102 protein-coding genes and 6 pseudogenes (1 of these 108 running past the window's edge) are annotated in these 114,535 nt (G+C 61.3%); 76 read left to right on the top strand and 32 right to left on the bottom strand.

Features of this window, described 5'->3' with window-relative positions; translation table 11 throughout:
- Positions 1–185: the 3' end of an alpha/beta fold hydrolase gene (locus CI41S_RS18760; protein WP_139861003.1), read on the top strand. The gene continues 688 nt to the left of window position 1, outside the view; the window shows 185 of its 873 coding nt (coding positions 689–873); its start codon lies off the left edge, out of view; it ends in the stop codon at positions 183–185.
- Between the two features lie 124 nt (positions 186–309).
- Positions 310–486: a hypothetical protein gene (locus CI41S_RS43550; RefSeq protein WP_172628096.1), complete on the top strand. Its 177-nt coding sequence runs from the start codon at positions 310–312 to the stop codon at positions 484–486.
- A gap of 252 nt (positions 487–738) precedes the next feature.
- On the opposite strand, the gene CI41S_RS18755 is transcribed toward CI41S_RS43550, so the two are convergent.
- Entirely contained in the window at positions 739–966 is a 228-nt protein-coding gene (locus tag CI41S_RS18755; RefSeq protein WP_139861002.1) for a hypothetical protein, read from the bottom strand.
- A gap of 489 nt (positions 967–1,455) precedes the next feature.
- Here CI41S_RS18755 and CI41S_RS18750 point away from each other — a divergent pair, with 489 nt between their 5' ends.
- Positions 1,456–2,163 carry a L,D-transpeptidase gene (locus CI41S_RS18750; RefSeq protein WP_139861001.1) on the top strand — a complete coding sequence of 236 codons (708 nt, stop codon included), beginning with the start codon at positions 1,456–1,458 and terminating at the stop codon, positions 2,161–2,163.
- Between the two features lie 303 nt (positions 2,164–2,466).
- On the opposite strand, the gene CI41S_RS18745 is transcribed toward CI41S_RS18750, so the two are convergent.
- Positions 2,467–3,090, bottom strand: coding sequence for an Lrp/AsnC family transcriptional regulator (locus CI41S_RS18745; RefSeq protein WP_139861000.1), 624 nt, complete (start codon positions 3,088–3,090; stop codon positions 2,467–2,469).
- A gap of 433 nt (positions 3,091–3,523) precedes the next feature.
- Here CI41S_RS18745 and CI41S_RS18740 point away from each other — a divergent pair, with 433 nt between their 5' ends.
- The 12 genes from CI41S_RS18740 (at position 3,524) to CI41S_RS18685 (ending at position 14,677) form a co-directional block, all read left to right on the top strand.
- A complete protein-coding gene (locus tag CI41S_RS18740; RefSeq protein ID WP_139860999.1) occupies positions 3,524–3,874 on the top strand; it encodes a VOC family protein in 351 nt (116 codons plus the stop codon).
- Between the two features lie 71 nt (positions 3,875–3,945).
- Positions 3,946–4,452, top strand: a complete 507-nt coding sequence (locus CI41S_RS18735) for a flavin reductase family protein (protein ID WP_244626591.1) — start codon at positions 3,946–3,948, stop codon at positions 4,450–4,452.
- Positions 4,453–4,482: 30 nt separating this feature from the next.
- A complete protein-coding gene (locus tag CI41S_RS18730) occupies positions 4,483–5,352 on the top strand; it encodes a branched-chain amino acid ABC transporter permease (protein ID WP_139860998.1) in 870 nt (289 codons plus the stop codon).
- 40 nt (positions 5,353–5,392) lie between these two features.
- Positions 5,393–6,367, top strand: a complete 975-nt coding sequence (locus CI41S_RS18725; protein WP_244626590.1) for a branched-chain amino acid ABC transporter permease — start codon at positions 5,393–5,395, stop codon at positions 6,365–6,367.
- Positions 6,364–7,089, top strand: coding sequence for an ABC transporter ATP-binding protein (locus tag CI41S_RS18720; RefSeq protein ID WP_139860997.1), 726 nt, complete (start codon positions 6,364–6,366; stop codon positions 7,087–7,089). The genes CI41S_RS18725 and CI41S_RS18720 overlap by 4 nt, the downstream gene beginning before the upstream one ends.
- Positions 7,082–7,801: an ABC transporter ATP-binding protein gene (locus tag CI41S_RS18715; RefSeq protein WP_139860996.1), complete on the top strand. Its 720-nt coding sequence runs from the start codon at positions 7,082–7,084 to the stop codon at positions 7,799–7,801. The genes CI41S_RS18720 and CI41S_RS18715 overlap by 8 nt, the downstream gene beginning before the upstream one ends.
- Before the next feature lie 9 nt (positions 7,802–7,810).
- Positions 7,811–8,578, top strand: a complete 768-nt coding sequence (locus tag CI41S_RS18710) for an enoyl-CoA hydratase/isomerase family protein (RefSeq protein WP_139860995.1) — start codon at positions 7,811–7,813, stop codon at positions 8,576–8,578.
- Positions 8,579–9,346, top strand: a complete 768-nt coding sequence (locus CI41S_RS18705) for a creatininase family protein (protein WP_139860994.1) — start codon at positions 8,579–8,581, stop codon at positions 9,344–9,346.
- 202 nt (positions 9,347–9,548) lie between these two features.
- On the top strand, positions 9,549–10,679 hold the full coding sequence (locus CI41S_RS18700; protein WP_139860993.1) for an LLM class flavin-dependent oxidoreductase: 1,131 nt from the start codon (positions 9,549–9,551) through the stop codon (positions 10,677–10,679).
- Positions 10,680–10,709: 30 nt separating this feature from the next.
- A complete protein-coding gene (locus CI41S_RS18695) occupies positions 10,710–11,489 on the top strand; it encodes an enoyl-CoA hydratase/isomerase family protein (protein WP_139860992.1) in 780 nt (259 codons plus the stop codon).
- Between the two features lies 1 nt (position 11,490).
- Entirely contained in the window at positions 11,491–13,362 is a 1,872-nt protein-coding gene (locus tag CI41S_RS18690; RefSeq protein WP_139860991.1) for an AMP-dependent synthetase/ligase, read from the top strand.
- A gap of 82 nt (positions 13,363–13,444) precedes the next feature.
- Positions 13,445–14,677, top strand: a complete 1,233-nt coding sequence (locus tag CI41S_RS18685; protein ID WP_139860990.1) for an ABC transporter substrate-binding protein — start codon at positions 13,445–13,447, stop codon at positions 14,675–14,677.
- Positions 14,678–14,739: 62 nt separating this feature from the next.
- Here the strand turns inward: CI41S_RS18685 and CI41S_RS18680 are convergent, their stop codons facing one another.
- The 7 genes from CI41S_RS18680 to CI41S_RS18650 form a co-directional block, all read right to left on the bottom strand.
- On the bottom strand, positions 14,740–15,603 hold the full coding sequence (locus tag CI41S_RS18680; protein ID WP_244626589.1) for an AraC family transcriptional regulator: 864 nt from the start codon (positions 15,601–15,603) through the stop codon (positions 14,740–14,742).
- A 971-nt stretch (positions 15,604–16,574) separates the two neighbouring features.
- The gene (locus CI41S_RS18675) at positions 16,575–16,826 is read right to left on the bottom strand and encodes a hypothetical protein (RefSeq protein ID WP_139860989.1); all 252 of its coding nucleotides are present in this window, start codon (positions 16,824–16,826) and stop codon (positions 16,575–16,577) included.
- An 810-nt stretch (positions 16,827–17,636) separates the two neighbouring features.
- Positions 17,637–18,041: a baeRF12 domain-containing protein gene (locus CI41S_RS18670; protein WP_139860988.1), complete on the bottom strand. Its 405-nt coding sequence runs from the start codon at positions 18,039–18,041 to the stop codon at positions 17,637–17,639.
- A gap of 591 nt (positions 18,042–18,632) precedes the next feature.
- Positions 18,633–18,800, bottom strand: coding sequence for a RidA family protein (locus CI41S_RS45170; protein ID WP_347339256.1), 168 nt, complete (start codon positions 18,798–18,800; stop codon positions 18,633–18,635).
- Between the two features lie 204 nt (positions 18,801–19,004).
- Entirely contained in the window at positions 19,005–19,520 is a 516-nt protein-coding gene (gene msrA, locus CI41S_RS18660; protein WP_139860987.1) for a peptide-methionine (S)-S-oxide reductase MsrA, read from the bottom strand.
- Between the two features lie 2 nt (positions 19,521–19,522).
- Positions 19,523–19,975, bottom strand: a complete 453-nt coding sequence (gene msrB, locus CI41S_RS18655) for a peptide-methionine (R)-S-oxide reductase MsrB (RefSeq protein ID WP_139860986.1) — start codon at positions 19,973–19,975, stop codon at positions 19,523–19,525.
- A 99-nt stretch (positions 19,976–20,074) separates the two neighbouring features.
- Entirely contained in the window at positions 20,075–20,488 is a 414-nt protein-coding gene (locus CI41S_RS18650) for a cupin domain-containing protein (RefSeq protein ID WP_139860985.1), read from the bottom strand.
- Between the two features lie 473 nt (positions 20,489–20,961).
- Between CI41S_RS18650 and CI41S_RS18645 the strand changes: the two genes are divergently transcribed.
- From CI41S_RS18645 to CI41S_RS18615, 8 genes are all read left to right on the top strand, one after another.
- Complete coding sequence (locus CI41S_RS18645; protein ID WP_244626588.1) at positions 20,962–21,996, top strand: ATP-binding protein; 1,035 nt, start codon at positions 20,962–20,964, stop codon at positions 21,994–21,996.
- Positions 21,997–22,161: 165 nt separating this feature from the next.
- Complete coding sequence (locus CI41S_RS18640) at positions 22,162–22,848, top strand: antibiotic biosynthesis monooxygenase family protein (protein ID WP_139860984.1); 687 nt, start codon at positions 22,162–22,164, stop codon at positions 22,846–22,848.
- A 303-nt stretch (positions 22,849–23,151) separates the two neighbouring features.
- On the top strand, positions 23,152–23,355 hold the full coding sequence (locus tag CI41S_RS18635) for a hypothetical protein (protein WP_244626587.1): 204 nt from the start codon (positions 23,152–23,154) through the stop codon (positions 23,353–23,355).
- 300 nt (positions 23,356–23,655) lie between these two features.
- Positions 23,656–24,207 (top strand): cytochrome P460 family protein, encoded by a 552-nt coding sequence (locus CI41S_RS18630; protein ID WP_244626586.1) that lies wholly within the window; start codon positions 23,656–23,658, stop codon positions 24,205–24,207.
- 161 nt (positions 24,208–24,368) lie between these two features.
- Complete coding sequence (locus tag CI41S_RS18625) at positions 24,369–24,914, top strand: DUF1993 domain-containing protein (protein WP_139860982.1); 546 nt, start codon at positions 24,369–24,371, stop codon at positions 24,912–24,914.
- Positions 24,915–24,988: 74 nt separating this feature from the next.
- Positions 24,989–25,507 (top strand): MFS transporter, encoded by a 519-nt coding sequence (locus CI41S_RS45010; protein ID WP_210242670.1) that lies wholly within the window; start codon positions 24,989–24,991, stop codon positions 25,505–25,507.
- Entirely contained in the window at positions 25,444–26,334 is an 891-nt protein-coding gene (locus tag CI41S_RS18620) for an MFS transporter (RefSeq protein ID WP_210242668.1), read from the top strand. The genes CI41S_RS45010 and CI41S_RS18620 overlap by 64 nt, the downstream gene beginning before the upstream one ends.
- Before the next feature lie 363 nt (positions 26,335–26,697).
- Complete coding sequence (locus CI41S_RS18615) at positions 26,698–27,510, top strand: class I SAM-dependent methyltransferase (protein WP_139860981.1); 813 nt, start codon at positions 26,698–26,700, stop codon at positions 27,508–27,510.
- A 235-nt stretch (positions 27,511–27,745) separates the two neighbouring features.
- On the opposite strand, the gene CI41S_RS18610 is transcribed toward CI41S_RS18615, so the two are convergent.
- Entirely contained in the window at positions 27,746–29,242 is a 1,497-nt protein-coding gene (locus CI41S_RS18610; protein ID WP_244626585.1) for an MFS transporter, read from the bottom strand.
- A 411-nt stretch (positions 29,243–29,653) separates the two neighbouring features.
- On the opposite strand from CI41S_RS18610, the gene CI41S_RS18605 reads away from it, so the two are divergent.
- Both CI41S_RS18605 and CI41S_RS18600 read left to right on the top strand, forming a co-directional pair.
- Complete coding sequence (locus tag CI41S_RS18605) at positions 29,654–30,571, top strand: NADP-dependent oxidoreductase (RefSeq protein ID WP_139860980.1); 918 nt, start codon at positions 29,654–29,656, stop codon at positions 30,569–30,571.
- Positions 30,572–30,647: 76 nt separating this feature from the next.
- Complete coding sequence (locus CI41S_RS18600) at positions 30,648–31,055, top strand: cupin domain-containing protein (RefSeq protein ID WP_139861093.1); 408 nt, start codon at positions 30,648–30,650, stop codon at positions 31,053–31,055.
- Positions 31,056–31,205: 150 nt separating this feature from the next.
- Here CI41S_RS18600 and CI41S_RS18595 read toward each other — a convergent pair whose 3' ends face one another.
- The 4 genes and pseudogenes from CI41S_RS18595 to CI41S_RS18580 all read right to left on the bottom strand — a co-directional run bounded on the left by CI41S_RS18595 (position 31,206) and on the right by CI41S_RS18580 (position 33,198).
- On the bottom strand, positions 31,206–31,487 hold the full coding sequence (locus tag CI41S_RS18595) for a DUF427 domain-containing protein (RefSeq protein ID WP_139860979.1): 282 nt from the start codon (positions 31,485–31,487) through the stop codon (positions 31,206–31,208).
- A gap of 212 nt (positions 31,488–31,699) precedes the next feature.
- Positions 31,700–32,245, bottom strand: a complete 546-nt coding sequence (locus tag CI41S_RS18590; RefSeq protein WP_139860978.1) for a carboxymuconolactone decarboxylase family protein — start codon at positions 32,243–32,245, stop codon at positions 31,700–31,702.
- 107 nt (positions 32,246–32,352) lie between these two features.
- Positions 32,353–32,457, bottom strand: a pseudogene (locus CI41S_RS44480) (NADP-dependent oxidoreductase); the annotation flags it as partial.
- A gap of 249 nt (positions 32,458–32,706) precedes the next feature.
- Positions 32,707–33,198 (bottom strand): OsmC family protein, encoded by a 492-nt coding sequence (locus CI41S_RS18580; RefSeq protein WP_139860977.1) that lies wholly within the window; start codon positions 33,196–33,198, stop codon positions 32,707–32,709.
- A gap of 540 nt (positions 33,199–33,738) precedes the next feature.
- Here CI41S_RS18580 and CI41S_RS18575 point away from each other — a divergent pair.
- The 3 genes and pseudogenes from CI41S_RS18575 (at position 33,739) to CI41S_RS18565 (ending at position 44,363) form a co-directional block, all read left to right on the top strand.
- Positions 33,739–34,992 carry an efflux RND transporter periplasmic adaptor subunit gene (locus CI41S_RS18575; RefSeq protein WP_139860976.1) on the top strand — a complete coding sequence of 418 codons (1,254 nt, stop codon included), beginning with the start codon at positions 33,739–33,741 and terminating at the stop codon, positions 34,990–34,992.
- Positions 34,989–38,161 (top strand): annotated as a pseudogene (locus tag CI41S_RS18570) (efflux RND transporter permease subunit). Before CI41S_RS18575 ends, CI41S_RS18570 begins: the two are co-directional and overlap by 4 nt.
- A gap of 316 nt (positions 38,162–38,477) precedes the next feature.
- Positions 38,478–44,363 (top strand): ATP-binding sensor histidine kinase, encoded by a 5,886-nt coding sequence (locus CI41S_RS18565; RefSeq protein WP_139860975.1) that lies wholly within the window; start codon positions 38,478–38,480, stop codon positions 44,361–44,363.
- Here the strand turns inward: CI41S_RS18565 and CI41S_RS18560 are convergent.
- The gene (locus CI41S_RS18560; protein ID WP_139860974.1) at positions 44,358–44,750 is read right to left on the bottom strand and encodes a response regulator transcription factor; all 393 of its coding nucleotides are present in this window, start codon (positions 44,748–44,750) and stop codon (positions 44,358–44,360) included. The two genes, CI41S_RS18565 and CI41S_RS18560, sit on opposite strands and share 6 nt — an antisense overlap.
- 231 nt (positions 44,751–44,981) lie before the next feature.
- Between CI41S_RS18560 and CI41S_RS18555 the strand changes: the two genes are divergently transcribed.
- The 3 genes from CI41S_RS18555 (at position 44,982) to CI41S_RS18545 (ending at position 47,553) form a co-directional block, all read left to right on the top strand.
- A complete protein-coding gene (locus tag CI41S_RS18555; protein WP_139860973.1) occupies positions 44,982–45,617 on the top strand; it encodes a response regulator transcription factor in 636 nt (211 codons plus the stop codon).
- 360 nt (positions 45,618–45,977) lie between these two features.
- Positions 45,978–46,868, top strand: coding sequence for a LysR family transcriptional regulator (locus CI41S_RS18550; protein ID WP_139860972.1), 891 nt, complete (start codon positions 45,978–45,980; stop codon positions 46,866–46,868).
- Positions 46,869–47,265: 397 nt separating this feature from the next.
- Positions 47,266–47,553 (top strand): hypothetical protein, encoded by a 288-nt coding sequence (locus CI41S_RS18545; RefSeq protein ID WP_244626584.1) that lies wholly within the window; start codon positions 47,266–47,268, stop codon positions 47,551–47,553.
- Positions 47,554–47,949: 396 nt separating this feature from the next.
- Here the strand turns inward: CI41S_RS18545 and CI41S_RS43545 are convergent, their stop codons facing one another.
- Complete coding sequence (locus CI41S_RS43545; RefSeq protein WP_172628095.1) at positions 47,950–48,123, bottom strand: hypothetical protein; 174 nt, start codon at positions 48,121–48,123, stop codon at positions 47,950–47,952.
- 204 nt (positions 48,124–48,327) lie between these two features.
- Here CI41S_RS43545 and CI41S_RS18540 point away from each other — a divergent pair, with 204 nt between their 5' ends.
- The 7 genes from CI41S_RS18540 (at position 48,328) to CI41S_RS18510 (ending at position 57,619) form a co-directional block, all read left to right on the top strand.
- Positions 48,328–51,432, top strand: coding sequence for a DEAD/DEAH box helicase (locus CI41S_RS18540; RefSeq protein WP_139861092.1), 3,105 nt, complete (start codon positions 48,328–48,330; stop codon positions 51,430–51,432).
- Between the two features lie 702 nt (positions 51,433–52,134).
- On the top strand, positions 52,135–52,989 hold the full coding sequence (locus tag CI41S_RS18535) for an N-acyl homoserine lactonase family protein (protein WP_139860971.1): 855 nt from the start codon (positions 52,135–52,137) through the stop codon (positions 52,987–52,989).
- Between the two features lie 119 nt (positions 52,990–53,108).
- Positions 53,109–53,861 (top strand): ABC transporter ATP-binding protein, encoded by a 753-nt coding sequence (locus CI41S_RS18530; protein WP_139860970.1) that lies wholly within the window; start codon positions 53,109–53,111, stop codon positions 53,859–53,861.
- On the top strand, positions 53,858–54,559 hold the full coding sequence (locus tag CI41S_RS18525; RefSeq protein ID WP_139860969.1) for an ABC transporter permease: 702 nt from the start codon (positions 53,858–53,860) through the stop codon (positions 54,557–54,559). Before CI41S_RS18530 ends, CI41S_RS18525 begins: the two co-directional genes overlap by 4 nt.
- Positions 54,556–56,049 (top strand): Gldg family protein, encoded by a 1,494-nt coding sequence (locus tag CI41S_RS18520; RefSeq protein ID WP_139860968.1) that lies wholly within the window; start codon positions 54,556–54,558, stop codon positions 56,047–56,049. The genes CI41S_RS18525 and CI41S_RS18520 overlap by 4 nt, the downstream gene beginning before the upstream one ends.
- Positions 56,046–56,567 (top strand): hypothetical protein, encoded by a 522-nt coding sequence (locus tag CI41S_RS18515; protein WP_139860967.1) that lies wholly within the window; start codon positions 56,046–56,048, stop codon positions 56,565–56,567. Before CI41S_RS18520 ends, CI41S_RS18515 begins: the two co-directional genes overlap by 4 nt.
- On the top strand, positions 56,564–57,619 hold the full coding sequence (locus tag CI41S_RS18510; RefSeq protein ID WP_139860966.1) for a HupE/UreJ family protein: 1,056 nt from the start codon (positions 56,564–56,566) through the stop codon (positions 57,617–57,619). The genes CI41S_RS18515 and CI41S_RS18510 overlap by 4 nt, the downstream gene beginning before the upstream one ends.
- Before the next feature lie 136 nt (positions 57,620–57,755).
- Here CI41S_RS18510 and CI41S_RS18505 read toward each other — a convergent pair whose 3' ends face one another.
- Positions 57,756–58,727 (bottom strand): LysR substrate-binding domain-containing protein, encoded by a 972-nt coding sequence (locus CI41S_RS18505; RefSeq protein ID WP_139860965.1) that lies wholly within the window; start codon positions 58,725–58,727, stop codon positions 57,756–57,758.
- Positions 58,728–58,837: 110 nt separating this feature from the next.
- Between CI41S_RS18505 and phnA the strand changes: the two genes are divergently transcribed.
- Together phnA and CI41S_RS18495 are read left to right on the top strand one after the other, a co-directional pair.
- Positions 58,838–60,070 carry a phosphonoacetate hydrolase gene (phnA, locus tag CI41S_RS18500; protein ID WP_139860964.1) on the top strand — a complete coding sequence of 411 codons (1,233 nt, stop codon included), beginning with the start codon at positions 58,838–58,840 and terminating at the stop codon, positions 60,068–60,070.
- 31 nt (positions 60,071–60,101) lie between these two features.
- Positions 60,102–61,403, top strand: coding sequence for an MFS transporter (locus CI41S_RS18495; protein WP_139860963.1), 1,302 nt, complete (start codon positions 60,102–60,104; stop codon positions 61,401–61,403).
- 188 nt (positions 61,404–61,591) lie between these two features.
- Here the strand turns inward: CI41S_RS18495 and CI41S_RS18490 are convergent, their stop codons facing one another.
- Positions 61,592–62,389: a DeoR/GlpR family DNA-binding transcription regulator gene (locus tag CI41S_RS18490; RefSeq protein ID WP_139860962.1), complete on the bottom strand. Its 798-nt coding sequence runs from the start codon at positions 62,387–62,389 to the stop codon at positions 61,592–61,594.
- A 255-nt stretch (positions 62,390–62,644) separates the two neighbouring features.
- Between CI41S_RS18490 and CI41S_RS18485 the strand changes: the two genes are divergently transcribed.
- The 6 genes from CI41S_RS18485 to CI41S_RS18460 all read left to right on the top strand — a co-directional run bounded on the left by CI41S_RS18485 (position 62,645) and on the right by CI41S_RS18460 (position 67,981).
- Positions 62,645–63,670 (top strand): ABC transporter ATP-binding protein, encoded by a 1,026-nt coding sequence (locus CI41S_RS18485; protein ID WP_139860961.1) that lies wholly within the window; start codon positions 62,645–62,647, stop codon positions 63,668–63,670.
- 66 nt (positions 63,671–63,736) lie between these two features.
- Positions 63,737–64,990, top strand: coding sequence for an ABC transporter substrate-binding protein (locus CI41S_RS18480; RefSeq protein ID WP_244626583.1), 1,254 nt, complete (start codon positions 63,737–63,739; stop codon positions 64,988–64,990).
- 46 nt (positions 64,991–65,036) lie between these two features.
- Complete coding sequence (locus tag CI41S_RS18475) at positions 65,037–65,957, top strand: carbohydrate ABC transporter permease (protein WP_139861091.1); 921 nt, start codon at positions 65,037–65,039, stop codon at positions 65,955–65,957.
- Positions 65,954–66,763 carry a carbohydrate ABC transporter permease gene (locus CI41S_RS18470; RefSeq protein WP_139860959.1) on the top strand — a complete coding sequence of 270 codons (810 nt, stop codon included), beginning with the start codon at positions 65,954–65,956 and terminating at the stop codon, positions 66,761–66,763. Before CI41S_RS18475 ends, CI41S_RS18470 begins: the two co-directional genes overlap by 4 nt.
- Complete coding sequence (locus CI41S_RS18465; RefSeq protein ID WP_244626582.1) at positions 66,760–67,602, top strand: endonuclease/exonuclease/phosphatase family protein; 843 nt, start codon at positions 66,760–66,762, stop codon at positions 67,600–67,602. The genes CI41S_RS18470 and CI41S_RS18465 overlap by 4 nt, the downstream gene beginning before the upstream one ends.
- A 1-nt stretch (position 67,603) precedes the next feature.
- Positions 67,604–67,981, top strand: a complete 378-nt coding sequence (locus tag CI41S_RS18460) for an NUDIX hydrolase (RefSeq protein WP_139861089.1) — start codon at positions 67,604–67,606, stop codon at positions 67,979–67,981.
- 295 nt (positions 67,982–68,276) lie between these two features.
- Here CI41S_RS18460 and CI41S_RS18450 read toward each other — a convergent pair whose 3' ends face one another.
- From CI41S_RS18450 to CI41S_RS18435, 3 genes are all read right to left on the bottom strand, one after another.
- The gene (locus CI41S_RS18450; protein WP_139860957.1) at positions 68,277–68,627 is read right to left on the bottom strand and encodes a hypothetical protein; all 351 of its coding nucleotides are present in this window, start codon (positions 68,625–68,627) and stop codon (positions 68,277–68,279) included.
- A gap of 984 nt (positions 68,628–69,611) precedes the next feature.
- Positions 69,612–69,875, bottom strand: a complete 264-nt coding sequence (locus CI41S_RS18440) for a hypothetical protein (protein ID WP_139860956.1) — start codon at positions 69,873–69,875, stop codon at positions 69,612–69,614.
- Between the two features lie 471 nt (positions 69,876–70,346).
- On the bottom strand, positions 70,347–71,351 hold the full coding sequence (locus CI41S_RS18435; RefSeq protein ID WP_244626581.1) for a Bug family tripartite tricarboxylate transporter substrate binding protein: 1,005 nt from the start codon (positions 71,349–71,351) through the stop codon (positions 70,347–70,349).
- A gap of 248 nt (positions 71,352–71,599) precedes the next feature.
- Here CI41S_RS18435 and CI41S_RS18430 point away from each other — a divergent pair.
- From CI41S_RS18430 to CI41S_RS18415, 4 genes and pseudogenes are all read left to right on the top strand, one after another.
- Positions 71,600–71,962: pseudogene (locus tag CI41S_RS18430) on the top strand (transposase); the annotation flags it as partial.
- A 279-nt stretch (positions 71,963–72,241) separates the two neighbouring features.
- On the top strand, positions 72,242–72,514 hold the full coding sequence (locus CI41S_RS43540; protein WP_172628094.1) for a hypothetical protein: 273 nt from the start codon (positions 72,242–72,244) through the stop codon (positions 72,512–72,514).
- 458 nt (positions 72,515–72,972) lie between these two features.
- The gene (locus CI41S_RS18420) at positions 72,973–73,803 is read left to right on the top strand and encodes a helix-turn-helix transcriptional regulator (protein WP_139860955.1); all 831 of its coding nucleotides are present in this window, start codon (positions 72,973–72,975) and stop codon (positions 73,801–73,803) included.
- 103 nt (positions 73,804–73,906) lie between these two features.
- A complete protein-coding gene (locus CI41S_RS18415) occupies positions 73,907–74,824 on the top strand; it encodes a glutathione S-transferase family protein (protein WP_139860954.1) in 918 nt (305 codons plus the stop codon).
- A gap of 170 nt (positions 74,825–74,994) precedes the next feature.
- Here CI41S_RS18415 and CI41S_RS18410 read toward each other — a convergent pair whose 3' ends face one another.
- On the bottom strand, positions 74,995–76,344 hold the full coding sequence (locus CI41S_RS18410; RefSeq protein ID WP_139860953.1) for an NAD(P)/FAD-dependent oxidoreductase: 1,350 nt from the start codon (positions 76,342–76,344) through the stop codon (positions 74,995–74,997).
- A gap of 255 nt (positions 76,345–76,599) precedes the next feature.
- Complete coding sequence (locus tag CI41S_RS18405) at positions 76,600–76,848, bottom strand: DUF1127 domain-containing protein (RefSeq protein ID WP_139860952.1); 249 nt, start codon at positions 76,846–76,848, stop codon at positions 76,600–76,602.
- 165 nt (positions 76,849–77,013) lie between these two features.
- Between CI41S_RS18405 and CI41S_RS18400 the strand changes: the two genes are divergently transcribed.
- The gene (locus CI41S_RS18400) at positions 77,014–78,573 is read left to right on the top strand and encodes a winged helix-turn-helix domain-containing tetratricopeptide repeat protein (protein ID WP_139860951.1); all 1,560 of its coding nucleotides are present in this window, start codon (positions 77,014–77,016) and stop codon (positions 78,571–78,573) included.
- A 185-nt stretch (positions 78,574–78,758) separates the two neighbouring features.
- On the opposite strand, the pseudogene CI41S_RS18395 reads toward CI41S_RS18400, so the two are convergent.
- Together CI41S_RS18395 and CI41S_RS18390 are read right to left on the bottom strand one after the other, a co-directional pair.
- Positions 78,759–80,196: pseudogene (locus CI41S_RS18395) on the bottom strand (IS1182 family transposase).
- A 200-nt stretch (positions 80,197–80,396) separates the two neighbouring features.
- On the bottom strand, positions 80,397–81,377 hold the full coding sequence (locus tag CI41S_RS18390) for an AraC family transcriptional regulator (protein ID WP_139860950.1): 981 nt from the start codon (positions 81,375–81,377) through the stop codon (positions 80,397–80,399).
- A 131-nt stretch (positions 81,378–81,508) separates the two neighbouring features.
- Here CI41S_RS18390 and CI41S_RS18385 point away from each other — a divergent pair, with 131 nt between their 5' ends.
- The 5 genes from CI41S_RS18385 to CI41S_RS18360 all read left to right on the top strand — a co-directional run bounded on the left by CI41S_RS18385 (position 81,509) and on the right by CI41S_RS18360 (position 83,709).
- Positions 81,509–82,081 (top strand): VOC family protein, encoded by a 573-nt coding sequence (locus tag CI41S_RS18385; RefSeq protein WP_139860949.1) that lies wholly within the window; start codon positions 81,509–81,511, stop codon positions 82,079–82,081.
- Between the two features lie 138 nt (positions 82,082–82,219).
- Entirely contained in the window at positions 82,220–82,555 is a 336-nt protein-coding gene (locus tag CI41S_RS18380) for a DUF1330 domain-containing protein (RefSeq protein ID WP_210242667.1), read from the top strand.
- A 479-nt stretch (positions 82,556–83,034) separates the two neighbouring features.
- On the top strand, positions 83,035–83,238 hold the full coding sequence (locus CI41S_RS18370; protein WP_139860948.1) for a hypothetical protein: 204 nt from the start codon (positions 83,035–83,037) through the stop codon (positions 83,236–83,238).
- 100 nt (positions 83,239–83,338) lie between these two features.
- The gene (locus tag CI41S_RS18365; protein ID WP_139860947.1) at positions 83,339–83,551 is read left to right on the top strand and encodes a hypothetical protein; all 213 of its coding nucleotides are present in this window, start codon (positions 83,339–83,341) and stop codon (positions 83,549–83,551) included.
- Positions 83,548–83,709: a DUF2934 domain-containing protein gene (locus tag CI41S_RS18360; protein WP_139860946.1), complete on the top strand. Its 162-nt coding sequence runs from the start codon at positions 83,548–83,550 to the stop codon at positions 83,707–83,709. The genes CI41S_RS18365 and CI41S_RS18360 overlap by 4 nt, the downstream gene beginning before the upstream one ends.
- A 586-nt stretch (positions 83,710–84,295) precedes the next feature.
- On the opposite strand, the pseudogene CI41S_RS44470 reads toward CI41S_RS18360, so the two are convergent.
- Positions 84,296–84,638 (bottom strand): annotated as a pseudogene (locus CI41S_RS44470) (AhpC/TSA family protein); the annotation flags it as partial.
- Between the two features lie 88 nt (positions 84,639–84,726).
- A complete protein-coding gene (locus CI41S_RS18350; RefSeq protein WP_244626580.1) occupies positions 84,727–85,182 on the bottom strand; it encodes a TetR family transcriptional regulator C-terminal domain-containing protein in 456 nt (151 codons plus the stop codon).
- A 125-nt stretch (positions 85,183–85,307) separates the two neighbouring features.
- Here CI41S_RS18350 and CI41S_RS18345 point away from each other — a divergent pair, with 125 nt between their 5' ends.
- The 4 genes from CI41S_RS18345 to CI41S_RS18330 all read left to right on the top strand — a co-directional run bounded on the left by CI41S_RS18345 (position 85,308) and on the right by CI41S_RS18330 (position 88,360).
- Positions 85,308–86,099, top strand: coding sequence for a nucleotidyltransferase family protein (locus tag CI41S_RS18345; protein WP_139860945.1), 792 nt, complete (start codon positions 85,308–85,310; stop codon positions 86,097–86,099).
- A complete protein-coding gene (locus tag CI41S_RS18340; protein WP_430650031.1) occupies positions 86,092–86,826 on the top strand; it encodes a metallophosphoesterase family protein in 735 nt (244 codons plus the stop codon). The genes CI41S_RS18345 and CI41S_RS18340 overlap by 8 nt, the downstream gene beginning before the upstream one ends.
- A gap of 478 nt (positions 86,827–87,304) precedes the next feature.
- Positions 87,305–87,493, top strand: a complete 189-nt coding sequence (locus tag CI41S_RS18335) for a hypothetical protein (RefSeq protein WP_139860943.1) — start codon at positions 87,305–87,307, stop codon at positions 87,491–87,493.
- 663 nt (positions 87,494–88,156) lie between these two features.
- Complete coding sequence (locus CI41S_RS18330) at positions 88,157–88,360, top strand: hypothetical protein (RefSeq protein ID WP_139860942.1); 204 nt, start codon at positions 88,157–88,159, stop codon at positions 88,358–88,360.
- A gap of 795 nt (positions 88,361–89,155) precedes the next feature.
- On the opposite strand, the gene CI41S_RS18320 is transcribed toward CI41S_RS18330, so the two are convergent.
- Complete coding sequence (locus CI41S_RS18320; RefSeq protein WP_139860940.1) at positions 89,156–89,806, bottom strand: GntR family transcriptional regulator; 651 nt, start codon at positions 89,804–89,806, stop codon at positions 89,156–89,158.
- A 100-nt stretch (positions 89,807–89,906) separates the two neighbouring features.
- Between CI41S_RS18320 and CI41S_RS18315 the strand changes: the two genes are divergently transcribed.
- From CI41S_RS18315 to CI41S_RS18280, 8 genes and pseudogenes are all read left to right on the top strand, one after another.
- A complete protein-coding gene (locus CI41S_RS18315) occupies positions 89,907–90,704 on the top strand; it encodes an enoyl-CoA hydratase/isomerase family protein (RefSeq protein ID WP_139860939.1) in 798 nt (265 codons plus the stop codon).
- The gene (locus tag CI41S_RS18310) at positions 90,701–91,906 is read left to right on the top strand and encodes a CaiB/BaiF CoA transferase family protein (protein WP_172628093.1); all 1,206 of its coding nucleotides are present in this window, start codon (positions 90,701–90,703) and stop codon (positions 91,904–91,906) included. The genes CI41S_RS18315 and CI41S_RS18310 overlap by 4 nt, the downstream gene beginning before the upstream one ends.
- Positions 91,907–91,931: 25 nt before the next feature.
- Positions 91,932–93,135, top strand: a pseudogene (locus tag CI41S_RS18305) (ABC transporter substrate-binding protein).
- 647 nt (positions 93,136–93,782) lie between these two features.
- Positions 93,783–96,860 carry an alpha-mannosidase gene (locus CI41S_RS18300; protein WP_139860938.1) on the top strand — a complete coding sequence of 1,026 codons (3,078 nt, stop codon included), beginning with the start codon at positions 93,783–93,785 and terminating at the stop codon, positions 96,858–96,860.
- Positions 96,861–96,865: 5 nt separating this feature from the next.
- Positions 96,866–97,375 carry a GNAT family N-acetyltransferase gene (locus CI41S_RS18295; RefSeq protein ID WP_139860937.1) on the top strand — a complete coding sequence of 170 codons (510 nt, stop codon included), beginning with the start codon at positions 96,866–96,868 and terminating at the stop codon, positions 97,373–97,375.
- Between the two features lie 70 nt (positions 97,376–97,445).
- Complete coding sequence (locus tag CI41S_RS18290; RefSeq protein ID WP_139860936.1) at positions 97,446–97,898, top strand: cupin domain-containing protein; 453 nt, start codon at positions 97,446–97,448, stop codon at positions 97,896–97,898.
- 24 nt (positions 97,899–97,922) lie between these two features.
- The gene (plsY, locus tag CI41S_RS18285) at positions 97,923–98,606 is read left to right on the top strand and encodes a glycerol-3-phosphate 1-O-acyltransferase PlsY (RefSeq protein ID WP_139861085.1); all 684 of its coding nucleotides are present in this window, start codon (positions 97,923–97,925) and stop codon (positions 98,604–98,606) included.
- 71 nt (positions 98,607–98,677) lie between these two features.
- Positions 98,678–98,860 (top strand): hypothetical protein, encoded by a 183-nt coding sequence (locus CI41S_RS18280; RefSeq protein ID WP_139860935.1) that lies wholly within the window; start codon positions 98,678–98,680, stop codon positions 98,858–98,860.
- A gap of 6 nt (positions 98,861–98,866) precedes the next feature.
- Here CI41S_RS18280 and CI41S_RS18275 read toward each other — a convergent pair whose 3' ends face one another.
- Both CI41S_RS18275 and CI41S_RS18270 read right to left on the bottom strand, forming a co-directional pair.
- Positions 98,867–99,802: a diacylglycerol kinase catalytic domain-containing protein gene (locus CI41S_RS18275; RefSeq protein WP_139860934.1), complete on the bottom strand. Its 936-nt coding sequence runs from the start codon at positions 99,800–99,802 to the stop codon at positions 98,867–98,869.
- Positions 99,786–100,832, bottom strand: coding sequence for an SPFH domain-containing protein (locus tag CI41S_RS18270; protein ID WP_139860933.1), 1,047 nt, complete (start codon positions 100,830–100,832; stop codon positions 99,786–99,788). Before CI41S_RS18270 ends, CI41S_RS18275 begins: the two co-directional genes overlap by 17 nt.
- Positions 100,833–100,953: 121 nt before the next feature.
- Here CI41S_RS18270 and CI41S_RS18265 point away from each other — a divergent pair, with 121 nt between their 5' ends.
- The 3 genes from CI41S_RS18265 to CI41S_RS18255 all read left to right on the top strand — a co-directional run bounded on the left by CI41S_RS18265 (position 100,954) and on the right by CI41S_RS18255 (position 103,062).
- Entirely contained in the window at positions 100,954–101,661 is a 708-nt protein-coding gene (locus CI41S_RS18265) for an NUDIX hydrolase (RefSeq protein WP_139860932.1), read from the top strand.
- Positions 101,662–101,870: 209 nt separating this feature from the next.
- On the top strand, positions 101,871–102,119 hold the full coding sequence (locus CI41S_RS18260; protein ID WP_139484309.1) for a hypothetical protein: 249 nt from the start codon (positions 101,871–101,873) through the stop codon (positions 102,117–102,119).
- 163 nt (positions 102,120–102,282) lie between these two features.
- Complete coding sequence (locus CI41S_RS18255; RefSeq protein ID WP_139860931.1) at positions 102,283–103,062, top strand: hypothetical protein; 780 nt, start codon at positions 102,283–102,285, stop codon at positions 103,060–103,062.
- A gap of 220 nt (positions 103,063–103,282) precedes the next feature.
- Here the strand turns inward: CI41S_RS18255 and CI41S_RS18250 are convergent, their stop codons facing one another.
- Positions 103,283–104,986 carry a bifunctional protein-serine/threonine kinase/phosphatase gene (locus CI41S_RS18250; protein WP_139860930.1) on the bottom strand — a complete coding sequence of 568 codons (1,704 nt, stop codon included), beginning with the start codon at positions 104,984–104,986 and terminating at the stop codon, positions 103,283–103,285.
- 56 nt (positions 104,987–105,042) lie between these two features.
- Complete coding sequence (locus CI41S_RS18245; RefSeq protein ID WP_139860929.1) at positions 105,043–106,302, bottom strand: MFS transporter; 1,260 nt, start codon at positions 106,300–106,302, stop codon at positions 105,043–105,045.
- Positions 106,303–106,947: 645 nt separating this feature from the next.
- On the opposite strand from CI41S_RS18245, the gene nirB reads away from it, so the two are divergent.
- The 5 genes from nirB to CI41S_RS18220 all read left to right on the top strand — a co-directional run bounded on the left by nirB (position 106,948) and on the right by CI41S_RS18220 (position 114,514).
- Positions 106,948–109,392, top strand: coding sequence for a nitrite reductase large subunit NirB (gene nirB, locus CI41S_RS18240; RefSeq protein ID WP_210242674.1), 2,445 nt, complete (start codon positions 106,948–106,950; stop codon positions 109,390–109,392).
- Positions 109,389–109,718: a nitrite reductase small subunit NirD gene (gene nirD / locus CI41S_RS18235; protein ID WP_139860927.1), complete on the top strand. Its 330-nt coding sequence runs from the start codon at positions 109,389–109,391 to the stop codon at positions 109,716–109,718. Before nirB ends, nirD begins: the two co-directional genes overlap by 4 nt.
- A 10-nt stretch (positions 109,719–109,728) precedes the next feature.
- A complete protein-coding gene (locus CI41S_RS18230; protein ID WP_139860926.1) occupies positions 109,729–112,392 on the top strand; it encodes a nitrate reductase in 2,664 nt (887 codons plus the stop codon).
- A gap of 239 nt (positions 112,393–112,631) precedes the next feature.
- A complete protein-coding gene (locus CI41S_RS18225; protein ID WP_139860925.1) occupies positions 112,632–113,858 on the top strand; it encodes a CaiB/BaiF CoA transferase family protein in 1,227 nt (408 codons plus the stop codon).
- A 260-nt stretch (positions 113,859–114,118) separates the two neighbouring features.
- Entirely contained in the window at positions 114,119–114,514 is a 396-nt protein-coding gene (locus CI41S_RS18220; RefSeq protein WP_139860924.1) for a Rid family hydrolase, read from the top strand.
- The last annotated feature ends 21 nt before the right edge of the window (positions 114,515–114,535 follow it).

Here is a 114,535-nt window from a genome sequence, read left to right as displayed (position 1 = left end):
TCGTCTGGGGCGAAGGCGACGGCTGGATCGCGCCCGCTGACCTAGAGGCCATGGCGGCGGCGATGCCGAACTGCCGGTTGGTCGTCGTACCGGGCGTCGGCCACTCGATGAACCTGGAAATGCCGCCCCTCTATGCCGGCTATTTTGGCGCCTGGTTTGGTGGCTTGAACGACCGGCAACGGTGAAACGCGTGAAGATGATCCAAAATCCCGGGTTCGGTCGATGGCCGATTTTCAGCGATAGGGCGCAGGAAAACGGCTTCTCGTTCCGAACCTCAACTGACGGCTAGCTATCGCTTCGGAGGAGCAAATGGCTGACACCCCAAAACTCTCGGTCGAAAAGGCGCTAAAGAAGTTGCAAAAGAGCGATGAGCCAAAGTCGAAGACCGAACGCTACGACGAGAAGATGAGTGCGCTCGACGAAGAAATAGCGCGCATGAGAGCGCAGAGGCTGCGATTGGATCGGCCCAAACGCAATCGCGATTAGAGGCGGCCGCTGTTGATTAAACCGGAACCTAGGGGCTGAAGGACGATTACCACATCGCTATGCATCTAGCGCTGGTCAATTGCTTACGCGTACCGTAGAATCCAACCGTAGCTTTTTGAATGATTGCCACCGAGCGCAACAAAATCAGCGTCGTGCGGAGGATGGACGTTCCGACGCGCTTTGGCGAGCACCGGCAGACTGGCCTGGAAGCGTGCGAACAAGAAACACAGTAGATCGACGAAGGCGCCGATCTTACCGGGGACTCCTAACGTGCAGTCGAGGGGCGCTGAGTTCGAACGTCAATCGTTCCGGCGGTACCAATATGCACATATCCCGGGCTTTGCGCATGCTGTCGATAATGGCTTTGTCTTCTTTGGACCGTTTGTCGTATTCCAGCTCTTCTTCCAGCTCTTCGTCGATCTGGTTGACCATGGCGATGTACTGAATGAAGTTAATGACAACCGACGAGTTGGTGGCCAAGCACTCACGAATCTCTGGTTAGCAACTGCGGTGAGGCTGACGCTTCTTGCTTCGTCGTCATATCGTCGACGGTCTAGATGGTTGCCTTTGCAGCGCGATCGAACTGCCCCAATGGCTTTAGGCGCTCCTGCTCATCAAGCGTCTGGCAAAAGCCAGTTGCCGTCACCAGGGCAATGGAGCTGGAAAGGCCCTTTTGACGCTGAAAGGACCCTTTCGATCCTCCTCATCGGCACAAGCCGTTGAAACTGCAGGAAATGCGAACGCCCTCCGAGCGCACCATAAACCCACGTTTGGCTTTGAAGCTCGCCCGGCCGCCACCTGCGTAGAAATGGCCGCGAGCTGCTTCCTCCCAGCGACAGCCAAAAGGCCATCTATTGGTCAAGGAGATTCAACCTCGAATGACGAAGAACTTTTTCTCCTCCCTTCCTACCCAGTATGCCAAAGTCTGGTCCGGCCCTACACCGGGACAAGGGAAAAAAATCCGAAATTATGATCATGGACCGTAGAATTGCGGACGCAGGTGCGATGGGCGAGGGGACTCTGCCTGAGCTTCGGTCGCAGCTCCTCAGCCGCCGAACGCTTCTGTTCGGCTCCGCTGCGGGTCTCGCCGCACTGGGCCTGGCCGGTTGCGCATCCGACTACATGAGCCTCGCCGAGGCGGAGAAAGTCTACGGGCCCGTGCCCAACGAGAAATTCCCGATCCCTGCGGTCGATGTTAGTAAGGTCGATCCGAAATATTTTCGCAAGACCGTGCGCTATGACAGCAATGAGGCGCCCGGTACGATTATCGTCGATCCCAGCAAATACTATGTTTACCGCATCGAAGGCGAAGGAAGCGCGACCCGCTATGGCGCTAATGTCGGCCGCGATGGATTTCGGTGGAGTGGGGAGGCTTATGTCGGGCGCAAAGCCGAATGGCCTACCTGGACGCCACCTAAGGAGATGATCGCGCGCCAGCCGGAGGCAGGCAAATATGCTCGCGGCATGCCGGGAGGTCTCGATAATCCGCTTGGTGCCCGCGTGCTCTACCTCTATCAAAATGGGGTGTACACGCTCTACACGATCTATAGCACCAGCGCCCCCGAAACGATTGGGAACGGCATTACGAGCGGCTGTACCGGTCTTCTCAGCCAAGACATGATCGACCTCTATGCGCGAACGCCCGTCAATACGAAGGTGATCGTGCTGCCGGCATAGGCAACCGCGTCGGCCGCCGGTCCAGGCGCCGCCAGTATGGGGAGCCCAACGGTCGGGGCCCGTTCTATCAGAGGCAACCGTGGGCGTGCCAGCGTATCCGCTCATCGTCGTTCAGGCTTGCCTGACTTCTTCGCGAGTTCGCCCGCAATGAAAATTGCGCGTATCTGGTGCGGCGGTCGTCGCGCTATTGGTAGTGAGAACTCAGTATGACATTGATCTCATTGGTGGGCCCGGCAGGACTCGAACCTGCCAACAGACCGTTATGATTGGCCGGCGGGCCTGACATATAGGGCGGTTCGCTCGTTAGAAGCTGGCCGCGTTGTGATCAAGCGTGCGCGAAGCATCAATGCCGATACCGCCGTCAAATCTCGCCTGGTGCGCGTCGTAGTGCGACTTGGTAGGGCGGTCGGCCCGCCCGGAACCTGAGCTGCAGGTCTTGATCTGAACCGGCTGGTTCGAGTCGATTGGAAGCACCGTCTTGTGCGAAATTCGCTTCAAGGCCAGGTTCGAACGAATGCTCACAACGCCCGGTATGCGCGAAATCTTGTTGACGATGAGGTCTTCAAGGGCGTCGATGTCGGGCACCATGACGCGGAGAAGGTAGTCGCTGTCTCCCGTCATCAGGTAACATTCCATCACCTGGCTCAAGCGATCGATCGAGCGCGTAAAATTCTCGAGCGACAATTGAACCTGCTTTTCAAGCTTGACCTGGATGAAGGCGGTCACGCCGATCCCGAGCACCGCAGGATCCAGCACGGCGATACGCCGATCGATGACGCCGAGTTTTTCCAGCGTACGAACGCGAGCAAGACAAGGCGACGGTGAGAGGTTGACGCGCGAGGCAAGTTCGACGTTGGTCAAACCGGCGTTCTGCTGCAGTTCGTTCAAGATTTTGATGTCGATCCTGTCGAGAGCCGTCGTCGTCATATCGTTGTCTCCCATGGGCAAGCGTAGCCGTCTCGAGGCCCAGTCCCGCGCGTTGTGCCGCGTAATGACATCCCGATGACACCAATGCTAACCGCACGCGCAGCTGTAGAATTTCGACAAAATGACGACTTATATCGAAAAACGGTCAATCTGCTCAGCGACCCATCGGCGCGGCGCGAGGCGGGACGCGCGGGGGCGGTGTGCTCCGTTGACGATCGGAGAACGTGAAAGCGGTCGGGGATGGACCGTCTCCAGCCTCAGCCTGGGCCGGTGAGTCCCGATGCCGAAAGGCTGCAAGCGCCAGCACAAAATGCCGATCGATCGTGCCGGCGACGAGATCTTTGAGCATTAATGCCGAGTCTCCAGTGCAATTATCCGAGGGCGACAGAAGTTCGCGGAGTTCGAACGGCTCGTCGGGGATCGGAGTGACAAATTGAAGCTCAAGCAGGCCTATCTCACCGCCGCTGAACCTGAGGGGCTCGCTGGCTTCTACGAAGCTCTCGGCTTGGCGGTTCGCTTCGCTGATCGAGGCAAGTGGATTCAATTCGTCGGTGAAAAGGTCGCCCTTTGCATCGCAAGTCCGGTCGAATCCGTATCCGCGCCGTCTCTGAACGCCGTCCTGGTATTCGAGGTGGACAATCTGGAAAGCGCTCTGCAGCGCGCGCGGGCGCATGGCGCCGAGGTGCTCGGTGAAATCAGGGATATGGGGACGCACGGTCGCGTGGCCCACTTCAAGGACCCGCAACACAATACGATCCAGCTGTTTCAGGCCGCGGCCGGGTAGGCGAACGAACGATCTCGATCATTTCGGTTCTATGTGTCAGGGGCATCCCCATGAACTTTCGAGTGCAGCCCATGTCCATCCAGGAAATCCCGGTGTTCAGCAGCACCGAATTTCGCACCGCAATGCGCAACGTACCGGGCGCCGTGTCGATCGTCACGACGGGCACGCGACCGGGCCGGCACGGTTTGACGTTGACCGCCGGTTGTTCATTGTCGACCGAACCGTCGAGCGTGCTCGTCTGCGTCAACAAGTCGGCCGGTGCCCACGATACGATAAAGCGGAGCGGATCGTTCTGCTGGAACATCCTGGCGGCGCATCACGCTGCGCTGGCGCAGAAATTCGCGGGGCAGGACGGGAGCAAGGGCGACATACGTTTCAGCGAAGGCCTGTGGCGCGAACTCGCGACGGGAGCGCCGAGCCTCGTCGAGGCTGTCTGCAGCTTCGATTGCCGCCTATCCGATTCATACGACGCCGGCAGCCATACGATCTTCGTCGGCGCGGTGGTCGCTCAGGCGACGAACGTTGATCGCGAACCCCTCGTCTATGTGAAGGGCGAGTTCATGGTTCCCCGGCGGTAGCGCTTCACTCCCATCATTCAGTGTCCACCAATGCTGTCACTTTGGCTCAATGTTCTCGCAAGCGGCGTTCTGCTCGGCCTCGTCTACGGGCTTGTGGCGCTCGGTCTGACGATCATTTTTGGCGTCATGCGCGTCGTCAACTTTGCGCATGGCGAGATGGTCGTCTTTGGCGTCTACATCGGCTATTGGGCCGTCCGCCTTTGGGACGTTCCGATCATTGCCGCAGCAGCGATCGCGGCGGTCGCGATGTTCATCTTCGGGTATCTCCTGGAAACCCTGATCGTAAAACGGTTCGTTGGACGGCCCCATCACTATCAATTCATCGTTTTCATCGGCCTGTCGCTGCTTTTCAGCGGCGCGCTATTGGTGGCGTTCGGACCGGATCCGCGCCCCACTGCGTCCCAGCTGGCGTTTCACACAGTATCGCTCGGTCCCGTGACGCTGGATCTAGCGAGACTTCAGGCAGCGGCAACCGCGGGCTTGCTGATCACCCTGCTCGGAGCGTATCTGAAATTCTCGTCGTTCGGCCGGTCGCTGAGAGCGGCCGCAGACAACCGGCTGGGCGGCCTGATCATCGGATTGAACATTCCGCGGATCTACGCGGTGGCCTTCGGCATCGGCGCGGCCTGCGCGGGCGTCGCCGGCGCATTGATCTCGCCTTTGTTCGATGCCCAACCATATCTGGCCGTCGATTTTACCCTGCTGGCTTTCGTGACGGTAATCGTCGGCGGTCTCGGCAGCTTCAGCGGAGCGCTCCTGGGTGGCCTGGTGATTGGCGTCGCCGAAGCAATTGCAGCCTTGATGTTCTCTCCGTCGATGAAGACGGCGCTTCCCTATGCGCTCCTGATCATCATCCTGATTTTCCGTCCGAGGGGTTTCTTTGGTGCAAAAGAGATTTGAGGGTGCAACTGAGTCGAACCGCTGGCTTGCCGGAGCACTGGTGTTCGTGATTCTTGCTCTGGCCGGTGCTCTCGCAAATCCGTACCTCATCTCGTTGATGACGATCGTATTGCTGTTCACGTTCCTTGGCCAATCCTGGAGTTTGATGCTCGGTATCGGTGGCCAATTGTCGATCGGTCATGCGCTTTTTGTCGGCCTCGGGGCTTATTCAGTCGCCGTCCTCGACGTCAAGTTCGGCATTTCGCCGTGGATAGGCCTCCTGCTCGGAATGTTCATCGCCGGATCCGTTGGCGCGGTGCTGGCTTGGCTGAGCTTCCGGTTCGAGGTGCGTGGAATCTATTTCGCGCTGCTGACGATCGCCGCCGCGGAGTTCGCGAGGATCATGTTTAGCGGCTGGGAGTTCGTCGGCGCAATGCAGGGGCTGTTCTTTCCCGCACCGACCAACGCGATCGATATTGCAATGCTCCGCGGAGACGCGCGCTTCTACTATTTTGTCGCGCTTGCCCTGGCGGCGCTGGGGATCGCGGGAACTGAACTTATCTTGCGATCGTACCTCGGATATGTCTGGCGAGCGATGCGGGACGACGAGCAGGCGGCACGCGCGCTCGGCGTCCGCACATTCCGGCACAAGATCCTCGTGATCGCGATATCGGCGGCTGCTGCGGCCGCGGGTGGTGGAATTCTGGCGCTCGTGCAGGGATCGATCTTTCCGGATTCGATCATGGGTATGGGCCTCTCGGTTGATGTGCTGATCGGACCCGTGGTTGGCGGTCTGGGCACGACATTCGGTCCGCTGGTCGGGTCGCTCACGGCTATTCCCCTGAACCATATGATGAGTGCACTCGGCGATAGTGTTCGGGTCCCGGGGCTGAACAACATCGCATACGGCGTCGTGTTGATCCTGGTCGTCTGGTGCTTGCCCGACGGCATCTGGCCGGCGATCGTGCGGCTGTGCAAGGCAATCCAGCTGCCGTCGCGGGTGTGGCTTCCGCAACCGAGGAAGGCCGAAGAATGACGAGCCTGCTCGAAGTCAGGAGTCTCTCCCGTTCGTTCGGCGGCCTGGTCGCGGTGAACAATGTCAGTTTCGCACTGGGAGCCGGCCGGATCACCGCGCTGATCGGGCCGAACGGGGCAGGGAAGACAACGTGCTTCAATCTCGTGGCGGGCGCGATGCGGCCGACCAGCGGGCAAGTGTTCTTCGAAGGACGCCCGATCGAGAACATGCCGCCTGAAGCCGTCTGCAGGATGGGCATCGCGCGGACATTCCAGATTGTGCGGCCGATGCGCGATATGTCCGTGCTTGAGAACGCAATGGTCGGCGCTTTCAGCTGGACCAGCAGCGTGGGAGAAGCCAGATCGAAGGCGTATGAGTCGCTTGAAAACGTCGGGCTTGCCGGCAAGGCCGATGCGAGGACCGACCAGCTGACGTTGCCCGATCGGAAGATGCTTGAGACCGCCAAGGCGCTCTCCACGCGGCCCAAGCTGCTGCTGCTGGACGAGGTGATGGCGGGGCTGCGGCCCACCGAGGCCGCGAGCGTGGTTCGGGTGCTGCAGCGGCTTGCGGAAACCGGCCTGACGATCCTTCTGGTCGAGCACGTCATGCGGATCGTGATGGAGATCGCCTCGCGCGTCGTGGTACTTCACCATGGCACCAAAATTGCCGAAGGGAGCCCGGCCGAGGTGGTCGCTGACCCCAAGGTGCTCGAAAGCTATCTGGGGACGGGCTTCCATGCTTGATGCGGCGTTGTTGTCGATCGACGGGCTTTGTGTTGCGTATGACGGGTCAAATGCCCTGAACGGCGTCTCGCTGCAGATCCGCAGGGGCGAGCTGATCTGTGTCGTAGGTGCCAATGGCGCTGGAAAGACCTCGCTGATCCGGTCGATCTCGGGCATCGTTCCGTCTTCGGGTGGTGTCGTGAAGATGAACGGCGTCGATATTGCGGGGATGCCGCCGTGGGAGATCTGCGAGCGCGGTATTGCGCAGGTCGCCGAAGGCCGGCAGATTTTTGGCGGCCTTTCCGTCGAGCACAATCTGCTCCTCGGCGGATCGCTCAAGCGCGCGAAGGCCACCCGGCTCGAAACCCTCGAGTTCGTCTATCGGTTGTTCGAGAGGCTTCGAGAGCGCCGGCGGCAGCTTGCCGGCACCTTGTCCGGCGGCGAGCAGCAGATGTTGGCGATCGGACGCGCTATTATGGCGAACCCTGACATCGTGATGTTCGACGAGCCGTCAATTGGGCTGTCGCCCGCCCTGACCGATGTAATGTTCGGCGTGGTGAAGCGTTTGCACGAGGAGGGGATCACGGTGCTGCTGGTCGAGCAGAATGTCGCGAAATCCCTCGCGTTGAGCAGTCGTGGCTATGTCCTGGAGAACGGCTCGATCGTTCTCCAGGGATCAAGCAGCGAATTGTTGAGCAACACCGAGATTCAACGCGCATATCTCGGAATGTAGTCTCTCGTTATGGACAACGACGATACCCTTCTGGTCGAGCGCGATCTCGATATAGTCACGATGACAATGAACAGGCCGCCGGCAAATGCTCTGAACAACGGTCTGGTCAGGCGTTTGCTGGATGCCATTCGTGCACTGTCTGCGCAAGCATCGCCACCAGGCATCGTCTTGACTGGCGCAGGCGAGCGCTTCTTCAGCGCGGGTGGCGATATCAAGGAAGTGGCCGGCCTCGAGATATCGAGGCCCCGGATGAGAGACTTCCATGCGCTGTTGTGCGAGATGGACCGATATCCGGGCCCGCTCGTGTGTGCGGTCCGCGGCTACGCGGTCGGAGGCGCGCTGGAGTTTCTCCTTCACGCCGATTACGTCGTCGCGGATCCCGCGTGCATGGTTGGGTTTCCGGAAATAAACCACGGCCTCTTGCCTGCGGCCAAGGGTATGCGGCGGGCGGTCGGGAAGCTCGGCCTTCGGGCGGCGCAGGCCCTGCTCTATTGGGGAGAGTTGTGCGACGCCCGGAAAGCGCTCGAAATCGGCGCGATCAACGAGATCGCGGCTGGCACGGACGTGATGTCCCGCGGCGTGGAGGTATGCAGGCATCTTCGCGGCAAGGACCAAAAGCTGTTCGCTGCGATCAAGCGCTCGTTGAACTTGACGGGACAGATGGATGACGCTTCCCTCGAGGCGGTGACGATCGAGGATCTCAGCGCCTATTTGACCGAGGGGAGTTCGGCGGACGCGCGTGCCCGCTTTCTCTCGAAGAGTTCAAGGAAGACATGAATGGCCGAGCTGGCATCCCCAGAAGAAGCGCGCCAGGAGCTCATGACCTTCGAGGAAGTGTCGGCAGCTCTGGCGCAGGGATATTTGACGGTTCTGATTCCGTGCGGCGCAATCGAGCAGCATGGGCCGCATCTTCCGCTTTGCATGGATGCCGATCACGCGGATGCTCTCGCGGTAAAAGTGGCGCAACATCTCGGCAGGACCCTGATCGCTCCGACGATCAGGGTCGGCTGTTCCGCCCACCATCTCGCCCTATCAGGCACCATCTCCCTTCGAGCGGAGACTTTTGAAGCAATCTGTCTGGACTATTGCACAAGTCTCGCAAGGCATGGTTTCAGGCGGATTCTGCTGTTCTCCGGTCATATCGGAAACTTCCCCGTCTTGCGCGACATGCTTCCTCGGCTAAGGCAGCGCGTTCCGCCGGACGTTGAGATCGACGCGTTCTGCGATGCAACTGCCTGGATCGACGGGTGGCGACGTGCCGTCAGGGATGCCGGGGGTGACCCGAATGCGGTCGGCGGCCATGCCGACATTGCCGAGACATCCCTGATGATGCGACTCCGCCCCGAAAGCGTGCGGCTGGATCGCTTTGAGGTCGGGCACCTGGGCGCTCTATCCGAAGAGCAACTTCAGTTGATGTGGAAGAACGGGATCCAGTCCGTCACGCGCAACGGCATCATCGGTGATCCGCATGGATCGACTGTAGAGATCGGCGAGCGGTGCCTCGCGGCGATAGCGGAGCTTCTGGCCGCCTCGTTCGGCAAATAAGGCGCCCCTCCCTTGTTTCACCTCCTCCGTGCCGTCAGGCGCGGGAAGCCGCGTGCGCGCGCTAGCCAGGGAGTGGATGCGATCCGCCTGCGGACAGCACAATATTTGGAAAGTCATACGCGCGCGCCCAGCATTCGGACGAAAATGTTGCTGCGCTTGTGAGACGATTTGCCATCGAGAAATTCCCAGAGGATTTTAGAAGATGGCACTTTCGTTCGGCTTCTGGTCGGAGCAGGAAACCCAGGTCGGGCAGAGCTACGCGCGCCGGCTTCATGAACTGGTCGACGAGGTGCGCCTCGCAGAGAAGATGGGCTTCGACTGCGTCGCGCTGTCCGAGCAACACGTGGCGCTCGGCGGCATCTCGAGCTCCGCTCCCGAAGTGGTGTACGGCTATCTTGCCGCGGTGACCTCGCGCGTGAAGCTGCGATCGGCGGTCACCCTGATGCCGCAGAAAATCAACCACGCGCTGCGATCCGCGGAGCGGCTGGCCGTTACCGATATCCTCTCGCATGGCCGCATGGAGTTTTATGCTGGCCGCGCCAACACGACCATCGCGATGCGTGCCTTCAACGTCGATCCCAATGAGACGCTTGCCCAGATGGAAGAGGGCATTGCGCTTCTGAAGAAATCGATGCGCGAGGACATCTTCACGTTCGAAGGCAAGTACTACCAGATCCCGCCGCGGATGCTCGTGCCGAAGCCCATGCAGAAGCCGCATCCGGTCATCGGCATCGCCGCGACCAGCGAGCGCAGTCATGGCTGGGCCGGCTCCGAAGGCCTCGCCGTGATGAGCAACTCGATCTACCAGGGCTGGGAAGTCCAGGACAAGCTTCTCAACACGTATCGTCGCGCCTGGAAGCGTGACGAGCAGGGGCCGCTCCCGCGGCCCCGCGTTGGCCTTCCGCTGTTCTTCGGCATCGGCTCGTCGGATCAGAAGGCGAAGGAAGACTACGCCGAAGCGCTGATGCACTACGCGAGGATCTCCACCGATGCCTATCCCCGCCTGGCGAAGCTTGCCGATGACTACGCATACATGAACGAGAGCGTGCCAGCCATGGAGCGCGCCGGACGGGACTGGGATTACCTGCTGAACCATTCGGCGACCACCGTATGCGGGAGTCCCGACACCGTCATTCGCCAGATCGAGAAGTTCCAGGCGCTCGGAATCGACGAGGTGCTGCTCCATCTCGACTCGGTGAACCACGAGAAGATCATGGAAGCGATCGAGATGTGCGGCCGCTACATCATTCCGCACTTCAACGACAGGAACAACGTCGTGCGGCCGACGGACGACATTCTGGCGCAAATCCGCGCCATGCGACCGCAGAAGTGAGCACCAAGGAAACACAGGACGGAGAATCCAATGCCACAGCATAGCTACAAATATCTGCTCGTCGAGAAGCGCGCCAGCGGCGTCGCCGTCGTAACGATGAACCGGCCGGAAATCCTCAATGCGATCAATTGGGACATGCACGAGGAGCTGGAGCGGGCTTTCGTCGAGCTGGATCACGACAAGGACGTCCGCGCGATCGTGCTGACCGGCGCTGGGCGTGGCTTCTGCTCGGGCGGCGACCAGAAGTCGCTCGACAAGGGCCCGCTGCCGTCGGCGACGCGGAGCGGGCGTCACTTGATTCGCAACATGCTCGAGGTCGAGGTACCGGTCGTTGCTGCCGTCAACGGCGTCGCCGTCGGGCTCGGAGCGACGCTTGCCCTGTTTTGCGATGTCATCTTCGCAAGTCCCACCGCGCGATTCGCCGATACGCATGTGACGGCGGGCGTGGTCGCCGGTGACGGCGGCGCCGTGATCTGGCCGCTACTGATGGGGCCGGTCCGTGCCAAGCACTACCTCATGACGGGAGAGTTCATTTCCGCCGAGAAGGCGGCCGCCATGGGCATGATCAACGAGGTCGTATTGAGCAGGGACGTCAAGGACGCCGCGATCGAGTACGCCGAGTTGCTGGCAGGCGGTCCCCGGGAATCGATCATCTGGACGAAGTACAGCGTCAACAAGATCATCAAGCAGTACGCGCATCTGGTGCTCGATACCTCGGCCGCGCTGGAGATGCTGACCTTCGCGTTGCCCGAGCGCCGCGAGGCCGTCGCCGCCTTCGCTGAGAAGCGGAAGCGCTTCGCGGAGCGGTGATATGGACGTCGAATCCTTCACGTCGGGAGCCCAACTCGTCGACGTGACCATTCCGCAGCTCCTGAGCGCGCGAAGAGCCGAGCGGCCCGAGATGGTCGCATACAAGCAAAAGCGTCGTGGTGAATGGATCGCCACGACCTGGCGGCAGTACTCGGATCAAGTGGCCGATCTGGCGGCCGCCCTGCGGAACGCGGGGTTCAAGCGCGGCGATCGTGCGGCCATCATGGGGGATGTGTCCCAGGAATGGCTTCTCGCCGACATGGCGACGATCTGCGCAGGCGGGGTCACGGTCGGCGTGTACTTTACGTCCTCGCCCGAAGAAGTCGGCTATTACCTCAGCGATTCCGGCGCGTCTTTCATCTTCGTCGGCAGTGAGCTTCAGCTCGATATCGTCCTGGCGTCCGGCCAGGCCGAAGGGTTGCGCAAGATCATCGTGCTCGATCCGGAGTGGAGCGCCGCCGCTGCGGCCGCCAACGTCGTCTCTCTCAGATCCTTTTGCGAGAAGAACTCGGTCGACACCGACGAATTTCTTCGAACCCAGGTTGCGAAGGCAAAGGCGAGCGATCTGGTCAGCATCGGATACACATCCGGCACCACGGGCTTTCCGAAGGGCGCGATGCTGACCCATCTGTCGTTGCTCGCCGGCGCGCACAGCATCACGACGTTCACCCCGCGGATGCGTTCCGACACGCATCGGCTGGTCGTGCACCTGCCGATGTCGCATACGGTCGCCCGCGCGCAAGCAACCACGTTGCCCCTGCTGGCCCGGATGGTGCCGCATTTTGGCGAGACCAGCGCGGAGTTCGCCCAAACGATCAAGGAGGTGAGGCCGACCTACTTCACGGCGCCGCCCCGCTTCTATCAGCGATTTGCCACGCAAATCCTCAGCAAGGTCCATGCCGGATCGGCGAAGCAGAAGCAAGACTACCAGTTTGCGATGACGATCGCCCGCAAGGCGCTTGACGATCGACAGGCCGGCGCCGCGCCGGATCCCCTGATATCGGCGCTCTTCGCCGTTTGCCAGGATCAGATCTTCCGCCCTCTACTTGCCGAGGTCGGCTTCGAGGATCTCACGGTCTGCTACACGTCGTCAGCGGCGATGCCGTCTGAACTGATGTCGCTGTGGCAGCTATGGGGACTGCAGTTGAAGGAATGTTACGGCCAAACGGAACTGGTCGGAGCCAACCTGGTTCAGATGGCGGAATGGCCGGAGGCCGGCACGGTCGGCGTGCCCCTGCATGATGCCGCCTGGGAGACGGCGATTCTCGAAGACAGGGAAATGATCGTTCGCGGGCCGGGGCTCTTTGTCGGGTATTGGAACAAGCCGGAGGAAACCAGGTCTGCGCTGCGCGACGGGTGGCTCTACACCGGAGATATCGTGGACATCGGGCCGACAGGCCTCTTCAAGCTGGTCGACCGGAAAAAGGAGATCATCAACACCTCCAACGGGAAGTCCATCAGCCCGACGCAGATCGAAAACGAGATCCGGCACAGTCCGTTCATCTCCGAGGCCGCGGTGATCGGCGAAGGCAAGAAGTACCTCACTGCATTGATCGAAGTCAATGCGATCGCGACGATGGAATGGGCGAGGTCGCGCGACCTTCGGATCGCGCAGTACTCCGATCTGGCGAACTCCGAAATCGTCGTTCGGATGATTGAGGGGGAGATCGGCAAGGCGAACAGCAAGCTGGCCAGGGCCGAGCAGATCAAGGCGTTCCGGATCCTGCCGGAAGAACTCTCTCCCGAGAACGGCGTGATGACGCCGACGCGGAAGAAGCGCCGGAAGCAGATCATGGAGAGGTACCGCTCGCTGATCGATACGCTTTATGACGAGAGTGAAGACAACCTCGTCAAGGCTGAGATGAAGACGTGATTTGAAGGGCCAGGCGCACGCGTGACGACCGCGTCGCGGCTTGCCGGCAATTTGTTTAGAACCAACCAAGGGGGAAGGTCAGATGAGGAATCGCAGCGGAACTGGTCTAACGCGCCGCGCGCTGCTCGGCAGTGGCATTGGCGCCGCCGTCGGACTGGTATCGCGGCCGGCAACGGCAGCGTTTCCCGGTAAGGTGCGGGTCGGTGCGATCAATCCGAGTAGCGGCGTTCTGGCGTTTCCGGGCCAGGCGTGCGTCCGGGGCATCGACCTCGGCGCCAAGTTCGCCAAGGGGAAGTTCGGAATAGACATGGACATTGTCCATGCGGACACGCAAAGCAGACCGGAGAACGGCCGAATTGCCGCCGAGAACCTGATCCGGCAGGGCTGCACGATCCTGATCGGGGCCTGGGACTCCGGCGCGACCATATCGGCGCTGCAGGCAGCTGAGGTCGCGAAGGTTCCGATGGTGGTGCATATCGCGAGCGCGACCCAAGTCACGTCTCAGGGCTTCACCCAGGTGTTTCGCTATTATCCCACGTCGCTGACGGTCGTCAGGAAGTCCCTGCTTGAGTTGAAGGCGCTGTTGTCGTCGCTCAAGGATGCGCCGACCAGTGCGGCCGTCATGCATCTCAACAACACGATGGGGCAATCAACCGCGGCAAGCATCGATCAGGCCTGGAAGGAGGTCGATGTTCCCTTGAAGATCAGCCAATACATTCCCTACGATGAGAAAGCCAAGGATCTGTCGGTCGAGCTCGCCAAGGCGAAAGCCTCGGGAGCCGACGCGTTGGTCTCGGTGACGCGTGTCAACGACGCCATCATGATCGTCCGGGAATGCGTCAAGCAGGGCTGGAATCCGAAGATGATCTTCTCCCCCAACTCAAATGGCGTGCAGGACAAGGCGTATTACGACGCGCTGGGCAAATACGGTGACGGCGCGATCCTTTCGACGTTCTGGTACAATCCCAAGGCTCCGGACGCTGCAGCGATCCTCAGGCAGTTTGCATCCGACTATCCAAACGACTGGCTCGATGCAAATTCCGGATGCGCGTTTGAGGCGGTCCAAATCGTTGCGGATGCCGTCAGCCGCGCGGGGTCTGCCGAATCCGCCGCCGTTCATGCCGCGCTCAAGGCGACCGATATGACGCCGATCCTGATGTCCAGCGGCAGGATCAAGTTCGATGCCAATGGTCAGAACATGGGAGGTGACGTCACCATCCTGCAAGGGCAGAACGGCAGGCCTCGGGTCATCGCGCCGCAAGCAGTCGCGGAAGCCGGGTTCCAATACCCGCTGGCTCCGTTCAATTCGAGGTAGGGCAGCGCGATCCTATGGCCTCGGCAGGCGGAGCCGAGGCCGCAATCTTCCAGGCAGGGCCTCTATGCGGACGGCTCGCGACCGACAAAGCCGGACCGCTCGGCGAGGAAACGGCGAGGGCTCTTGCCCATCGTCTTCTTGAACATCGTGATGAAGGCGCTCGGCGTTTCATAGCCGAGATCGAGCGAGACGGCCTGCACCGAAGATCCGGCCGATAGTCGCTGGAGCGCAACCAGGATGTGAAGGCGCTGTCGCCAGCGTCCGAACGTCATCCCGGTTTCCTTGAGCACGAGGCGGGCGAAGGTACGCACGCTCATCGCATATCGGGCGGCTAATTCCTCGATCGTGCTGCGGTCACCGGGATCGCTAAGCAGTGCCGTGGCGAGATGCTGCAGCCGGCTGTCGGTGGAGATCGGCAGGAACATCTGTTCGGTGGACATCTGCACCAACTCGTCGAGAAGCACGCGCCCGAGCCGGCTGGTCGGGCCGTCAGCCGGGTAGAGCGGTGGAAAAACGGCGAGCCGATGGATCAATTCGCGGACCAGCGACGAAATCGTGAAGGTGCAGCAGGTGTTGGGAAGCGTGATCGCCTGCGGGTCGATAAAGACAACGTAGATCTTTCCATTGTCCGACACGCAGTTGCTGTGCATGACGCCCGCGGGAATCCACACTGCCCCTTGGGGCGGCACGATCCACAATCCGTTCGGCGATCGACACATAACCGATCCATGAGAGGCGACCACCAACTGCCCCTTGTTGTGTGAGTGCAGCGGTAGCTCGTCATTGTTCTCGCCCGTCTCGATGCAAAAGGAGACGATTGGCCGGTCGAATTGGTCCGGATCGATCGGAATGTAGTTGATCCGAAGATCCGGCAGCACCATTCTGGCCAGGCCGTGATCCGTGTCGGAAATGGAGAACGCGTTCATCGAACTCGCTCGTGAATGGCTGCAGTTCCAATTCTGCCAGGCGAGCGATAGGCCTCGTGCCGCCTCCAATCGCGGAGGATAGTTCGCGGAGCGATGTTCGTCACGCAAAAGTAGGGGACGGAAACGAGAATCTTTGGCGAACTTGAAAGCGGTCTGAGCTCGATATCGCGGGCAATGACGTTCCGGCGCAACAAGGTGTCGGCAAAGCCGTGCAGATCGCATGATCTTCGGCATAATATGTCGTAGCGAATGTGCGATGGTCCTATCGCTGAGGGTGTTCGTGAGCATCCTCGATCGAAGCCGCATTCAGTGTGGCGAAATATCGCTACCGCTCGTCTCCTCCCTTGACTTGGCCCGGTCTTATCGCCGGGCCATTTTCGTGACCATCGTCGCTATGTCGCGACAGATCCACCCCCCTGTCGGTTGGCCCGGAGATCAATTCGCAAGAGCCGCGATTAGCAACCGCTCCACGCGGGAGGTCCGAACAACAGATGCAGCAGGTATCTGATGCGGTCGTCCTTCTGTGGGCAACGAGGGCCAAGTAAGACATTGATCTCGCATGATCGCCGCACCGTCGGCATTGGGGAGTAGCGCTCTCGAGGACGGCCTCTTCATTTGGAAACGGTTGCCAAGCTATTGAATGTACTGGAGGGCGTTCGTGACGCGTTTCCAAATGCGCCATGATACTACTCAATAATCAGGCTGATTTTGATTCCGCCATTCCGATTTCTTGTCTATGCCGCTTCAGTCGAGACTGAAGAGCTGAGTTTGCTACGCAAACGCCAACACTGGTAGCCGAGGTCTTGGGCGCGTTTGGAAAGAGCGCAGTACCACCTCTCTTCCGAGTGGGTCTAACCGCCCAGCTTGCCTTGGAAACTGCCGAGGAGATTCGAGCGCTTAGTCGTGCGTGCGCCCGTGCCTAGTACCACCCAAAACGAGGAGGTCGTGGCGTAGTTCGCGGGTTGCCTGGATTATTCGGGCCGCGCGCGCTTGAGTAATCCCGGCCTCTCTTTGTGCATCCGGACGAGTTCGATCAGGTTTTCGATGCCAAAGTCGGTGAACGCTTGAACGCCGTCTTCTCCGACGCCATGGACCCAGATGACTCCGTCCTCGGTCTCCATTTCGTTGGCGACGTCACGTAGCCAATCCTCGTCTTCGCCGAGGTCTTTCGCGACCTGGGTGATCGTGACGACGTGATGGATCTTGTTGACGTGAGTGGTCATGCGGCTCGAGCGGAGGACGCGGATGCCGGAATCTAATTCCGGGACAGAAGCTCGTCTAGACGACGAGCCGGGTGGGCGACCGTACCTATTAGTGATCAAAGAGATGGTTATAGCCTTGCACAACGTCGTGAGAGCTTGCGAGCTCGAAAAGCAAGAACCGTCCAACTAGGCTCGTCCGGACATGGCACCGGAACGGACCCAGCACGTATCTGTGGCGGTAACTGTGGCGGTGCTTTTTTTACTTGTGCCGTATTCGCTCTAAGCCTTTGATCTCATTGGTGGGCCCGGCAGGACTCGAACCTGCAACCAGACCGTTATGAGCGACAGGATATCGATCGGGTTCGTTGATTTTGCTGCGTTTTCGTTTGCTTTTGATCGCGTTCGTAGCGTTTCGATCGGGTTGTTTCTGGTGCGAAACTGGTGCGGTAGCAACGAGACCCTAAAACGCCTTGCATGTTTGCTACTATAGACGGAACCCTATTGGTAGCGATTCCTCCATTTGAACAGGGACTTCTTGCCAAAATCCGCACTTAAATCTGCCGCCATCACGCGTGAGGCTTTTTGACTATTAAGACCCTGTTGGCATCGAGGTGTTGATCGATTTTTATCATGGTCCGAACCGTTACGAATGGGTCGAACTAGAAACGGAGGATCGGTCGGCTGGCTCCCTGGACGATGTGATTGCGCTGCGAGCGGACGGATAGTTCGAATACACGCGCAATCCTGATGCGACCGCTCTTGATGTTGCAGCTTGCACGACTGCGTCGATGTAACAATCGATACTGATATTCAGCCATTTCCAGAGCCGCGTCAGGCGTCGGCAATCAATGAGGCGATGTCCTCGAGCGGACGACGGCTGAAGTCCTTTGCGAGTTCGCCCAAGATCTTGCCTCTCAGGTCGCGGTTGAAGTGCTTGCGCATCTCTCCCAACGTCCTGGGGTCGGAGACAACGACGAGGTGCTCTATGGTCCCATCCAGGCTGAGCTTGTTCAGGAACGCGGCCGTCGCCGCCGCGAAGTCGTCCTCGACGAGCCGCCTCCCATCGGGGTTGGCAGAGCCGGTGCGATGTCGCGCACCCGAGCCTGAGTGGGCGGACGCAGGCGGCGCCGCCGTGATCTCGACCAAGTGCACCCCAGGTTTCACGCCTGTATTGTGGAACAGGCGGATCGTCTTGCCGTCAGCGACGGCTACTGTCGTACCGGCAGGTAGAATCATCGAAAGACCTCCCGTTCACAATCCCGCATTACCCCCGGCGGGCTATGATGCTCCTGCTCTGCGGCGCCTTTTTAAGCTGCGGGCGCGAAGCCCCCCGAGCAGGGCAGTCCCATTGACCACCGGAAGGGATCAACGGCGAACACGGCGATCTTGGCGGCCGAGAAGTCGGCGCGCCTGGAAACGCCTGCCCGGCCGGGTGACGATAGGTCGAAGATTGAGTCCATGGTGGCCGAAAGGAAAATCACCTCTCGCTATGGAGTCGATAGCCGACCGTTATCGGAATGACTCAAAGCCGCTTGGCATGCCGCGAGTGCGGCGGTTCCCTCTGCGAGCGCGCGCGGGGGCGGTCGTCGGAAGCGCTGCCTCTGCCGGAGCTTTTTGCATGAATTCGGAAGCGCGCTGCCGGCATCTCAGACTTCGAGTGGCCTGTGGCACACTTGGCAAGAGGTGTGCTCGTTTTGCCGCTGGTGGCAGAGACAGGCATCGGCCAGCGTAAGCCCGAGCGTGCTGCCGCCCATCTATGCTGGAGGCAGCGCCGCCTGAGGACGATTTCGATGAGCTGCTCAGGAAAGACCAGCCTCGATACGCCGATCAGATTGCTGGCGCACTGGGGCGCGCCTTGGCGTAGGCTTCTTTGCGCACTTCGCCCGCGACTGCAAACGCTTCATCGACATCGAGGACATAGAGCGTCTTTTCCATCACGTGGTCGAGGGTGGCTCCGAACTGTGCCAGGATCTTTGCAGAGTTGGCATAGGTCACCCGCATTCTGCTCTGCCATCATCGAGAAGTCGGCCGGCCTGCCGGATTCATCGAGCGCGGCGGGCGCGATCATGGTTGCCTTGTCGTCCTGGCTGAGCTGGCCGGACACATGGATCGTGTTTCCGATCTTGATCGCCTGTGCATAGCCGTATTCGTCTTCCGCCGGCACACCGTGATAGGCGGCCTCTTTGCCATTTGCGCCAATCAATTTGGTCTTAGCCTTCGCGGCAACTTCCACTCCGGGCGGACGAAGTGGCAGGTGTAGCCGTTCGGGTAGCGTTCCAGATAATCCTGGTGCTCGGGCTCCGCCTCCCAGAAATCGCCAGCAGGCGAAAGCTCGGTCACCACCTTACCCGGCCACAGCCCTGAAGCTTCAACGTCGGCGATGGTGTCTTCGGCGACGCGGCGTTGCTCCTCGTTCGTGTAGAAGATCGCCGACCTGTAGCTTGTGCCCCGGTCGTTTCCCTGCCGGTTGGGAGTCGTCGGGTCGTGGATCTGGAAGAAGAACTCCAGCAGGTCGCGGAAACTCGTCGTGCTCGGATCGAACGTGATCTCGATTGCTTCTGCGTGCGCGCCGTGGTTGCGATAGGTGGCGTTCCTGACATCGCCGCCCGAGTAGCCGACCCGCGTCGAGACGACGCCGGGCAAGCGCCGCACCAGCTGCTGCATTCCCCAGAAGCATCCCCCTGCCAGGATCACGCGCTCTATAGTTGCTACCATCGTCAGGCCCCCTTTTTTGCGAAGAGCTTTGCGTACTCGCCGTACCCCTCGCTCTCCAATTGGTCGCGGTGGATGAACCTCAGGGAAGCCGAGTTCATGCAGTACCTCAAGCCGCCCTTGTCGCGTGGCCCGTCCGGGAAGACGTGGCCAAGGTGGCTGTCGCCGTGCTTGGAGCGAACCTCGGTTCGCGTCATGCCGTGCGAGCTATCAACGTTCTCGATGACGTTCGCGGCCTCGAGGGGCCGCGTGAAACTCGGCCATCCCGTCCCGCTGTCGAACTTGTCGAAGGACGCAAAGAGCGGCTCGCCGGAAACCACGTCGACGTAGAGGCCAGGCTCCTTGTTATCCCAGTATTCGTTGGCGAAGGCGCGCTCGGTCCCGTTAGTTTGCGTGATGCGGTGTTGCTCGGGAGTCAACTTCGAGACCGCTTCGGGGGTTTTCCTGTAGATAGGCATTCGCAAAGCTCCTTTGTTCTGCGTTTACGGTCGCGAGCGGCCGGTGCCCGGGCCCGCGTGGCGCATGGTCACGAACACGGCGCGCCGCGGTCCCCGCTCCTAGGGGAACGTCAGGCCGAAAGCGGCCGGATCGTGTTGCTCGCCCTTCCGGGGGACCAGGAAGCGCTCCAGCCCACCCGGCACGAAGGTGAGCAGCAGGGTCGCCTGCTCGCCGACCACCTCGATCGTGTGCGGCACACCGCGGGGAAGAGCCGCGTAGGCGCCCGGTCCCACCTCGATACGGGCATCGCCGACCCGCGCGATCAGCTTTCCCTGCACCACGTAGAGCAGCTCGTCCTCGCGCGTGTGGGTGTGCAGTGGCGGCTCCTCCCCGGCCCGCACCGTCCACAGGACAGTGCCGTATTCGCCTCCGGACTGGCTGCTCTCCACTTTCAACTCGACGCTCGAGCCCCCGCTCGAGGTCACCGTCTCGCCGCCGTGCGGCGCCGTGAGAACCGGCTTCTGGACTGACATTTGTAGTCTCCTGATTGTGTGCGCCGGATGAGCCCGGCACCGGGTAAGCATGGAATTGCGCGTGGGGAACTGGAAATGACGTCACGCCATGAAGTTAATAGCCGCACGTTATGATGGCCGTTCATTTTCCGAATCGGACTCGCGTGCAACCGACTCTGATCGCTCCAGCAGCTCGGTCAGCATTCTGGCGGCCTCCGTTAGCTTCAGAGCTTCGCGCACACGCGGTTGTTCGATCTTCTCATGCAGCACTTGAGCTCTGCGTTACACTGATCCAGTAGTCGTTCGCCGCACTCGCGGCACGGCGTGCCAAGTATCTTTCAGCAATGCCCGATAACGGTCGGCTATCGACTCCATGGCGGGAGGTGATTTCCATTTTGCGGTGCTGGACCCAATCTTCGAACTATCGTCGCCCGCCGCGTGTACGGGCCGAAGTTGACGTCCTGTTGTACGATCGCAGGCCAGGAGTTCCCCAGATGCAGATCAAATACTCATCCGACATTCCCATTCCCGGCGCGGGCGAGCGTCCTCCGCCGGAGGATGTAGTCGTGCTCGTGGACAGCGTCGGCGTCGCGCTCGGGGTACGTCGCTCTTTCGGCGCGAGAGTGCGGAATGTCAGCGATCACGGCAGCGGCGTTATCCCGTCCAGGCGCGTGGAGATTCCGCTCGTCGGGGGCGACGGCGAGATCTCCGGGGTCCTGTGCCGGACCGCCCCACGGTCCAGCACGCGCGGCGTGGTCGTCGCCCGCGGTCGGGAGGGGGTGAGGTCGATCGAGGACGTGGCGCAGTTCGTCGTCCACGACATCAACAACCTTCTCGCCGTGATCGGCAGCGGCCTGCGGCTGCTCGAACGCCAGAGCGACGTCGCGTATCGAAAGGCCGTCGTTGGCAAAATGCAGGAGGCGATTGCGCGAGGCGCGTCGCTTAGCCGTCAGCTCCTAGACACTGCGCGACCATACCCCAAATCGACCGACGGCTTTGTCGCAGGTAGTCGTCTCGCAGCGATCGCGGGTACGCTTGACTGGACGTTGCGTCCGGACATTATTGTCCGCACCGAGATCGCCCCTGACTTATGGACCTTCAATGCCGACCCGGAAGGGTTGTACTTTGCGCTCCTGAATCTCTGCCGAAACGCGGATGATGCTATGCCCGCCGGCGGCACGATCACCGTCGCAGCTCGCAATGTCGAGCCGTCCGCCAGCTCGGACCGCGGGTACGTCGAGATTGTCGTCGCCGACGAAGGGGAGGGCATGCCTGAAGAGGTCCTGTCGCAGGCGTTCCATCCGTACTTCGCGACAAAGGCAGCTGGCGGCGGCAACGGCATCGGCCTCCCCCAGGTTCGACGCTTCGCCGAACGACAGGGCGGCGCGATCGGCATAGAGAGCGAGCGAGGTACCGGCACGCTGGTGCACCTCTTTCTTCCGCGTGTCGACGATGCGGGGGTCCGGAGCAGCCGTGTCGGTCGACAGATCGCGCACGCGCCGTCATCTGAAATTGCCCACGGTCAGTGACTAGCGCGGTGTGACGGGAAAGCCGAGTATGCGGAAATGCGGAAGACGCCCGCGGGGCTCCCTCCGATCCGGCGCAAGATCCGTCTTCCGTGAATGCGGCGCATGGTCGGCCCACTTCGACATCGAATCGACCACGTCGTCGCGCTGCAAGAGTGAGATCCGACCATGTTTTCCGTGATATTCGAAGTCCTTCCCGATAAGGGGAAGTGGAATGATTACCTCGACAACGCCAATATGCTGCGCCCAGAGCTGGAGCAGGTCGAAGGCTTCGTCGATAACATCCGCTACAAGAGCCTGACCCGCGAGGGCTGGATACTTTCGCTTTCGAACTGGCGAGATGAGAAGTCGCTCGTCCGCTGGCGCATCCGCAGGCGCCATCATGAGGTCCAGCAGAAGGGCCGCGACGAAATTTTCGCAGACTACCACCTGCGTGTTGGCCAGATCACAGCCGACAATCAGATACCTGCAGGGTACGCCCTCAACGAGCAGCGGCTCGACGAGACCGAGGTCGGGGAGGGAACGACGGTCACGCTGATCAACGCAACGCGCCCCGCCGAGTGGACGCAGACCAGCAACCCGTACGACTGCGCCGAGTGGCTCGGACTGAACCCATGGGCGGCCGACTGCACGTCCTGGGACATCTTCGACGCCGTGCTCACGCCCGCCGACCTGATCCTGCTCATATCCTGGAAGGACGCCGCTGCAGCGCAGGCCTACGAGGACGCTTCCGCGCCGAATGACAAGGCGAGAGTCCGGAAAGTCCGGATCGTGCGCGACTACGGGAAATACGACCGTCGCGAGGCGCCTCAATACTACGTAGATGCCAAGGGCGGCGAGACCCTCCACGCCTGACACCGCTCCGTTGGGCAGGGCCAGCCAAATCGTGGTGCCTGCCAGCGGATAGCGCCAACCCGCCGAGCGTAGGTTCTCCGGACTATGACTCGCCTAACCCCGTCCGGTTCTTGCCCACTTCGCACGCACTGGCTCGGCTCTCAGAAGTTCCTGAAAGCGTGTCCGTGCGTCCAAAACAACAGACCTGCCGTTCCAACGCGTGCACGCAAGTGGCATCTACGCCCTATGATTCGACGTGCCCGTCACGTCGTCGGGAAGGCTCGTCGGTATCGGCAGCCGCAACTTGACGGCGAAACACAACGCATGAAGCTTCATCAAGTTCGCTACTTCCTCGCCTTCGGCGCCCGGCATGGGTCACCGGTGTGGATGTTGCTTATTCCCGCGACCTACGTGATCGACGCACAAGGCCGGATCCGCAGCGCGTTCGTCGAGCCCGACTTCACAATACGGGAGGAGCCGGCGCAAATCCTGGCGTCGCTGCGCCAGGCCGCTTCCACGTCCGAGTGAGGGAGGCCGAAGGTGGCCAGGCATCTCGAGTACAGCGCGCTCCGCGAAGGCTGATCGCGGACGGACGGGATGCCGGCGCACGGCGCTTTTGGACGACGATACCTCGCGCCTATCAAATGCATGTCCAAGGGGAATTTCTAATCTCGTCGTCGGCGTCCGATCTTTGGGGTTGCTCAGGCCGGCCGAGGACACGCCGTCGGCTTCAGCGATTGAAACAGTGATTAGAGCCGTTGCGCCGAGCCACCGTGCCGCGCGCGAGCGCAAAGGAGACCCACAATGAAAATACCGAGGATTGTTAGCGTGGCTGTCGCCGTCTCGTTGGTCGCCGGCACCGTGGCAGCGCTCGCGCAGATCAGCGGATCTACTCCGGCCGGCCCGACCGTGAACGTGGTGGACGCCGCCGGGCACCTGCGCGTGCCGGCGGGCTACCGAACCCTCTACCAAGCGCTCGGCAGCTGGGCGATTGCCGCCGACAGCGGCCAGGGCGCGAAGGAAATGCACGCCGTCTACGCATCCCCGGGGGCGATCGACGCCTATCGGAAGACGGGCCACTTCCCGGATGGCGCCGTTCTGGTGAAAGAGGTCTTTGCGGCCTCGACGAACGACATGACCACCGGCACGGTAAGCCACGCCGACAAGCTTCAGGGCTGGTTCGTCATGGTGAAAGACAGCAAGGGAACGCACCCCGGCAACCCGTTGTGGGGCGACGGGTGGGGATGGTCGTGGTTCGACGCGGACAAGCCGCTGACGACCACCTCGACGGACTACCATTCCGATTGCCAGGGCTGCCACGTGCCGGCCCAGGCCACGAACTGGATCTATGTGAATGGATATCCCGTCCTGCGTCATTAGGCGACCTTATGCATGGGCGTTCTCTGCTCGCCGAAGTTTCGCGGAGGTAATGTCGAATCCCGCAAGTTGGCGCAGCAAGCTGGAAGAAGAGCCTATTGTGAACATTAGTTTCGGTTATCGACCTTTCGGCTCCGACCTACGTTCAGAGTACAAACGAGCGCATGGAGTTCGACGTGTCCTTCTCGGTCTATGACATCACGGTCCCTGTCATGGTGCACGGACTGAACGTGATGGACGACTATCTCGACCACGCTCAAGCGCTCGAGCGGACCAGGGGGATCGAGCCTGGGAGGATCCTTGGCGAGCGGCTCGCATCCGACATGCTGAGTTTCGGAGAACAGTTCTCCGTAGGTTGCAACAAGGTCGACGCGCACATGGCGAAGCTGATGCAGCGCGACGCTCCGGCCCCCCGCAACACTCCGATGATGTACCCGGCATTGAAAGAGCGGCTCCTCGAGACGCGCGGCTTCCTGCAAAGCGTGCAGCCGAAGGAGATTGCCGGCGCGCAGTCCCACACCTACGAGCTGAGGCCGCCCATCGTGCGCGGGTGGTTCGGCGGCGACGACTATGTCCGGCACCTGGTGCTGCCCGACTTCTTCTTCCACATCTCTATTGCGCACGCGATCCTTCGACACCTCGGAGCGAAGATTGGGAAGCGCGACTATCTCGGCAACCTCACTCAGCAGAGCGGCGGTGACTATTCGTAAGAGGCGGCTGCGGTGCGTGACGCTGGCCGATGCCTTCAAGATTGTAGTTGTCATGCGCCGGAGATTGCATCCTGATGGGTAGCCTCGAATGTGTAACGGCGTCGAAGAGCCGCTGGGCGATGCTCAGCATCTTGCTTGGACTTGGTCTGAGTTCCCTTGGAAGCGGGATCGTGAATATCGCCTTGCCAGATATCTCGCGTACATTCGCAAGTAGCGACGCGGCGACCGTTTGGGTCGTGAATGCCTATCAGCTTTCGGCAACAGTCTGCTTGCTGCCCATTGCAAGTTTGGTCGAATCATTCGGCATGAAACGCGTCTATGCCACCGGCCTGGCTATTTTCGTCCTCGCGTCGTTGGGTTGCGCGTTCGCGCCAACGTTGCCGATGCTGTTGAGTGCGCGCTTGATTCAGGGGAGCGGAGCCGCCGGGGTTTCTGTGGCCGGCGTTGCATTTGTACGCGTGATCTATCCGCGCCGCATCGTCGGTAAGGTCTCGCCTTGGTCGCACTGGCGGTGGCGATACCTGGAGCATTGGGTCCGACCATCGCCGCGACAATACTTGCCGTGGCAAAATGGCCCTGGTTGTTTCTGGTGAATGTGCCGTTCGGCCTCGCGGTACCGCTATTTATTGCCGCCGCACCATCAGACGTTCGGGTTACTCTCCCTCTCGATCTGATCGGGACCGCTCTCAATGCGTTAGCGTTCGGGCTTTTTGTCGTTGGCGTCGGTACGCTGGGTATTGGCGATGGGTGTATTGCGATGGGAGAGATCGTCGCCGGTCTCTTCTGCTTTGGTCTCTTCGTTCGACAACAGCTCCGGCACCCTAGGCCAATGTTGCCGTTCGATCTTTTGCGCATACCTCTGTTTAGCCTATCGGTGTGGACATCTGTCTGCTCCTATGCCGCCCAAATTCTGGCTTACGTCTCCTTGCCGTTTTTGTTTGAGGCGGGGATGCATCTTTCGGCCGTGGAAACAGGCGTTCTCTTGACGCCCTGGCCGTTCATGACCGCCATCACGGCTCCAATCGCCGGCCGCTTGACAATGCGCTACCCTGCCTCGGTTATTTGTAGCATTGGTTTGGCGTTGTTGGCGGGCGGCTTGCTCCTGATGGTCTTCTTGCCGGCCACTCCGGCGAAATGGGACGTCGAATGGCGACTCGCCCTTTGCGGTATCGGCTTTGGCCTTTTCCAGACCCCGAACAACACTGCGATGATGACGGCTGGACCCATAGGGCGTAGCGGGGCTGCGAGTGGGATGAATGCCGCGGCTCGCTACGTCGGATGGTCACTTGGTTCCGCCTTGGTCTCATTGATGTTCGGCTTGGGCGGAGATCATGGCGTGGTCTTTTGCCTGGTCGCCGGAATGGCCTTCGCTTTGATAGGAGCAGCTACCAGCAGCGCTCGCCGGTTCAGATGGAGTTGAGGCCTCTGGTGCGTCCTACCTGCACTGTGCGGAGCTGATCGGCGATCGCATTGGCGCGCGGACGCCGATGATCGGCATGAGGTGACGGAACTCTTGACTATGAAGCGCCCGCCGCGGTCACGCGGTTGAATGTCGCGGAAATCCTGAGTCCCGACAAACTCGGCAGCGCTGAATTTTCAATGAACTCTGTCGCAAAAAATCGGCTGCGCTAGTCAGAGTTCTCGCGGCTGAGTTTTTCGATTGAAATGAGCTGCTCAAACCTCGATGTTCGAAACTGCATCACATATCTTGTCCGTTCCCGATCTGGTGCTCGATCACTGAAGCACTAGGTCGGACACGGGGCGCGAATACGACGAGATTGATATGCAGGATGTAAGGTACGTGTTGGGACATACCCGACAAGAAGAGAATCGACTTCAACTACAGTCGGCCATCATTCGTCCGATCACTCACCGGCTGTTGCGCGAGGCAGGTCTATCGCCGGGCATGCGTGTGCTTGATCTTGGTTGCGGAGCTGGGGACGTGACCATGCTCGCGGCGGACATGGTGGGGCCGAGCGGATCGGTCATTGGTCTCGACCGCAACCCCGATATTTTGATCACAGCGCGCGAACGCGCCGGCGACGCTGGTTACACCAATATTGAATTCTTCGAAAGTTCACGTGCCAATCTCGCTCCACGCTCGATCGATATGGTTGTTGCCCGTTACGTGCTGGTTCATCAAAGCGAACCAGCCGAATTTATCCGCTTGGCGGCGTCTTACGCGCGCCGGGGAGCGATCGTGGCTTTTCATGAAGTGCAGTGCTTCGGCGATATCCATTCGCTTCCCCGTGTCCCGCTCTGGCACGAAGTCTGGAGCTGGATTGTTGCCGGCTTCGCTACGGGGATGTCCCATGCAGATGCAGGCGCCCGCTTCATCGAACATTTCAGCAACGCCGGCCTCGATCTGCCCACGATCTTTTCTGAAACGCCAACCGGCGGCGGGTCCGCCTCGCCGCTCTACGCATGGGCGACGCTCACATTGCGCAGCCTATTGCCGCGCCTCGAAAGCGGAAGTTCGATCGATGCGGAAAAGATCGATCTGAATACGCTGGAAGACCGCTTACGCGAAGCCGTCACCTCGGCGCGAAGCCAGATCACGTTTGCGCAGCAGTATTGTGCCTGGACGAGAGTATAAGCGTATTCGGGCTGCATCCCGACGCTATTCACGGCGACGCGCTTCATGAGGCCTGGCGCGGGTCCATTCGCGGCCCCGTGGAATTCGACGTGCGCGCACTAGTGCATCGATCCGGCAGGCCATAGACGAGCGTCAGGCGCGGGTCGTCGCTAGCCTGGGTGAGCGTGGGCTGGGACACTCCGCTCTCCCATCACCGCTTCGGCGACGTTAAGGCTGTCAGCGAGGTTTATGCTTTCTAGACCGCTTCCGAGCCGCCCGCTTTCACCGCAGCCGGGGTCGGGGTTATTGCAATTGTAAAGGCGCCGCCGATCGAGGTCATGGCGGCTATGGCGAGGCCGACTTCGTAGCCAGACTCGAAAGACGCGACACCGGCGGCCAGTGCTACGCCGGCGAGCTGCGCAATCCGACTCGCTGCATTGTTGATGCCGGAGGCAAGCCCTTCGTCCGTCTGGTCAACGCTCGACAGGACGGACTCGGTGAGCGGTGCCACGAGCACGGCGAAGGACAGGCCAAGCAGTGTCATGGGCCCGATCACGCCGAGCATCAGGGATTGTTCCTGGCTGAGCGCCATCCAAATATAAGCAAGCGCCGCACCAGTAGGCCCCGCGATGAGCATGGCCCGCGCGCCAATCTTGTCCGCCAACCCGCCGAATACGCCCGACAAGAGTCCGACGCCGAGCGCGAAGGGCAGAAAAGCCACGCCGGCATCGGTCGCCGGCAGGGCGCGGCGGTCGACGAGATCGAACGGGAGCAGGAAGAACATGATCGAAACCGCCCCATAGATCATCAGTGTCGCGACATTCAGCCCGAGGAAGGCGCGGTTCTCCACCAGGCGAGGTGGCGTCATCGGGTGTTTGCTTCTGCGCTCCCACAACGCATAGACGGCGAGACCGACAATGCCGAGCCCAGCGACGATCGTGAGCACCGTGCCCGGCGCGGCTGGAGCGCCCGCCGGCGCCCGAGCGTCACTGGGGCCAATCTGGCTGAGCGCCCAGGCGAGCGCCCCGAGCGCCGAAGCTAGGATCGCGGCGCCGATCACGTCGAACCTGCGCTGGATGCGGTCATCTTTGGGCGCGAAGGCAAGCAGAACTCCTACTGCTACGACCGCGATCGGCGGATTGATCCAGAACACGGATGGCCAGCCAAAAGTCTCGGTCAGCCAACCGCCTAGCACAGGACCTCCGGCGGTAGTGAGTGCCGATGCCGCCGCCCATATGCCGATCGCCCGGTTCCGCTCCGCGCGCGGATACGTGGCCCCAATCAGGGCGAGGCTGGCAGGCGTGACGATCGCTGCGGCCGCTCCCTGCGCGACGCGGGCGGCGATCAGCCAGGCCGACGAAGGCGCCAGCGCGCAGGCCGCGGACGCCAGACCGAACAGGACGCAGCCTAGCGCGAGCATGCGCGCCTTGCCATAAACATCCGCGAGGGCGCCGCCGATCAATGTCAGCGAGGCGAGCGCCAGCATATATCCGTTGAGAACCCATTGAACGGAGGCGAGGTCCGCGCCGAAATCGGCGCGCAATCTCGGCAACGCAACGGGCAGCGCGGTCGCATCGATGAACGCCATGGAGGACGCGAGCACGCAGGCCGTGAGCACCATGCCCCGACGAGGCGGCACTTCCCGACCGAGCTCCCGCGGGCAGGGTTGACCATCGATAACGCCGCGGCTGCACTGCTCTACAAACGGCTGCGCCTCGTGGTGGCAAGCTCGCTGACTTGCAAGAGTGGTCATTTGCGGTCTCGATTGTAGGTGCTTCTGCCAGCAGTCTCACACTGTGACGGTCGCCCACCGGCGAGGGAAGTCACCTCTTGCCATAGAATCGATAGACGATCGTTATTGCCTTGCCGCGCGGGATGTCGTCATGGCCTGTGCAACTGTCTTGATTCAAGAATGGCAAGAGATTGTCGCAGCAATATTCCCCGCTGCAATAGAAACCATACATACCGGCTATTGGAAAATTTCGTCCCGCGCTGCGATCAATCGGTGCCGTTGTCGCAGATTTCGTCGAGTGCTGGACCATAAAGCCGCCGTTCCATCTTCGCTTTCGGAAGCTACCCATGGCCGCTGGCAAGCGATGTCGAACGGGCCTTTATCACTGGAACATATCCAGCAAAGGGGCAAACAACCGAGGAGATAATTCACATGAAGGCGATTGTGGTAACGGACCAGGCCGCCGGAACGGCCGGGATGAAGCTGGTGGAGCGGCCCGAGCCGCGGCCAGCGATCAACGATGTCGTCGTTCAGGTTCATGCATCGGGATTCACTTGGGATGAGCTGACGTGGCCCCCGACCTGGACCGACCGCCTCGATCGTGACCGAACGCCGTCGATCCCTGGGCACGAGCTGGCCGGAGTTGTCACCGCCCGCGGCTATGGCACGACGGGGCTGTCGGTTGGGCAGCGGGTGTTCGGCCTCACGGACTGGACTCGCGATGGCACGCTGGCCGAGTATGTGGCCGTTGAGGCGCGCAACCTCGCACCGCTGCCGGGCGACGTCGACTTCACGGTGGGCGCGAGCCTGCCGATGCCGGGCCTGACCGCGTGGCAGGGACTGTTCGTGCACGGCCGCGTTCGGGCAGGGCAGAGCGTCCTTGCGCACGGCGCGGCCGGCGTAGTCGGTTCGGTGGTGACGCAATTCGCACGTGAGGTTGGCGCCTACGTCATCGGCACCGGACGCGCTGCCGACCGTCAGGCTGTGCTCGACCTCGGCGCGAATGAGTTCGTCGACCTGGAGAACGACGCTCTAAAAGACGTCGGCCCAGTCGATCTGGTTTTCGATGTCTTCGGCGGGGACATAGTGAAGCGGTCCGCCGGCCTGATTCGGGCCGGAGGAACACTGGTAACCATCGCCGGGCCGACCGAGGCGCGGCCCGCCGACGGCCTGGCGATTGACTTCGTTGTTGAGTCCGATCGCGCCCAACTGGCTGAGATCGTCCAGCGGGTGCGCGACGGACGACTGCGGACGAACATCGGCACCGTCTCGACCCTCGACGAGGCCGTCGCCGCCTTCAATCGGACCGGGCGACGCAAGGGGAAGACCATCATTCGCGTTCGCCCGTGAGGACTTGGGCACGGAGAAGGGTTCTGCGCTCGTGGCCGGTTCGGCAATATCAATCTATACGCAGAAGGAGATGCCCATGAAGATCCAAGCCATTATCGCCGCCGCCTTCGCGGCCTTCGCCTTCTCGATGGCCGCCGGCGATAGCGAAGCACAAACCGTCACGAAGAATTTCGAGGCGACCATTCCCAATATCCCCGGCAAGTCGCTGATTGCCCTGGAGGTCGAATACGCGCCGGGCGCGGCCTCTCCGTCCCACACCCACGCGAAATCAGCTTTCATCTACGCCTATGTGATCTCGGGCGCGATCGAGTCGAAGGTGAATGACGGCGTGGCGCGCATCTATCGGGCAGGTGAGAGCTGGTCGGAACCGCCGGGCGCGACCCATTCGATCAGCCGCAACGCGAGCAAGACAGAGCCGGCAAAGCTGCTCGCTGTCTTCGTCCTCGACGCCAACGACAAGGCGCTGACCACGCCCGTCAAATGACCTGCTCGCTGCGCCAGGCAGTGGCTGCGGACGGGCTATTCGGCCCGTTCGGACTCATCCGCTACTGAGCAGCCGATCGTCGAATTGCTGCCCATTTATGTGCCGGCATCATATCTGGATGGTAATCCAGTGATGACGACCGCCGGTCGACTACCTAACATCCACACCTTTCCAGAATGCGATGTGGCCTTTGATCGCCGCTGCTGCATTCGACGGCTCGACGTAACACCATGCTGCGTCTTCGTTGATTTTGCCGTTGACGATCAGCGAATAGTAATTTGCAAGGCCCTTCCAAGGACACCAACTGGTCGTCGAGCTCGGCTTAAGGTACTGCGTATTGACGGACTCGGGCGGGAAGTAGTCGTTGCCTTCAACGATAACTGTTTTCTCCGATTCCGCTATCTCTGTCCCATTCCATGTGGCGACTGCCATTTCTCATTCCTTTCCATGCTATGAGTTCGAGCCGATCCAACCCAGGCTCGAGCCGTTCGGCTTGATAGATCGCTGGTGGGGGTTTGAAGACGATCTCGATCGCCTCAATGAAGCGGAGGGAGCCGGAGTTCACGCCGTATCGCAACCTTGTCGGCAATTACCAAAAGCCAGGGACGCATTCCCAAGAGTCTTTCGTTGCGACCGGATAGAGTTCAGATCGAGCCAACCGGCGCAACGGCGGGAAAGTCCTTCTCGGGATCGAACACGTTATTGAAAAAGTTCGTCAGCGAGTACATGGCCACCAGCGCGACGATCTCGATGAGGTTCGCATCTGTGTAGCCGGCGTCGCGGACGGCTTTCAGATCGGCGTCACCGACCTTGCCGCGGGTCTCGGCGACTTTGCGTGCGAACTGGATGGCGGCGTCCCGCTTGAGGTCGCTGGCATGGCCCTTCCGAGCGAGGATGATTTCATTGGCTGGCAGCTTGGCCATATGATCGGCCGTAAAGCTGTGAACCGTCAGGCAGTAGTTGCAGCCATGCACTTCGGAGACAGCGAGGCCGATGCTGTCACGCGTCTTCACGTCGAGCGCATTGCTCATGGAGCCGAGGAGGGTAGCCCATGAGTTGAACGCGATCGGGCTTGCCGCGAAGGTCGCCATCATATTTGGGGTGAACCCGATGTTCTTGGTGAACATATCGAGGGTCGGTTTCGAATCGGCCGGCACCTGTTCCGGCTTTAGAGCCGCAATTCGTGGCATTACGATCTCCGCAAGCGATCGGCTTCACTAATAATCAAACGAGAGTCAACACCTCGGCCACCGGACGGCGCGGCTTCTGAGGCCAGTTTCCGGGACGCACCACCCCTAACTCGAACAACGACGTCGTTGATCGCTGATTGCGGCTCGGGCCGCTCCACGACCTTCATTTCGGCGGTTCCAGCAGCCCGGTCCGTTACGACGATTGCCTTCATTGTCCACCCCCTCGTGAGTGGTATCTCGTGATTTTCCGAGTTCCCTTGCAGGCAAGCAAAAACACGATCGCGAAACTCGATGGTCCAATGACCTGTGGCTATGGAATCGATGCCATCGACGCGACGCATGAAAAAAAGCGTGTCAAGCGAAGCAGTGAAACTGAGCGAATGCTCCCCGAGCGCATGATTTCCGGGCACTGAGGGCGCGAGGCGGCGCCGGCTGCATTTGATCGACCGCACGAGAGACGTTCAATCCGGCGTGATATTCGGGATCGGTAGCTGAGCCAGATCATCCTCATAGCTGGCCTGAACGCTTGTGCTGTGTCCCGAAGTAGTGGGGTCTGGGCGTGCGTGAATATCCGCGCTAATGCCGAGAAGTTCGCCAACCGGGCAGAGGTTTGCGGCTTCCAGCAGGAATGCGCGTTGTTGCACGTCGAGTTCTCCCTCCAGCACGAGAGTGCGCTCGAACGAATCTCTTTCACCCGGGGCGCCGTGGCGGAAGCTGACGCCCACCTCTACCCGTTCCAGCGGCAATTGTCGGCGCCGGGCTTGAAAACGAACAGTCATAGCGGTGCATGCGGCGAGAGACGCGCAAAGAAGGTCGTAAGGATTGGGACCGGGAGATACGTGGCCGGCTCCATCTGGGCCGCCGATCGGAAACTGAGATGCGCCGACGCGACCAACCAGCGCGCCGCGATTGGTGGGGTCGCTTGCGACGACAACTTCGCGGATCTTGGCCATGATTGGATTCCGATTGTTCGAATGATTGATCCACTCGCTTCGACGCGTGTGTACGCCAGCAGCAGCGCAAACGAGTCTCGGAGTTCGTGCGAGATCTCAGCGCCGCGTCCGCTTCAGCCAGTGCGTCCCACAACTAAATCCGGCGACCATTCGGGTAAAGCTATCATGTCTATAACCGCCAGGAATGCTCCGTAAAGTCGTTGTCGAGGCTCCCCGGAGAGCGGCTTCGCGAGCGCCTGCCGGGGGCTAATGCACGCGAATCAGAAGCCTCCGCAGAATAAAAACATCGCGGCTTCGAGTGCCATGCGGCTCGTGACCTTCCTTGCTACGGCATCACGCTCGCGCGGCGAGCGGCAATAACGGCCGTTTATCGACTCCATGGCGAGAGGTGATTTCCGTCGCCAGCGTTGCAAGGTCATTGTCCGAAGCATCGTCGAGCCGAAACTTGCAGATACGCGAGCGACATGTGGAAAGCGACGGAAGATCAAGAAGGCGGTGGGTCGATATGCAGAGCAACGACGTAATCGAAATCGTCGCGCCATGGGCACGCTGACACTGCGGCTCGGCGGGATCTTGGCGGCAGCGAAGCATCCGGCTTCGGCGCACGGTGTGTTTCGTCGTTTTCCGCGATGCGGCGGCGCACCGATCGGTCTGCTGTTCGCGCTGTCGCTCGCTGGTTGCGACGAGAAGGCGCAATCGCAGGCGGCCGTGCCTCCGTCGCCGCCGGTGACAGTCGCGCAACCGGTCAAGCGTACGGTCACCGACTGGGACGAGTTCACCGGCCGCTTCGAGGCGATCGAGGAGGTCCAGGTCCGCGCCCGCGTCGGCGGCTTCGTCAACAGCGTCGAATTCAAGGACGGTGCGATCGTCCATGCCGGCGATCTGCTCTATATCATCGATCCGCGCCCGTTCGAGGCGGTCGCCTCGCAGGCTCAGGGCCAGCTCGACGACGCGCGGGCCAAGGCAGAACTCGCTAAGCGTGAACTCGACCGTGGCCTGAACCTGGTCCAGACCAGCGCAGTTTCGGTACAGGTCGTCGATCAGCGCCGTCAAGCCTTGCAGGCTGCTTATGCTGCCGAGACGCAGGCCGAGGGTGCGCTGAAGGCCGCGCAGCTCAATGTTGAATTCACCCACGTGCTGGCGCCGATCACGGGCCGCGTCAGTCGCCATCTGGTGACCCCGGGCAACCTCGTGCAGGGTGCCGACAGCGGCGCTACGTTGCTCACCTCGATCGTGTCGCTCGATCCGATCTACATCTATTTCGACGTCGACGAGGTGACCTATCAGCGCAACAGCAAGCTGTGGTTCGAAGGCAAACGGCCGAGTTCGCGCGATACGTCAAATCCCGTGCAGGTCACGCTGACCGGCGAGACCAAGCCTTCGCATGAGGGGAAGATGGACTTCCTTGACAATCGTCTGGACATCTCGACCGCGACGCTGCGCAGCCGCGCGATCGTCCCGAATAAGGATCTCTCGATCCTGCCGGGGCAGTTTGGCCGCGTCAGGATCATCGGCTCGTCGCCCTACGAGGCGCTGCTGATCCCGGACGCTGCGATCGCCACCGACCAGTCGCGCAAGATCGTGTTCGTGGTCAAGGCGGACAACACGGTAGAGGCAAGGCCGGTGGTGCTCGGGCCGCTCGATGAAGGGCTGCGCGTGATTCGCGAGGGCCTCAAGGCGGAGGATCACGTCATCGTCGACGGGCTGCAGCGTGCCCGCGTCGGCGCCAAGGTGACACCGAAAATGGCACAGACGCCGGCAGGCGACAAGGCCACGGCAGGTGCCAAGCCATGAATCTCGGAAAGCTTTCCATCAACCAGCCCATCTTGGCGATGGTACTGTCGATCGTGCTTGTGATCGTCGGCACGATCGCCTACCAGACGCTGCCGGTCTCGGAATATCCGCAGGCGGTGCCACCAACCGTGACCGTCACCACGCAATATCCGGGCGCCTCGGCGCAGACCGTAGCCGACACCGTCGCCGCCCCGATCGAGCAGGAGATCAACGGCGTCGAGGATATGCTGTATCTCTACAGCCAGGCGACCTCGAACGGCCAGCTCACCATCACCGTCACCTTCAAGCTCGGCATCGACCTCGACAAGGCGCAGGTTCTGGTTCAGAACCGCGTCGCGATCGCGCAGCCGCGGCTGCCCGACGAGGTGCAGCGCAACGGTGTCGTCACCCGCAAGAACTCGCCAGACATCCTGATGGCCGTGTTCGTGCTGTCGCCCGACGATACCGTCGATCAGCTCTACATTTCCAACTACACACTGCTGCAGGTCCGTGATCAGCTTTTGCGGCTTGACGGCGTCGGTGACATCCAGATGTTCGGCGCGCGCGACTACTCGATGCGGCTGTGGCTCGATCCCGACCGAATCGCTGATGTTGGCCTGACATCGAGCGAGGTGCTGGCAGCGATCCGCGCCCAGAACCTGCAGATCACCGGCGGACAGATCGCGGAGCCGCCGATCGCCGATCGCGCACTCCAGCCGAACCTCGTCTTCACCGGCCGCCTCAAGGATATCAGCCAGTTCGAGGACATTGTGGTGAAGGCCGGCTCGGACGGCCGCACCGTGCGGCTGCGCGACGTCGCTCGCGTCGAGCTCGGTGCGCTGTCCTACGCCACCAGCAGCCGCATATTGCGCAAGTCGGCCGTTGCAATGGTGGTGACGCAACGGCCCGGATCGAATGCGCTCGCCACAGCGAAGGCAATCTCCACCACAATGGCGAAACTGAAGGAAAGTTTTCCGAAGGGGCTCGACTACAATATCGGCTACAACCCCACAGAATTCATCGCCCAATCGGTCCATGAGCTCATTAAGACGGTGTACGAGGCGATGGCGCTCGTCGTCATCGTAGTGCTGGTGTTTTTGCAGGGGTGGCGGCCTGCGATCATTCCGATCATCGCGATCCCGGTGTCGCTGGTCGGCACCTTCGCGGTGATGGCCGCGCTCGGCTTCTCGATCAACAATCTGACGCTGTTCGGCCTCGTGCTCGCGGTCGGCATCGTGGTCGACGACGCCATCGTGGTTGTCGAAAATGTCGAACGACATCTCCGGCACGGTATGAGCCGGCGCGAGGCGGCACTCAAGACCATGGAAGAGGTCGGCGGCGCGCTGGTCTCGATCGCGCTGGTGCTGTGCGCGGTGTTCGTACCGACCGCGTTCCTCGGCGGCATCTCCGGGCAGTTCTTCCAGCAATTCGCGGTCACCATTGCGGTCGCGACCGCGATCTCCTGCTTCTGCTCGCTGACGCTGTCGCCGGCACTGGCCTCGCAGGTCCTTACTCCGCACGAGGAGAAACGTCCGCCGGCGCGCTGGAACATCATTGCGCGCGGCTGGCACGCCTTCACCACGCTGTTCAACCGCATCTTTGATCGCCTGGCGTACGGCTACGCGACCGCCGCCGACTTCGTGATCCGGCATACGGTGATGCTGCTCGTGATCTATCTCGCACTGATCGGCAGCGCCGGCTGGCTGCTCGCCACCACCGCGCAGGGCTTCATTCCCGCGCAGGATCGCGGTTACCTCATCGTCTCGGTGCAACTGCCAGGCGCCGCGTCGCTGGCGCGGACCGCCGAGATGGTGCGCGAGATCGAGCGGATTGCGCTGGACACACCAGGTATCGTCCGTGTCGGGGCGTTCAGCGGCTTCTCCGGCGCGACGCGGACGCAGGTCGGCAATGCTGCGGCGTTGTTCCCGGTGTTCGACGAGCCGGAGGCACGGCAGAGGAAGGGATTGTCGGCCAACGCGATCACGGCCGATCTACGCAAGCGGCTGTCGGTGATCCAGGGCGCTTTCATCATCGTGATTCCACCGCCTGCGGTGCCGGGCATCGGCACCGGCGGCGGCTTCGCCATCCGAATCCAGGATCGACAAGGGCGCGGTCCCGAGCTGCTCGCAGCCGCGACCGACGAGCTCGTGGCCGCCGCGCGGAAGTCGCCAAACCTGACCTCGGTGTTCTCACCTTTCACGGCGAATACGCCGCAGCTGTTCGTCGATATCGATCGCGTCAAGGCCCAGAAGCTCGGGGTCCCCATCGCCAACATCACCGACACGATCGAGACTTACTTCGGATCGGCCTATGTCAACGACTTCAACCTGTTCGGACGCACCTATCACGTCACCGCGCAGGCCGATCTCCCGTTCCGCAAGGAGACCTCTGATCTCGCGCGGCTGCGTACCCGCAATGCGGCCGGCGACATGGTGATGCTCGGCAGCATCGTGGGCTTCAAGGACACCTCGGGACCCGATCGCGTCGCGCGCTACAACCTCTACTCGGCGTCCGAGGTGCAGGGTGAGCCGGCGCCGGGCGTGAGCTCGGCGACGGCGCTCAACACCATCAAGAAGCTCGCCGACGAAACATTGCCAAGCGGCTTTTCCCTCGAATGGACCGATCTGTCCTATCAACAGGTGACGGGTGGCAATGCCGGCCTCTATGTGTTTCCGATCTGCGTGCTGTTCGTTTATCTGGTGCTGGCGGCGCAATATGGCAGCTGGACGCTACCGTTCGCGGTTATCCTGATCGTGCCGATGTGCCTGTTCGCGGCAACCATCGGCGTTCGCATCATGGGCCAGGACGTCAACATCCTGACCCAGATCGGCTTCGTGGTGTTGGTGGGCCTTGCCGCCAAAAACGCGATCCTGATCGTCAGTTCGCGCGCGACATCGAGCTCGAGGGCAGGTCGCGGCTCGACGCCGTCATTGAGGCCTGCCGGTTGCGGCTGCGGCCGATCCTGATGACGTCGTTCGCCTTCATCTTCGGCGTGCTGCCGCTGGTGGTGTCGACCGGTTCCGGCTCGGAGATGCGCCAGGCGGTTGGCGTCGCCGTGTTCTTCGGCATGCTCGGCGTCACGCTGTTCGGCCTAATCTTCACGCCGATCTTCTACATGGTGGTGCGCAACCTCGCAGAAGGCAGGAACGAGGGCAGGCCGACCCGAACGATCGCGGCCGCGGCGGAGTGAGTCGCGGCGGCGCCGATGCGCGACGAAGCCGGAGTACTATCTCCGTTACGTTCCAGGGTCGGTGAGCTGCGCCAACTGCTGGCGCTCGCGATGGCTGAGTTCCAGCTCGAGCCTCTGCACGCTCTGGGCGGGCAAATCACTCCAAATTGCTGCTAAACGAAGCGGGATCCGCCTCCGCCGTACCCGGCAAGACGGAGGGCGGCTGGCATTTCCCGGGTGATGGAGTACGATTTCTCCAGGCCGGGTGAGGCCGCGCGTGTGGCGAAGAGCTTGATCAGCCCGCTTCAAGCCGAAGCCCGAGGCCGGAGTCTGACAGATGGTGCAGCAGTCGCTGAACGTCGCGTACTCGAACGGCAGCTCTCAGGTGTTGTGGGAGGACGGCGAGCGCGTGTTCAGTCGCGGCTGGCGACTGGATGACAATGGCAACCGAGTTGCCGTGCTTTTTGTTGCCTCTGCCGCCGACCACCCGTCGCTGACGAGACTCGATCGCCTGACGCACGAATACGAGCTAAAAGATGAACTCGACGGGGCGTGGGCGGTGCGGCCGCTGGCCCTCATGCGCGACGCCGGTCGGATCGTGCTAGTGCTCGATGATCCGGGCGGGGAGCCGCTCGACCGTTTGCTCGGTGGGCCGATGGAGGTAGGACGCTTCCTGCACCTGGCTATCGCTGTTACCTCGGCTCTGGGCAAGCTTCATCAGCGCGGGCTCATCCATAAAGACATCAAGCCGGCTAATATCGTGGTGAACTGCGCGGATGGGCACGTGCGGCTCACCGGGTTTGGCATCGCCTCGCGCCTGTCCCGCGAGCGGCAGGCACCCGAGCCGCCCGAGACCATCGCCGGTACGCTTGCCTACATGGCACCCGAACAAACCGGGCGGATGAACCGCTCGATCGACGCCCGCAGCGATCTCTACGCCCTCGGCGTCACGCTGTACCAGATGATCACCGGCGTTCTGCCCTTCACGGCGGCCAATCCGATGGAATGGGTGCACTGCCATATTGCAAGACCACCGGCGCCGCCCGGCGAGCGATTGAAAAACCTCCCAGGCTCCGTCTCTGCGATAATTATGAAGCTGCTCGCCAAGACTGCTGAGGAGCGTTACCAGACGGCTGCAGGCGCCGAGAGCGATCTACGGCGTTGCCTTGCTGAATGGGAAAGCCGAGGCGATATCGACGAATTCCCGCCCGGGGAACACGACACTCCGGACCGGCTGCTGACCCCCGAGAAATTGTATGGTCGGACAACCGAGATCGATACCCTGCTTGCCTCCTTCGACCGTATCGCCGCCGGCGGCAGGCCGGAGTTGGTGCTGGTTTCCGGATACGCCGGCATCGGCAAGTCCGCGGTCGTCAACGAGCTTCATAAGCCACTTGTTCTGCCCCGCGGTCTTTTTGCATCGGGCAAGTTTGACCAGTACAAGCGCGACATCCCCTATGCCACCCTTGCGCAGGCCTTTCAGAGCCTGATCCGCCCGCTCTTGAGCAAGACCGAAGTGGAGCTGCGGCAATGGCGCGAGGCGCTGCTCGAGACGCTCGAACCGAACGCTCGGCTCATTGTTGATCTCGTCCCGGAATTGAAGCACATCATCGGCGAACAGCCACCGGTCCCCGAGCTACCGCCACAGGATGCGCAGGGCCGTTTTCAGCTGGTGTTCCGGCGATTTATCAGCGTATTCGCGCGGCCGGAACATCCGCTCGCCTTGTTCCTCGACGACCTCCAATGGCTCGATGCAGCAACGCTCGATTTACTCGAGGATCTGTTGACCCGGCCGGATGTGCAGAACCTGCTGTTGATTGGCGCTTACCGCGACAACGAAGTCGATCCCATCCACCCGCTGATGCGCAAGCTCGAAGCGATGCGCCTAGCTGGAGCGATATTGCAAGACATCGTATTGTCACCCCTGACCTGTGAAGACTTGGGGCAACTCATCGCGGATTCTGTTCACAGCGAACCGGAGAGAATCGCGCCGCTGGCACAGCTGATCCACGAGAAGACAACCGGCAATCCGCTTTTCGCTATTCAGTTCATTTCTGCGCTCGCCGACGAAGCGTTGCTCACTTTCGATTATGGCGAGGCGCAATGGTGCTGGGACCTGAATCGCATTCACGCCAAAGGTTACACCGACAATGTGGTGGACCTTATGGTGGGAAAGCTGAACCGCCTGTCCGCCGAAACCCGCAACGCATTGCGGAAGCTCGCCTGCCTGGGCAACGTCGCAGGGTTCACCATGTTGCGGATCGTTTACCAGATCTCCGAGGAGCAGATGCACGGCCAGCTCTGGGAAGCGGTGCGAGCAGGGCTGATCTTTCGTTCGGAGGATTCCTACAAGTTTCTCCACGACCATGTCCAGGAAGCCGCCTACTCCTTGATTCCGGAGGAATCGCGTGCCGAAGCCCATCTCCGAATAGGGATGCTGCTCGCAGCTCAGACCCCCCCAGAGAAGCTGGAAGAGGCGATATTCGAAATCGTCAATCAGCTCAACCGCGGCTCGCATCTCATCACGTCAATTGAGGAGCTTGAGCGCGTCGCAGAGTTGAATTTAATTGCAGGCAGACGCGCCAAGACCTCGACAGCCTATGCCTCTGCGCTGAACTATCTGCTCTCCGGCGCGGCACTGCTGCCAGCGGACTCTTGGGAGCGCCGGCACGACCTGATCTTTGAGCTGGAGCTGCACCGGGCCGAATGCGAGTTCCTCACCGGTGCACTGGCGGAAGCCGAGCAGCGCCTGGCCGTGCTGCCGGCCCGGGCCGCAACGACGATCGAACGAGCCCGCATCACATGCCTGCAGGTGGATCTTTACACGACCCTGGATCAGGGCAGCCGCGCCATTGCAGTCGGTCTCGACTATCTCCGCCAACTGGGCATCAATTGGTCGCCGCACCCGACGGAAGAAGAGGCCCGACGCGAGTATGAGCGGATCTGGTCCCAACTCGGCTCCCGCACGATAGAAAGCCTCATCGATCTGCCTTTGATGGGCGATGCCGCATTGCTCGCGACCCTCGATGTCCTGACGAAGCTCGGGCCGCCCGCCCACTATACGGATGCGAAACTACGTTCGATGGTCATCTGTCGAGCAGCCAATCTCAGCCTCGAGGGCGGCAATTGTGACGGCTCTTGCTACGCCTATGCAGTGCTTGCCAGGCTAGCTGGACCGGAATTCGGCGACTACGAGGCGGGACTTCGATTCGGCCGTCTCGGCTATGAACTGGTCGAGCAGCGCGGGCTAAAGCGTTTCCAGGCCAGAACCTATTTGAACTTTGGATATTTACTCATGTTCTGGACGAGGCACGTCCGGGAAGGTCGTGATCTGCTGCGGCGTGCGTTTGAGACGGCAAACCAGATCGGTGACCTCACTTTTGCGGCGTACTACTACACCCACCTGAACACGTATCTTCTCGCGGCGGGCGATCCGCTCGATAACGTGCAAGTCGAGGTCGAGCATGGTCTCGCATTCGCGCGGGACATACAGTTCGGTTTTGCGAGTGACTCCATCGCCGGCCAGCTTGGGCTGATTCGGACGCTCCGCGGCTTGACGCCGATTTTCGGTTGCTTTGACGATGGGCAGTTTGACGAAGACCTACTGGAGTCCCGCTTCTGCAGGAATCCGGATCTGAAGTTGGCCGAGGGCTCGTATTGGACCCGCAAGCTGCAGGCACGCTTCTTTGCCGGCGACTATGCGGGTGCCCTCGAAGCCTCATTGAGGGCGCAACAGCTGCAGCCGACATCGGCGTCTTTTTTCGAATGTGCGGAATACCACTTTTACAGTGCGCTCTCCAGAGCAGCATCCTGCGAGTCCGCGGCGGCCGGCCGATGGCAGGAGCATGTCAGGGCGCTGGCCGCGCACCACCGGCAGCTCGAGGTCTGGGCAACGGCTTGCCCGGAGAACTTCGAGAACCGCGCCGCACTCGTCGGGGCGGAGATCGCCCGGATCCAAGGCCGCGCTCTCGATGCCGAACATCTTTACGAGCGCGCCATCCACTCGGCACACACGCACGGCTTTGTCCACAACGAGGCGATCGCCAACGAAGTCGCTGCACGCTTTTATGCCGCACGAGGGCTCAAGAAGATCGCGCATGCCTATCTGCAGGACGCGCGGTACGCATACATCCGTTGGGGAGCCGACGGCAAGGTACGCCAACTCGACGAGTTGTATCCGCACCTCAGGGAGGAAAAGCCGGGTGCCGGCCCCACAAGCACGATCGGGGCACCGGTCGAACAACTGGACCTGGCTACTGTTATCAAAGTCTCGCAAGCCGTGTCGGGCGAGATCGTTCTAGAGAAACTGGTCGACACGCTGATGCGCACAGCGATTGAGCACGCGGGGGCCGGGCGAGGTCTGTTGATCCTTGCGGTAGGTGATGGGTATCGGATTGAGGCAGAAGTCACGACCAGCAATAATACGGTGACCGTCGGTCAGCGACGAGCGAGTGTAACCGCCGCAGATCTACCGGAGTCCATCCTAAACTACGTGATCCGGACGAAAGAGAGCATTCTTCTCCACGATGCCGCAGCCGCGAACCCGTTTTCTGCCGACAAGTACATTCATCAGCATCACGCCCGTTCAATTCTCTGCCTGCCGTTGCTCAAACAGGGCAGGTTGGCGGGTGTGCTCTACCTCGAAAATAACCTGACGGCCCACGTTTTCACGCCTGGCCGCGTCACAGTGTTGAAGGTGCTTGCGTCGCAGGCGGCAATCTCGCTCGAAAATTCGCGGCTCTATGACGACCTCGCGGATCGGGAAGGGAAGATTAGGTGTTTGGTCGACGCCAACATCATTGGGATCGTCATTGCTGACCGCGAAGGACGGATCCTCGAAGCTAATGACGCGTTTCTACGCATCGTGGGATATGACCGTGAGGACCTGGTCTGGGGTCGACTGCACCGGACTGGGCTGATCCCGCCGGAGTGGCGCGAGCTCGACAAACGCGCTTGGGAAGAACTGAACTCGACTGGAAGGCTTCAGCCCTTCGAGCAAGCCTATGTTCGGAAGGACGGCAGCCGGGTGCCTGTGCTTGTTGGCGCCGCGCTGTTCAAGGAAGGAGGTGACCAGGGCCTTGCGTTCGTCCTCGACCTGACCGAGCGCAAGCGCGTCGAGGAAGCGCTTAGCCAAGCACAGAGACTCAGCCGCACTGGCAATTGGATCTACAACGCGACGACGATGCGTTACCTCTATTGGTCGGACGAGAGTTACAGGATCTGGGGGTTTGATCCGCTGCAGGGCCTTCCAAGTCGACAAAGCATGTGGGAGCGCATTCACCCTGAGGACCGCGACAGAGTGTGGCGAGCGGTTCAGGAGGCCGTGCACCAGAAAAGAGATCTCATGGCCGAGTTCAGACTCCTGCTACCTGACGGAACAATCAAATGGGTGGAAGGAACTAGCTATCATGTGTTTTCCCCCCGAGACACGCTGGCTGAGGTTATCACCACAACCGTCGACGTGACGGAACGAAAACGAGCACAGGGCGAACATGAAAGGCTGCGCCAGCTCGAGTTGGATTTCACTCATATGAACCGGGTGAGCATGATGGGAGAATTGGCCGCCTCGCTGTCTCACGAAATTCTGCATCCGATCGCGACCGCTCGTAACAATGCCCGTGCAGGGATGCGCTTTTTGGAAATGAACCCGCCAAATCTGGATGAGACCAGGGAAGCGCTCGCTTGCGTTGTCAGGGACACGGACCGAGCCAAAGATATCGTCGGACGGATGCGCGATCACATCAAGAAAGCGCCTCTGCGAAAAGAGCGTTTTGATCTCAATCCGGCTACCAACGAAGTGATTGTACTGGCGCAAAGCGTGATCCACAGGAATGGCGTCTCGGTCCAGGCTCTGCTTGCGGACGGTGTGGTTCCGGTTCTGGCAGATCGCATTCAACTCCAACAGGTCTTGCTGAACCTGATTCTGAACGCGGCTGAAGCGATGGGCTCGGTTGAGGAAGGGCCAAGAGAGCTGTTGATCAGCACCGAGCAGGATCAGGCAGGCGCCCTCGTAGCCGTACGCGATTCCGGGCCAGGCGTTGATGCGCAGGATCTCGATCGAGTCTTCGACGCCTTTTACACCACGAAGTCCAGTGGAACAGGGATGGGGTTGTCGATATGCCGTTCCATTATCCATGCTCATGGGGGCAAGTTGTGGGCGGAAGCGAACGAACCTCGCGGCGCCGTATTTCGGTTCACCCTGCCGGCGGACAACGACTCATGAATTGTCCTCAATCGAAGTACCTGGCTGTAGAGCCGAACGCAGGCATCGCTCGAGATAGTCGTCGTCCACTGGCTTGCTGAGGTAGCAAACGATCCCATCCTTTAGAGCCCGATCCCTGACGACCTCATCGGGGTAGGCGGTAACGAGGATGGTCGGGATTGCGTACCCAGCATCGACCAAATGCCTGTGCAGCTCGAGCCCGGTCATTCCGGGCATGTGAACGTCGGCGATCAGGCAGGTAGTTTCCGGCAAAAGGCGTGACGCCAGGAATTCGGCTGCTGACGGAAACGCCTCGACAGTGTAGCCCATTGACACCACGAGCTTTCGCATCGACTCACGATAGAGCTGATCATCGTCGACGATGGATATCAGTGTTCGGTTCAACATTGCCGGTTCCAGGCACCTTCCTCGTCCCCCGCACTGGCGGCATAGCTCGTGCCTGCATGCGATTTCTAATGTCCGGGACATTCTCCAATAATGCAATGACCGCGCCCGTAAGCGATGGCTTAGGCGTCCGGCTATCCGCTTAGGCGAAAGATGCCTGTTCATCTCGACTGATTGTGGGTAGAATGATGCCGGAATAGGAAAAATGCGCTCCCCCACGCAGGATGTCGGAGAATGGGCGAGGCAAATCCCTGTGTCTTGGTTATCGATGACGATCCCGAGTTTCGCGACTCGGTCGTGCGGCTGTTGCGGACAGTCGGCTTACCTGCCCGACAATTTTCGTCTGTTCCCGAGTTTCTCAAGGCCGATCCGCCGGACGGTCCCACTTGCCTGGTGCTCGACGTGAGAATGCCGGGACGAAGCGGTCTTGAGCTTCAGCGCGACCTTGTCGCTGCAAAGAGGCAAGTGCCGATTATCTTCATCACGGCGCACGCCGACGTGCCGATGACCGTGCAGGCGATGAAGGGCGGTGCGATAGAGTTCCTTACAAAGCCATTCCGTGATCAGGACCTGCTTGACGCCATCGAGGGCGGCCTCGCTCGCGATCGTGCCCGCCGAGAGAGTGACAGCGCATTGGCTGCGCTCAAGGAGCGTTTCGACATGCTCAGCTCCCGTGAGCGTGAAGTTATGCTCGGCGTCGTGGCCGGTCGCCTGAACAAACAGATTGCCAACGATATCGGCATCGCCGAATCCACGGTGAAGGTGCATCGCGTGAACCTCATGCGGAAGTTGAACGCGCGTTCGCTTCCCGAACTCAGCCGGATGGCGGACCGCCTCGATATAAGACTACAGCACCCGCAGAATTTCTGAGCCGAAAGGCATGTCCCGAGTCTTCTCGCGCGAGGCGTCATTTACTCGCAATGGCGTCCACTGGAGTTTGCTGCGCCGCTGATCTTCTCACTTAAGTGTCCATCCGGCGAACGGATTCTGGCCGCGAGGTTTACTTCCTCACTTCTAGTCTAAGCGATCGCTTAGCGCTGGCAGCGACAGGCGAGCCTCACAATACCTCCGTGCAATCGACCACAGCGCCCCAAGCCACCAACATGCGGCCGTTGACAGTCACCGAGGTCGCCTTCCCCCATTTGGTGAACGACCACGAGCGTCCGAGTCCGGACGGGGCGACGCAAGGCTCGTCAGTATGGACAGCCGCAACTTGACGGAGAACAACCCATGGAGCTTCATCAGGTTCGCTACTTCCTCGCCGTCGCGTCCACGCTCAACTTCACCCGCGCCGCCGAACAATGTAATGTCACGCAGCCCGCGCTGACCAAGGGGGTGCAGAAGCTCGAGCAGGAACTCGGCGGGCAGTTGATCTACCGCGAGCGCCAGCTGACGCAGCTCACCGACCTTGGAAAGGAAGTCTTTCCGATGCTTGAGCGCACAGTGGCCTCGGCGGAGGCGGTGCGTCGCCGAGCCCAGGAGTTCCAGCGCAAGGACGTCGCGCCACTGAAGATCGGCCTGGCCCCATCCATCTCGGCGTCGCTCGTCCTCGATCCGATCGCGGAGATCGCAAACTGCATCCCTGGACTTCACGTCGAACTGCGTGAGGGCGTGGCGGAGAAGCTCGTCGACCTCTTGCTCGAGGGCGAGATCAACGCCGCAATGGTCGGGGATGTGCGGGGTGTGCCCGCCCGCATCGACGACTGGTTGCTGTTCGAGGAGCGCTACGTCGCGGTTCTCGCGCCGACACACCGGCTCGCAAACTGTCCCTCGATCAGCATCGATGACCTCCGCGAGACCGTCTTGCTGGAACGCACCGACTGCGACGTCGCCCCTAAGATCCAGCAGTCGTACTTCCCCGAGGAACCGCCTAACCTCGGCCACTGCAGCGGTCACGACCTGCACCTTCAGCACATGGCCGCCGCCGGCTTTGGCGTGATACTCGCGCCCGAGCACATGCCTCGGCTTCCAACGCTCAAGACCATTCCACTCGAAGGCTCCCCGGTGTCGCGGGAGGTGCGGCTACTGGCTGTGCAGGGGCGCCGCTACTCGCCGGCGCTTGACGCTTTCGTCAAGGTCGCGCGCCTTCGCGACTGGTCGGTCGTCGCTCGGACGGCGTGAAATCGTGGAATGCGTCCAGCTCCGGGGAGAGCATGCGGCGCATGCGTTCACTGCGGCCGGTTCAAAAGCCTCCAAATGCGCTACGCATGAAGCGAACAATGCTGTCGTACAAGTCTTCCCTGACCTCGACAGCCGAACACTGAAGCGCCGCCCTCGGACACTCGCGGTCGACGCGCCAAACTAACCTGCTTCCATGGCGCCGGATGAGTGGAATGGAAACGATAACGACCGGGCATTTCTAATGGTTGGCGTGCCGGCGTACCCTTATCGCTCGTCTAACCGGGCTGGCCCGTGACGAAGTGCTTGCCATCACGGGATCGCGAAATCGCCCTCTTGGGTGGATGCACTTTCCACGTCGCAAAGAACCCGCTCGAGTAACCAAGCAGGGGAGTCTTCGATGTCGTTTCGCTTCATCACCAAATCTATCCACGCCTACTTGATCGACTATCCTGTCGCGGTCGTCTTGATCGCAGCGCCGTTCGTGCTGGGGCTCGGCCAAAGCGGAGCCGCTGCAGTGGAGCTTTCGGTTGTCGTCGGTGTGCCCGCGCTGCTCTTGGCGGTTCTGACCGGCCATCCCACCAGAATTGTCCACATCATTCCCTACTGGCTGCACCGGTGGGTCGATCGCGCGGTCGGGGGGTGGTCTTTGTCATCGCGCCGTTTGCCTTCAAATTCGCTGGGCTGAGCAAACTTCATTGATTTTGTTGGTCTTTTCGATTGCTACTTACGTTCGGAACGCAGGGGCTGCGGGTAGGGAATCGGCGGACTTGTGATTTACAATTCGGTTGCAACCTATTGATCTATATGGCCTCGCTGAGAAGGGTATTTACAGCTAAGCATCTGTAATAACCCGTAAAGGAGCTGACTCTTAATCAGCGGCGCGTGACCCCGCATAGGGCAGGGCCCTTCTTCAGCGGTTCGGCTAAAAGGCGCGTTTGCGCCCGAACTGCACCAAAACTCGTTGCCCTCCGCCGTAACTCTTTGAAATCGCGGCAAATGAGCCCGCCCTCTGAGCGCACCATAAATCGACGCTTTTGTCGGGACCCCCGGGCTGGCCTCGCCGCGATGCCGCGGCTCGTCTTTACGCTTTGACGTTGAGGTGCGCCGTTTTCGGGCATCCTCGCCAAGTGATCGCAGGAAAGATCGCGTCGATCTGTTCGTCTGCAATCATTGCACGCGACGACAGCGCGAAGGACGCAGCCTGATGCTCATTCTCGTCAACGATTTGCGGCGCGACGGCGTTGCTGTTCAACACCGGCGTGAAATCGTAATGAGTTCGGCGAAAGCTTGAGTCGGGAGCACATCGGAATCCATCCTCGATGCTCCCACAAGGCGACCTCGTGTGATTAACAACGGATCCGACGTGGCGAATACCAAGAAGGCCCGCGCTGCTGCTGGCGCGAAGAAGAAAAGCAAGGGATTGACGCGTTCCGGGATCTCATCCTCCTCGCCACTCGGCATGCTGGCGCTGCATCTTCTCGAGCAATGGACGAAGTCCGGGCGTGACGGCATCGTTTTTCTTGCGGAAAGCGAGAACAGGGCGGAGCGGCTGGGCAGCGTGCTGCAGTCACTCGATCCTTCGCTCGAGGTGCTGGTGTTCCCGAGGCTAAATACCTTGCCGTTTGACGGGCTGGAGCCGTCGCGCGAGATCGCCGGCAGGCGAAGTTCGGTGTTGCGGCGTATCGCGAAGAGCAAGAAGCCTGTCTTCCTGGTGTCGACGGTGGAGGCGATCATGGAGCGGTTGCCGTTGCCCGTCAGCTGGGGGCGCCTCAGCATCAGCCTGAAGGTAGGTGCGCGCTACTCCGAGCAGGATCTCAAGGATCGTCTGGAAGCCCTGGAATACGATCTCGACGAAGAGGCGGATTATCCCGGAAGCGTCCTGTTCCACGGAATGACGTTCGAAGTATTTCCTGCCGGCGCCCTTGGGCCGTTCAGAATCGAGCATTCCGGTGGCGTGATCCGCAGAATCGCAGGGGTAGATCCCAACGAACACGACGTCGTCTTCGATACCCAGGAACTGCTCATCGATCCGATGTCGGAACGAATTGCGTTGGGAAGCAAGCGGGCACGGCGGGCGGCGCTGCCGGATTATTGTCAGCGCGCCCACTGGATCGCGGACGCGGGAGTTTCGGGTCACGCCGATAGCTGGCTAAGCACGATCAAGGAGGCGGCCGGCCGCAGGGAGGCGGAGCGGGAGTACCTCGGGCCCGGTGACTGGAAGCGGCTGACCAAACGCATGAGTGCGCTGCCTCGAAAGGCAGCTTACACCGCGACGCCCGATTTCTCGAAAGTTGCCTCGTCGCGAAAAGCTCTCCGCGCATTTGTCGCCGAAACGGAGCGCGCCGGATCGCGGCTGGTCTTTGTTGCGGCGGTGGAGGACGACCTTCGCGCGATGGAGCGAATGAGCGGGATCAGGGCGGAGCGCGTCGCAGATTGGAGCGAGGCGGCGAAGGGGCGGGGTGGAGAAGCGGCGCTCCTGGCTGACTTCGACGGCGGCTTCATCGGTTCGGGCCGCAAGCCGCTTGTCGTCGTGACGGCGACCGACGTGCTCGGCAGCCGGGCCCATCATCCGCAGCCCATGGCCAGAGCATGGAGTGCGGCTTTCGATCATCCGGACGTGCCGGAGCGAGGCACTGTCGTGGTTCATGTGCAGCGGGGGCTGGCCGTGCTCGATGGCTTGCAAACCCTCGACATGGGAAAGGGATCATCCCGCGAGATGATCAGGTTGGCATTTGCGGGGAGTGATGCCGTCCTCATTCCGCCCGCCGACCTTGCGCTGATCTGGCCGTATGCGGCGGAGCTCGGGAAGCTGACATTGGACAGGGCGGATGGAAGTACGTGGTGGACGCGACGTACCAAGGCGGAGCAGGAAATTCAGGTTGCCGCCAAGGCGCTCGCCAAACACATCGCGCAACGGCGTCGCCGGCGCGCTCCCAAGCTGGTCGCTCCCGGTCCCGCATACGAGCGGTTCGTCGCGCGCTTTCCATATTTCACGACCGTCGACCAGGCGACGGCAATTCGGGACGTCCTGGATGATCTTGCGTCGGGTCATCCGATGGACCGGGTCGTCTGCGGCGACGTCGGATTTGGCAAGACCGAGGTTGCTCTGCGCGCGGCGGCCGCCGTTGCGCTGTCGGGCAAACAGGTTGCTGTCGTCGTGCCGACGACCGTTCTGACAAGGCAGCACGTCGCAACCTTCCGTAAACGGTTTGCGCCACTCGGCATCGAGGTAGGAAGCTTGTCGCGAGCCACGTCGGCTCCGGAGATGAAGGGGACGAAGGAAGGTCTGCGAAGGGGAAAAATGAAGGTCGTGGTCGGCACGCAGGCGATCGCATCGAAGGATGTGAAATTCGACAACCTGAGCCTGGTCATTGTCGACGAAGAGCAGCACTTCGGGGCGGCGGAGAAGGCGAAGCTTTCGGGCTTGGCGAAGAGCGTTCATACACTTTGGATGAGTGCCACGCCGATCCCGCGCACGCTTGCGGCAGGTCTCGCGGGGTTCAGGGAGCTGAGCGTGATCGCAACCCCGCCCGTTCATCGGCTTCCGGTCGTGACCAAGATCGCGCCGCTTTCGGATGCCGCCATTGCCGCTGCGTTGCTGCGCGAGAAGCGACGTCACGGGCAAAGTTTCCTGATCTGTCCGCGTATCCAGGATCTGGATCCGCTTTTCACGCGCGTGCAATCGGTGGCGCCGGAACTCAGCATCGTTTGCCTGCATGGCAAGCTACCCGCCGATGAGCTTGACGATCGAATGATGAGCTTCGTCGAAGGTGAGGCCGATGTTCTGTTGGCGACCAATATCGTGGAAAGCGGTCTCGACATTCCGCGCGCGAACACCATCGTGGTCTGCTGGCCGGAAAAATTTGGTCTCGCACAGCTCCACCAACTAAGGGGGCGGGTAGGACGCGGCGGGACGCGCGCCTTCGCCTACATGCTGACCGAATCTAGCTCGGAACAATCCGGGAAGCGTTTAGCTGTTATGGAGGAGTTTAGCAAACCGGGCGCGGGTTTCGCCATCAGCGAGCGCGATCTTGACCTCAGAGGCGCCGGAGATCTGCTGTCCGAACGGCAATCCGGCCACGTGCAAGTTTTCGGCCCCGTACTCTACAGTCATCTACTGAAACAGGCCTCGGAGAAGGCCAACGACCGGTCCGCCGATCTGTGGGTGCCTGACCTCAACCTTCCGCTCGCCGATCTGCTGCCCAAGGACTACGTGCAATCGGAAGCCATGCGCCTCGAGATCTATGGCCGCGCCGCCAGGTGCCGAAGCGAAGACGATCTGGAAGACCTGGAGGAAGAGATCTCGCGCCGCTTCGGCAGACTGCCTTCTGCCGGCCGAGATTTCTTCGCAGCAGCGAGGCTCAGGATCGATTGCAAGCGCCGTGGGATCGTAAGGCTCGATGTCGGGCCGGAGGCTGTCGCGGCGACGTTCCTACCCGGGAGACTGTCGAAATCGAGGACACGGTCGCTGCATCGTGACGGCGATCGCGTCGTTTATGCGAGCAAGACGCACGAGACCCCGTTCGAACGGATAGAGGCTTTCCTGGATGTGCTGGACGAGTGATGGAGACGCAGCTACCTACGAGCGAAAAGTACACGTATCTGGTGCGGTTTCTGGTGCGGTAGCCGCGCCGAGGGCAATCAGGACGAACTAAGCTATTGATCCTCTTGGTGGGCCCGGCGGGATTCGAACCTGCAACCAGACCGTTATGGGCGGGGGGATAAAGGATACGTTCGTTGAATTTGCTACATCTTCGTCCGGGATCAAGCGCATCCGCCGCGATTTGATGCGGTCGTTCTGGTGCGAAACTGGTGCGGCGGACGGGCAAGGTCTGAAGGGCCATGGATTGCCTGAACGCGCCGCCGGTCCCGGTGCCATTGCGCTGGGCTATCGCGGACAGGCCGTAGCCCGGGACGGGAAAACAAAGGCGGAAAGAACGTGAACTGACGACTGACTTCTACCCCCATCCGAGATGTCACGAGTGCAGCGCAGCGTGTTGATGCCGAGACTGGCCGGCAAAAACATGGGTCTGCCCTTTGCCGGGTCGTTTTGCGAACCGCCTGAACCGTATCGTTCTTTCAACTCTGGCCCCGTGGGGGAAAAACATTCCCGTTTGGGCCGGGCGGGACCAACTTGCTTTTGCAAAGGGCCAAACTATTCTTACTGGCTACCCGCCCCGGCCGCGCCAGGCGAGGCAGCCGTGGCTGCAAAGACAGCCCGTAAAACAAAGACGGCCCGTAAAACGAAGGCTCAGGAGGAATTGCCATGACGATCAAGCAGATTGCATTGAGTCTGGCTATCGCACTCGGCCTTGCGAGCGCTGCCACCGCGCAGGAGGGCCCCAAGCTATACGTCTTTACGTCGGGTTCGTTGGGGGGCTTCCCGAAGGTGGCCCTGCAGATGGGGGGTCAAGGCAATATCGATTGGGCGCCCGTGAGCTTCTACGTGCTCAAACATCCCAAGGGAAATGTCATCATCGATACGGGAAACAACGATAAAACGATCACCGATCCCGAAGGTTGGTGGGGACCTCTCGCCAAGGGGTTCGGTCTCAAGATGACAAAGGATGATGCCATTCCCGCACAGCTCGAGAAGATCGGACTGAAGACTGACGACATTAAATTTGTCGTGGTCGGTCACCTGCATCTCGACCACGGCGGGAATGTCAGTCAGTTTCCGAATGCGACGCTCGTTGCCCAGAACGACGAACTGAAGGCCGCCTGGTGGCCGGATGTCGGCTACTCGCTCTATTATATTCCGGGCGACTTCGCCGACACCAAGAAGATGAACATCATCCGCCTCGAGGGCGACCTCGATCTGTTCGATGACGGTTCGGTACGCGTGATGCGGGCTCCCGGCCATACCCCCGGCAGCCAGTTCGTGACCGTCAAATTGCCCAAGACGGGTACCGTTATTCTGACCAGCGACGTGGTCTATCTGAAAGAGAACCTCGACAAGAACCTGATCCCGCCGATTCCGGGCACGTTCAATCCGAGCGATGCCTATCGCAGCTACCAGCGCATTCGGCTGGTTCGCGACGCCAACAATGCCCAGATCTTCTACGGGCACGATCCGGAGGTTTTCAAGGCCACCAAGCACGCGCCAGAGTTCTATGATTGAGCCTTAAGCCCGCGCGGGACGCTCTCTTGAGAGCCCGCGCCGGTCCTCAGGACGAGTTCCCGAAGCGGGGCCGTAGATTCACTTTTCCTGCGAAGGCACTTGCTTGTTCGGGACGCTGCATGACCATCTCGGCAATGTACGCGGCGCCTAGTGATGCGTTGATCCAGAGGGATCACGCCCCAGCGATCTCCGCGTCCAATGTGAGCAAGCGCTACGGGCCGGTATCGGCGCTGGAGGGGCTCACGCTCGACGTTCACGCCGGGGAAGTCTTTGGCTTGCTGGGTCCGAACGGCTCCGGCAAGACCACGTTTATGCGGCTGCTTGCGGGCTATCTCCTGCCATCGGCGGGCCGCTTGATGGTCGCAGGCCACGATGTCGTCGGCGATTCAATCGCGGTGCGGCGGCACATCGGCTATGTGCCGGAAGCAGCGCCGCTGTACCGGCAGATGCGGGTGGGAGAATTCCTGGCCTTCATGGCACGGCTGCGCGGCGTGCCCGAGCGGGACGTCAAAGGCGCCGTCGAACGCATCGTTGATCGGCTTGCGCTGTCCGCTGTTGCCGACAAGCCGACACGGGCCTTGTCCAAGGGCTATCGGCAGCGGACTGCGCTCGCCCAGGCGTTGGTCCACGATCCGGACATCCTTATACTTGACGAGCCTACCAATGGACTTGATCCACGCCAGATCATTGAGATGCGGCAGCTGATCCGCTCGCTGGCCGGGCGCCACACGGTGCTGATAAGCTCCCACATTCTCAGCGAAGTCGAGAAGACCTGTGACCGGGTAGCGGTACTGCTCAACGGGCGCCTCCTGGGCGTCCGCGCAATGGCAGATACTCCCGACCTCGAAGCCTGGTTCCTGTCGCTCACATGAGAACGCTGCGCATTCTCTTTGCCAAGGAGCTCAACTCGACGCTGACGTCGCCGATTGGCTACACGGTGGCCGCGGTTTTCCTGCTCGTGCTCGGCTATACATTCAGCCTGACGCTGTTTGCGACCAAGGTCGCCAACCTCCAATACATCTTTCACCAGATGTATGTGCTGTCGATCCTGCTGGTGCCGGTGCTGACCATGCGCAGCTTTGCCGAGGAGCGGCGGTCGGAGACGCTCGAGCTGCTCTTAACTGCGCCGGTGGGGGAACATTCGATCGTCCTGGCCAAATATGCGGCCACGCTGACACTCGTGCTCGGCATCTTTGCGCTCTCGCTCGTATATGCGGTGATCCTCGATTGTTACGGCGAGCCCGACTGGGGACAAATCCATGCTGGCTATCTGGCGCTCGCGTTGCATGCCTCGCTCCTGGTTGCGGTCGGCCTGCTGATGTCAAGCATCACCGAAAACCAGGTCGTCGCGGCGGCGCTGTCGATCGGTATCTTCCTGATGCTCTGGTTTGCCGATTCCGTGTCCTATCTGCTATCGCCGCCGTTCGACAGCCTCGCCCTCAACCTGTCCCTGATCGGTCATTTCAAGCCGATGGTGTCAGGCTCGGTGTTCGTCTCGGACATCGGCTACTTCATCACCGCAAGCATGCTCGCGCTGTTCTTGACCACCTGGAGGCTTGCACAGCGATGATGCAGGCATCCGAGGCAATCAATATCGTCTGGTTTTTAGGCGTGATTGCCGCGCTTGCGCTATTGTTTGTGGCGGGCCTAAAGCTGCCGGTGCGGCTCGGCTATGCCAGCCGTGCTGTCTCCGCTGCCCTGGTGGGCGCCGTCGCCGTCGCCGTCGTGATCCTCGCCAACGTGGCGCTGTTCCGTCACGACGCGCATCTCGATTTCACGCGCGAGAAGGCCTTTACGCCCTCTGCGGAAGCCGGTGAGGTGGTGCGCGGGCTCGCCGAACCGATCGACATTGCCTATTTCTATCAGAAGCAGAATCCCGGCGCGGTCGCCCTTGGCGCTATGCTGCGGCAGCTCGAACGGGATAACGGGAATTTCCGTGTCCGCCTGATCGACGCCGACCAGAACCCCGCGCTCGCCTCCAGCTTCGGCGTGCGTACCTACAATTCGGCCGTGTTGCGGTCGGGCGAACGCCGCATCGAAGTCGTGACGACAGATGATCGCGAGATCGCGCTCGGCGTGCTGCGTCTGTTGCGCAGACGCGAGGTCGTGATCTGCTTTGCCGCCGGAAACGGCGAATACGACATCGACAATTTCGAATTCCATACCCATTTCGAAGGTGCTCACAGCCATAGCCACGACGCTTCGGGTTCGGCGGTCGTGCAGATGGAGCAGCACGGGATCGGCCGGTTACGACGTGCGATCGAGAAGCTCGGCGTTGCCGCGCGCAAGATCTCCTTTGCAACCGGCCAGCCGATCCCGGACGATTGCGGCGTTGTGGTCGAAGCCAATCCGCGCACCCGCTATTCTCCCGGCCAGACCGAGCTGATGCGCCGCTATCTAGAGCGGGGCGGCTCTGCGATGTTTCTGATCGAGCCCGACTATGAGCTTGATGACAGCCTTGCCGCGCTGCTCGCTACTTCCGGCATCAAGGTTGGCAATGGCGTGATCGTCGATCCCAAGGAGCACTATTTCACTGACGAACAGATGATTGCCGTGTCACATTATGGTGTCCATCCGATCACGCGCGGCCTGACACTGTCGTTCTATCCGGGGGCCCGCCCACTCGAAATGGTACCGACGGCCGGCCTCAAGCTGACGCCACTGGCGGTCAGCAGCTCCGAGGCTTACGTCATCGCCGACCGCTTGGGTAACGATTCGACTGCGGTGTCCACACTACGCGCATCGAGGATTATCGCTGTCGCCGTCGAAGGCCAATTGAACGAAACGGCCTCCTCGATATTCCGCATGGTCGTGGCTGGTGACGCCGATTTCGCCTCCAACTCATTCTTCCCGTATCTGGCCAACTCGGACGTTGTGCTCGCCGCACTCGCCTGGCTTACGCATGACGAGCGAGCGCCGACCATGAAGCCGCCCGTGGAAGTGTTGCCGACCGTCTCGCTGACGGGCGAGCAGATGCGCGGCATCTTCATCGTCACTGTTCTATTGATGCCGGGGCTGATCGCTTTCGCCGGTGGCGCGATGTGGTGGTTGCGGCGATGAACCGGTTGATCTGGAGCGCTGCTGCTCTGGGCGCCATCGTCTTTCTGGCGGCACTCGCATTAACTGGCGGTCGCGGCGGTCCGGGGTTGCAGCCGTTTGTGCCGAAAGGCCTGATGATGATCCGGCTTGAGGATGTTCGCGAGGTCGAATTGGAAACACGCGAGGGGCGCTGGCATTTTGTCCGCGCGGAGGATGGCTGGCATGCGGCGGCGGGGGAGACGACGGCCGGATTCGCGGCGCGGCTTGACGGCGCGCTCAGATTGCTGCGCAATTCGGGACCGGAGCGTGTACTGAGCTCGACCGAGACTGCAGGCGTCGACCCCGCGCAATTTGGATTGGATCCGCCCCGGCTACGCGTCGTAGTCAACGGCAGTGGTGCTTCGTCCTTCGTCATCTCTTTCGGCGCGACCAATGTCCTCGGACTGTCGCACTATGCCAGGCGCGAGGGAAGCGGCGAGATTGCGATGCTGCCCGGTTTCGTCGCCGAGGAGTGGGAGCGGGTGGGGAAGATGCCGTGAGCGCGCGTTTTGCACTATGGACTGCATTCTGGCTTGCAATCGCCTGCTGCGCCGACGTCTTGGCCCACGTGACCACCACCGGATTGGTCCGCATCGAGTTGTCCGGTGACCGTCTCTTTTATGCGCTCTCTGTCGCGTTGCCCGAAATACCGCAGGCGTCGGCTTCCATGCTGAACGCCGCCGCCAATCGCGATCGCTCAGCGGCCGAAGCGGTAGCCGAAGCGGCGCGCAGGAGCGTCACGATCGACCTTGGCGGCGCGCGCTGCCGCGCAGGACGCGTGCGCATCGGTGGCGGCGGTGCAAACGAGACCCGCGCGACAATCGAGATCGGCTTCACTTGCGACCCTGGGCATGGCCGCCTCACGGTTACAGAAGACTGGGGCGGTTTTCTTGGCGAACATTATCAGAGCCTCGGCAACATCCACATGTCGAACGGCGAGCGGCAGGTGGTCTTCGGTGAGACATCACGAACGGCGGCCATCGACATTGACCGTCCCGTCGCGCCCGGCTGGTTGGATTTTGTGAAGCTCGGCGTCGAGCATATTCTCACCGGCTACGATCATTTGCTCTTTCTTCTCGCGCTACTCGCGATCGCGCGCGGCTTCTGGTCGGTGGTGAAGATCGTAACCGCCTTCACGCTCGCCCACAGCGTGACGCTCACGCTGGCAGCGCTCGGTTTTGTCAGGTTCCCCGAACGCATCATTGAGCCGCTTATAGCCGCGACCATCATTTGGGTTGCGCTGGAAAACTTGTTGGTGGCCGCGCCGGATCGGCGGCGATGGATGTGGAGCTTTGGGTTCGGCCTCGTGCATGGACTTGCGTTTGCGTCTGCCCTTGGCGAGCTCGAACTGAAGGGCGCAGCTTTGCTCCGCGCATTGGTCGGATTCAACGCAGGTGTCGAGATCGGCCAGCTTGTCTTCGTGGTGATCGCGCTTCCGCTACTGACGCTGATGTCGCAAGGGCGGGCTGCGCAGCTGACGCCGCGCATCGCCTCCATCGCCGCCGCGGCGATCGGCACATATTGGTTGCTTGAGCGAGTTCTTGTTGGTTGAACCTAGTGGCTGGTTGCCGGTCGCCCTGTTTAAGGCTTTCGCTTCCAGATCGAATCGGGCGAGCACTGGTTCATCGAGCTCGGTCGTGGGGCCACTTGCTGGCATCAGTGCATTAGCTGTAGTCCAGAACAGATGTTCAGGATCTCTTGCGCTTGGGCTTCGACGTTGCCGAGAGCGAACGTCTCCCATGGCTCCGCGTCGCGGACCCGTCGGTACCCTGCGCTGTCGCCTCCTGAACGAGCCAATCCCTGAAGCTCCGTGTGGCGGGATCAATGTTACTGGCAGCGCAATAACAGAAGTAGGATTCGCCCGAGAATTTTAGTTCCGGAAACGGGCTTGCCAGGTCAAGTCTCGCGATCGCCTCTTGAAGAACATTCTGTGGCGCCACCAGTGATCCAAGGCCATCCTTAACCGCCTGTATTGCCACGAACAGGTGGTCAAAACGGTGCCCGCCTGCCACGAACGCGTCGCTGACTCCCGCACGCTTGAGCCACGCCGGCCAGTCATGCGGACGAGTCATCGACTCGATCAGATGATGGCTCTTGACGTCGGCGGCCTTTACGAGCGGTTTGCAGGCCAGTAATTTCGGTGATGTTAACACCGCCATATCCTCGCGGAACAACAGCACGCGTTCGTTGAGGCGCGAAGGCGTCGCCACCGCTTCTCCGCGAGTGACCACAAGATCGTGCGCCGAGAAATTCGGCGACTGTCCGGTCATGCGGGTTGAAACCCATACGTCGGTCCGAGGGTTCTGCGCGCGATAATGGTTCACGCGCGGCAAAAGCCAGTACATCGCGAAGGTCGCCGGCGCCTCCACGGTGATCGTTCGACGTTCACGCTGGCGCTGCACATATGCGCAGGCGCCAGCTATATCCTCCAGCGCGCGTCCGACCTCACGCGAGAGAGCAACGCCAAAGGGCGTCAGAACCAGTCGCCGTCCCTCGAGACTAAAGAGCGCCTGTCCCAACCAGCGTTCGAGCAGCTTGATCTGCTTGCTGACCGCGCTGTGGGTGACGCCCAGAGCGTCGGCAGCGGTGCCGATGCCGTCGGACTCCGCGACGACGGCGAATGTCCGCAGCGACACGAGAGGCAGGTCGCGGAGCTTCATGGAATAAAAGTTACATTAAGTAGCGAATTAGTCAATTTTGCTTCCGCTCGACGTTCCCTAAGTTCGGCTCCGAGTTGCTATCAGCCCCCCGGCTGGAACACGGAGCCATCATGATCGAAGTCAACGGGCGAGCCTACGGCAAGCCGAAGCGTCCAACCGTGGTGATCTGCCTCGACGGATGCGACCCGCGCTATCTCAATTTCAGCAATGCGAAGCAGGTCTTCCCGAATATTTCGCGGATGATGCAAATCGGGTTCGCAGCCCTCGCCGACGCGGCGATGCCAACCTTCACCAACCCGAACAATGTCTCGATCGTAACCGGCGCGCCTCCGGCGGTTCATGGCATCTCCGGAAACTATTATCTCGATCGAAAGACCGGCAAGGAAATCATGATCGTCGATGCAACGCCGATGCGTGCAACGACAATCCTCGCCGGGATGTCGCGCGCCGGGGTTCGCGTTGCCGCAGTGACCGCCAAGGACAAGCTTCGCAAGATGCTCGGCCATCGGATGGAGAGCGGAATTTGCTTCTCATCCGAGAAGGGCGGAAGCGCGACCATGGCAGAGAACGGCATCCAGGATGTCGAAGCGCTGGTGGGGCGGCCGGCACCGAATATGTACAGCCCCGACCTGTCACTTTTTGTCCTCGATGCGGGCATCAAGCTTCTCGAGCAGAGGCGAGCCGAGCTCCTCTATCTTTCACTGTCCGATTTGGTTCAACATGCGCATGGTCCGGGTGAGCCGGAGGCGGATGCCTTTCATCACGCAGTCGACCGGAAGGTGGGCCGCATTGCGGAACTCGGCGCCGTCGTCGGACTGATTGCGGATCACGGGATGAACGACAAGGCGAACGACGATGGGACACCGCGCGTGGTTTTCCTCGAAGAAGAACTGAACCGACGCCTCGGCTCGCAGGCGGTCCGCGTCATTTGTCCGATCACCGATCCATTCGTGAAGCATCACGGCGCACTTGGCTCCTTTGTTCGCGTCTACCTGCGTCAGGAGCTTGATCTCGCCGAAGTCATGGAGGCCGCGGCCGCCATTCCGGGCGTGGCGCTCGTCCTCGACGGGCCGAGCGCCGCGAGCCGCTATGAAATGCCACTCGACCGCGAGGGGGATTTCGTCGCAATCGGGGACACTCACACAACCATCGGCTCGACCAGAGCCGAGCACGATCTCAGCGGGCTCGATGGGCATCGCCTTCGGTCACATGGCGGATTGAGCGAGCAGATCGTGCCCTTCATCCTCTCGCATCCGTTGAACGATACCTATCGAAAGCTCGCTCAGATCAAACGCATACGCAACTTCGATATTTTTGAGTTTGCACTGAACGGCACGAACTAAACCAAGAACAGAAAAATGCGGGAGGATACTTATGCTCGATTCAGGGCAGGCCGCGGCACGGGCGTTCGCAACCGAAACGGCCGCGACGCAGATGTATCGGCGCTACAAATGGACGGCGCTGCTTGGCGTCTCGTTTTGCTACCTCTTCTATTACCTGGGACGCCAGACCTTCGGGTTTGCCATCCCCGGCATTCAGAAGGAACTCGGGCTATCCAAGGAAATGCTCGGCTGGGTCAGCGCGTCGATGCTGTGGGCATATGCGCTTGGCCAGTCGATCAACGGCAATCTCGGCGACAAATGGGGCGGACGCGTCATGATGCTTGCTGGCGCGGTGCTGTCGTTCTCGGCGAATTGGGCGACGAGTCTGTCACATGGATTCATCGCCCTGCTGCTGGCGTGGGGCCTGAACGGGTATTTCCAGGCCATGGGATTCGCCCCGGGCAGCAGGCTGCTTTCCAATTGGTGGGGACACCAACATCGCGGCTTTGTCTATTCGTTCTATGTCGGAATGTCGGGATTTTCTTCGGTTCTCGCCTACTTCATTCCGATCGTCATTCTTGGCTCGCTTGGGCTGGACTGGCGCTGGATTTTCCGGCTGTCCGTGTTCCTGATGCTGTTCGGTGGCGTCACCTCGTTCCTGGTCGTGCGCGAGCGTCCCGAGGATCTCGGCCTCCGAGGGCCTGCCGATGAGAAATCGCCCGAAGAGACGAAAGTCGCCGGCGACGTCGACACAAAGACGAGCGGAGCGCGGTATCGCGCCGTTCTCTCGAACTGGCGGCTCTACGCGACTGGTCTGTCGATCGGATTTCAGAACGCTGCGAGATACGCCTTGCTGGTCTGGGTCCCTGTCCACTTTCTCGGACCGAACTGGAAATCAGCTTCGACGATCATCGATCCGGTCTGGATCACGGTTGCGCTGCCGGTCGGGATGGCGCTAGGTGCATCGACGAACAGCTGGATATCGGACATTCTGTTCAGGTCGCGACGTTATCTGGCAATCATCTGGTACATGGTGCTGGCAGCAACCATCGCGCTCGCGATGGAGTTCGTGCCCCACGGCAGCCTGATCGGCATTGCAGGATTGTTCCTCTGCGGCTTTTTTGTGTTTGGTCCGGCGTCATCGTTCTGGGCGCTGTGTCCTGACATCTTTGGCCGGCGATTGGCGGGCACCGCGACAGGCGTCCTCAATTTCATTTCCTACGCCTGCGCGGGAATTGGCGAACCTCTCATCGGACGCTTCATGGATCACACCGGTAACACGGCAATCATCTTTCCGGTCGTCGCATGCCTGTGCGCGGTCAGCGCGCTTTCTGCACTCCTCATCAGGAGATAGCGCAATGTTGATTAGGCCGACCGCCCTGCGATCCCCGCTCGGTCCGCTATCTGCCCCATTCTCAAATTCATAGCTCTGAAGGGAACGATCGTAGGCAAGCACCGATGAGCAAAAGTCGCGATAAGCTCGCTTCAGTTCTGTACGAATGGTTGCGTGCCGCCAACTACCTTGCCTTCGTCCAGCTTGCATCAATTGCCGGCCGCATTAAGCGTGCCCGTGTCCTTCGCTGTGTGGATTAGACCACCATATCTGTCGGCGATCGGCCGAAACGCCGCCGGCAACTGATCATTGATAACGAGATGATGGCAGTCGTTGAGATGGCCGCCTCGAACGGTAGCATTGCGCCCAAACTTGGTGATGTCCGCCACGAGTACAATCGTTCGCGAATTAGCCGCTATGGATTGCCGAGCCTTGACTTCATCGACATGGAAATCGAGCAGCGTGCCATCCAGATCAACCCCGCCGACGCCGAATATCCCGAAATCGGCACGGAAACCCGAGAAAAACCGAGCTGCGGCTTCGCCGATGATATCGCGGTCGAGGGTGCGGAGCGTACCGCCCGCGATCGTAATTTCCACGTCAGGATTGAGCGCAAACGCCGCGGCGACGTTCAGGCTGTTGGTAATCACTCGGAGATCATTGCGGCGGGAGAGTGCCTGCGCGACATATTCGGGCGTCGTGCCGAGCCCGATCATCAGCGACGCGCCATCGGGGATAAGTTTCGCGGTTGCATGCGCGATGCATCGTTTGGCGTCGGCGTTCAATCCCTGCCTGCTACCATAGGCGAGGTTCTGGTTCTGGACGGGCAGGCTGACACCACCATGGATCCGCCGCAGCAGCCCCTGGTCGCAAAGTGCATTCACGACGCGGCGAATAGTCTGCTGGGTCACGTCGAACCGTGTCGCAAGGTGCTCGATCGAGGCGAAACCTTCGCCTCGCACAATTTCGAGAATGTGGGCCTGACGTTCGGCGGGGGTGCTGAGCATTGGCTCTCCGTGTCCTCCAAAAGTATCATTCGAACATCCCCGGAGCAAATTTCTATTTCATATGCTGTCACACTATGTTCATATGAACCAAAATAGCCGCTACGCCGAGTGAATGTTGCGTGGTCACGGGGGAGGGACACGGATGGATCGCTCTGCGTGTCATGACCGACCTTGCGCTGCTCCGTGGGGGCAGGACGCAACGCGTTTGCGCGACGACATCTTGCGCAGACCGCAGCCATCGAAAGCGAAGTGGCCATGTCGGCGATCACAATGAGCCACGTCTCCAAGTGCTGGGGACCGATGCGGGCCGTCGATGACGTGAGCCTGACGGCGGACGAGGGCTCGCTGCTGGTGCTGCTCGGCCCTTCCGGATGCGGAAAATCGACCACGCTCCGCCTGATCGCGGGCCTTGAGGAGGCCGATGCCGGCAGGATCACGATCGGCGGCGCCGACGTGACGCATCTTGGCCCGGCTCAACGGAAGATCTCGATGGTCTTCCAGTCCTACGCGCTATTTCCACACTTGAGCGTCGCTGAGAACATCGTGTTCGGCCTACGGGTGCGGCGCGTCTCGCGTGTAGAGCGGGACGAACGGCTCAAGCGCGTCGCCGACATCGTCGGTCTCAGCCATTTGCTCGAACGCAAGCCGTCGCAATTGTCCGGCGGTCAGCGCCAGCGCGTCGCGCTTGGACGGGCGATCATTGCGGAAGCGCGGGTCTGCCTCATGGACGAGCCACTCTCGAACCTCGACGCCAAGTTGCGCCACGAGATGCGGACCGAGATCCGCGCGCTGCAGCAGCGGCTCGGCATGACCATGGTCTACGTGACCCATGATCAGACCGAAGCCATGACGATGGCCGACCGTGTCGTTCTGATGCGCGACGGCCGCATCGAGCAGAACGGTACGCCGGAAGAGCTCTATAATCGGCCGGCCACCGCCTTCACCGCGCGCTTCGTCGGTACGCCGCCGATGAATCTGGTGCGCCAGGGCGATCGGCTCATCGGTGTGCGGCCCGAGCACATCCGCATCGTCTCGGGCGCCGACCATGTTGTGCGCGTCAAGGCCGTCGAACATCTTGGCGCCGACAGCATTGTGCTGTGCGAGTTCGACGGACAATCCATCTCGGTCCGGCTTGACGGCTTCAGCAAGGCTCACCCGGGCGAGGATATCACGATCGCCTGGGAAGCGCGGCACGAACATTGGTTCAACCCCACCTCGGAAGCCCGGTTGGAAAACGAAAACGCGATCAAGGCGGACCGGTTGGCTTCATTGGGCCAATAGCAGCGGCGTGACAACGGCCGGAGGATAACGAAGGAGACTAGGATGTTTGCTCGACGAACAATCTTGATGGCAATGGCATTTGCCGTCCTGTCCATGGGCGCCACCCGTCCGGCGGCTGCAGTGGATCTGACCATGTACTATCCGGTCGCGGTCGGCGGTCCGGTCACGAAGATCGTCGACGACATGGTCTCACGTTTCGAGAAGGACAATCCCGACATCAAGGTCACCGCGGTCTATGCCGGCAACTACACGGATACAATGACCAAGGCGATGACCGCTATGAAGGGCGGCCAACCGCCGCAACTGTCAGTTCTGCTGTCGACCGACGTGTTCACGCTGATGGATGAAAACGCCATCGTCCCGTTCGACGATCTCGTGGCTGACAAGGCGTGGTTCAAGGAATTCTATCCGGCATTCATGGCCAATGGCCGGATCGACGGCAAGACCTGGAGCATTCCGTTCCAGCGCTCGACTATCGTGCTTTACTGGAACAAGGAGGCCTTCAAGGAGGCCAGTCTTGACCCGGAGAAAGCGCCGGCGTCCTGGGACGAAATGACTGAAATGTCGAAGAAGCTGATCAAGAAGGACAGCTCCGGCAACACCGTCCGTTGGGGTGTGGAAATTCCCACTACCGGTTATGGCTACTGGATGCTGCAGGCATTGGCAATCGAGAACGGCCAGAAGATGATGAACGAGGCCGGTACAGAGGTTTATCTGACCGCGTCGAAGACGGTTGGTGCGCTCGACTATTGGGTCGACCTGTCGCGCAAGCACAATGTTATGCCGGCAGGTAGCATCGACTGGGCCACGCTGCGCACCGACTTCCTTGAAGGCAAGACGGCGATGATGTGGCACACGACCGGAAATCTCACGGCGGTGAAGGACGGCGCGAAATTCCCGCTCGGCGTTGCCATGCTGCCGGCCAAGGAGCGGCGAGGATCTCCGACCGGCGGCGGCAGCTTCTATGTTTTCAAGAGCGCGTCACCCGAACAGCAAAAGGCTGCGGTCAAGTTCATTCAGTGGATGACGGCGCCGGAACGCGCAGCGGAATGGAGCATGAAGACCGGCTACGTCGCTGTCTCGCCTGCCGCTTACAAGACCAAGGCGATGGAGGAGTACGCCAAGGGCTTCCCGCAGGCGATCGTTGCCCGCGATCAGCTCGAGCATGCTGTGCCGGAGCTCTCGGTCCATGAGAACGGCCGTATCTACAAGTTCGTTAACGATGCGGTGCAGGCCGCCGTTACCGGCACGCAAAAGCCGCAGGAGGCGCTGGCTGCTGCGCAAGCGCAATCCGATCGCGTGCTGCGTGCCTCGAAGTAAGGAAAACGGCGGGGGGTGGTGCGCCGCCATCCCGCTTTCCTCGGGGATGACCGACACCGCAGCCTCATTGCCAACTCCTGAACGCCGCGCCGGATCGCAGGCGTGGTGGAATGCTGTGAACGCGTGGCTGCTGCTGTTGCCCGCGGCGGTGCTGCTGGTCGCATTCACCCATTACCCGATCTTGGCGACGATCCGGCGCTCGCTGTTCATCACCAAACGGAACGGCGCGGAGATGTTTGTCGGCCTCGACAGCTATCAGGCGATGGCGGCCGACCCGATCTTCTGGAAGGCGCTCATCAACAATTTCTGGTTCGCGCTGGGCACCATCCCGACCTCGATTGCATTCGCGCTTGTCATGGCGATCTGGGTCAATCGTAATATGCGCGGCCGCGGTTTCGTGCGCCTTGCCTATTTTACGCCGACGGTGTTGCCGATGATCGCTGTCGCCAACATTTGGCTGTTCTTCTACACACCGGACTACGGTCTGCTTGATCAGCTGCGCGGAGTGTTCGGGCTCGGCGGCTGGAATTGGCTCGGCGATCCCTCGACGGTGATGGGCTGCCTGATCGTCATGGTGATCTGGAAGGAGGCCGGCTTCTTCATGATCTTCTACCTCGCAGCTCTCCAGCAGCTGTCGCCCGATCTCGACGAGGCAGCGGCGATCGAAGGCGCCAGCCGCTGGTACACCTTTCGCCGCATCACGTTCCCGCTGCTGATGCCGACTACGCTGTTCGTGGCGATCAATGCGGTTATTAACTCGTTCAAGCTGGTCGACCATCTCGTCATCATGACCAAGGGCGGGCCGAACAACGCCAGTACGTTGCTGCTTTACTACATCTATGAAGTCGCTTTCGCGTTCCAGGACTCGTCCTACGCGGCGACGCTGACAGTCGTGCTTTTGCTGCTTTTGAGCGCTGTCGCACTGGTCAAATTCGGCTATCTCGATCGAAGGATCCACTATCAATGAGGGGCCGGACGCATCCAGTCGAAGCGGTAGCGGCATGGCTTCTGGCTCTGGTCTGGCTCGCGCCGCTCGCCTATGCGTTCTGGAGCGCGCTGCATCCGGCCGCCTATGCGACATCATTCAGCCCGTCCGCGCCGTGGACTTTGGAGAACTTTGTCCGCGCCTGGAAGCAAGCGCCATTCGCCCGCTATTACCTCAACACGATCGTCCTGGTGACATTTGTCTTGGTCGGGCAGCTTATTCTGTCGACGCTTGCGGCTTACGCTTTCGCGCGCTTCAAGTTCAGGGGCAGCGGCATCGCCTTCGCGTTAGTGTTGCTGCAGTTGATGATCATGCCTGACGTTCTGATCGTCGAGAACTACCGTGCCATTGCCAAACTTGGATTGCTGGACACCATCCCCGCGATCGCGCTGCCCTATCTCGCCAGCGCCTTCGGCATCTTTCTCTTACGGCAGACGTTCAAGGGTGTCCCGCAGGAGCTAGTCGAGGCTGCCCGGGTCGAGGGCGCGGGGCCGCTCGGAATTTTATGGCGGGTTTACGTCCCGCTGGCGCGTTCGACCTATATAGCCTTCAGCCTCGTCTCCGTCAGTTACCACTGGAACAACTTTCTTTGGCCGTTGATCGTCACCAATTCGGTCGAGGCGCGGCCGCTCACGGTTGGCCTTGCGGTGTTCGGTGCGCCTGAGACTGGGGTGGACTGGTCGGTGATCACGGCGGCAACGGTGATGACCATGGCGCCCCTCCTGATCGCGTTCCTTCTCTTCCAGCGACAGTTCGTCCAATCCTTCATGCGTGCAGGTATCCGATGATGCGTCTCCTCACCTGGAACATTCAGTGCGGCAAGGGCTGCGACGGCGTGACCGATCTCGCGCGGATTGTCGCCGTCGCAAGAGAAACGATGGATGCGGACGTTTTCTGCTTCCAGGAGGTAAGCTCGAACTTCTCCAAGTACGACGGCGGTGGCGATCAGAGCGGAGCCTTGGCTGAGCTGCTGCCGGGCTACATGCCGATATTCAGGCCGGCGATCGAAACCGTCGATCGGGACGGCGCATTGCATCGCTTCGGTAACATGACCCTTTCGCGCCTGCCGGTCGTGCAGATCAACAACCATATCCTGCCCTGGCCGGGCGCCGGCAGCGTGCGTAGCATGCGGCGTAGCGCGGTAGAGGTGACGGTCATGGCGGCCTTCGGTGCGGTTCGCGTCGTCAATACACATCTCGAATATCATTCGGTCACTCAGCGCGAGGCGCAGATCACGCGCCTGCTGGACTTGCAGGAAGATGCCTCGAGCAGTCCCAAGGTCCCCACCACAAATCCCGACGAGGCGTACGAAAGTCAGACGGTCGCCGCCTCGAGCCTGATGTGTGGCGACTTCAACTTCGACGTGAGCGATCCCCAGCACGCGCTGATCGATCGGTCGAGCCGGCCGGGCCTGAACTATCGCGACGCATGGACTGCCGGGCAGCCGGGTCGACCGCGCTCACCGACCTGCGGAATCTACGATCACGTACAGTGGACCGACGGCCCGGACTGCCGCGACTTTATCTTCGCGACGGAGGATTTGACCAGTCGCGTTCAGCGTATTGACGTCAACGGCAAGACTGATGCATCCGATCATCAACCGGTTCTGGTTGAATTGGCTGACTGACATGACGAAGGCGTCAAAATTGGTCGCAGCAAAGAAGGGACGGATCCTGCTCGTCAGGCGACGGCGCGACAAGCTCTGGATGTTTCCCGGCGGCCGCAAGCGGGGAGGGGAGAGCGATAGAAAATGCCTTCAGCGCGAAATCCGCGAGGAGTTACCCAAGCTCAAGCTTGGCGCGGTAACTCTGTGGAAAGAGGTCAAGGGCAAGAACCGGAAAACTGGTCGAAGGATGAGCGACTCGATCTTCGTAGCGAAGAAGGCCTCAGGTCGTTTGAAGATCGGCGACAAGAAGGAAATTGACAAGGTTGCCTGGCGAAAGCTGCGCGGGATCAGGCTGACGGCGACCTCACGCTACATTCGGAACAAGCTGTTCCCGAAATAGATCACATGCGTTGCACAGAGTTGCCCGACGCTCGCGTAGCATCTCCAGTAGCTCCATCACGCGCTGGTGGTTGAGCGTGGTCATTTCGAGCGTTCTCAGGTCGGCGGCCTTAGGCCGGGCGACATCAGCCACTCTGTCAAATTAGCGGTGACCTCGTGTTGCCGCGCCTTCCTCAGTAGGGCTTCCCTTTGTGCGCATGGAGGAAGCACTCTTACTTCCTCGTGCAGGCTTTTCGCCTCGTGCTCGAGCCGTGCTTCCAATGATTGAGTTTGCCTATGACGACGCCGCCGCTTTTTCATGGCGCTGCTCCCGGCTGGGCGGGAGCGATTTCGACATTGGCTTTGTCGTCGTGGCTGAAGTAGCTCGTCCGGCCGCCGTCCCACCTCACTTTCACCTGGCCGTTGACCTCGACGACGATGCCAAGCTCATCGTGGTTTTTGCAGGAAACGCGCTGGCCGATGTGCCAGGCGCTGCGGTCGGCAGGCGTGTCCTTGATCGCGGCATCGATCGCTTTCCTGGCCCGATGCGCCGCGTTCTGACGGCTAAAGCCCTGACCGCTTTTAGAGGTGCCATTAAGCTCGAATTGCCAACGCCCGCCATTCGGAATGGATTGCAGAATGCCGAGGACAATGCCTCGATATTCCATCGAGTCACGCTCCCTTTCAACGCGGGCGGGAGCGCACTTGGTCTCTCAGCCACCGACGCCAACGGACTGAGCCTTGGCCGGTGGTGTCGAGACAATTGATCGTGTCATTTGAAGGTTGCAAAGAATTTGGAACCGAGATGATAGTCTGGCAGTAAAGCTGACGTGACTTCGCCCGATGCCCGGAGATTGTATCAGGGGTTGGCTTGCTGAATCCAAACGAAGAGGCCTCAGCAACCCTTGGAGGTCCGGGAGGCGATTGCTGAGGCCGCATGGCCAATCCCGCGTCAGTCGAGATTGGTCAACTTGATCGCACACCAGATCTGGAGAAGAGACAAGCGCTAACCGGAGCGCGGCGTCGCGATGTCGGAAAACAGTGGCAACATTACCACTTGGCCACGCGCCCTGGCCGGCCGAGGTCAGCCACTCGGTCAAATGAGCTGCGGTTTCGTCCTCCCGCGCCCTTGTCAGCAGTGCGTCTCGCTCGCGACATGGGGGAAGCTGTTTGGCCTGCTGGCTAGCTCTTGGGCTTCTCTGGCAAGGCATTCTTCAAGGGGGAAAATCTGTTTAACCCGGCGTCGTCGCTTCATGACTCCTCTCTCCAAAGCTGACGTTGCTGCCACAAAAACGGAATCAAAAAGCACAACGAAGCCAAGAGTTCCATGGCTTGTTCCGTGGGGGCAGGAGAAGGGCGGGAAGGCTCTTCGTCGCGAGCGGCGCTCCAGAGGGAGCGCTCGTGATTGGGACGGCTTCGGCGTCCCGCCTAGCCCGGAAGATACGCCGCCAGCCGTCCTGGTTGCGAAATTGGCGGAGCCCGTAACACAACGCCGACCGCTTAAATAACTTGCGGTCGGCGCCGGTTCCAGGAAGGGAACGCAAAATCCTGGCGGACATTAAGACATTAATACGTGTGAGGTGCGGCGAAGGTTCACGGCCTTGGGCGCGGGAAAATTAGGTACTCCGAAGGAGTGTGCCGCGGATGAGGCTCTAGGCGAACAGGTCCTTACCGGCGTGCAGCATTCTCACGAACGTTCCACTCTCGTGATACTCGAGCCAGCCCTGATCTTTTGCGTACTGCAGGCCAGCCCAATATTCGGCCGGCGTCGCTTTGTCCTGGCAGATCATTGGATAGTTGATCTTCTCGATATAGATCCTGCCGTCCTGGACAGGCTCGAATGCCCGAGCGTGCTCCATGAGCCTCCGGGCGGCTCTCTCGGGGTCGGAGTAGGGGCGCTCGTCCTTCATCTTCATCGTCGGATTCCATCGCGCTTCTGCGCAGCGTATATGTGCGGGGTGTGGATCTGGTTATCGGCCGGCCGGTGGCTATCAAACGCCGCGCCGCAGCGACAGCGCATCAGCGACGACGGTTGTTGAGAAGGCAGCTTTTCGCCGGGCGCCCACATCGCCTGCTTGCGCTCCGTCCAATCGCGTTGGTCTCGCCAAGCTTGGAAGTGCGGCAGCAGCAATGCCCATTCCGCCTCGAACGCCGCGCGTGCCTGGTTGAACGTTCCGGCCGGTCCGCCGGTCGATCGGTCGCATCCCGGGTGGAAACTGGCCGCACATCATCGGACATTGGCGGAGGAGGTCGAGTGGACCATAGGCGCACTAAAACGGGTGGCCCGCATGACGAAAATCTATGACACTGAAGCTGATTTATCCGGGGTTCTCCGGATAGGCCGATAAAGAGTTCCTTAAAGTGGCCCTGCGATCGTTGCAGAGGCCTCAATCCGTTTTGATGTTTGCGGTTCGGATCACCTTGCTCCACTTGTCGATCTCAGAGACTATGAGCTTGCTGAAATCGCTTGGTGATCCGGGGAATACTTCCGCGCCAAGCTCGGCGAAACGTGCCTGCAGTTTTGGATCAGCTAGTCCTGCATTGATCTCTTTGTTGAGCGCCTGAACGATTGCCGTCGAGGTGTCGCGCGGCGCAACCACCCCATACCACGTGACCGCGTCGTACTCAGATATGACCTCGCTAATGGAAGGCACGTCCGGTAACGTCCGAAACCGATTGGCACTTGATACGCCGAGTGCGCGCAGTTGCCCGCCTCGGACATATTCAATCCCTGCAGGCGCAGGAATAAACACCGCCTGCACTTGCCCGCCGATAGCGTCGGTAATCGCGGGGCCGCCGCCTTTATAAGGCACGTGGACAAGATCGACCGCGGCCAACATCTTGAAGAGTTCAGCTGCCACATGGAGCGTACTGCCACGCCCGGCCGATCCGTAGTTGATCTTGCCCGGATTGGCTTTCGCGAAGGCGATGAACTCTGGCAGTGTATTTGCAGGTACTGATGGATGGACTACGAGAATGAACGGCACGCGCGCGACCGTTGCCACTGGAGCGGCATCCCGAACGAAATTGAAAGTGAGCTTTTCGTACAGGGTTGCATTAATGGTAGGAGACGCATCCACCATCAAGAGCGTATAGCCGTCAGGACCAGCTCTGAGGGCGGCCTCCGTTCCAATGTTGCCGTTGGCCCCCGCTCGGTTCTCAATAACGAATTGCTGGCCTAGCCGTTCGGAAAGCCACTGGCCGATCAGGCGGGCCGAGATGTCTGTGGTCCCGGCAGGAGCAAACGGCACGATCATTCGCACGGGCCGTACTGGGTATGCTTGAGCCCTAGCTTTCGGGACGAAAGCCGACACCATCAAGGTGCTGAAGCCTAGGCGCAGAGCAATTCGACGAGAGAACGTCATAGCGACCTCCCGGTCGGCGAGATGCATTCTAGCCCTCGACTAGGTTAGCAAATGGTCCGACCGGCGAGAATGGCTTGCGTCGCTTTCGGTATTCTGAGCCGGGTCTCTATCGCGTGAAAATCAGTTGGTCTGCTTCTGGCCCGAGCCGAGGGAGCCCGCTTCCAGGGGCGGAGGGGACCTAGGGCAAGGCCGGGCTCAATGTCAGCTCCTGACCTTGGCTGTGTGAAAACGCCGTGCCGCTGTTATGATTCTCTCGTGATTCTACGGGGGAATTAATGAAGCGCTTCGTTGCGGGGGCAGATCGGAGGCAGTCGACGTTACTGCCCGAATGCCTCGACGATTTCATTGATGAGGGTAACCCTGTTCGGATGATCGACGTGTTTGTCGACACGCTCGACTTGGCTGAGATGAGCTTCGAAGGGGTGGAACCGGCAGCGACCGGTCGGCCGTCATACCATCCCTCGGCTCTCCTGAAGTTCTATATCTACGGCTATCTGAACCGGGTGCAGTCGAACCGGCGGCTTGAACGAGAGGCTGGGCGCAATGTCGAGGTCATGTGGCTGCTGGGCCGGCTCGCCCCGGATCACAAGACGATCGCGGACTTCCGCAAAGACAATGGCCTGGCGCTACGCAGGGTAGCCTCTGCGCTCCAGGCTCAGAATCGACCCCTTTAACGTCGTTTTTACACGGCCAAGACCCAGAGCTGACCTCAGGACCTTTGCACCATTGCAACCAACCTCGGCTGGTTTGGTGCTGGTCGCACCAAAAATCCGGGAACTCCAAGCTATCGGGCGAGTTACAGAACCGCCGAGAGGACTGAACGATGAGCGGCAATCTAGTCGAGTTCGCAGCAGCACGCGGATTTCTGTTCGTCGCGCTCATCCTCTATTCGGCAGTACTTGAATAGAGAGGCGACAATGAAAGCACCCCTACTTCTTGCTGGCGCACTAATCATTGGATGCGCCGCCCCAGCACTGGCTGATGAGTACTACGTCGTACAAGGACCCAGCCGTAGCTGCACGATTACCACCACGCGCCCGGCGGACAAGGAAGTCGTGACGCAGATCGGTCCAATGGCCTTCAAGAGCCGCGTGGAAGCTGAAGACCGCATCAAACAGACCAAAGTCTGCGACGAAGGCACTGTTGGTAGCACTAGTGGCACCAGCACGACCGTTATCAAAGAGAAGTAATCGACGGCCTCATTCCTGTTCGAATTCTGCGATGCCGAGAAAGGTCGCGCCCATTCTGTCGGCGCGACTTTTTTGTTTGCAGACTACCTTGTTTGAGCCCGTTTTTCATTTGATCTGCTCCGCAGGGGTGCTGGAAAGGTGGATTGAGTGTCGCCTCTTGGCCCTTTTCGGAAGTGCCGCGCTGGCTATCGAAAGTCCGGTGTCGGGAAGTGAAGCGGACGTTACGGGTGCGCGTTCCGACTTCCGAGTTTGACCCTCAACGGACATTCTATTGGCATCTGTTGACTGCAGGGGCTCGGTGCCCGAGTGCGAGCCGGGGCGCTGTCGACATTTGAACGCAGGTTTGAACTTAGCAGGATTTGCTATGTTCACTTTGGAACAATAGGAACAAGCGGTCTGCCCCTCGGGTTGGGCCAAGGTGGGGACGAGCTCGACGCGGCCGGGTAGGCAATTCAACAATGGCTGAAATCAACTCCCACCTACTTTTGGCGACTGACACCGTAGCGGTGTGGGACGTTTTGTGCTCAGGCACGTGCAAGCACAAAAGCGCCGAGGAATGCGTCAGCACAACACATCTCGTGTTTCCTTACCGCGGCGTCTACGTGCATCATACAGGTCAGGTCGAGACAGTCGTGGAAGCGAATCAGGTGGTGTTCTTTAATGAAAGTGAACCCTATCGAATTAGCCATCCTCTTGAAGGCGGCGATGCAAGTCTATCGATCGGAATCGATGAGGCGACGCTGTTGGAGCTGGCGCCTGCCGACTTTCTCCATACCAAAGATCGAATCCTTTTCAACCGGCCTCGCATGCGTATCGATGCGCGCGCGCAGTTGCTCGCAGCACTTGGGCGTCATCGTCTTGCCCGCGGAATGACTGAGACTCTTGAAGCTGAGGATTTGATCCTTTCGCTGGTAAGCCGCGCCCTCGGGAAGCGCACATCGTACGCCGCATCCGGCAGCATAGGGCGGCAAAAACTGGTGGACCGCGCCAAACTTGTGCTTTCTTCAGATCTTGGACGCCGATGGACTTTGGCTGAGATTGGCAGCGCCGTCGGCGTCTCGCCGGTCTATCTCACTCAGGTGTTCCGGCAAGTCGAGCGTCTGCCGCTTTATCGTTATCAACTCCAATTGCGGCTCGCCCGGGCGCTTGACCTACTTGATGCTTGTTCAGATTTGACGGGCTTGGCGCTCGACCTCGGTTTTTCAAGCTACAGCCATTTCAGTACCGCATTTAAGCAGGCTTACGGCCTTACTCCCTTGGCGTTTCAACACTCCTCTCGACTTTCCTGAAGTTGGCCGCCGCCGAGCGTAAGATCGCTAAAGATTATGGTAGAGCCGGTGATGTGAGCGGGATATCCAGCGGAACGATCATCCCAAAACGAGGGCCGTCTCGATGACCGATATCATCCTGCATCACTACGAGACCTCTCCCTATTCGGAGAAAGTTCGGCTCGGTCTTGGTCTGAAGGGCTTGGCCTGGGGATCGGTGGAAATCCCCGTCATCATGCCAAAACCCGACCTGACGGCGCTGACCGGAGGCTACCGCAAGACGCCCGTGTTGCAGATCGGCGCAGACATCTATTGCGATAGCCAGTTGATCATGCGCGAACTCGAGCGCCGGCATCCTACCCCGAGCTTTTATCCCGCCGGCCACGGCGCGGCCGATGCGCTTGCCTGGTGGGCCGAGAAGACAACGTTCAGCCCGGCTGCGAGCATCGCGTTCGCGAAGAGACCCGACGCGTTGCCCAAGGGATTTCTCGAAGACCGGGCCAAATTCTCCGGCCGAAATATCGATCCCGCCGCGATGAAGGCGGCAGTACCAAACTCGCTCGATCAGTTGCGCGCGCATTTCGATTGGCTGAATCAGATGCTGACTGACGGGCGCTCATTCCTGCAGGGCTCTGCCCCTAGCCTTGCCGATCTCGCCGCCTACCATCCGGTTTGGTTCTTGCAACAAAAATTCGGACCACTGGCGGCGCCGCTCGACGGTTTTCCGAGCCTGCTGAGTTGGACCGAGCGCATTGCCGCAATCGGCCACGGCAGGCGGAGCCCAATGACCTCGAAAAAAGCGCTCGATGCGGCGAGGGACGCTACGCCGATCGCCAGCGTAATCCCCGATCCACGAGATCCAATCGGCCGGAAACCTGGTCAGACAGTGACCGTCACGCCGGATGACACCGGACGCGACCCGGTCGTCGGCGAGTTGGTCGCCTCGGGCGTCCATGAGATCGTCATCCGACGCAGCGATCCCGCGGTCGGGGAGGTCTGTGTGCATTTCCCACGCGCCGGTTTTGTCGCGATGTCGGCCTGACTTGCCGATTGAGCGCCGACGCAATTCGAACTCGGTGTCAATCTCAAGACGGCGAAAGCACTCGGTCTCGCACTTTCTCGAGCGTGATCGCCCGCGCTGACGAGGTGATCGAATAACCGACTGACTTCCGGTTATGCCCGGTGGCGACCTGGCAGCCGGGCGCCTGACGATCACGCCTCGGCCATCTCCGCGAGTACGCGCTGCACCAGGGTGGGATCGCGATAGACGCTGCGTGGCTTCAACAGCTGCTGGACTTCAAGAGTGAGCCTGTGGACCGCCGGATCTTTTGCGGCCAGCCGGATGAGGGCGTCGCCGAATTTGAGCGTGGTCTCAAAATCCGCCGGACGTTGCCCCCGCGTATTGGGGAACGCGAAGTCGAGCATGGCCACCGACCACGGCGTCTCGAGCAAAGTCGGCACCTCGGCAAAAAAAGCCGGCGCTAGCCTACCGATTGGATCGCTGTCTTCCCCAAGCCTCTCAAGAAGTTCCCGTAGCAGGCGTGCCTCGAGCGCGGCCACGCTCATGCCTTGGCCGAAGGCGGGATTGAAGCGGCAGATTGCGTCCCCAATCGGCAGAAGACCGCGGGGAAAAAAATCGAGTCGCTCGAAATGGCGCCACGCGCTCTCCGGAAAACCATAGCGCGCGACCCCATCCAGAGGCTCGGCCTGTCTGATCGCATTGTAGATGGTCGGCGTCCGAAGGGACTGGGCGAAGGCCAAAAATCCGTCGGCATCGCCGGGCGGCACGTCACCGTGGCGCCCGGAGATGGTTGCCATCCATCGGTTGGCCTCAAGCGGCAACATGATGCCTCCCCGACGCTCGTGGGGCGCCTGGGCGACGGTTATGACGCCCTTCCAGTCGGTCGAAGCGTCGGCCGGGATGGCGAAGATGCATGTGGCATACGCCAAATCGATGCCGATGGTGGTTTCCTCGGGCGGCGGACAACCCATCGATTGCAAGAGGGCGAGAGTAGGCGCCCCGCGTCCGGAAGCGTCGACCACGAGATCGGCCCCAATCGTCTCGTTCGCACCGTTGCCGTTGTCGCAGCCCACGCCTGTAACCACTCCTCCATTTGGCGATCCCAACACTTCCGTGACCCGGCAGCGCTGCCGCAGCATGATGTTGGCGCGGCTTTCTACCCGCTGTCGCACGGCGTGCTCGATCATCGGCCGTGACGACGCGTAACTGACCCACCCAAGGTCGCGCTGCGGGAAGGGATCGTAGCCCCGGCGCTCGAAGCGAATATCGAGACCGGCCCTGAGCGGCACGGCTCCCGCCCGCGCGAGATCCTGCTCGAACCCGGGGAACAGATTGCTGAGGGCGCGCTGGCCGCCGAACAGCAGTGCATGGCTGTGTCGCGCCTGTGGCGTCCCGGCGCGATGCGCGGGCTCCGAGGGCAGGATGTCGCGCTCGAGAACAACGACCTGTCCGAAGTGGTCGGCGAGAGCCCCCGCGGCCGAAAGCCCAGCCATGCCCGCGCCGATCACGACGGCCCGCTTGCCGATCAGAGTTGACGCCATCGCTACCTCCGAGCTTCGTGCTCCGCATCGACGGACGGGGTCATGGGACCGCACATTACCAAGCGCCAACCACAATCAATGTAGTGAGGATCAGGGCGCCGACGCAGATGATGCTCACGGGGACAACACACCACTGGAACGTATTCATCCGTTGCCTCCCGGAGCGGTCTATTCGTTGACCAACATTATCCGACGGGTCGATTGGAGATTGTGAGCCAGGTTAACAGGGCCTGTGCTTTTATCGGCAATCAGCGATCATTGAGCGCCAGGCCCAACAGCGCCTCTTGGCTCGAGAGTACGGTTCGACGCAACATAGTCGACCTCGCCGCGCGAGATGCCGATATCATGGAGCTGTCTGTCATTCAGGTCAGACAAGGCGGAGCGCAATTTCTGGCGATCGCGCCGTTCCTGAAAGGCATCCCAATATTTCCAAATCAGGTTAGAGGCGTACCGTGTCGATGCAGACGTCCTTTCCAGCCAGGTCGTGCTGTAGGTCGTGCTCATTGCGGTGTCTCCTCGAACGGTGTTTTCCACCCGAGCAGGGTGCCAGGAGATCGGCGGGCGCGCTTGACCGGCAGCTTACATTTTCCTCACCGGCAGCTTATTCTTGCGATTTCCAGCGGGGCCAAAGCGTGGTGACTGGGGCCCTTATCCAATGGATTTCACAGCTTGCGCTATCTCTTCGAGGACTACGCATTAGATCCCGACCGTCGCGAGCTATATCGCGGCGCGAATGTTGTCCCCGTGGCACCACAAGTCTTTGACCTGCTAGACTACCTCATCCGCAACAGGGAGCGCGTTGTCAGCAAAGACGACCTCATTAACGCCATTTGGAATGGGCGCAGCGTGTCGGATGCTGCCTTGACGACCCGCCTGAATGTTGCCCGGAGCGCGGTTGGCGACGCTGGGGAGAAACAGCGCCTCATCAAGACGTTGCCGCGGAAGGGCTTTCGTTTCATCGGACCGGTGCGGGAAGAAGGGGGCGATAGCCCGGCAGTCCCTGACAACAGCGTAGAGCCAGAAAAACCTACCCCCACGCTCCCCGATAAACCCTCTATCGCCGTGCTGCCGTTTGAGAACATGAGCGGCGATCCCGAGCAAGAATACTTCGCGGACGGAATGGTGGAAGAGATCACTACTGCTCTTTCGCGGTTCAAGTGGTTGTTCGTGATCGCGCGCAATTCGAGCTTCACCTTCAAAGGCAAAGCCGTAGACATCAAGGAAGTCGGACGCAGGCTTGGCGTGCGCTATGTCCTTGAGGGATCTGTGCGCAAGGCGGCGGGGAAAGTTCGCATCGCAGGGCAATTGATCGATGCGGTTACAGGCGCGCATCTATGGGCGGACAGATTCGAGCGTGACCTGATCGACGTTTTTGCTCTTCAGGACGAAGTAACCATCGCCGTTGTCTCAGCCATTGAGCCAAAGATGCTTCAAGCAGAAATCGCATTGGCGACGCGGCGGCGACCGGAGAACCTCACCGCGTATGATTATTTTCTCCGAGCTTTGCCGCAGTACTACCTAGCGACCCGCGAAGGGTTTGCCGAGGGGATAAGGCTGGCTCATCGCGCCTTGGAGCTCGATCCTCGGTTCGGCTCTGCCGCGGCTCTGGCAGGTGACTGTCATGTGACCAACGTCGTTTTGGGCTATGCCAACGATCCCCAGTTCGACCGCAAGGAAGCAGTTCGGCTTGCTCGTTTAGCATTGAGCATCGATGATAGTGATCCGGAAACGTTAGCACGGGCTTCCGTAATCTCGGCGTTCATCGTCGGCGATAGCGAAGCCGAGATCGAGATGGCTGACCGGGCGGTCGCGCTCAACCCAAATTCATGGCGCACATGGAACAACAGAGGCTACGTCTATAGAGTTGCGGGGCTGCCGGAGGAAGCGCTCAGGAGCTTTGAACGTGCCGTTCGCATGAGCCCGGTAGACCCGCTGCTATACATGACGTTTCTTGGCATTGGGGCGGCCCTTATTGAGCTTGGTCGCTTTGACGAGGCCATCGTCGTATTGAAGAAAGCTCTTCGTCAGAATCCCTCCTATGTGCCGGCTTGCCGCTGCCTCGCGTCCGCCTTCGCCCATCTCGGACGTGACGCTGAGGCGCACGACGAGGCGGCGCGTGCGCTTGAGATCGATCCCGCCTTTACAATATCGGCGTTTATCGCCCGGGGGGCCGGCAAAAACGTAAGGCTGTTGATTGAGGGCCTTCGGAAGGCGGGGTTGCCAGAATGAATCGTGAGCACGCGCTGGCGACGCGGGCCTCGCTGCGATGCGCGAGTCAGCTATTGGCCCAGGCTGTGTGAGAACCCTTTTGTCAATTGGCAGGGCGGACGCCCGGCATCGGTTTGGCTGCTCGATTTGGGCTGCCAATGAGCAACCAGAAGGTTCTAGAGGCTGAGGCGTCGGTACAATATCCCTTACGTCCGCATCGCCTTCAGCAGGGTTGCGCATCCCAGAATCGCTATGACCCGTTTCATATTGTAGGCGAGCACATTCAACGCCATTTCGATCGCAACCTTGTGTCGTCTTTGCATCAGGAAGTGCGTCGCCCCCATCCAGGCCTTTATGGTTCCGAACGGATGCTCGGCCGTTTGACGGCGTAAGGTCATCTTGTTGGGGTCTTGGTCGAGCCGCCGCTGAACCTTCTCCAGCACGGCCTCGTGCTCCCAACGCGCGATGCGCCGCTCGGGGCCAGTGGTGCACTGAGCTTTGAGCGCACAGCTTTGGCAAGCCACCGTCCAGTAACGGCGCAGCATCTTACCATCCTCTTCGCCGGTGAAGCGGTAGGTCAGCCGTTCGCCGGCAGGGCAGCGATAGATGTCCTCGGCCGCAACATAGACGAAGTCCTGCTTGCCAAAACGACCTGCGGCTTTCGCACCTGAGGTCAGCGGTTTCGGCAATGTAACCGTGATGCGGGCTTCTTCACAGGCACGGAGCTCTTCGCCGTCGTAGTAGCCGCGATCCGCAACGACCTCGAGCGTCTCGGCAACCATCTCGGCACGAGCCTGCCCGGCCATGTTGCCGAGCTGGTGGCGATCGGTGCCCACGTTGGTCACATCGTGAGCCACGATAAGATGATGCTGCGTATCAACGGCAATCTGCACGTTGTAGCCAACGATGCCGGTGTCCTTGCCACTTGTCGCCATCGAGCGTGCGTCAGGATCGGACAGTGAGATCTGCTTGTCCTCGCTCTTCATCATCTCCGCGTTGATCGCGTTGAGTCGGACGATCTCTTCCTTGAGCTTCTTGATCTTGCCCTTCAACCGCTCAACCTTTGCCTCCGGCACCGCGTCGCCATGCCGATCGGCGGTTTCAAGCTGCGAGAGATAGCGGGCGATGCTCTCATCGATCCGCTCAAAACGCCGCTTCATCTTGGCCTCGGTGAAGTTCTTGTCCCGTGCATTGACAGCCTTGAACTTTGATCCATCGATGGCGACGCTCGCGGCACCGAACAGCTCAAGCTTGCGGCACAACGCCACGAACTCGCGACAGACCTCACGAATGGCATTGCCGTTGTCCTTGCGGAAGTCCGCGATGGTCTTGAAGTCCGGCGCCGACTGCCCGGTCAACCAGAGCATCTCGATATTGCGCTGTGCATTCCCGCTCCAGGCGACGGCTCGACGGAATCCGATTGAGATAGCCGTAGATGTAGAGCTTGAGCATAGTGCCGGGGTGATAGCTCGGGCGGCCGGTGTCGAGTGGCTGGACACCGACGAACCCGAGCTTGTCGAGGTCGAGACTATCGACGAACACGTCGACCGCTCGCACCGGGTTATCCTCGGCAACATAGTCATCGAGCGATGCCGGAAACAGCGTGCTCTGCCCGCGATCGAGCCCTTCAACAAAGCGCTTCATCAGATGCCCCGCGAAATCGCCGGGAATCCTATCGCGCGAATCACTTTAAACAGAGCGTTTTCACACAGCCTGGGCCCTTAGCCGACGCTTGCTCAGATTGACGCGATGTTCGCTGCCGGGAGGAAAGCCGACCAAAGTCGAACGCGGCGTCGCGGTCGGCTTTTTGACCTCAACTCGGACATGGTCGGATAGCACAGAGGTCATTCCAGAGCTGGCGATGATTTACCTCTTCGCCATGAACCTGGCGGCACGCCAACATGTTTCTTGAAGGCGCGGTTGAAGGCTGCCTCGGATTCGTAACCGACCTCTGCTCCCACTTGTGCAACGCTGATCCCTGGGGTGGCCAGATGTCGGACTGCGAGTTGCATGCGCCAGCGGCCGAGATAGTGCATCGGCGAAACACCAACATAGTGCGCGAAGCGATCTGCGAAGACTGATCGCGAAAGGCCAACTTCGCGAGCAAGTTCAGCGAGCGTCCACGGCTTTTCCGGATTGCCATGGATGAGCCGCAGCGCATGTCCAACCTGTCGATGCTTCAGTCCGGACAGCCAACCCTTCGAATCTTCGGGGAGATGGATAATGTACTGGCGCACGACTTCGACGAACATCAGCTCGGCTAGCCTGGCGAGCAAACTTTCACTACCGGCGCCGCCGCGACCGGCCTCTTCGGCTGCGAGCCGGAGCAGGCTGGATAACCAACCCTGCACTGCGGCAGACATTTGGCTGAGCAGCATACGGGGCAGGGCTTCGAGCAACGGATTGAACGGCCGTGCGTCGCAGCCGAAATAGCCGCAAACCAGGTGGCAGTAATCGGCGCTGTCGTTGTCGAGACGGGTCACGATCGGCAGGGGTCGATCTTTCGGCCGAGCGTAATCCTGGAGGTCAGGAAGACCACGCATGCCCTGTGCTGAGCTTAGGACGTTGGCGTCACCCATCGGGTAGATGACGATATCCCCGGCATTGAAGCGGATAGACGAATCAGAACTGCCGGCCAATCCGGCCCAGCAAGAACCCGATAGGATGGCGTGGAAACTGATCACATGTTCGGCCTCCGGCATGACCATCGACGCGATGGCGGCAGAGGGTGGCGACTCACCAACCCAAGGCGCGTGGAGGTGGCGTTCGAAAAAGACAGCGCCGGTCAGACGCACCGCCTTCAGCACATCTGAGAGAACATCCATTGCGGCCTCCTCGTCTCGGACGATCGAGCAAGAAAAGCAGACAATGGAGCATACCAGCACACTCGCGAACGGGGTACAAATTGCAGCACCAGAACCGTATCAGGCCCGCAAGACACCAAGGAAACACCGCAATGCAATCAGCGGAGACAGCAAGCCAGCGGCCGGCTGCGCCGGTCAGCCTGAACCACATCGCTCTCAACGTCCGTAACTTGGACGAGAGCCATCAATTCTGGACTGAGGTCGTCGGATTGCAGCTAGTTGGTGAATTCCGGCCGCAGCCTGGCCGGCCGCCAACCCCGAGGATGTGGTTCTATAGCAGCAGGGGGATCGGCGTCCATCACCATGATCTTGCTCTTGTGGAGAATCCGAACCTTCCGCCGCCGCCCGCGGAATGGAAAATGTGGGACTTGCCAATCGCAATCAATCACATCGCGATTACATTTCCAACCCGCGAGGCCTGGCTGAGCCGGCTCTCGTATCTTCAGGCCAAGGGCGTGAAGTTCGACCGGCGCATCGACCACGGGATGACGCACAGTCTCTATGTTCATGATCCCAACGGCTATGGTGTGGAGCTGGTATACGATCTCCCACGCGAAGTCTGGGAGAACGACATTGATGCTGCACTGAACTTTGCCGAGCTCCGGCCGAGCGAAGGCGCAGAGGCGCTGATAGATCGCACTGACGTTCCAGTATTTGGAGCATAGGCGAGACCTTCGCACCGCCCCCTGGAGGCAAAACTTCGCGAAGGGTTGCTGTTGGCCCAAAGCAGATTCATGAGCCAATCCGCCGCCCGAGCGTGCTAAGGTCATCGAGTCTACCTAACGCACAGATGGGGACGAACAATGCCAGCTTACATGATCGCACTGAACAGAAGCGTAACTGATCGAGCGGGACTAGACGCCTATTGGAAAGCCGCCCCTGCAACCTTTGACGGGCGCGGTGCCAAGTTTCTCTCGGTTTATGCGCCCCTGACTCCGTTGGAATTGATGTCTTCGCTCGAAGGCGTCGTCTTGATTGAATTTCCTGATGTGGCGGCGGCTAAGGATTGGTACGACAGCCCGGGGTATCAGGAGGCAAGACAGCATAGGGAAGGGGCGGCGGACACCGAGTTCTTTATCATCGATGGTGGGGTGGTGCCGCGCGAAGATCGTCTGCCGCATACCAAAGGCCAGCGTTAGCTGATGTTAGCTTGTGGCCCCCTTCAGAAGTGCCCCGTTGACCGTCGAACGTTCTGGTATCGTGGGTGAAGCGGACGTCACGGTTGCGCGCTCCAACTTTCACGTTACCCGACGACATTGCGGACGCACGACAATGGTCTCGCGCGTGATCGGCTCGGTTCGATGAGATCTCCGCTGGAATGTCTCAAGAAGACTTACGGCCGCTACGCGTTACGTCGAGGGAGCGGCGAGGCTCCGGCCTTTGGGAATTTGCCAAAAAAGTAAATTGAGTAGGCCACTCATGAAGCCCAGGGCAACGTGGGTTGAGCCTGTTTTTACAGCGGAGATCGAATACCGCGATATAAGGGCCGAAGGTCTTCGCGCGAGTTCGTTCAAAAAATTATCGCGATCGTAACCTAGGTTGTCGAAGCGATCATTGAAGCTTCATACCCTCATCGGAAAGGTGAGCCTCAATGCTCCCGAAAAAATATGGAGCGCGTATGAAGAAAACCAGAAGCAGAGCAAAGCAAACCACATCGCTGCAAGAGCGGCTCAATGCGTTTGCCGACGATATCTTCCACAAAGCGGAAAGGCTTCCGCCAGGCGCCGAGCGCGACCAGCTGTTGAAACGGGCGCGGACAGCGGAGATCGCGGCGGACATCGACCAGTGGGTGTCGTCTCCAGGTTTGCAGTCGCCGACATAGGGCTTGGAGACATCTCCTCTCCAAGTTCTGGAAAGGCCCTCGTATCCGGCGGGGGCCGTCGTTTTAGGAACGTACCCGTTCCCCTGGGCGTTCAATGCTTATGAGTGAGAGTGTACACATCCTTGTAGAGAACGCCGTCCAGATCGCGTGGGAATTTCTTGAGCGCAGCGGCGAGGTTACCGATGGCTATGAAACGAGCCAATTCCTCGTAGCGACGATAGGGGAGATGGTCGTTGCCGGAGAGCGGCGCAAAATCATGCTCGCCAACCGCGCAATCGACGCTTACCGAAAGAACAGGCCACAAGCCGCATGAATAAACGAATAGATGAAGGTGTTGCAGCCCGAGCCTATGAGCTGTGGGAAAAGGCGGGAAAGCCTGAAGGCCGCGACGAAGAGTTTTGGCACCTGGCCGAACAGGAACTTACCAACGAAGATAAGTCCTCACCCTTGCGGACGCCTGACACACTGTGACCGATCCGAACTGTCCGATGTGCCACGGTCTGGATGGGCACCTAGCCTGGACCAAAGCGGGCTGTCAGTGCGGTGCCGGTATGCCTTGTGAGTGCCAGCGGTCGAAGGATATCGACGAGGGTATCGAGGAGCCCGACACCAGCCGGATTATGCGAGACTGAGGACGTAGAAATACATCGCGGCGATAATCGCGATGCTCAGGATGATTATGCCAATAAAGAACCTTCCCATACCGGCTCAATCTGCCGATAGGTGGTTCGTTCCGGCGGCATCTTGTCAGAGCTTCTCGACGTGAACGTACACCCCGAAGATGATTGCAAAGCTCAAGAACACGATACCGAAAAAGAGCTGTCCCATGCTCACGCCCCAAGTTTCGGCGGAGCTTAGCCAATAATTGGAGATTCGCGAGGGGGATCTAGGGCGCGTACTCATAAACCAGGCTCACTTTCAGAATGCCAAGAGGCATGCGCGCAGATAAACTCGTGTCCGACTTTGCGGGGACCCTTCCCACCGATGCCGCTTAGACCGCTTTGGTCTCCAAGCTCGCGGTTGCTCTCGCCCACAGCGGCTGCTTGCGCGTCTGCTGCTAATCCTGATATCCGAGAGTTTGAAGATAGCCGTTGCCGTACGGATAGAAGAGCTCTTTGCGCCCCTGCTGCCACGCAGCCCTAAACTCGGGTGCTGTAATGTCCCAGTCCGGTCGGCATTTCCTGCACACAGCACGCAGATCCTGGCGAAGTTCCTCCATCGTGGGACGTCCAAAAAACCAGTAGCCGTTGTAGATCTTGTGAATGATGAGACTCGGCTCCAGCACGACCACGTGCGGAATCAGTGGATATGGGCTGGGTCGGAATATTCCGCGATATCGAGGGAACGATGCGCCGCGGATCGGAGAGAAAGGGCCAGTGCGCCCTTACACCGCTCAACCGAAGGAGTGTGCGGCGAAATCCATCGAGGACGATGGCTTCGACATTTTTCTCCCTCGCATTCGTTCGATGCGTGGGGGTGCGTTGCGGCTCAATCTGCTTCAACCGGACATCCGCAGATTACACTCGTCGCTTTCCGCGCGATCTCCCTCAGCTCGGACAGGCGAGCGCCGGCACGGGCGCGGATGGCGATGGTGTGCATCGTGGCTGACGCGAGAACCGCAAGTGCCGCTGGATCGGCATCATGCTTCAACTCGCCCCTCTCGCGTGCTGTCCGGAGGCGAGTTTCAAAATCGGCGTCGAGCATGCGGAGCCCGGCGGCAACACTCTTCCGGATCTCTGCATCTTCGACCGCCTCGGCTACCGCTGTCCCGATCACAAAGCAGCCGCGCGCGGACCCTTTGCGCGAAAAATAGAAGGACAACGCCGCCTCATAGGCAAGCATCAGCGCTTCGGCCAAGGGACGGTCCCCCGCGAGGGCCTCGCGCGTCGCTGCCAGGGTCATCTCCCAATAGCGTGCGAGAGCCTCGAGATAGAGTGCGCCCACATCTCGACTCCATCAAACGGAACTGGGCCTTTGTTGCCCGTAGGATCTCCGGTGAAGGAACTTTGCATTGTCTAGTCAATTGTTGACCAGGCATCCTAACAGCCGAAGCTGACGAGCTTCGATTCATGGCGAAAGAGAGCAAAACGATCGCTGGATCAATAGGGACGGTCGATGCGGCCGCCGAGCCGACTGCGTCATCGGCCCGCGCTGAGCTGTTCTACGCCCAGGCCTTGCGCGAGCTCGCGAAGCTCGATCTTCCGTTTCTGTTGGCAGGCACGTATGCGCTCAGCGCCTATACTGGCGTGGCGCGCGCGACCAAAGATCTCGATATCGTGTGCAAGCCGACTGACTATCTCCGGGTTCTCGACCACTTTGAGAACCTCGGATTCGCTGTCGTAATCGAGGATGAGCGCTGGCTCGGCAAAGTCTTCCAGGACGAGCACTTCTTCGATGTGATCTTCGCGTTCTGGCATGGCATGGCTCCCGTGAACGACCTGTGGTTCGAATCCGCGCGGCTCGTCAAGGTGTTCGGCACGCCGACCCGCGTCATCGCCCCGACGGAATTGATCTGGTCCAAGGCCTTCGTTCAGTTGCGACACCGTTACGACGGCGCGGACATCGCGCATGTCATTCTCAAGCAGCACGATCAGATAGACTGGCTACGTCTGCTTGCCTACATGGAGTTGCACTGGGAGGTGCTTTTGGCACATCTACTCAACTTCCGCTGGGCCTATCCGAGCGAGCGCGATTGCGTGCCTCGCTGGCTGATGGACGAACTGGTCGCCCGCCTGAAGACCCAGCTCGTGCTTCCTCCTCCGCGCGTGAAGATATGTCGGGGCCGGCTGTTTTCGCTGGTCGATTACGAGCCGGCCGTTGAGGAATGGGGCTTTGTCGACCCAGGCGACGGCAATGAGTAGCGCGATGTCCGAAAGACCTGACAAGTTCACCTTCGCGGCCATTGGCGATCTCCACGTGAAGGAGGACCGTACATTGTCTTTCCGGCAGCTCTTTGCCGAGGTCTCGACCAAGGCCCAGGTGCTCGTCCTTTGCGGCGATCTCACTGACCTCGGCAAGCCGTCCGAAGCGGAACTTCTGGCAGAGGATTTGCGCGCCTGCTCCATTCCCGTTATCGGCGTGCTCGGAAATCACGACTACGAATCCGGCCGGACTGAAGACGTAAAGCGTGTTTTGAAGGGCGCCGGGATGCACCTGCTCAACGGCCAATCGTACGAAATCAACGGCGTCGCCTTCGTCGGGGTGAAGGGCTTCATCGGCGGCTTCGGCCGTCGCATGCTTGCTTCGTTCGGCGAGGCCGTTGTCAAGGACTTGGTTGCAGAAGCCGTCAACGAGGCTACACGCCTGGAAAATGCGATGCGTGCTGTGGCGAGCAAGCAGGCAGTAGTCGTTCTTCACTATGCGCCGATTCCCGATACGGTCGAAGGCGAGCCACCGGAGATTCTTCCGTTCCTTGGCTCGTCACGTCTCGGCGAAACCATCGATCGATTCAAAGTGAGCGCGGTAGTGCACGGCCATGCTCATCAGGGTCGCTATGAAGGCCGAACACCCGGAGGCGCACGGGTTTACAACGTGGCCCGATCAATTGAGAAGCCAACCGGTCGACCCTATGCCTTGATTGAAGTCTGAGCTGGGCGTCTCGAATGCGCCGACAGCAAGCGCCAAGAGTTAGTATGGGTGATCTCTCAGATCCGCGACAGATCAACGACTGCCGGGTGCTTTTGCTCGGCAGTGGCTGGGTGGCGGCTTGGCTTTGTTGACGCTTCGACGAACGTTCCGCTTTTCAGATTGTAGGTGGGTTGCAACGAGATAGAAAACACCCACGTTACACACCGGTGCCAGGCTCGCGACTGCTACGCGCATCCCAGCAACAGCCTACCAAGTCGGCCTTCGCTTCAAGTTGATTCGATAGTGGACTTTGGTTGATCAATCGCACCTGATTGTACATCGGATAATTCGAAGTCATGTAGTGCTGCCGATCGTAGGCGACAGTCATGGCGAATTCAGGTTCGATGGAAGGCGAGACGCAGGCCAAGCGAACGAAGTGCTTATCATTGTTTCGCTAAGAACCTGTGCTACAAGCCGCTCCTAACTCAAAGGAGCCATCATGGCGAAGAAGGCAACGAAGAAGCGCGTGAAGCGGCGCGAGTGGACCAAGGCAGATATCAAAGACCTTAAGGCCCACTCCAAGGCGCGTACGCCTGTCGTGAAAATAGCCAAGCTGACTAAACGCACAGTGGGTGCTCTACGGCAGAAGGCGTTGCATCTCGGAATCGGACTCGGGCATCAGCGGTAACGAGAGAAGTGACGCCGTTGTTGGACGCACCCTCCAATCGTTGGTGACGCGACAGTCAGTGGCCTCCAACGGCAATCTTGTACGCAACCTTAAAGATATCGCCAAAATCGCTAAAAGCGCTGGTTAGCAATGATTCTTGTCGCCTCATTCGGATACAAGGCCATGAGTGGCCGTGATCGATGGAAGCAAAACCATTATTTTGATTGGTACGCTCACAGCCCAGCCACACGGACTCCATGGAAAGTGGGCGACTACTTAGCGACATCGAAAGGATTCCTCAGGCGGCTATGAATAGGCTGAAAAGCACTTATGGCAAGGACGAGCCAACGAACCATATCGGAGTCAATAAGAAGAATTTGCTGCGTGAACGGGATTGGGTTGTTCAGTTTGAATACGACTACGATAAACAACGGGTCTCGGCCGCAATTCAGTGGATGACCATCGATTTTGTGGATCCGTCCGAAGATGATCCGTTTCTAGCGGGAGACTGCGTACGTCGGAGGCGAGGGCTTCCACCGGGGCGAAGACCTATCGCGATACTTCGTGCCGGAGCTCTGTCGCAGAGGGGCCATGCCGAAGAATCGACCGCCCCTCAGGAGGGCCGGAACAGGGAACCCGAACTTGCGGGACGACGTTGAATGGTTTGGGTTGGAGTGCATGGCAATGACCAACCACCGAGTGGCGCTGATCCTATTTGCGGTCGCACTTGCGACGGCGCTCGTCGCCGCAACGATTACGACGCTGGAGAACGTCAACACTCGTGTGGCCAGTAATGAGACGCCGCCGGGCGCGATGGGGCTAGCTAGGCCGCATCCGCCGCTTGATCGGGCGCCCGGCGTGCCATTAGAGACGCCGGTACGGAGATAGAATCCGGCTTGCGACGCCAATCCGGCCTTCTATCCTCCGAAGGAGGATACGGTCATCCGGTGCCCCGCCTGCTTGAGGCGCGTGTAGGCGCGGTAGACGTGGCCACCTATGCGTTGCTTCAAACAAGCGACGGAAGCGCGCATCAGCAGCCTCCTGGCGGGCGTCCGACGGCCCCACTAAAAGAACCTCGATTATTCCGATTACTCCCGTTACCAAAATAACCAGAGATTCATTTAGGTGATAGAATAACCGTCTAAAGCGGCTATGTCCTGAACTTGCCTACTTTGTGCCGGAACGACATTGGAGGGCAGTCGTAAGCGCTTGCTTTGCCTGTTCGGCTTGTTCCTTCGTCAGTTTCTCGGCGAAGCGGCCACCTTTTTCCAACTGTGCTGGACCCTTCAGCTCTCGATCATAAACCATCCAGTCAGTGCTTCCTCTCCGAACGACGAATCTGGACTGTAGGGGCTCTGTGTATTTCAACGATACCTCCCAACTGGTCGCGCCCTTCGGTCTCAAAAAAACACACCTGGCGGTAGTTTATTCCTCAGCCGGGACACTGAAATTGCCAACGCCACTTAAGCTGCAAGGCCTATGCCGACTCCCCGTATCGCCGGTCAGTCAATTCGCGTGTGGGTCAGTCGTGCCCAGAGCCTCGGTGGCGGTTGGCACTGATTGGGAACTCTCATTTGCAGACCAGGACACTATGTGACGGCTCTTTTCGATTCTCCTCATCATCGTGATGAAGATGCACCATCGCTTATCGATGACCTTTTCACGGCGCGGGGCGCGGAACCGTCACTCGGACTTGATGGAAGCGACCATGTCGGCAAAGAGGTTGCCTCCGACGATGATGTGAGCGCGCATCGATTGCTGTGCTTCGCTTTCGCTCCCTGTTTCAATCGCCCTGACTATCAGAGCGTGCTCGCCGAATGATGCCGCCAGGCGGGCCGGTCGCGACAAGCTCTGGTGCCGGAAGAACCGCATCCGAAGGCGAGTTTCAGTCACGAGATCGGCCAAGGGCGTGTTGCGTGCGCCAGCGTAGATGGCTTGATGAAATGCGGTGTTGAGTTCGACGTAGCGCGCTGTGTTGCCAGTGTGCACGGCTTGTGCGCACTGCTCGTGTATCTCACGCAGGCCGGCTCGTTCGGCGACAGTCATTCGGCGCGCCGCCAGACCGGCAGCCTCTGCTTCGAGCGCAGTGAGAATTTCGACCATGCCGATCGCTCGCTGGGGTGTCATGCTCGCGACGGTTGCGCCTTGGCGCGACCTGAACTTGACGAGACCCTCATTGGCCAAGCGAAGCAGCGCTTCCCGCGCTGGCGTGCGCGAGACCGAAAAGCGTCTGGCGAGGCTCTGCTCGTCCAGCTTGTCGCCCGGGACCAGCCGTCCCTCGGCGATATCGCTTTCGATCCGTCGACAAAGCTCATCGGAGACGCGAACCCGCATTGGCTGCCCTTATGTATACGCTTACGTTTTTATGTATACGTAGACCTTTTGAAAAAATACATATAATCCGGGCACAGAACGAAGACAACAGGAAACGCCGATGACGACTTCCGTGGATTTGAGCGGCGCCCCTTTGCTGAAGACGGATGGGCCTATCGCGACGATCCAGCTCGATCGCCCGCGGCAGATGAACAAGATCACCGCAGCCGATCTCGCCGTGTTGTCGGGCCACTTCGCCAGCGTTGAGAAGGCAGGTGCGAGAGTTCTCATCCTGACCGGCGAAGGACGCGCGTTCAGCGCCGGATACGACCTCGGAGACATCGCTGCGCGAGCGTCGTCTAAGGAAGATGTTCATGCTTCCGGTTTTGAGAACGTCGTCGATCAGCTCGAAACTCTGGCGATACCGACCATCTGCAGACTGAACGGCGGAGTGTATGGCGGCGCGACCGATCTTGCGCTCGCCTGCGATTTCAGGATCGGCGTAGATAATTGCGAGATGTTCATGCCGGCCGCGCGCCTCGGGCTTCACTATTACAGCAGCGGTCTCATGCGCTTTGCGTCGTGCCTCGGCGTAGCGGCGACAAAGAAGCTGTTCCTCACGGGCCTGAAACTGGACGCGGCCGAGATGCTGCGCATCGGCTATCTGGATGAAGCCGTTCCTGCGGGCAGCCTCGATGCGCGCGTGAAGGAGCTCGCCTCTGTTCTCGCTGCCAATGCGCCGGCCGCCATGCGTGGCATGAAACGCGCCATCAACGAGATCGCCAGAAACTCGTTCGATCGTTCTGCTGCCGATCAGCGTTACCGTGAGAGCCTCGTGGGCGCCGAGCTGCGCGAGGGCAGCGCCGCTTTCGCCGAAAAGCGCCCCCCGCGCTTCGGCGCCGACCTGGACGGCCGATGACTGGACCTCACTCACCACCGGCGTCCGCGCTGAAGCCGCGGTCAAAGGGGCCACTCGCTGGACTGATTGTGATCGATCTCACCCGCGTGTTGGCCGGACCGTATTGCACCATGATGCTCGCGGATCTCGGTGCGCGTGTCATAAAGGTCGAGATGCCGGGCATCGGTGACGACGCGCGGCACATCGGCCCCTTTATCTCGAACGCTGATGGCTTGCCGAGTTCAGGCTATTTCTTCTCGATCAATCGAAGCAAGGAATCGATCGCACTGAACCTCAAGGATGCTGCCGACCGCGCGATTTTCGAGCGACTATTGCTGGACGCCGATGTCCTCGCTGAAAATTTTACGCCCGGTACCATGGACCGTTTCGGCTACGGCTGGGAGGCGCTCAGCTCGCGTTTTCCCCGGCTGGTTCTGGCGTCGATATCGGGCTTTGGTCAGACGGGGCCCTACCGCGAACTGCCGGCTTACGACATGGTCGTGCAGGCCATGGGCGGTGTCATGAGCTTGACGGGCGAGGAGGGAGGCCCGCCGACGCGCGTCGGAGTATCGATCGGCGACATCGCCGCGGGCACTCATGCGGTGATCGGAGTTCAGGCGGCGTTGATCGAGCGCGCCCGCACCGGTCGCGGTAAGCACGTCGATATTTCCATGCTCGATGCGCAGATCTCTCTGCTCGAGAATGCCCTTGTCCGCTATCAAGTCGAGCAAGTCGTTCCTGGGCCCATCGGCTCCAGGCACCCCTCTATCACGCCATTTGGCGTCTTCAAGAGCAAGGTCGGGCATCTCATCATCGCCGCCGGCAACGACCGGAAGTTCAGAGATCTTTGCGATGTGCTGGAGATGCGGGACGTCAAAGCCGATCCGCGATTCGTCTCCAATTCGTCGCGATGCGAACATCATCGGGCTCTCGCCGAGCGAATCGAAGAGGCGCTGGCAGCCAGAAACGCCGAGGAATGGCTCCCCATCCTGACGCAAGCCGGGATTCCGTGCGGACCGATGAACGACATCGCCGGCGTACTGCGTGATCCGCAGCTCAACGCGCGCGACATGTTCGTTCCGTTGGAGGCTCCCGGGGGCATGGTGTTGAAAACCGCGGCCTGTCCCATCCGGTTCGCCGGCGAACAATTCGCAAACTATCGGCCTGCGCCAGAGCTCGATGCCGACCGAAATGCTCTCCTGCAAGAACTCGGACTCGTCTGATCGGCTCCGCGAAGAGGATTTGACAATGAGATATGCCTGCTCCTTGACGTTCGTCGCCTTGAGCGTCGCTCTCCTTTCTTCGACCGCGTCCGCGCAGAAGCAATATGATCCCGGCGCCAGCGATACCGAAATCAAGGTCGGCAACCTGATGCCCTATAGCGGGCCGGGATCGGCTTATGCCGTGATTGGGAAAGTCGAGGCGGCGTACTTCGAGATGATCAACAAGAACGGAGGCATCAACGGTCGAAAGATCAACTTCATCTCGTACGATCATGCCTACAGTCCGCCGAAAGCCGTCGAGCAAGTCCGCAAGCTGGTGGAGAGCGATGAGGTTCTGCTGACCTTCAACATCCTCGGCACGGCACACAATGCCGCTGTGCAGAAGTACCTCAACGGCAAGAAGGTGCCGCAATTGTTCGTGGCCAGTGGTGCGGAGCGATGGAACGACCCGGCGCACTTTCCCTGGACGATGGGCTGGCAGCCAAGCTACCAAGCCGAAGGACGGATTTATGGGCGGTATGTCGCTCAAACGCTTTCCGATGCAAAGATTGGGATACTTTGGCAGAACGACGACTCCGGACGGGATTACGTCAAGGGTTTCGTCGCGGGGCTAGGCGGCAAATTCGAGCCCACAACCAGATTGTCCTATGAGATCACGGACCCGACCATCGATCCCCAGATGTCGCAATTGAAGGCATCCGGCGCGAACGTTTTTTTCGACGTGACGTCGCCGAAATTTGCCGCGCAGGCCATTCGCAAGACGGGTGAGTTGCAATGGCGGCCGCTGCATATCCTGAACAACGTCTCCACGTCGGTGGCCGCAGTCTTGAAACCTGCCGGGCTCGACAACGCCAAGGGCGTGATCTCGACCGCCTATTTGAAGGATCCGCTCGACCCGGCCTGGAGCGGCGACGAGGGCTACCGGCACTGGCTTACGTTCATGAACGAATACATGCCCGGAACTGACCAAGCCGATTCCGCCACGGTCTATGGGTATTCGGTCGCGCAGACCTTGGCGGAGGTGCTCAAGATGTGCGGCGACGATCTCACGCGAGAACGTGATGAAACAAGCTGCCAGCCTGAAGGATCTGAAGCTCGACATGCTTCTTCCGGGAATAACGATCAACACGTCACCGACGGACTTTGCGCCGATCAAACAGGAGCAACTCATTCGGTTCGACGGGGAAAAGTGGGGGCGGTTTGGGCCGGATGCGGAGAATATGAGATAATCAAAAAGATTTCGATTCCGCCAATCGGAGGCTCGATTCATCTCCAGCTAGATGCAACGTGGTGAATCATGAGGATAAATACTCCGCTTTGGCCTTCGATTCGATTCATTTGGAAACTGAGGGTATAGCTTATACTCGCTCAGCGAGACTGGCCGGCTCGCGACTCCTCCAAGTAGGCCACGATGGCCTCCATCTGGTGGTCGGAAGCCCTCGGGTTTAGCGTCGCCTGGTCTGGTCCGAGGCCTAACAGCCTGCCAGCCAAACAATCGTTCCGCGGCGACCGGCTGAGCCGGATGAGCTGTGCTCAATTCGCGAGACACGTTGCCACCCGTACTTCATGGATTTCCATAGACTAGGAGACCGTTCGAAAAACTCGCACGACCATTCCGACGCGGGAAAATTCCCTTGTGATCTCAAGCCTCCGGAGGGCTGCAAAATGTCGGAATCGGCCTTGCGCGGATTGCGAATTTTTGTGACTTCCAAGCTGAATACGAGGGTTCGATTCCCTTCACCCGCTCCAATCTCATATCCTCTCTGTTGCGGATCGCGGTTGCTCCCGGCGGGGCGGCCTGTGCACTGCTGCAATTGGCAATGCGATCGAGCCGGCCGCGGTCGATCCCGTGCTCTGACACTGATGCAGGTGAAACATGACCGACGGAACGGATATGGCTGGCGGCGATCCGGTGATGGCCCGGCTCCGCGGCCGCTATGACAAGTACACTCGCGGCCGACTGGAGCGTTTTGCGCAGCGGCTGCAGGAGCGGATTCATTCCGACCGGGTGCCGATCGTTTCGCTCGAGCTGGCCGGGCCGACGGAGCGGATCGCGTTCGCCGACGCGCTCAAGCTCGACTATCGGCCGGTCCCGCTCGGCGAGCGGCTGGGCCCGCTGTGGGCGACGTATTGGGCGCGCGTCGTGGTCGAGGTGCCGGAGGGCTGGGCCGGCGCGCGAGTCGATCTCTATTGGGACAGCCGCTCCGAGGCGTTGCTCTGGCTCGACGGCCGCTCGACGCAGGGCCTCAATCCCGGCCGCCACACCGCGCCGCTGCTGCAGCCGGCGCGCGGCGGCGAGCGACTGACCTTGCACGTCGAGATCGCCTGCAACGGCCTGTTCGGCGAGTACGGCACCGACCCGCAGGGCTATGCGCTGGTGGCCTGCGAGCTCAGGCGCTTCGATCCCGAGGCCTCCGCGTTGTATTTCGACTACGACGTGCTGCGTCAGCTCGAGGCCGACCGCAATCCCGCGGGCAAGACCAGGTCGCATGGCGGCGTCGGCGAACTCGTGCAGCCGGCGCTGGACCGGACCTGGGCCGGGCGGCTGCTGCACGACCTCAACCGCGTCTGCAACATCGCCGATCCCGAGGATCGTGCAACCTGGCCGGCGGCGCGCGCGATCCTCCAGGACCTGCTTGCGGCACGCAACGGCAGCATCGCCCACGAGATGTCGGCGATCGGCCACGCGCATCTCGATACGGCCTGGCTGTGGCCCTTGGACGAGACACGACGCAAGGCGCAGCGCAGCTTCTCCACTGCGGTCGCGCTGATGGACCGTTATCCCGAATTCAAGTTCGCCTGCTCGCAGGCCTACCAGTACGCCGTGATCGAACAGTGCGATCCCGACCTGTTCGCGCGGATCCGCGCCAAGGTCGCATCCGGCCAATGGATTCCGGTCGGCGGCAGCTGGATCGAGCCGGACTGCAATTTGCCATGGGGCGAGTCGATCTGTCGCCAGTTCCTCTACGGCCAGCGCTATTTCGAGCGCACCTTCGGCAAGCGGTCGACCGTGTTCTGGAATCCCGACGTGTTCGGCTATGACGGCCAGCTGCCGCAGCTGATGCGCTCAGCAGGGATGTCGCGCTTCCTGACCCAAAAACTGTCGTGGAACAAGTTCACCACGCCGCCGCATCACAGCTTTCATTGGCGCGGCATCGACGGCAGCACGGTGCTGACGCATTTCCCGCCGGCCGACACCTACAACGGATCGGCGCAGGTCGCCGAGCTGCGCTATCACGCGGCCAATTACAAGGACGCCGACCGCTCGGCGGAGGCGATCTATCTGTTCGGCTATGGCGACGGCGGCGGCGGCGCCGATGAGACCATGATTGAGACGCTGCGGCGGACGAGGGATCTGCAGGGTATTCCGAGGATCGGGATCCGCAACGTCGATGAGTTCTTCGACCGCCTCGCCATGTCGGCCGAAAATTTCGCGACCATCGAGGGCGAGCTCTATCTCGAATATCACCGCGGCACCTACACCACGCAGTCGGAGGTCAAGCGCCTCAACCGCGCCTGCGAGGCCAGCCTGCAGGCGCTGGAATTTCTCGCCGCGCTCGCCGGCGCGTGGCGGCAGCCGGCGCCCGCGGCGGAGGAGATCGAAGGCCTGTGGCGTACGCTGCTGGTCAACCAGTTTCACGACATCATCCCGGGCAGCAGCATTCGCGCCGTCTATGAGCGGGCGGAGGTCGACCTCGCCGACGTCGAGCATGAAGCGAAGCGCCGTGCCCAGGCGCTGCTGGCGACGCTCTGCGATGCCGATGGATCGCGCTGGACGCCGGTCAACACGCTGGGTGTCGGCCGCGCCGAGGTCGCGTCCGATCCGGACGGCGGCCTTCGCTACATCGTTGCCGAGCCGTTCGCAGCAGGAGAGGTGACCGCGACCGACGCGCGCGTCGTCGTGTCGACCGACGCCGACGGCTTCGTGTTGTCGAACGCACATCTTGCCGCGCGGATCGACCGCAGCGGTTTGGTGCAATCGCTGATCCATCTGCCGACCGGCCGCGAAACGCTGGCGGCGCCGGGCGCGCGCTTCCTGCTGCTGGACGACCGGCCGCTCGAGTTCGAGGCCTGGGACATCGATCCCTTTGCGCTGGAGACCGCGCGGGAAGTAACCGGCGAGGTCAGCTGCGAGGTCGTCTCGGACGGCGGCCTGCGCGGCGAAGTTCGTTTCGATCGCAAGCTCGGACGCGACAGCAAGCTGTCCCAGGTGATCCGCCTCGATGCCGGCGCGCAGCACCTCGCATTCGAAACCACGGTCGACTGGCACGAGCGCAAGACGCTGCTGAAGGTGATGTTTCCGCTCGCCTGCCGTGCAGCGAATGCGACCTATGAGACCATGTTCGGCGCGATCGAGCGGCCGACCCACGCCAACACCGATGCGGATGCCGCCAAATACGAGGTCCCCGGCCAGCGCTGGTCGGATCTTTCGGAGCCGGATTTCGGCGTGTCGCTGCTTAGCGACGTCAGGCATGGCTATTCGACGTTCGGCAACCAGCTCGCGCTGACGCTGCTGCGCGGCGCCACGATGCCTGATCCGCAGGCCGATATCGGCCGGCACCGGATGCGTTATGCGATCTATCCCCATGCCGGCGATTGGCGCGGTGCCGACACCGTCGGGCATGCCTTGCGCTTTGCGCGTCCGGTGCTGTGGGTCAAGGGCAGGCCGCGCGCGCCGCTGCAGCAATCGCTGCTGCGCGTCTCGCCGCGCAACGTCATCGTCGACACCATCAAGCCTGCCGAGGATGGCGAGGGTCTTGTGGTGCGGCTTTATGAGAGCACGGGCGTTCGGGCCGCCGTGACCCTCGACTTCGGCGTCGACGTCGCGTCGGTGTGGATGAGCAACACGCTGGAGGATCGCCTCGAGGCATTGCCGACCGACGGCCGCACCTGCCGCCTGCCGCTGCGTCCGTTCCAGATCGTGACGCTGCGGGTCTTTCAGAAGCCGGATTGATCAGCATGACTGCATCTTCCATCGACATCAGGCGCCTGACGGCGGCCGACGGCGCGCTGTATCGCGATATCAGGCTCGAAGCGCTCCGCGCGAGCCCGGAGGCGTTCGCCAGCGCGTTCGAGATCGAGAGCGTCCGTCCAATTGCCTGGTTCGCGGAGCGGCTCGAGCGCGCCAGCGTGCTCGGGGCATTCAGCGGCGGCGAGCTCGCCGGAATCGTCGGCCTCGTGATCGGCGAGGGGCCGAAGCGGCAGCACAAGGGCATGCTGGTCGGGATGTATGTACGATCAGCGGCACGGCGTGCGCACGTCGGTCGCCGGCTGGTCGACGCCGCGCTCGAACTTGCGGCGCAATCCGTCGAGCTGGTTCAATTGGGCGTGACGAAGGGCAACGCGCCGGCCCTGCGGCTCTACCGGAGTGTCGGCTTCGTGGAGTACGGGCTGGAGCGGCACGCCCTGAAGGTCGACGGCCGCTACCATGACGAGATCCTGATGGAGAAGGATCTGGCCGGAGTTTGAGCCCTGACGCATTTGCGGGCGCTATCGTGCTAGATGTGAGGTCGTGTCGTCCTCATCGAGAGAGAGTGCCATGCCCAAAATCGATCTTGCAAACGTGCCGGAGCGCAAGGGGAGCGGCTATCCCGCGGAGTTCGCCGCGGCCTGCGCCGAGCGGGTGCGGCAGCGGCTCGGCGACGCCGGCGGGCTCACCGACTTCGGCGTCAATCTGATGCGGCTGCCGCCGGGCAACTGGTCGAGCCAGCGCCACTGGCATTCGCACGAAGACGAGTTCGTCTATCTGCTGGCGGGCGAATTGGTGCTGGTCGAGGACGGCGGCGAGACGGTGCTGCGCGCCGGCGATTGCGCGGCATTCGCCAAGAACTCGGGCAACGGCCACCACATGATCAACCGGTCGCAGGCAACCGCGATCTATCTGGAGGTCGGCTCGCGCTCGCCCGACGACGTCATCACCTGCTCCGACATCGACATGATGAGCCCGAGCTCCGACGGCCGCTTCCTGCACAAGGACGGCACGTCGTACTGACATGCGAACCTCGAGGTGAATCCGGTGATTTTCTGGATAGCGAGTATGGCGGGATTGGCGGTCGCCTATCTCTTCGGATCGGTGCCGACCGGCTACCTGGCCGGAAAACTGCTCAAGGGAATCGATATCCGCCAGCATGGCTCAAAATCCACTGGCGCAACCAATGTGTTGCGGACCTTGGGCAAATGGCCGGCGCTGGTGGTGCTCGTGGTCGATGTCCTCAAAGGCGCCGCGGCGATCGCCTTTGCCGGCTGGTTCTATCCCTGGCTCTGGACATTGCCGTCCGTCACGCCGCCGGCTGCGTTCGATCCGCAAGGCTGGTTACCCTGGGCCGTTGGCCTCGCCGGGCTTGCCGTGTTGCTGGGGCATGGCCGCTCGATCTGGCTGAATTTCACCGGCGGCAAATCCGCGGCGACGGGGCTCGGGGTGTTGCTGGCGTTGTCCTGGCCGGTGGCGTTGGGCGCTGCGGCCGTCTTTGGCGCGACGCTGGCGATGCTCCGGATTGTTTCGCTGAGCTCGATGCTGGCGGCATTGACGGCCGTTGCGCTGATCTGCAGCCTCGAGCAACCGTTGGCCTACCGGTTGCTGGTGATCGCCGGCAGCCTTTATGTGATCGTGCGCCACCGCGCCAACATTCAGCGGCTGCTGGCCGGAACCGAGCCGCGCCTTGGGCAAAGCCTGAAACCGAACGCGGAATCGAAGATATAGCCGCCATCAGCCGTTGCGGAGACCGCGCCGAAGCGCCAATTTTGATCCATGATGATCGCCGGACCCTTCCTATGACCGAGTGGTATTTCGTTTGGATCGATGGCCCGCGCGGGCCTGAGCCGCAAAAATGGTCGGCGGAGGGGCTGTGGGGACAGCTCGGGCGGCAGGACGTGATCGTGCGCTTTGCCCTGAACGATGTTGAAGCCGAGCTGCCGCTCGACCAGCTGGCGAGGCTGCATCCGATCCCGCGTTGAGCGCGGTCACACCACCAGCCGTCCCTCGCGCTCCGCGACCGTGATCTGCGCCTCCGTCCCCGAATTGAAGTCGAGACGGTCGGCCTCGATGCCGTCAGAGAAGATGACGCCGTTCTCCGGCATCAGCGAGCGCACGCTGAGGCGTTCGGCGCGGGCGAGGCTGCCGCAGACGAGGTTCACCTGCGAGGTCCGGCTCGGAAACGGCTCGCGCACCGCAAAGCGCAGCGCATCGGTGTCCCACGCCTGCGGCAGATAGGGTGGGGCGCCGTTGCCGCCACTGAAGTGGCCGGCGATCGCCAGCGAGCCGGTGACGATGCTCTTGAGCCAGGCGGTCGAGCCGAGCCCGGTCGCCACGATCAGGCCGCTGGAGGACTGCCGTTCGCGTTCGCCCGCCAGCGCGATCTCGTAGACGGCAGATACATGCGTGCGCGCGCCGATGAACAGCTCGTTGACGGCGTAGAGCACCTGGCCGTTGGCGAGCTCGGCCTTCGCCATCGTCACTGCCTTGTGGCCGCGCCTGTCCGCTGCGACCTCGCCCAACAGGGCAGGGAGGTCGCGCGGCACGAACGGCAGCAGGATGCCGTCGTAACGTCTGGCGTCCGGGTTGAGCCCGATCAGCGGATGGCCGTCGAGATACTTCATGGTGTTGGCGACCACGCCGTCCTGGCCCAGTGCCACCACGATGTCGGAGGGACCGAAGATGAAGTTCGGCAGAAAGCTGCGGTCGATGATCTGGTAGCGGCCCCATTGCTCCAGCGCCTGCACGGTGACGTGGCGCTCGGCCTGATAGACGTCGTGCTCGCGCTGGTAGTCGGAGAAGTCGGCGCCGAGATGCTCGACATAGAACCGCGCCTGCGCCGCCGTCAGGTATTTTGCGATCAGCTCCTCGAGCCGCGTCTTGCGGGTGACGAGCACGACCTTGCGGTCATTGTCGGCGGGCACGGGCGGCCTCCGCGGCAGCGGGCCTGTCGAGCAGGGTGTTGAGCAGATCGGGCGAGACGTTGAGCTGGCCGATCTTCTCGGCCTTCTCGGCGATGCCGCTGAAGGCCTGCGCGATCAACTGGCCCGGCTGCATGCCGGCGGACGCCAGCGCCTGGATCACGCGGGTGTCGACGCCCTCGAAGATCTTCATCAGCGCGCCGACCCGATAGGCCTCGGCGTCGGCGAGCGTGCGGGTGTTTTCCGCGTTGAGGCCGACAAAGTCCTTGCGCTTGCTCTCCAGCGTGATGTCGGCGACCATGCCGGCCTCGCGCAGCTCGGCCTGCTTGGCGGCGACGCTGGCTTCGGCATCCATCTGGGTCTCGCGGATCGAGCGCTTCTTCTGCTCGACTGCGATCTCGGTGTCGAGCTCGCTCTCGCGGATAGCGCGTTCCTGCTCCACCGCAAAATTGCGGCGGGCGAAGATCGCCTCGTCGGCGCCCTTGAGGATCGCCTCGCGCGCTTCCGCCTCCAGCGCCTTGGCGGTGTCGGGCGTCGGCTTCACGCCGCGGATCGAGACGCCGAGGATTTCGAGGCCGAGCGCGGCGATATCGGCGCGGCCGCGCAGGCCGCTCTCGATCAGGCTTGCGATGCGGTCGGAGGCCTGCAGCGCGTCCTTCAAGGTCAGCTCCTTCACCGCCTGCTGCGCCAGCACCTCGACGGTGGCGAGGATGCGCTGCGGCAGCTTTTCCGGGTCGTCGGATTCGTAGGTCTTGCCGTCGCGCTTGAGGGTGAAGTTCAGCATCGCGGCGGCCTTCTGCGGCTCGCTGATCCGGTAGGTGACGTGGCCCTGAATGGTCAGCGCCTGAAAGTCGCGGGCGATCTGCTGGAAGATGAAGGCGGCGTCGCGGCTGCCGATCGGGACCGCGACCAGCGAAGTGACCGGCGCGTAGTAGAAGCCGGACAAGCCGGCGCCCTGCTGGGTCACCGCGCCGCCGCGGAATTTCATCAGATAGGTGGTCGGCTGGGCCTTGATGAAGCGGAGGCCGAACATGATGCGTACTCCCTAATAAGGGTGTCTGAGCAACTAAGTTAGTTGGACTGTACAACTAAGTATGTTATTGTCAAGCCGAGCAAGGAAAAGGTTCACGCGAGCGGAGAGGAGAGCGGAAAATATGTCTGTTAGACCGGAGCTCGACTTCCCGAGGCCGCTGACGACGGTCGACGTCGTCATTTTCGCCATCCCGTCAGACGCGCTCCAGGTGCTGCTGGTTCAACGCCCGAAGGCGGAAAGCGAGCCATTTCCGGGATCTTGGGCCTTGCCCGGCGGCTTCGTCGATATCGCCGGCGACCGCGATCTGGAGGCCTGCGCGGTGCGCAAGCTGAAGGACAAGACCGGTGTGGTCAGTCCCTATCTGGAGCAGCTCGGCAGCTGGGGCAGCGCCACGCGAGACCCGCGCGGCTGGTGTGCCACCCATGTCTATTTCGCGCTGCTGGGCGAGCACGCGGCCGCCGGCGCACGGGCAGTGGATGCGCAATGGTTCGCGATCGACGGCGAGAAGGTGAAGCCGAAGCTCGCCTTCGATCATGCCGAGATCCTGCAGGCCGCGATCCAGCGGCTGCGCGCCAAGGTCGAGTACACCTCGCTGCCGGCCTATCTGATGCCGCCGGAGTTCACGCTGCCGGAATTGCAGCGCAGCTACGAGATCGTGCTCGACCGTCCGCTGGAGAAGAGCGCCTTCCGCACCCGCATGCTCGCGGCCGATCTGATCGAGCCGATCGCCAAGATGCGCAAGGGGCCGAACCGGCCGGCACAGCTCTACCGGCTGAAGAAGGCGAAGTCGCCGGTGTTCTTTGCGCGGACGTTCAATCCGCCGGACTGACGCTGCCGCTGGTGCTGTGCGGGGGAGCGATGGCACGGCGTCGCAGCTCGGATCGGTCGGCGGCCCCATCGCGCCTGGCTCGCCCTGAGTTGCAAGTTTGCAACTGTGCAACTTTTTCGCTGAGTTGTTCGTTGTGTGGCATTGCAATCTACGCGTGAAATACGTCCAAATTGCTTCCGCTGGAGGACGAACGATACGGGGGTCTACTTATGAAGAAGGCGAAGGCAAAGAAAGCGAAAGCACCGAAGGCGAAGACAAAGAAAACAAGAAAAGGGAAAAAGGCAAAAGCGCGCGCGATGGCCAAGAAAGCCAGTGTTGCAGGCGGCGGTTGCTGCACGATCGTCTTTGACGACGGTCGTGAGGATGAGCAGGTCGAGGGCATCAGCAAGGCTGAGTGCACACGAGAAGGGCGTCGCAGAGGAGGTGTTGGCCAGTGGAATAAAGGAGCGTGTGCGTAGATCTCCCGGAGCTCGCGCGCACTGGATTTCCCACACAAAGGCCGGAACGATGTTTTTATTTCAACGGTTGTTGCTACTCATTGTCCTATTGAGCGCGAGCATTTCTGCAGGATGTACGGTCCCGCACTTTGATGTCCCCTACAATCAGTCGGGGCAGCCCACCGTGAAGTCGATCGTCCAGCGGATTCAATGTGAAATAAGAGACATGGTGCGGGACGATTCGCACGATCCTGTTGCTGCTCATCGACGCTTTCTCTTGAACCAGGACATGGAGGTGCTGGTTTCTATGTCGATCGAGGTGAATGACACCGGAGGGTTGAACCCCACTCTCGCATATTTGAATCCGTTGACCTCGTTTACATTCAGCGGAAGTGGGACACTGAGCGAAGCGCGCGATCATACATTCACCGAAAACCTGCAGTTCTCATTTCGGGAAATTTACCTTGATTGGTACACTTGGCGGTTGGCGAGGTTAGCCGACCTCAACGCCGAGGAATTGGGGTTGATTCCTCACGATTGTCCGCCTGCAGATACCAACTTGTCGGGCACCTTGGGAATTAACGACTTCGTAGCAATGGCGGCTTCGTCCGAAGGTCTCACGCTGGGGGCGGAGAAGGTGTTTGGCGGTTCGATCCAATTTCTCGTCACAAAGAATGTGAGCTCTGTCGGTCCGACTTGGACGCTTGTCCATTTCAAGGGACCGGGAGGTTTGTTGAACATGTCCCAAGTCAACACTGACAAGATCACATTGGCTTTCGCGCAGGGGCCGAATGTTGGCACAAAGATGGTATTGCCGAAGGCAGTCCCCGGAGCTCCAAAAGTCGCTGTCGGTCCCCGGTTCTTCAATCCAAGAGCATACCAGCTTCTGCAACAGATGCTTACAGGTTCGATCAACACTCAACTTACGACGCTCCAAAATACCATATTAAGCGGAGTGAGATAGCAGATGCCTTGAAAGGCACACGCGGCTCTGTCGGCTGCAGCGGGGCCGGGCCTCCGGAGTTCGTTCAACTCGCTGGGCCGAGCATCAGACCGCCGCGAGATTGAAGCCGGGCGTCGCGACGTCCGACAGGAACGAGGCGAGAAACATCGTGTCGCGCAGTACCTGATCGCAAGCGTGCCGGGAATGCGGTGACCCGCGCGCGGCCCTCACCCAATCGCCTTTAGTGCCGCGCCAGAAGCACCACGATGATCAGCGCCAGGAGGGCGCACAGCACCTTCCAGAACGTCACGGGATCGCGGTCGTGCAGCGATTTGCGGACCGGGACGGCGGGGCCGGCCCAGGTCGCGCCGTTCTCCAGTTCGTGCGCGAACTCGATGGCATCGCCGAAGCGCTGCGCCGGGTCGGCGCTGAGCGCCTTGCCGATCACGGCGTCGAGCCAGGCCGGCAGGTCCGGCCGGTAGCGCGACAGCGGCGCCGGCTTGCCGAAGCGCGGCCGTGAGAACGGCTCGATCTCGCCGAACGGATAGTTTTGGGTGAACATGCGGTAGACGGTGACGCCGAGCGCGAACAAGTCGGAGGCCTCGTCGCCGGCCTTGCCGCCGAACAGTTCGGGCGCCATGTAGCTCGCGGTCCCCGGAATGTCCTCGGCGGGAAAATCCTCCAGCAGCGGCACCCGCGCGACGCCGAGGTCGACGAGGCGCAGGCCGCCGTCCTTCAAAAGGATCACATTGTCGGGCTTGATGTCGCGATGGATGATGCCGGCGCGGTGCAGCGCCGTCACCGCGCGCACCAGCTTGGTCGCAATCGCGATGCCCTCGGTGAGCGACAGCCGCGGCGCGCGGCCGAGCCGCTGCTCCAGCGTCTCGCCCTCGTAGAGCGGCATCGCCGAATAGAGCCGGGTCTGCCGCTCCGCGGGCACCTCGATGATCTCGCCGATCCACAGGCTGCGCACCCGCGCGGCGACCCAGGCCTCGCGGACGAAGGCGAGGCGATAGGAGCCTTCGCTGGCGACCCTTGGATGCGGAAATTTCAGCACCACCTCGCGGCCGGCGCGCTTGTCGACCGCCCTAAACAGGCGGCTGTAGCGTCCGTCGGACAGCACGTCGCCAAGGCTGAAATCATCGACGGTGTCGCCGGCCTCCGGCAAATCGAGGATCGGCAGCGTCGCGATCGCATGGGTGAGCTCGTCGCGATCCGCCGGCGGCAGGTCGACCACGTCGAGCACCAGCGCGGTGCTGTTGTCGCTGCTGCCGGCTGCAAGCGCGGTCTCGACAATGCTGCGCGCGGCGTCATCCGGCGGCGTGCGTTCCTCCAACAGTTGCTTCAACCGGGAATCGCCGAGCGCGCCGTGCACGCCGTCGCTGCAGATCAGGAGACGATCGTGCTGCCGCAATCCGACGCTGGCGTAATCGAAGCGGGCGAACTCCTCCAAGCCGATGGCGCGGCTCAGCAGATGGGCGAGGTCGCCGCGGCCGGCGATGTGGTCCTGCGTCAGCCGCTCCAGCCGGCCATCGCTCAGGCGATAGGCGCGGGTGTCGCCGATATGGATGACATGGCATTGCCGCCGCGACAGGATGACGGCGGAGAAGGCGCAGGCCATGCCGCTGCGTGCAGTGTCGACCCGGCCCTGGCCGAAGATCCAGCTATTGGCGGCTTCCAGCGCCCGCGCGGCGCGGCGGCGCACACCGAGCGTCTCGGGCAGGGAGTAATAGGCGTCGATGAAGCTGCGGACGGCGATCTCCGCGGCCTCGCGTCCGCCCTTGTGGCCGCCGACGCCGTCGGCGACCGCGGCGACGACCTCGCGGTGAACCATGCCGGGCCGGCCGAGGCAGGCCGCCACATAGTCCTCATTGGCGTCGCGCCTGCCGGTCTCGCTGGCGAAACCGACGCGGACGCCGAGGTCGCGCTGCAAGTCCCGTTGCATGCCGCGTTGCGCGCCGTTCGCCACGTTCGAGCCCCGTCATTGCGCGGGGCGAGCGGTCAGACGCGTGCCCCCGACACTGCGCCCCAGGTGGTGCGCCAGCGGACCTTGACCATGGCAAGTCCGATGAAGCCAAGCAACGCCAGCACGCCGAAGAACAGGAAGCCGGCGCCGAAGCCGCCGGTCATGCCTTTTGCGGTGCCGAGCGTCTGGGCGAGGAAGAAGCCGCCGATGCCGCCGGCGCAGCCGACGAGCCCGGTCATCAGGCCGATCTCGTGCCGGAAGCGCAGCGGGATCAGTTGGAACACGGCGCCGTTGCCCATGCCGAGGGCCAGCACGCCGATCGAGAACAGCAGCACCGAGATCCAGGCGATGCGCGGCATTTCGGTCAGCGACCAGCCGGCCTGCCCGGGCGCGGCCGGGCCCTCCGGCATGAAGGCGATGACGAGATAGGCGGCGACCACGATGCCGAACAGGATCGACAGCGAGCGGATGCCGCCGATGCGGTCGGCGATCAGGCCGCCGACCGGGCGGAAGCCCGAGCCGAACGCGACGATCAGCGCGACCAGGAGCCCCGCCGCGACGCCGGAGACGTGATACTGCACGGTGAAATACAGCGGCAGCGCATTGGCGAGGCCGACGAAGCCGCCGAAGGTGATGAAGTAGAAGAACATGAACCAGCGGCTGTCGGAATCCTTCAGCAGCGCGCCATAGGCCTTTAGCGAAATCGGCTTGCGTTCGCCCGGCGCGTCCTTGGCCGCGACGATGTAATAGGCCAGCACCATCAGCATCGGAACCAGCAGGCAGCCGAACACGGCCTGCCAGCCCCAATGTTCGGCGATCGAGGGCGCGAGCAGCGTGTCGAGCACGACGCCCATATTGCCGGCGCCGGCGATCCCCATCACCACGCCCTGATATTGCGGCGGATACCAGCGGCTCGCCTGCGGCAGCGCCACCGCGAACGAGGCGCCGCCGATGCCGAGGACAAGTCCGAACAGCTCGATCGCGAGCTTGCTTGTCAGCCCGAAATGCCAGACCGCAATGGTCGCTAATATGACCACGAGCTGCGCGATGATGCCGGTGCGCTTGGCGCCGATGATGTCGGCGAGCAGCCCCATCGGCACGCGGAGCAGCGCGCCGGCGAGCACGGGGATCGCGACCAAAGTGAACTTCTCGTTCACGGCCAGATTCATGTCGCGCGCGATGTAGACGATCAGCGGTCCGAGCGCGACCCACGCCATGAAACTGATGTCGAAGTACAGGAACGCAGCGAGCAGTGTCGGCCAGTGACCTGCCTTCTTGAACTCGGCTAGCTTCATCCAAGCGTCTCGCGTTGATGCGGCGGAGGCAGCCGCAGGCGTGCGGCCGTCTCGGACACAGATGACAATGTGGGTGAAAGTGAGCGCGCTCGTCGTTGAGACGCACTCGGTCAGGGAGATACTTCAGCAAGTCCCGTGCCATCGAAGCGATCGCGGCGCTTTGCCGTGCAGTCGCAAGGCGTTGCCGCGGGATGTTGAACGGCACGCGACACCTGCGATTGCCGTGGCTTGCAGCACGTGCCGCCGCGCAAACGCGCATGCTGGTGTTTTTTTGAGCGGTACGCCCCTCGGCGTGCGACGGCGCGTCGACATCGCGCTCGCTGTGGCAGTGGTGGCTGACCATGCTGTGCTGCACAAGAGATCATCGGCGTGGCTAAAAAATCGGCCGGCGGTGCGCGCGCCGCGTCATCAGGCAGATTCGAGGACGTCGAGAATGCCTTGATTTCGCTGCCAGATTCCATCGGGCCGAATTGGCATGCGTCTTGAATATCAGTCACTAACGGAACATCGATCGTCATTGGCGACGGTCTGCGCCCGCGGCTGGGCTTCCTACAAATCCAACCTTTATCGGTGCCGATCAACGACGCACGCGCGTCGTTGGGCAGCGCCGTCGGAATTGAGAGGCAGACCATGCTCGACAAGGTGATCAAGCAAAAGCTGGTGGTGATCGGCAACGGAATGGCCGGCATCCGCACGGTGGAGGCGCTACTCGAACGCGCGCCCGATCTCTACGACATCACGGTGTTCGGCTCCGAACCCTACGGCAACTACAACCGCATCCTGCTGTCGCCGGTGCTCGCCGGCGAGAAGACCGTCGACGACATCATGCTCAACACCGTCGACTGGTACGAGGACAACAACGTCACGCTGCGTAAGGGCGAGACGGTCACCATGATCGATCGCCGCACCTGCGAGGTGGTGACGGAGACCGGCGCGCGCGTTCCCTACGACCGCCTGCTGATCGCGACCGGCTCCAATCCGATCATGTTGCCGCTGCCGGGCAAGGACCTGCCGGGCGTGATCGGCTTCCGCGACATCTACGACGTCGACCGAATGATCAAGGCGTCGACCGACTATCGCAACGCCGTCGTGATCGGCGGCGGTCTGCTCGGCCTCGAAGCCGCCAACGGGCTGATGAAACGCGGCATGAACGTCACCGTCGTGCATCTGCTCGACACGCTGATGGAGCGCCAGCTCGATCCGGTCGCCGGCGGCCTGCTGCGCAAGTCGCTGGAAGAGCGCGGCATGGTGTTCAAGATGCCGGCGCAGACTCAGGCGATTCTCGGCGAGGATCGCGTCACCGGCGTGCGCTTCGGCGACGGCACCGAGCTGGCGGCCGATCTCGTGGTGATGGCGGTCGGCATCCGGCCGAATTTCGAGCTCGCCAAGAAGGCGGGGCTGCACTGCGAGCGCGGCATCGTCGTCTCCGACACTATGCAGACCTATGACGGCCGCATCTATGCGGTCGGCGAATGCGTGCAGCACCGCCGTCAGGTCTACGGCCTGGTGGCGCCGCTGTTCGAGCAGGCCAAGGTCTGCGCCAACCATCTCGCGATGAAGGGCTTTGCCACCTATGACGGCTCGGTCACCTCGACCAAGCTGAAGGTCACCGGCATCGACCTGTTCTCGGCCGGCGACTTCTCGCCCGGGCCGGACAAGGAGGAGATCGTGCTGCAGGACGCCAATCGCGGCGTCTACAAGCGCATCATCCTGAAGGACAAGAAGATCGTCGGCGCCGTGCTCTACGGCGACACCATCGACGGTCCCTGGTACTTCCAGCATCTGCGCGACGGCACCGACGTCTCGCATATGCGCGAGCGCCTGGTGTTCGGCGCCGCCAATCTCGGCGACGGCGGCGTCAACGGCCAGAACTCGGTCGCGGCGATGAGCGACGAGACCGAGATCTGCGGCTGCAACGGCGTCTGCAAGGGCGCGATCGTCAAGGCGATCAGCGAGAAGAAGCTGTTCACGCTCGACGACGTCCGCGCCCATACCAAGGCATCGTCGTCCTGCGGCTCCTGTACCGGCCTCGTCGAACAGGTGCTGGCGTTCACGCTCGGCGGCGACTACTCGGCGGCGCCGAAGGTCAAGCCGCTGTGCAAATGCACCGATCACAGCCACGACGACGTCCGCCGCGTCATCGTCGAGCAGCAGCTCAAGACCATCCCGGCGGTGATGCGCTTCATGGAGTGGAAGACGCTGAACGGCTGCCACTCCTGCCGTCCGGCGCTGAACTATTATCTGCTCGCGACCTGGCCCGGCGAGTATCGCGACGACCAGCAGTCGCGCTTCATCAACGAGCGCGTCCACGCCAACATCCAGAAGGACGGCACCTATTCGGTGGTGCCGCGGATGTGGGGCGGCGTCACCACGCCGAGCGAGCTGCGCGCGATTGCCGACGTCGCCGAGAAGTTCAACATCCCGACTGTCAAGGTCACCGGCGGCCAGCGCATCGACCTGCTCGGCGTCAAGAAGGAAGACCTCCCGGCGGTGTGGGCCGACCTCAACGACGCCGGCATGGTGTCGGGCCACGCCTACGCCAAGGGCCTGCGCACTGTGAAGACCTGCGTCGGCTCCGAATGGTGCCGCTTTGGCACCCAGGACTCCACCGGTCTTGGCATCAAGCTCGAGAAATTCATGTGGGGCTCGTGGACCCCGGCCAAGGTCAAGCTCGGCGTCTCCGGCTGCCCGCGCAACTGCGCGGAGGCGACCTGCAAGGACGTCGGCGTGGTCTGCGTCGATTCCGGCTACGAAATCCATTTCGCCGGCGCCGCCGGCCTGCACATCAAGGGCACCGAGTTCCTGACCAAGGTCGAGACCGAGGACGAGGCGCTCGAGGTGATCGTGGCGCTGACCCAGCTTTACCGCGAGGAGGGCTGGTATCTCGAACGCATGTACAAATGGTGCGACCGCGTCGGTCTCGAGCAGATCAGGAAGCGCGTGGTCGACGACGTCAAGAACCGCAAGGCGCTGTTCGAGCGCTTCGCCTATTCGCAGCAGTTCTCGCAGAGCGATCCGTGGGCGGAGCGCGCCAGCCGCGGCGTCGACCGCAACGAATTCGCCCCGCTTGCCGAATTGGAGCTCGCATGACCCAGTGGATCGAAATCGGCGCGCTGGACGACATTCCGCGGCTCGGTTCGCGCGTTGTGCGCACGCCCGGCGGCAACATCGCGGTGTTCCGCACCGAAAGCGACGAGGTGTTCGCGCTCGACGACCGCTGTCCGCACAAGGGCGGGCCGCTGTCGCAGGGCATCGTGCACAACAAGCGGGTGACCTGTCCGCTGCACAACTTCGTCATCGAGCTGGCGAGCGGCGAGGCGGTCGCGCCCGACGAGGGCTGCACGCACACCCATCCGGTCAAGGTCGAGAACGGCACCGTGTGGCTGGCGCTACGGCAGGCCGCGGCAGTGAGCTGAGCTGAGCGCCATGGCGGTCAAGACCACGTGTCCTTATTGCGGCGTCGGTTGTGGCGTGATCGCGACCAGGGACGCGGCTGGCGAGGTCAGTGTCGAGGGCGACCGGCAGCATCCGGCCAATTTCGGCCGGCTCTGCAGCAAGGGTTCGGCGCTCGCCGAGACCATCGGTCTCGACGGGCGGTTGCTCGAACCGCTGGTCGATGGCCAGCCGGCGACCTGGGACGCCGCGCTCGATCGCGTCGCCGACGGCTTTGCCCGCGTCATCCGCGAGCACGGGCCCGACGCGGTGGCGTTCTACGTCTCCGGCCAGCTGCTGACCGAGGACTATTACGTCATCAACAAGCTCGCCAAGGGCTTTGTCGGCACCGCCAATATCGACACCAATTCGCGGCTGTGCATGGCCTCCAGCGTCGCCGGGCACAAGCGCGCCTTCGGCAGCGACACCGTGCCGGGCTGCTATGAGGATCTTGAGCAGGCGGACCTGTTGGTGCTGGTCGGCTCCAACGCCGCATGGTGCCATCCGATCCTGCACCAGCGCATGCTGGCGGCCAAGGAGAAGAACCCCGCCTGCAAGATCGTGGTGATCGACCCGCGCCGCACCGCGACCTGCGAGGGCGCCGATCTGCACCTGCCGCTGCGCTCCGGCAGCGATGCGGTGCTGTTCAACGGGCTGTTCGCATTCCTCGCCGGCAGCAAGGCGGTCGATCGCGAGTTTGTCGGCAACAGCACGACGGGCGTCGTCGAGGCGCTCAAGCAGGTCGCCGGCCAGACCGTGGCGCAGACGGCAGCGACCTGCGGCCTCAGCGAAGGCGCCGTCGGATTGTTCTTCGACTGGTTCGCGCGCACCGAGCGGGTCGTCACGCTCTATTCGCAGGGCATCAACCAGTCGAGCAGCGGCGTCGACAAGGTCAACGCCATCGTCAACTGCCATCTGCTGACCGGGCGGATCGGGCGTCCCGGCATGGGTCCGTTCTCGCTGACCGGCCAGCCCAATGCGATGGGCGGCCGCGAGGTCGGTGGGCTCGCCAACCAGCTTGCCGCGCATATGGAGCTCGAGAACCCCGCGCATCGCGAACTGGTGCGGCGATTCTGGCGCGCGCCGGTGATGGCGGAGAAGGGCGGCTTGAAGGCGGTCGACATGTTCGACGCCATCGCCGACGGCCGCATCAAGGCGGTGTGGATCATCTCGACCAATCCGGTGGTGAGCCTGCCCGATGCAGACCGCGTCCGTGCCGCGCTCGACAAGTGCGAGCTGGTCGTGGTGTCGGATTGCGTGCGCGACACCGACACCACGCGCCATGCCGATGTGCTGTTGCCGGCGCTGGCCTGGGGCGAGAAGGACGGCACAGTCACCAATTCGGAGCGACGGATCTCGCGGCAGCGTCGGTTCCTCGAGGTACCAGGCGAGGCGCGCGCCGACTGGCGCATCATCTGCGATGTCGCCACCCGCATGGGATATTCCGGTTTTGCCTACGGCTCGGTCGCCGAGGTGTTCCGCGAGCACGCCGAACTGTCGGGCTTCGAGAACAATGGCGCGCGGGATTTCGACATCTCGGCGTTGTCGACGCTCGACGACGGCGCCTATGCGGCGCTGGCGCCGGTGCAATGGCCGGTGACATCAGAGCATCCGGCCGGGACGGCGCGGATGTTCGAGACCCCAAAATTCTTCACGCCGGACCGCAAGGCGCGCTTCATTCCGATCGCCCCGCGCGCGCCGCGTCATGCGACCAGCCGCGACTATCCGCTGGTGCTCAACAGCGGGCGCGTCCGCGATCAGTGGCACACCATGACGCGGACCGGAAAGACCGCGCGGCTGCTGTCGCACGTGTTCGAGCCCTATGCCGAATTCCATCCCGAGGATGCGCGGCTGGCTGGCCTCACCAATGACGGGCTGGCGCGGCTGACCAGCCCCTGGGGCGAGATGATCGCGCGCGTCGTGGTCTCTTCCGACCAGCGCCGCGGCTGCGTGTTCGTGCCGATGCACTGGAACGCGGAGTTTGCCGGCGAGGGCCGCGTCAACGCGCTGGTCAACCCGGCCACCGACCCGCTGTCCGGCCAGCCGGAATCGAAGCACACGCCGGTGAAAGCCAATCCCTACGCGCCGAAATGGCACGCCTTCATCCTGAGCCGCAATCCGATCCGGCGGCCCGAGACCGGCTACTGGGTGCAGGGCAAGGCCGGCGATTGCTGGCGGCTGGAACTTGCGGGCGAAACGCGCCCGGAGAGCTGGCGCGACTGGGCGCGCGCGCAGCTCGGCCTCGAGGACGTCGAGATCGAGTGGATCGCCTATCGCGATCCCGGCGCCGGACGCTTCCGCTACGCGGCGGTGCGCGACGGCCGGCTCGACGGCTGCGTGTTCATCGCGCCCGACCACACGCTGCCGTCACGGGCGTGGCTGACCGGGCTGTTTGCCGAGCCGCAATTGTCGGCGAATGCGCGGATGTCGCTGCTCGCGGGCCGGCCGTTCGGGGCCGGCGAGGACACCGGCCCGGTGGTCTGTTCCTGCTTTGGCGTCGGACGGCACCAGATCACCGCCGAGATCGCTAGGGGCGCCGACAGCGTCGAGGCGATCGGCCGGCGCCTGAAGGCCGGCACCAATTGCGGCGGCTGCCGGCCCGAGATCAGCAAGCTGGTCGGCACCCGCGCGCAAATGCGGCAGGCAGCCGCATCCTGACAACCGCGGCAGCCCGACGCAGAATTGCAGTCGGCGGTTTCGCAATTTCGCGCGGCGGCAATCCGCGACCTCCAAGAGCCGGTTCCGGCGGATGTACCGCCGCGCCGCACATAGGGCGCAGGCGGATAGTGTCATGCCGACAACGCAGTGCTCGCGCGGCCAAAATGGTGTATCGGCAAGCCGAGCGGCGCGCGGGCACGGGTCCAGCGCCACATAATCACATACTGGAGGAAGCTTTCATGTCGGCTCTGCCACTCTCGGGCATCAAGATTCTCGATTTGACGCGGGTGCTGGCGGGCCCGTTGTCGGCCCAGATGCTGGCGGATCTCGGCGCCGACGTGATCAAGATCGAGCGTCCCGGCGGCGGCGACGATGCCCGCGCCTTCGGCCCGCCTTACCTGACCGATCCCGAGGGCAAGCAGAACAACAACAATTCGTTCTATCTCTGCGCCAACCGCAACAAGAAGTCGGTCACCGTCAACATTGCGAAACCCGAGGGGCAGCAGATCATCCGCGAGCTGGCCAAGACCGCCGACGTGATGATGGAGAACTACAAGGTCGGCGATCTCAAGCGCTACGGCCTCGACTACGAGACCATCAAGCAGCTCAACCCCGGCATCATCTATTGCTCGGTGACCGGTTTCGGCCAAACCGGCCCCTATGCGCCGCGCGCCGGCTATGACGCGATCCTGCAGGCAATGGGCGGCCTGATGAGCGTCACCGGCCATATCGACGGCGAGCCGGGCGAGGGCCCGATGAAGGTCGGCCCCTCGATCGTCGACTACATGACCGGCATGAACACCTCGATCGGCATTCTCTCGGCGCTTTACCACCGCGACGCCAACAACGGCGAAGGGCAGCATATCGACGTCTGCCTGTTCGACACCGTGATCGCCTCGCTGTCGCACTGGCTGCAGATCTACCTCGTCAACGGCAAGATGCCGCCGCGCCGCGGCACCTGGGGCAATGGCGGCATGCCGGCCGGCGTGTTCCGCTGCACCGACGGCGAACTGATGCTGGTGGTCGGCAATGACGGCCAGTTCCAGCGCACCTGCGCCGTGCTCGGCGAGCCCGAGCTCGCCAATGACAAGCGCTTCATCAAGAACAACGACCGCGTCGTGCACGGCAAGGAGATCATGGCGATCTTCGCCGGCCTGTTCCTGAAAAAGCCGGTGGCCTACTGGCTGGAGAAGCTCGAGGAGGCCGGCGTGCCGTCCGGTCCGATCAACAATTTCGAGCAGGTGTTTTCCGATCCGCACGTGCAGTCGCGCGGCATGCGGGTCAAGGTCGACCATCCGTTCGAGCCGAACCTGTCGCTGATCCGCAACGCGCTGAGTTTCTCCGGCACCCCCATCACCGACTACCGCGCCCCGCCACTGCTCGGGGCCAACACCAGGGACGTGCTGGCGACGATCGGCTACGACGACGCCAAGGTCGAGGCGCTGAAGGCGCAGGGGATCGTGTAGCCGCGGGCGGGGCTGCCCGCGCGCCGGTTGATCCCCGTCATCCTGAGGTGCTCGCCTCTTCGGCGAGCCTCGAAGGATGAATCGGCCACCAGCCGGGCCGTCGACCCTTCGAGGGCCGCTGAAGAAGCGGCCACCTCAGGGTGACGGACCGAACGCGCAGGGTGCCGGGGCATTACGACAACACTTCGACTGATATCGAAACATGATTGACGCGATCGCGCTACTCTGGCGCCATCGATCCCTGTCGAAGGTGTCAATCAATGAAACGAGAAGTCGTCCGCGTCGAACCGATCTCGACCTGGCTGGAGCGCTGGAAGGCGCCGGCGTCGGTGGTCACCTGCGCCGGCAACATGGTGTTCGTCTCCGGCCTGCCGCCGTTCGATCCCGCAACCGGCGAGATCGCCGCCGGCGCCTCGATCGAGCGGCAGAGCGAACTCGTCATGGAGCAGCTCAAGCTCTGCCTCGTCACCGCCGGCGCCTCGCTCGACAGCGTGATGAAGTGCAACGTGTTCTGCACCTCGGCCAAGCATTTTGCGACCTTCAACGCGGTCTACGCCAGATATTTCCCAAAGGATCCGCCGACGCGGATTTTTGTTTGCATCCCGGAATGGACCGGCCCGTTCGACGTCGAGATCGACTGCATCGCGATGGTGTAGGGCGGCTCGATCGGCCCGCAG

The sequence above is a fragment of the Bradyrhizobium ivorense genome, assembly GCF_900696085.1.
GTDB classification, from domain to species: Bacteria; Pseudomonadota; Alphaproteobacteria; order Rhizobiales; family Xanthobacteraceae; genus Bradyrhizobium; species Bradyrhizobium ivorense.
Note: the sequence above shows the minus strand (reverse complement) of the source record. Positions and strands in the feature narration are given on the sequence as shown.

Bases quoted from the DNA above. Each gene is read 5' to 3' on its own strand.
- CI41S_RS43550 (WP_172628096.1), top strand. From the start codon at position 310: ATGGCTGACACCCCAAAACTCTCGGTCGAAAAGGCGCTAAAGAAGTTG.
- CI41S_RS18750 (WP_139861001.1), top strand. From the start codon at position 1,456: ATGATCATGGACCGTAGAATTGCGGACGCAGGTGCGATGGGCGAGGGG.
- CI41S_RS18745 (WP_139861000.1), bottom strand. From the start codon at position 3,090: ATGACGACGACGGCTCTCGACAGGATCGACATCAAAATCTTGAACGAA.
- CI41S_RS18735 (WP_244626591.1), top strand. From the start codon at position 3,946: ATGTCCATCCAGGAAATCCCGGTGTTCAGCAGCACCGAATTTCGCACC.
- CI41S_RS18730 (WP_139860998.1), top strand. From the start codon at position 4,483: ATGCTGTCACTTTGGCTCAATGTTCTCGCAAGCGGCGTTCTGCTCGGC.
- CI41S_RS18720 (WP_139860997.1), top strand. From the start codon at position 6,364: ATGACGAGCCTGCTCGAAGTCAGGAGTCTCTCCCGTTCGTTCGGCGGC.
- CI41S_RS18715 (WP_139860996.1), top strand. From the start codon at position 7,082: ATGCTTGATGCGGCGTTGTTGTCGATCGACGGGCTTTGTGTTGCGTAT.
- CI41S_RS18710 (WP_139860995.1), top strand. From the start codon at position 7,811: ATGGACAACGACGATACCCTTCTGGTCGAGCGCGATCTCGATATAGTC.
- CI41S_RS18705 (WP_139860994.1), top strand. From the start codon at position 8,579: ATGGCCGAGCTGGCATCCCCAGAAGAAGCGCGCCAGGAGCTCATGACC.
- CI41S_RS18700 (WP_139860993.1), top strand. From the start codon at position 9,549: ATGGCACTTTCGTTCGGCTTCTGGTCGGAGCAGGAAACCCAGGTCGGG.
- CI41S_RS18695 (WP_139860992.1), top strand. From the start codon at position 10,710: ATGCCACAGCATAGCTACAAATATCTGCTCGTCGAGAAGCGCGCCAGC.
- CI41S_RS18690 (WP_139860991.1), top strand. From the start codon at position 11,491: ATGGACGTCGAATCCTTCACGTCGGGAGCCCAACTCGTCGACGTGACC.
- CI41S_RS18685 (WP_139860990.1), top strand. From the start codon at position 13,445: ATGAGGAATCGCAGCGGAACTGGTCTAACGCGCCGCGCGCTGCTCGGC.
- CI41S_RS18680 (WP_244626589.1), bottom strand. From the start codon at position 15,603: ATGAACGCGTTCTCCATTTCCGACACGGATCACGGCCTGGCCAGAATG.
- CI41S_RS18675 (WP_139860989.1), bottom strand. From the start codon at position 16,826: ATGACCACTCACGTCAACAAGATCCATCACGTCGTCACGATCACCCAG.
- CI41S_RS18670 (WP_139860988.1), bottom strand. From the start codon at position 18,041: ATGATTCTACCTGCCGGTACGACAGTAGCCGTCGCTGACGGCAAGACG.
- msrA (WP_139860987.1), bottom strand. From the start codon at position 19,520: ATGGTAGCAACTATAGAGCGCGTGATCCTGGCAGGGGGATGCTTCTGG.
- msrB (WP_139860986.1), bottom strand. From the start codon at position 19,975: ATGCCTATCTACAGGAAAACCCCCGAAGCGGTCTCGAAGTTGACTCCC.
- CI41S_RS18650 (WP_139860985.1), bottom strand. From the start codon at position 20,488: ATGTCAGTCCAGAAGCCGGTTCTCACGGCGCCGCACGGCGGCGAGACG.
- CI41S_RS18645 (WP_244626588.1), top strand. From the start codon at position 20,962: ATGCAGATCAAATACTCATCCGACATTCCCATTCCCGGCGCGGGCGAG.
- CI41S_RS18640 (WP_139860984.1), top strand. From the start codon at position 22,162: ATGTTTTCCGTGATATTCGAAGTCCTTCCCGATAAGGGGAAGTGGAAT.
- CI41S_RS18635 (WP_244626587.1), top strand. From the start codon at position 23,152: ATGAAGCTTCATCAAGTTCGCTACTTCCTCGCCTTCGGCGCCCGGCAT.
- CI41S_RS18625 (WP_139860982.1), top strand. From the start codon at position 24,369: ATGGAGTTCGACGTGTCCTTCTCGGTCTATGACATCACGGTCCCTGTC.
- CI41S_RS45010 (WP_210242670.1), top strand. From the start codon at position 24,989: ATGGGTAGCCTCGAATGTGTAACGGCGTCGAAGAGCCGCTGGGCGATG.
- CI41S_RS18615 (WP_139860981.1), top strand. From the start codon at position 26,698: ATGCAGGATGTAAGGTACGTGTTGGGACATACCCGACAAGAAGAGAAT.
- CI41S_RS18610 (WP_244626585.1), bottom strand. From the start codon at position 29,242: ATGACCACTCTTGCAAGTCAGCGAGCTTGCCACCACGAGGCGCAGCCG.
- CI41S_RS18605 (WP_139860980.1), top strand. From the start codon at position 29,654: ATGAAGGCGATTGTGGTAACGGACCAGGCCGCCGGAACGGCCGGGATG.
- CI41S_RS18600 (WP_139861093.1), top strand. From the start codon at position 30,648: ATGAAGATCCAAGCCATTATCGCCGCCGCCTTCGCGGCCTTCGCCTTC.
- CI41S_RS18595 (WP_139860979.1), bottom strand. From the start codon at position 31,487: ATGGCAGTCGCCACATGGAATGGGACAGAGATAGCGGAATCGGAGAAA.
- CI41S_RS18590 (WP_139860978.1), bottom strand. From the start codon at position 32,245: ATGCCACGAATTGCGGCTCTAAAGCCGGAACAGGTGCCGGCCGATTCG.
- CI41S_RS18580 (WP_139860977.1), bottom strand. From the start codon at position 33,198: ATGGCCAAGATCCGCGAAGTTGTCGTCGCAAGCGACCCCACCAATCGC.
- CI41S_RS18575 (WP_139860976.1), top strand. From the start codon at position 33,739: ATGGGCACGCTGACACTGCGGCTCGGCGGGATCTTGGCGGCAGCGAAG.
- CI41S_RS18565 (WP_139860975.1), top strand. From the start codon at position 38,478: ATGGTGCAGCAGTCGCTGAACGTCGCGTACTCGAACGGCAGCTCTCAG.
- CI41S_RS18560 (WP_139860974.1), bottom strand. From the start codon at position 44,750: ATGTTGAACCGAACACTGATATCCATCGTCGACGATGATCAGCTCTAT.
- CI41S_RS18555 (WP_139860973.1), top strand. From the start codon at position 44,982: ATGGGCGAGGCAAATCCCTGTGTCTTGGTTATCGATGACGATCCCGAG.
- CI41S_RS18550 (WP_139860972.1), top strand. From the start codon at position 45,978: ATGGAGCTTCATCAGGTTCGCTACTTCCTCGCCGTCGCGTCCACGCTC.
- CI41S_RS18545 (WP_244626584.1), top strand. From the start codon at position 47,266: ATGTCGTTTCGCTTCATCACCAAATCTATCCACGCCTACTTGATCGAC.
- CI41S_RS18540 (WP_139861092.1), top strand. From the start codon at position 48,328: ATGCTGGCGCTGCATCTTCTCGAGCAATGGACGAAGTCCGGGCGTGAC.
- CI41S_RS18535 (WP_139860971.1), top strand. From the start codon at position 52,135: ATGACGATCAAGCAGATTGCATTGAGTCTGGCTATCGCACTCGGCCTT.
- CI41S_RS18530 (WP_139860970.1), top strand. From the start codon at position 53,109: ATGACCATCTCGGCAATGTACGCGGCGCCTAGTGATGCGTTGATCCAG.
- CI41S_RS18525 (WP_139860969.1), top strand. From the start codon at position 53,858: ATGAGAACGCTGCGCATTCTCTTTGCCAAGGAGCTCAACTCGACGCTG.
- CI41S_RS18520 (WP_139860968.1), top strand. From the start codon at position 54,556: ATGATGCAGGCATCCGAGGCAATCAATATCGTCTGGTTTTTAGGCGTG.
- CI41S_RS18515 (WP_139860967.1), top strand. From the start codon at position 56,046: ATGAACCGGTTGATCTGGAGCGCTGCTGCTCTGGGCGCCATCGTCTTT.
- CI41S_RS18505 (WP_139860965.1), bottom strand. From the start codon at position 58,727: ATGAAGCTCCGCGACCTGCCTCTCGTGTCGCTGCGGACATTCGCCGTC.
- phnA (WP_139860964.1), top strand. From the start codon at position 58,838: ATGATCGAAGTCAACGGGCGAGCCTACGGCAAGCCGAAGCGTCCAACC.
- CI41S_RS18495 (WP_139860963.1), top strand. From the start codon at position 60,102: ATGCTCGATTCAGGGCAGGCCGCGGCACGGGCGTTCGCAACCGAAACG.
- CI41S_RS18490 (WP_139860962.1), bottom strand. From the start codon at position 62,389: ATGCTCAGCACCCCCGCCGAACGTCAGGCCCACATTCTCGAAATTGTG.
- CI41S_RS18485 (WP_139860961.1), top strand. From the start codon at position 62,645: ATGTCGGCGATCACAATGAGCCACGTCTCCAAGTGCTGGGGACCGATG.
- CI41S_RS18480 (WP_244626583.1), top strand. From the start codon at position 63,737: ATGGCAATGGCATTTGCCGTCCTGTCCATGGGCGCCACCCGTCCGGCG.
- CI41S_RS18475 (WP_139861091.1), top strand. From the start codon at position 65,037: ATGACCGACACCGCAGCCTCATTGCCAACTCCTGAACGCCGCGCCGGA.
- CI41S_RS18470 (WP_139860959.1), top strand. From the start codon at position 65,954: ATGAGGGGCCGGACGCATCCAGTCGAAGCGGTAGCGGCATGGCTTCTG.
- CI41S_RS18465 (WP_244626582.1), top strand. From the start codon at position 66,760: ATGATGCGTCTCCTCACCTGGAACATTCAGTGCGGCAAGGGCTGCGAC.
- CI41S_RS18460 (WP_139861089.1), top strand. From the start codon at position 67,604: ATGACGAAGGCGTCAAAATTGGTCGCAGCAAAGAAGGGACGGATCCTG.
- CI41S_RS18450 (WP_139860957.1), bottom strand. From the start codon at position 68,627: ATGGAATATCGAGGCATTGTCCTCGGCATTCTGCAATCCATTCCGAAT.
- CI41S_RS18440 (WP_139860956.1), bottom strand. From the start codon at position 69,875: ATGAAGATGAAGGACGAGCGCCCCTACTCCGACCCCGAGAGAGCCGCC.
- CI41S_RS18435 (WP_244626581.1), bottom strand. From the start codon at position 71,351: ATGCATCTCGCCGACCGGGAGGTCGCTATGACGTTCTCTCGTCGAATT.
- CI41S_RS43540 (WP_172628094.1), top strand. From the start codon at position 72,242: ATGAAAGCACCCCTACTTCTTGCTGGCGCACTAATCATTGGATGCGCC.
- CI41S_RS18420 (WP_139860955.1), top strand. From the start codon at position 72,973: ATGGCTGAAATCAACTCCCACCTACTTTTGGCGACTGACACCGTAGCG.
- CI41S_RS18415 (WP_139860954.1), top strand. From the start codon at position 73,907: ATGACCGATATCATCCTGCATCACTACGAGACCTCTCCCTATTCGGAG.
- CI41S_RS18410 (WP_139860953.1), bottom strand. From the start codon at position 76,344: ATGGCGTCAACTCTGATCGGCAAGCGGGCCGTCGTGATCGGCGCGGGC.
- CI41S_RS18405 (WP_139860952.1), bottom strand. From the start codon at position 76,848: ATGAGCACGACCTACAGCACGACCTGGCTGGAAAGGACGTCTGCATCG.
- CI41S_RS18390 (WP_139860950.1), bottom strand. From the start codon at position 81,377: ATGGATGTTCTCTCAGATGTGCTGAAGGCGGTGCGTCTGACCGGCGCT.
- CI41S_RS18385 (WP_139860949.1), top strand. From the start codon at position 81,509: ATGCAATCAGCGGAGACAGCAAGCCAGCGGCCGGCTGCGCCGGTCAGC.
- CI41S_RS18380 (WP_210242667.1), top strand. From the start codon at position 82,220: ATGCCAGCTTACATGATCGCACTGAACAGAAGCGTAACTGATCGAGCG.
- CI41S_RS18370 (WP_139860948.1), top strand. From the start codon at position 83,035: ATGAAGAAAACCAGAAGCAGAGCAAAGCAAACCACATCGCTGCAAGAG.
- CI41S_RS18365 (WP_139860947.1), top strand. From the start codon at position 83,339: ATGAGTGAGAGTGTACACATCCTTGTAGAGAACGCCGTCCAGATCGCG.
- CI41S_RS18360 (WP_139860946.1), top strand. From the start codon at position 83,548: ATGAATAAACGAATAGATGAAGGTGTTGCAGCCCGAGCCTATGAGCTG.
- CI41S_RS18345 (WP_139860945.1), top strand. From the start codon at position 85,308: ATGGCGAAAGAGAGCAAAACGATCGCTGGATCAATAGGGACGGTCGAT.
- CI41S_RS18340 (WP_430650031.1), top strand. From the start codon at position 86,092: ATGAGTAGCGCGATGTCCGAAAGACCTGACAAGTTCACCTTCGCGGCC.
- CI41S_RS18335 (WP_139860943.1), top strand. From the start codon at position 87,305: ATGGCGAAGAAGGCAACGAAGAAGCGCGTGAAGCGGCGCGAGTGGACC.
- CI41S_RS18330 (WP_139860942.1), top strand. From the start codon at position 88,157: ATGACCAACCACCGAGTGGCGCTGATCCTATTTGCGGTCGCACTTGCG.
- CI41S_RS18320 (WP_139860940.1), bottom strand. From the start codon at position 89,806: ATGCGGGTTCGCGTCTCCGATGAGCTTTGTCGACGGATCGAAAGCGAT.
- CI41S_RS18315 (WP_139860939.1), top strand. From the start codon at position 89,907: ATGACGACTTCCGTGGATTTGAGCGGCGCCCCTTTGCTGAAGACGGAT.
- CI41S_RS18310 (WP_172628093.1), top strand. From the start codon at position 90,701: ATGACTGGACCTCACTCACCACCGGCGTCCGCGCTGAAGCCGCGGTCA.
- CI41S_RS18300 (WP_139860938.1), top strand. From the start codon at position 93,783: ATGACCGACGGAACGGATATGGCTGGCGGCGATCCGGTGATGGCCCGG.
- CI41S_RS18295 (WP_139860937.1), top strand. From the start codon at position 96,866: ATGACTGCATCTTCCATCGACATCAGGCGCCTGACGGCGGCCGACGGC.
- CI41S_RS18290 (WP_139860936.1), top strand. From the start codon at position 97,446: ATGCCCAAAATCGATCTTGCAAACGTGCCGGAGCGCAAGGGGAGCGGC.
- CI41S_RS18280 (WP_139860935.1), top strand. From the start codon at position 98,678: ATGACCGAGTGGTATTTCGTTTGGATCGATGGCCCGCGCGGGCCTGAG.
- CI41S_RS18270 (WP_139860933.1), bottom strand. From the start codon at position 100,832: ATGTTCGGCCTCCGCTTCATCAAGGCCCAGCCGACCACCTATCTGATG.
- CI41S_RS18265 (WP_139860932.1), top strand. From the start codon at position 100,954: ATGTCTGTTAGACCGGAGCTCGACTTCCCGAGGCCGCTGACGACGGTC.
- CI41S_RS18260 (WP_139484309.1), top strand. From the start codon at position 101,871: ATGAAGAAGGCGAAGGCAAAGAAAGCGAAAGCACCGAAGGCGAAGACA.
- CI41S_RS18250 (WP_139860930.1), bottom strand. From the start codon at position 104,986: ATGCAACGGGACTTGCAGCGCGACCTCGGCGTCCGCGTCGGTTTCGCC.
- CI41S_RS18245 (WP_139860929.1), bottom strand. From the start codon at position 106,302: ATGAAGCTAGCCGAGTTCAAGAAGGCAGGTCACTGGCCGACACTGCTC.
- nirD (WP_139860927.1), top strand. From the start codon at position 109,389: ATGACCCAGTGGATCGAAATCGGCGCGCTGGACGACATTCCGCGGCTC.
- CI41S_RS18230 (WP_139860926.1), top strand. From the start codon at position 109,729: ATGGCGGTCAAGACCACGTGTCCTTATTGCGGCGTCGGTTGTGGCGTG.
- CI41S_RS18225 (WP_139860925.1), top strand. From the start codon at position 112,632: ATGTCGGCTCTGCCACTCTCGGGCATCAAGATTCTCGATTTGACGCGG.
- CI41S_RS18220 (WP_139860924.1), top strand. From the start codon at position 114,119: ATGAAACGAGAAGTCGTCCGCGTCGAACCGATCTCGACCTGGCTGGAG.